This window comes from Ruegeria sp. YTSC003 (assembly GCF_059609785.1).
This window is the reverse complement of record NZ_JBXWMK010000004.1, coordinates 230,687-346,029: the sequence shown is the minus strand read 5'-3', so window position 1 is coordinate 346,029 and position 115,343 is coordinate 230,687. Positions and strand designations below refer to the sequence as shown.

Below are 115,343 nucleotides of genomic sequence, written 5' to 3'. Positions count from 1 at the left end.
CCAGGGTAACGGCGATGTCACCGAGGGCAATCAAGTCGGCGATGGTCTGCGCCTGTTCACGGGTCAGAACGACGCGTCCTTTGCCGGGGTTGTCATCAACGAAGGTCTCATTGCCGGGTCCGAGCAGTCGGGCGCCGCAGCTGGTATCCGTATTGATGGGGGTCTGAACCTTCTGGGTGCGGTCCTGAACGAGGGCGAAATCCGCGGAACGGTCAACGCGATCGATGCATCGGATGCTGGTGACGTTACCATCGTCAACGACGACGAAGGTGTGATCAACGGCAACGTCCTGCTGGGCGATGGCAATGACATCTTTGTCGATCTGGGCACCACCAACGGTGACATCAACGGTGGCGCAGGTGATGATGTTTTGATCGCAGGCGATGCAGACAATGTGCTGACCGGTGGTCTGGGCAATGACCTCATCGACGGTGGAGAAGGCATCGATACAGCCGACTTCTCGGACCTGGATGTCGCAGTCGAAGTTCGTCTGGATGCCAACGGCAACGGCACGGCCACACGCGATACCGGCTTTAATGTCTCGATCGTGGATGCTGCTGTTGTGGCACCGGACCAGTTCGGGGCGAATATCCCGGATGGAGGTTGGTTTGTAGAAGAGGCCGTTCTGGGCAACCTGTACTACAACATCCACACCGCCGACTTCCCTGGTGGGGAAATTCGCGGGCAGCTTCTGGTCGACGGCGATGTGACCGAGAACGGGATCCGCACAGTCACGCTGAGCGGCGGTCTGGACGCGGCGCAAGAGCCTGGGCCGACATCGGATAGCGAAGCCACCGGCAACGCAACCGTTGTCATCACTCAGAACCTGACAACCGGCGAAGTCACCTACTCGAGCGAGCTAAGCGTTGTGGGCCTGAACGAAGCCGACCCGAACACGCCGATCCCCGGCGCTGTATCGGCAATCCATCTGCACAATGCACCAGCGGGCGCAAACGGCCCGGTCGTGCAGGACACGCTGGTGGACGCGGGCGCGACGCTTGATGTTGATGCAATAGGCGGCACCGGAGTTGTCGGACTGGACGTGATCGACAATCAGATCGAAACCGACGTGCTGGTCTCGATCGAGAATGTCATCGGCTCTGACGATGGTGATGTGATTGTCGGCAGCGATCTGGAGAACGTTCTGAACGGCGCGGATGGCGATGACCTGCTGAACGGTGAGGGCGGCAATGACGTCCTGATCGGTGGCGAAGGCGCTGACACCTTCCTGTTCCAGGGCACCTTTGGTGACGATACCCTCTCGGACTTTGAAACGGGCGTGGACAGAATTCAGATCGGAGATCTGGGCTCTGACTTCGACGGCGGTCCGAGTACCGTTCAGGATGGTGACGACGCCGTCATCAGCTTCGGCGACGCAGGCTCGATCCGTCTGACCGGTGTCGATGCCGCTGACCTGACCGAAAACGACTTCATCGTTTAACCAATCAACAGCGGGGCGGCCCAGGTCGCCCCGTTTGTCAAACCGGAAAGGGTTCCCTGATGTCCCAGCAAACCAATCCCGTAAAAACCGCCTGGGGGTCGTTGCGCAAGGGTTTTGTCGCAGTTGCCTTCTTCAGCTTGTTTCTGAACCTGCTGATGCTGGCTGGTCCGCTTTATATGCTGCAGGTCTATGACCGGGTCCTGACCAGTCAGAATGTCGACACTTTGATCGCGCTGTCTGCATTGCTGGCTGGTGTTTTTGTTGTCGTCGCCTGCCTTGACCTGATGCGGATGCGCATTTTGGGACGTCTGGCCGCCCGCTTTGAGCTGAACGTTGGCGCGCCGGTCCTCGGTGCGGCTATGCGCCGCCGTGTCCATGGCGAAGCCGAGGCTGGCGAAAACCTTGTCGAAGACGTGAACGGCTTTCGTGAATTCATCTCGGGAACCACGCTGACCGCGTTTTTCGACGCGCCGTGGATCCCGCTCTATCTGTTGGTCCTTTATGCCCTTCACCCCTATCTGGGTCTGCTTGGTCTGGCCGGGGCCGTCATGCTGACGATCATGGCTCTGATCAACAACTCGCGCGCCCGGGAGCCGATGCGGTCGGCTTCGCAAGCGCGCGGTCGTTCCGATGCGTTGTTCGGCACCAGTGACAAGAACGCCGAGCTGGTTCAGGCACTTGGCATGAAATCCGATTTGGTGCGGCGTTGGACGTCGCTTCAGGCTGAAGCCCATCTGCACAAAACCCGCGCCGCTGACCGGGTTGCCAGCTTTTCTGTCGTGTCCAAGACCGTTCGGATGGGTTTGCAGTCGGCCATTCTGGGACTTGGCGCGGCACTGGCCATCACCGGAGAATCCACCGCTGGCGTCATGATCGCGGCAACCATCGTGCTGGCCCGTGCACTGGCTCCAATTGACCAATTGATCGGTCAATGGCGCAGCTTTCTGGCCGCGCGCGGGTCGTATTCCAAGCTGGCAAAACTAACCGAAGAGTTTGCCGAAGCCCCACCCAATCTGCACCTGCCGCGCGCGTTCAAATCTCTGGACGTCAAGATTGCGCAGGCAGGCCCCCCGCGCGCCGTCAACGCCTCGCTCCGCCAGATCGACTTTGGCCTTGTGCCCGGAGATGTGTTGGCAGTTATCGGGCATAGCGGTTCGGGCAAGACCACCTTGGGCAAGATGATTGCCGGTATCTGGCACCCCCAACGGGGTGAGGTTCTGCTGGACGGCAGCCCGATGTCCAAATGGAACCACGAGGATCTGGGCAAACAGATCGGTTATCTGCCACAGGATATCGAGCTGTTCGACGGCACGATCCGCGAAAACATCGGGCGCTTCTCTGTCGCCATAGGCGATGCCGAAATGCTGCGTGCCGCACGCGAAGCCGGTGTGCACGAAATGATCAGCGCCCTTCCCGATGGATATGAAACGCGCATCGGTCGGGGGTTCTTTCTGTCGGGTGGTCAACGTCAGCGGCTGGCACTGGCCCGGGCGCTTTATGGCGATCCGTTTGTGTTGGTTTTGGACGAGCCGAATTCGGATCTGGATGCCGAAGGCGAACAGGCCCTGCGTGATGCGATTACAGCAGCGCAGTCCCGCGGCGCAATTGCCATCGTCATGACCCATCGTCCTGCAACGTTGCAGGCTGCCAACAAAGTAATGGTTCTGCGAAACGGCGCTCAAACACAGTTCGGGGATAAAGAGGACGTCCTTAAGGTCAATCGCCGGAACGTTCTGGACAAACCGACTCAATCCGGGGCGCAGGAACCCACCGCGCGCTCTGCCAATACAACTCAGATCAGCGGAGCTGCCCAATGACCAAGTTGATGAAACGCACACAATCCCCGAACGTGCTCACCGCCCAGGATGTGCAAGTATTGGACATCACGACCGAAGCCTCTGGCATCAAACGCTATGTCCTGTTTGGGTTGTTTACCCTGATGGCTTTCGTCGGCGGCAGCATCTATTGGGCCTTCGCCTCGAAACTGGATGGTGCGGTCGTCGCGCCAGCACAGTTTGTGGTGGAAGGTGACCGCAAAACGGTTGAACATCTGGACGGAGGGATCATCGACTCGATCCTTGTCACGGACGGTGAATTTGTTCAGGCAGGTCAGCCCCTCGTACGGCTTGACAGCTCGGATATCGACGTAGATCTGAGCGTCCTGGGCAGCCAATTGGGCGAATTGTCGGTCCGGCGCGCCCGCTTGCTGGCGCAGATCAACGGCACGGACAGGTTTGACGAACCAACCGCATTGGCCGGGTTCAGCGATGGAATGCAGCGGCTGCATTGGTTGTCGCCCTACCTGACGCAGAAACAACTATTTGACGCCGAAGCCCGCGCCCGCCGGACCGAGGCTCAAATCAACGCGCAGCGCATTCAGGGGCTGCGCAATCAGATCGCCGGCCTGAACGAACAACGCCTCTCAACCCAAAATCAGAAGGACATCACGCAGGTTGAGCTGTCCAATCTGAAATCTTTGCTGGACAAAGGGCTTGTGGCCGTCACACGGGTCAGCGCGCGCCAGATCGAAATGGAACGTCTGGGCGGTGTCGATGCGTCGTTGCGCACCCAGATCGCGCAGGCCCAGGACCAGATGCAAGAGTTGCAGCTGTCCCTGCTCAGCCAACAAAAGCTGCGCGACGAGGTGATCGCCGGAGAGCTTGCGGTTGTGGATGCCCAGCTTGATCTGATCCGGTCACAATATTCAGGGGCATCGGAACGGTTGAAACGAACACAGGTCCTGGCCCCTGCCAGCGGGCGGGTCGTTAATTTGGCAGTATCTACAACCGGCGGCGTCATTCGCCCCGGAGAGGCGATCATGGATATTGTTCCCGCCAATCAAGCCCTGATCGTCGAAGCACGTATCAAGACCGCCGACATCGACAAGTTGCAGATCGGTCAGGCAACGCGCATTCGCCTGTCAGCCTTTACGCAGACCGATGTGCCTGAAGCCAGCGGCCGGATTTTTGACATCTCAGCCGACGCGCTGGAGGACGATCGCACAGGCGAGCCTTATTACAAAGCCCGGGTGAAACTGGATCCCGATCAACCCATCGAAGTCGCCGCACTGGATCTGTTGCCAGGAATGCCCGCGGATCTGTTCGTGAAAACCGGCGAGCGCGCAGTAATCAGCTATCTGTCACAGCCAATCAGTGACCGGCTGGCCAAGACTTTTATCGAGTGACTTGTTTTGCCCGCATCCGGCTTGCCGGGTGCGGGTCGTTCACATCTTTCTTGTGATTAAATGCAGCAGGTTAGACGCCGTATCGCGCCATGAACATATCAACGGCCTGCGTCGCAATTGCATCCAACTCTGCTTTGGAAAAGCTCTTTTGAACACCGGTGGCAGCGCGGGTCCAAATCCGAACCTTGCATAGTTCACTGAACTGTTCGGCCGCCAATTGCAGGTTGTCGATGGCGAGCTCACCCTTGTTGACTGCCTTTTCCAGATACTCGACCATCTGGCGCTGACCGTTCTGCGGCCCGGCCTCATAAAATGTTTGGCCCAGCTCGGGGAACCGGTCACGCTCGGCGATGCAGATGCGGAACATTTGTTGCGAGAAGTCCGAGACTAAAAAAGTCGTCAGTTCCGTCGCCGCGATAGTCAGAACTTCGCGCGCTGGCTTGCAGTCGTCGACCATCGCCACGACGTTTTCGGCCATTCTCCTGCACTCGACCTGCGCCACTTCCATGAACAGCAGGCGTTTGTCCGGGAAATAACTGTAGAGCGTCGCCTTCGACACCCCCGCAGCGCGCGCGATGTCGTCGACGCTTGCACCTTCGAAACCATCCGCCATGAAAACCTCTCGGGCTCCGCGCAGGACCTGATCAAATTTTCGGCCTGTTCGCAGAATGACGGCTGCTTCGGTCATGTACTCTCCTTCGGTCGATTGGGTGACAAATGTATAAACCGTTCAGTTCAGATACAACAAATCGCACAATTAGCAGGCATCTGGCAACACAGATGACGTTAGGTTTTCGATTGACCAGTTAAGTTATTTTACAACGCGCGTCCCCAAAACCCTATAACTGGCCCGTCACATCTTGCAGCCTGTGTGTTACGTGCTACCACGTTGCACATGGTCGATATCTTTCTGCGCACACTGCCCTTTTTTGCGATCATCGGCTTGGGGTACTGGGCCGGGCGCAGTCGATTTTTTTCTGAAGAAGCAACGGCGTACCTGACGAAATTCGTTTTCTATTTTGCGCTGTCGGCCATGCTGTTTCGCTTTGCCGCCACCCTGCCCTTTGCGGATATCTTCAATGCAAGGCTAGTCGTTGGATACTTGATCGGAACCGCCGCTGTGTACGTCTTGGCGACGGTTGTCGCATGGATACGCCGGCTTGATATCCCGACCGCAGCGGTAGAGGCACAATGCGCGGCCATCGGCAATGTCGGTTTTCTGGGCCTGCCCATGCTGGCGCTGCTGTTTACCGAAGCCGCGATTGGCCCGGTTATGCTGGTTCTGACGGTAGATCTTGTGGTGTTTTCATCCCTGATCGTCATCCTGATAAATGGTGGGCGCGACGGACGGTTGACGCCTGCAACCTTCCGCCTGATCGGGATTGGGTTGATCAAGAATCCAATGATTGTTTCGATCTCAGCAGGATTGCTGTGGTCCGCCTTGCAGATCCTCGTTCCTGTCCCATTGAATGATTTCCTGACAATTCTGGGCGGGGCAGCCACACCGGGTGCCCTGTTCGCGATCGGAGCTTCTCTGGCCAGCAAATCCGCGGAACGCGTTCACATTGCAGGCTGGCTGAGCTTTTGTAAATTGGTTGTCCACCCTGCTTGTGTCGCCGTTGTGTTGCTTTGGGTTTTGCCCGTGGCTGCGTTTCCTGCTTCCGTCGCCATCGCCGCCGCGGCACTGCCGGTGGCGGGTAACGTCTATATGCTGGCCGCCCATTACAGGGTGGCGCCGCACCGTGCATCTGCTGCGATACTTTTGTCCACAGCGGCCAGCATTCTGACGGTGCCATTGGTCATCGCCTGGGTTGGAACGCCCTGATCTAGGCCTTGTCAAAAATGGCACATCAAAGCCGCTCAGCCTTTACGTATCGAGCGTGGAAGGATAGCCATGTCGCAAACCCAACGTAAGGACAAAACCAAATGGAAACCCTTTCGGAAAATGCATGTTTCGGAGGCGTTCAGGGCGTCTACCGCCACGCCTCGACTGCCTGCCAATGCGACATGACCTTTGGCCTGTTCCTGCCAGCCGAGGCCAAGGACGGCCCGGTTCCGATTTTGTGGTATCTGTCAGGCCTGACCTGCACCCATGAAAACGCGATGACCAAAGCAGGTGCTCAGGCTTGGGCGGCCGAGCAAGGCATCGCGGTTGTCTTCCCGGACACCTCCCCGCGCGGTGAGGGTGTCGCGGATCACGAGGATTATGATCTGGGCCAGGGCGCCGGGTTCTATCTGAACGCCACGCAGCAACCTTGGGCGCCGCATTTCAACATGTGGGATTACGTGGCCGAAGAATTGCCTGCTTTGCTGATCGAAAACTTCGCGATCGATGCGGAGCGTCAGGCAATAACCGGACATTCGATGGGAGGTCACGGGGCGCTGACGCTCGCGATGAACCTGCCGGGTCGCTTCCGGTCTGTCTCCGCCTTCGCACCCATATCGAACCCGACGGGTGCGGATTGGGGTCGCAAGCAATTAAGCGCCTACCTTGGCGACGATGAGACGGCATGGGTCAAACACGATGCCTCGGTCATGATGAAAGAAATCGGCTTTGATGGCCCTATCCTGATCGACACTGGTGCCAGTGACCAATTCATCGACTTGCTGCGCCCCGAAACTTTGGCGCAGGCGATTGCCGAACGTCGTCAGCAGGCAATCTTCCGCCTGCAACCGGGCTACGATCATTCGTACTTCTTCGTGTCGACCTTCATGGAAGACCACATCACCTTCCACGCTGAGGCACTGTACGGAGACTGAGGCATGAGCCAATACGACTATGACCTGATCATCATCGGGTCCGGCCCCTCGGGTCGGTCGGCCGCGATTCAGGCGGGCAAGCTGAAACGGCGCGTTTTGGTGATTGATCGTAAGGATCGGTTCGGCGGCGTGTCCGTCCACACCGGTACGATCCCGTCAAAGACCTTGCGCGAAACGGTTCTGAACTTGTCGGGCTGGCGCGAGCGCAGCTTCTACGGCCGCTCGTACCGGGTCAAAGATCAGATCCGGGCCGAAGACCTTAAGGCACGTCTTCATATGACGCTGGATCACGAAGTTGACGTGTTGGAGCACCAGTTCAACCGCAACCATGTGGAGACCTTGAACGGATTGGCCAGGTTCGTTGGGCCGCACGAGGTGGAAGTCGCCACTGATGCAGGTGAGACCACGCGACTGACAGCAGCCAAGTTCCTGATAGCAACCGGAACAAAAACCTATCGCCCGGATTATGTGCCATTCAACGGAAAGACCGTTGTGGACGGTGACGATTTTCTTGAGATGGCAGAGATCCCACGCTCGCTGGTCGTGATAGGTGCCGGAGTGATTGGCGTGGAATACGCCACCATGTTCTCGGCATTGGACGTTCGGGTGACGTTAATTGAACCTCGTGAAACCTTCTTAGATTTCATCGACACCCGCCTAATCCATGATTTCACCCATCAGATCCGCGAAAACGGCGTGGACCTACGTCTGGGCTCAGCCGTTCAAAAGATAGAAGACGCTGGGGGCCATGTCGAAGTGACTCTCGAGAATGGCCGCCACGTGCGAGCTGAGATGCTACTGTTCGCCGCCGGGCGCATGGGGGCGACATCGGCATTGAACCTGCAGGCCGTTGGCTTGGAAACCGATCATCGCAATCGGATCGACGTGGATCGCAAGACGTATCAAACTGCAGTGCCGCATATCTACGCGACTGGCGATGTGATTGGGCACCCATCATTGGCCTCAACCTCGCTGCAACAGGGCCGTGTGGCTGCATGTCACGCGCTGGAAACCCCTACCCTGCCGGAAAGTCCCTGGTATCCTTACGGCATTTATTCGGTCCCCGAGATCTCAACTTGCGGCATGTCCGAAGAGGAACTGCAAGAACGCGGCATCCCATACGAAGTTGGCGTGGCGCGGTTCCGGGAGACCTCGCGCGGGCATATCATGGGGTTGGAACACGGCATGCTGAAGATGCTGTTTTCACTAAAAACCCGCCGGGTGTTGGGTGTTCAGATCGTGGGTGAAGGCGCGACCGAGTTGATCCATATCGCGCAGGCGGTCCTGAATCTGAAGGGCACGGTGGATTACTTCGTGCAGAATACGTTCAACTATCCAACCCTGGCCGAGGCCTACAAGATCGCCGGCCTGGATGCATTCAACCGGATGCCCATTCCGGAAGAATTCAAAGTGCGCAAGAAACCAGCAGAACCGACCAAGAAAGAGGCCAAGAAGGCGTGACGACCCTCTATATCGATGGCGATGCCTGCCCCGTGAAAGCCGAGGCTGAACGGGTTGCAACCCGGCACAAAGTTCCGATGGCACTGGTGTCAAACGGTGGCTTGCGGCCGTCTGCAAACCCATTGGTGCAGGTGGTTATCGTGTCCGAGGGTGCGGATGAGGCTGACAAGTGGATCGCCGAACGCTGTGGGCCTAGTGACGTTGTGGTGACATCCGATATCCCGCTGGCCGCAAAATGTGTCGAAGCCGGTGCGCGGGTTCTGCGGCCAAACGGTGAAGCCTTTACCGCGGCCAATATCGGCCAGCAACTGGCCATGCGTGATTTGATGGCCGACTTGCGCGCATCCAACCCATTGGGCGCGGGCGGCGGCGGAAAACCTTTTGGCAAGGCTGACCGATCCCGGTTTTTGGACGCCCTGGAACGGGAATTGAGGGCTGCGCAGCGGGGCTAGTCCTCCCGCTTTCCAGCGACGCATCAAAGATGCGTCTTTGACAATTGGGCCGGGCAGCGCTGCGCGCTGCGGTTGTGCCTTGAACAATTCTGTCGCGCTTGGTTCAGTAGCACCAACTAAGGAACAAGAAGACAGGTACTAACATGTCGGTGAAAGCTGTTGTTTTTGACATCGGGAACGTTCTGATCGAATGGCAACCCGAACGCTATTATGACCGGGTCATCGGAGAAGAGCGCCGTCGCGCCATGTTCTCTGAGGTCGATCTGCACGGAATGAATGACCTCGTGGATCAGGGTCACCACTTCACTGATACGATCTATGATTGGGCCGAGAAGTACCCCGAATGGCGAGATGAAATTCGCCTGTGGCACGACAAGTGGATCGAACTTGCCACGCCCGAAATCCCCCATTCAGTTCGCCTGCAGCGGGCCTTGCGGGCCAAAGGCGTGCCGGTTTTTACATTGACCAATTTCGGGGTGCAAAATTTCGACTATGCGACGACGGTTTACCCGTTTCTCAACGAGTTCGACAAACAATACGTGTCAGGACGGATGCAGACCGTCAAACCGCACGTTCCGATCTATGAAATGGTAGAAGAAGACTGTGGCCTGCCGCCCGAAGCGCTGTTGTTCACCGATGACCGGATCGACAATATCGCAACGGCGCGCGCCCGGGGATGGCAAACGCATCACTTTACCGGACCAGAAGGCTGGGCGGACCGGCTTGTGCAAGAAGGCTTGCTGACGGTCGAAGAGGCGCGATAGCTTAGGCGGTGGCCAATGATCGGTTTTCGCGAATGGGCAGGTGGACGATGGCGCTGAACGCCCCAATCGCAACGCCGATCCACCAGACCATGGTGTAGTCGCCGTACTGGTCGTACATCCGGCCGCCCAACCAGACCCCCAGGAAACTGCCGACCTGATGGCTGAAAAAGATGATCCCATACAGCGTGCCCATGTAGCGCAGCCCATAGAGATGCGCGACCAACCCCGAAGTAAGCGGAACGGTGGCAAGCCAAAGCGAACCCATGACCAGCGAAAACACGATGACCGACAGGGGCGTGATCGGGAACACGATGAAAGCCGCCGCCGCAAGTGTACGCGCTGTATAAACACCTGCCAGAAGGAATTTTTTGGGAAAGTGGTTCCCGGCCCAACCCGCCAACAGAGTGCCTGCAATATTGGCCAGACCAATTAGTGAAATCGAAACAGCCCCTAGTGCTGATGTAGTAGTGATGCCGATCGAATGCAGAACGCCGCCGGGTTGAATGGGTCCGCACATCTCGGTCACAAAAGCGGGAAAGTGTGCGGTGATGAAGCCAAGTTGGTAGCCGCAGCTGAAAAAGCCCAGAAAGATCAGCGTATAGGATGGATCGCGGAACGCTTTGGTCAGGATCTGGCTCATGCTTTCTTCGAGCTCTGCCTTGCTGGCGGCCTGCGGGGCGCGCATGAACGGCAATGTCAGCACCAGTGCCAAAATCACTGTGGCGAATACAATGAACACCTGCTGCCAGGGCATAAAGCTTAGCATCCATTCGGCTGTAGGGGCCCCCAGGACCTGACCGAAACTGCCCGCAGCTGTGATAATCGCGAGCGACATGGAGCGGTTTTCGTCCGACGATGCCCGCGCCACCACGGCAAGGACCACGCCAAATCCTGTTCCCGCGATACCGAACCCCACGAGCCATGCGTACATCTGGTGTTCGAACGGGGTGACGGACCAGGCCGACAGAACCATACCCGCCGCGTAGGTCAGAGCCCCCAGAGTAATCGCGCGCCTGTCGCCGACTTTTTCGGCGATGGCGCCGAATATTGGCTGCCCAATGCCCCAGGCCAAATTCTGAATTGCGATTGCCATCGAAAAGTCCGAGCGCAGCCAGCCGAATTCATCTGCGATGGGGATTTGAAACACGCCAAACGATGCGCGCACGGCAAAACTGACGGTGATGATGATACACCCGACGATCAGGATGGGGTTCAGCAAGCGCGTGTGTTGGGGCATTAGGTCCTCGGGCGTTCAAGAACCAGACGTTACCGCGTTTAGTTTGTGCGTCAATTCAGGAGTTTTGCGGTCACGGATCAGCAAAATTGATGCGTCCGAGAAATGGCTGCTTTTCAACGGGCAAACCGGGCGCTATGCCTCAAAACATGACGGGTTTGATATCGCTTTATGACACGCAGGTGGCCGACGGCACCCTGACCAGAGACGACGCGCAAGAGGCTGTTCTTCCTCATTTCGAACGTATCCGGGCGGCATTGGCCGAACCTGTGAAACGGGGGTTCTTTCGAAAAGCCCCGCCGCCGCCCAAGGGTTTATATCTGTGGGGCGGAGTCGGGCGCGGAAAATCCATGCTGATGGATATGTTCGTCGACTCTTTGGCAGACATCCCCGCCCGCCGAGTGCATTTTCACGCCTTTATGCAGGAAATCCACGCAGGCATGCACAAGGCCCGTAAGGATGGAGTGGAAGACGCGTTGGCTCCAGTGGCCGCCTCGGTGATCAAGTCCGCGCGCGTACTGGCATTTGACGAAATGCAAATCACCGATATCACGGACGCGATGATTGTTGGTCGTCTGTTCGATCTGCTGCATGAAGGTGGTACCGTGGTCGTGACGACATCGAACCGCCATCCGGATGACCTTTACAAGGACGGGCTAAACCGTCAGCTATTTTTGCCTTTCATTGCACATATCAAAGAACAGCTTGAGGTGTGGGAGCTGATCTCACCCACGGATTACCGCCAAAACCGGCTGGAAGGCGCACCTGTTTACTTTACGCCCATAGGCCCCGAAGCACGCGCGAGCATTCGCAGCGTCTGGAATGACCTGGCCGGGGGGGCGGCGGACCCGCTGATCCTGCAGGTCAACGGTCGTGCGGTAGAACTGCCCGCTTTTCGAAACGGCGTGGCGCGGGCCAGTTTTTACGACCTTTGTGGAAGGTTGCTGGGCCCGGCAGATTATCTTGCTATCGCGGAAGCGGTAAAAGTTCTGGTGCTTGAGGACATCCCGCGCCTGTCGCGCAATAATTTTAACGAAGCCAAACGGTTCGTAACGTTGATCGATGCACTGTATGAGGGAAAAGTCCGCTTGATCTGTTCAGCTGCGGCAGAGCCCGAGATGCTGTATGTCGAAGGTGAAGGCACATTTGAGTTTGAACGCACCGCGTCGCGCCTGCGCGAAATGCAGGATCAGGATTGGGGGCAATAGGGGCGCTGCCCCCGCCGCGCTTTGCGCGTCTCCCCGGGATATTTTTGGCCAGATGAAGCTGTGCGGATGTGCGTTCGTCAGCCGTTCTCGCGCAGAATATTACCGGCCAAGTATAGTGATCCACAGATCAGAACCCGCACCTGCGGGTCATTTTCGGTAATGTTTTTCAGGGCCTCGGTCACACTGTCGGCGGTGGACGCTGCTAGCCCAACCCGAGAAGCGGCTTCAGCGGTGTCGTCAGCGCTCAGCGTATTGACCTCACCCGGGATAGAGACTGCCGTCAGGCTTTGCGCCTGCGCGGCAAGCGGAGCCAGATACCCGGTGACGTCCTTTGTGTTCAACATCCCACAGATCATATGGGTTGGACGTGCAGGCAGCTTCGCCAGTAGATCGGCCAATGCCAAACCTGCGGCGGCGTTGTGACCGCCATCCAGCCAGAGCTCGGCCTCGGGGGCCTGTTCGACCAGAGGGCCGGTTTTCAATCGCTGCATGCGGGCTGGCCATTCAGCCTTGGTCACCGCAGCCTCATAGGCGTCTTCCCCAAGATCCAGATAACGCAAGACCGCTAGCGCAGCACCGGCATTTTGATACTGATGTGCGCCCAACAGATTTGGCAGCGGTAGATCGCGCAGGCCAGTTTCGTCCTGATAGACGAGCCGCCCGTTTTCTTCGGTGACGTGCCAGTGTTGGCCATGCACCAACAAAGGTGCACCCAGACGCGCGGCAGTGTATTCAATGACCTCCAGCGCCTCATCCTGTTGCGGGCCAACGATGCAGGGAACACCGGGCTTGATGATGCCGGCCTTTTCTGCGGCGATCTTGCCCAAGGTATCGCCCAAAAATTGCTCATGGTCGATTGAAACCGGCGTGATGACCGTTACCGCTGGGTCGTGAATGACATTGGTCGCATCCAACCGGCCACCCAACCCGACCTCAAGCAACGTGTAGTCCGCCTTGGACCGGGCAAAAGCCAGCAGGGCCGCGCAGGTCGTGATCTCAAAATACGTGATGTTCTCGCCACCGTTGGCGGCATAACATTCGTCCAGAACCGCCGTCAGATCCGGTTCGGAAATGAGTTCACCCGCCAGACGAATACGCTCATGAAACCGGGCCAGGTGGGGCGAGGTATAGGCATGGGCGGTCAGCCCTGCCCCTTCCAGCCCCGCTCGGATCATGGCCTGGGTCGAGCCCTTGCCGTTGGTTCCCGCGATGTGGATCACCGGCGGCAGTTTGTTTTGCGGATTGTCCAGCGCGGCCAGCAGACGCCAGACACGATCCAAGGTCAGGTCAATGATCTTGGGATGCAGCGCCATCATCCTTTCCAGGATGACGTCCGATGTCTGAGGGGTCATTTCTCTTCCGCGTCTTCAGCCGGGGCTTCTGCCACTGCATCTTCGGATTCGGGCGCAGGCAGATCGCCTTTGACCGCCGGAGGCTGGTTCATCAACATCCGCGTGATGGTGATCAACTCATCGCGCATTTCGGTCCGCTTGGTCACACGGTCCAACATGCCGTGATCCAACAGGTATTCCGCGCGTTGGAAGCCTTCGGGCAGCTTTTCCCGGATCGTCTGTTCGATCACGCGGGGACCGGCAAAACAGATCAGCGCATTGGGTTCCGAGATATGGACATCACCCAGCATCGCGTATGAAGCCGTCACACCGCCTGTCGTTGGGTGAGTCAGCACTACGATGTAGGGCAGATTTGCCTCTTTCAGCATTTCTACTGCCACGGTTGTGCGGGGCATCTGCATCAGGCTCAGGATACCTTCTTGCATCCGCGCGCCACCAGCAGCGGAAAACAGGATCAGCGGGCGTTTCTGTTTCACAGCCTCTTGCGCGGCCGCGATGATCGCGTTGCCGACATACATGCCCATGGATCCGCCCATGAACGAAAAGTCTTGCGCGGCCGCAACAATCGGGGTCCGGCCAATTTCGCCTAAGGCGACCAACATCGCCTCTTTCTCGCCCGTTTTCTTTTGGGCGGCTTTCATCCGGTCGGGGTATTTCTTCTGATCGCGGAACTGAAGCGGATCGTCTTTGGGCGCGGGAACCTCAACCTCGGTAAAGATCCCACCATCGAACAGATGATCGAACCGCGCGCGCGGTGTGATCGCCATGTGATGATCGCACTGGGTGCAGACATTCTGGTTTTCTGCCAACTCACGGTGAAACAGCATGGTTCCGCATTCATCGCATTTGTGCCAAAGATTCTCAGGCACTTCTCGGCGCGAGAAGATCGAGTTGATCCGTGGGCGGACGTAGTTTGTAATCCAGTTCATATCGGAACCTTGGCTTGTGCGGCTTTGACGTCAAATAAGACGCTACGGAAAGAAATGCAATCAACGCCTGAGCGCAACCCGCGCCGTTAGCCAACTGACGATCATCACAGCAAAATCCACATACAGCCATTGCCGCAGCGCCCCGGTATCCGACATGTCGTAAGGAAGCATATACAATGCCAGACCACTTAAGCCATCGGGTAAGGAAACAAACAGCAGAGCGACCATATTATTGAACAGGTGCAATGCGATAGCAGGCCCTAACGTCCCTGCCCGTGCCGTCAGATCCGCCGCCATCAGGCCAAACATCCCAGACCACACAGCAACCAATAGCGCGTTGTCTCCGGCCGCGCCGGGGGCATAGTGACCTGCCGCGAACAAAATCGACGGTACGCCCAACCAAATAACCGGCGATCGGAATCGCGCTGCCAGACTTTGCTGAATGTATCCCCGAAAAAGCACCTCTTCAGCGCTTGTCTGAATCAGCACTGCAAAAAGCGAGAAAGGCAGAAACAACAGCCAGGTCGACAGTGCCAAATTCTGCGTCAGCGTTGCGCCCATGCCATATGGCGGCAAGATGGCCACGACGATCCCAACGATCAGCAATGCCTTAAAAACACTCCAGAATTGCCCAATGCCCTCGCGCCATGGACCACAGATTGAGCTCAGCGTTCGATGTTGTAGGCGTTTTGCAGCGATGGACACGCCCAATGTGATGAAGCCAAAGCTTGCCAATAGCACCAAAAGTGCAACCGGGGATGCGCCGGTCAACAAACCTTGAGCCCACTCCACGGACCCAAGGCCCGCAACCAATCCAAAAAGTAGAAAATTCAGCAGGATGCCAACCACGCCAACAATGGTCAGCCCGACCAGCAGGCGCCACAGCTCTGGCCGTGCGCGCGAAGGTGCAACCAGCCGTTCATGCGCTATGTATCTGCCGGGGTGGGCGTCAGGCATTGTCGGCCACATCCCGGTTCGGCGCGTCATCGTCGAAGATCAATGAGGTTGCATTGGCGGCGTTCAGCCTTTGGGAAATCGTAGTCAGATAGCCGGCAACCGTCTGCAGCAGCTGCATCGCAACACCTGCGTCACTTTCAATAACCGCGCGCAATTCCTCGGCCCCAATGCGCAGGAACGAACAATTCTTGACCGCGACCAAATCAAATTGCCGAATTTCACCCGTGATGATCGACAAGTCTCCGATCAGACGCCCCGGCTCGATGACCGAGATCGTACGCGCGGTTCCGTTCCCTTCATTCCAGATCAGGTCGGCTTCGCCCGAAATACACAGATAAGCGGCATCTGGCGTTTGCCCTTCGGAAAAGATGATCTGCCCGGCTGCGGCATCGTACCATTGCGCCGAAAACGCCAGAAGGCGCTGGTTGCGACCGTCAATGCCGGATAACAGCTCGGTCGACGAGATAATCTTGAGCTTGCGGCTCAGGTCATCTGTTGAGCTGGCCTCTTCTTCTGGACGGGTTCGCGAGACGCCGTCAATTCGACCATCCTTGATCTCGACGAACAGATCATAGGCTTCGGGATGGGCAAAGTAATCCTCCATGAAGACCATGATGGAATCCGGCAACAATTCCCGCAGTTTCAGCCGAGTTCTCAGCCTACTCTCGGAATCATGGCTGGCCAGAGCTTTGTCCAGGATCAACACATCAGGACGCTTGATTCCCGCGCGCGAGAATGCGGCGCGTTCCTGAAATACCGTCGGCAGGTTATTCCCACCCAGACCCGAGGGCAGGTCATAGATAATGGCCGCCGCCCGGCGGCGCAGACCAGCTTCGTTCATGGCTTCGGCGACGACATCTTCGATTTCATCCGTGTGCGCCCCGGCCATCAAAGAAACCCGCCCGAACAGGGCATTTTCCATGACAGTCATGCGTTCAATATATGCATCCGGCGTGACCGGAACGAACATCCCATCCATCGAGGCACGCAGCTGTTCCGCTTGCCCCCTTCGGATGGCCAAGATCTTATCTTTGTACTCGTCCGGAAAATCAGGCCCGATCTGTTCCGCGGTCAGCAGGAACGGAACGGTCAGCAACAAGGCACGCTCGCCCTCGCTGATTGCTTCATCCCCTTTGGCTTTGCGCCGATCCTCGATATCAAGCAGGCGGTGGAACATATCCTTGGCCATACCCAGACGAAGGAACAGCGGGTGATCTGCCCCGTCCCGCCCAAACGTCTGGTGCAGTGTTTCCAGCACCGCGCTTGCAATGCTCATTGCATCATCATCCAGATCGTGATGGCGCAGCATCCACATGAACCGATCATCGCCCGCCAGAATATCCGGTGAGATATCGCGAGACGGAGCGGCAAACAGCAGGTTGCCCCCCAGCGGAACAGCCGGGTTAAAGCGGTCCGGTTCGAACCGATAGACATACCGCGCCAGGTCTTTTTCTTCCAACCTCTGCGCGACCGTATCGCGCAGATTTACGATATCACGCGCCAGGGCAGAATGTTGCACTGGATCGAACTGGGTACGTAATGTCCGGCGGAACATGAACTCGTCGATGCCCATCGCCTCGACCAGCTGAAACCACCAGTTGCGGATATCCTCGATGTCTTCCAACCCTGCCAGGCCGGGATCGATCCACTCATCCGACAGAGAATCCGGAGGGTTCCCGGCCCGCACCGCTTCGATCTGCCACCGGCTTGGGGCCTTCTTTGCGTCGGGTTCGTGTTGTGGATGGGTTCGCAACGGCATCAAAAGGTTATCGCCTAAAGTCCCGTCAAACAGATAGGGTCGCGAATAGGCATAGCCGATCCGCGCCGCAATTACCGTCTGATGGAGTTTTAGCAAATCGTGACCCGCAATTGTGACGCTGCCTTGTATCGGCAAAAGCTCTCGTGTCAGCAGTTGCGCCAACGCGCCGCGCTCGGCGGCGCTTGACGACTGAATAGCAACGCGGGCGCCCTTGGGGATGGTCAGATCGATATCTTCAAGGATGGTTTTCCCGTCATCATCGCGCACTGTTACATTGCGCAGTTCGATATCGCCGCTGAGATGCGGAATGGACTCTGGCTCACCCACAAATAGCTCTTCAGGGATCATGTTGTCCGGGGCAAAGCGTTCAATCACGATTTCCCAACGCAACGACATATCCTGAACCTGGTTGTAATAGGTCAGCAAATCTTTCCATGGGCCGCTAAGGTCCTTGTATGCCCCAAGCGCCGCGACCAACGCACCCACTGTCACTTCACCCGTGATCGCCAGATAGCCACCGACCGAATAGAACAGGAACGGCGTCATCTGAGTGATCAGATTGTTGAGGAACTTCATAAAGAACTTCTTGTTGTAGATCTTGAACCGGATCTCGAACAAGGTTCCCAACCGATGGCTGAATTGTGCCAACCGATAGCGCCAGCCGCCATTGGCCCGCAAATCGCTGATGCCCGCTGCGCTTTCGCCAATTTCCGAGCTGAGGTGGCGGACCTGCTGAATACGTTCCTTGTTCAGCAGGTTGATCTGGCGCTGCAGTTTTGGGATCAGCCATGCCTGCAACGGAATCAACGCGATGCTGGCCAGACCGAACCAAACGCTTTGCATGAACAGAAAGGTGACAATGGTCATCATCTGACCAAACTGGAACACCGGCTGGGCAATCGCATCACCCATCAGGCCGCCCATCGGTTCGGCCTCAGAGGTGATCATTGAAACAAGTTCACCTTGGCTGGTGGTGGCAAAATACGATTTCGGGAATCGCATCGCGCGGTGAATCAGCGTGAACCGAAGCCGGCGCAGCATACGCTCGGCCAATATGCCCTTCATCGTGTTGATGCGCATCTTCATCAAGCCGCTGGCGATTACAGTGGCCAAAAATGCAAAACAGAGGATTAGCAGATATTGGACCTGCGTGAAGGTGAACCCAAAAAGTGTAACGCTATCGTTGGGCGCACCAATTGCGTCGTTGATGATCTGTTTTGGCAGCTCAAGCGAGGCGTAGAGAAACGGAAACGACAACACCGTCAGAAACAACAGCACAAGCTGCTGCTTTTTCGAGTGTTTCCAGATGAACGAAAATAGTGTGGGTTCCATGCCCCGGCCTTGCCTCAAAGAATTTAGTACGCGGTTTTTCGGATAATCCACAGCAATCAGGTGCCGGACGGTACGCACAGTCCCGGATGATTGCAAGAACGGCAATGGCGGCCTTAGCAGACACAAACAAAACCGCCCAGTCACAACCACGTTAGTGTCGGATAGTTTTATGCGGATTTCACCAATTCGGCCTTATCCTCGCCGTTGTCTTTGACTAAAGAAGGTCAAGTTCAGACGATGGGATCATGGGCAAACTTCTCGAACGATATCTACACCGCAAAACTATTGCGCGCTGGCAACGGGCCGTACAAGACGCGGCCGGGGCCACGAACCCCCAATTGCGTCAACAGCGCGACGAGGCGCGGAAACTGCGTGCGCAATTGGACCGTTTGCTACGGGAAGCAAACGAAAGACTGACGCTGCCCCAGATTGGATCAAAGCAATTTCCCAAGCCGCTGGGTACTGACTGGTGCTGGCGACCTGATTTGTGGCGGGGTCCCTTGCCTCGGCCGGGTCTCGCCTCAATCCCGCGTAAGGTCGAGTTGGATCAACAGGTAAAGATATTCCATGACTGTGCCCTATCTGAGATCAGTGTGCGACAGGCACGAAACATGGACGAAAAGGACCTGGCCGCGTTTGGACTTGGCGTCGAAGTATTTGGCTTTGCGGGGTCATTCCTTTCTGTGTCGCTGGATTTGCCGCCTGAGGCTGTGCAAGGATTGACGCGGCAGCACCTGATGCGGGTCGATGCCCAGATTGAAACAGAACGTCCGCTGGACGTGACCGCACGACTGAATATTCAGCACGGCCCAAACACCGATTCCGTTCCACGGTCTCTTGATTTGTCGACAAGTTCGAATGTTCTAGATTTCGATCTTGCCAATTTGCCGCTGAACGAACGGCGAATAGACAAGATTTGGCTGGACCTGGTTCTGACCAATCCGGCTATGAACCGCATAGTTCTGCGGGACCTGACCCTTTGCCGCCACCACCGCGCCGACATGTGAGAGCATTGGCCATGACACAACCAACCCTGACCCCAACCCTGTTCGAAAACGGCCTCTGGCGCGGGTACCTGCAGGCCGACACTGAACCGCACGTCGAAGTCCGTTATATGGGCCAGGCGCTGGAGGGTGTATTCATGACCGCCACCGATGGTGGTTGGGAGCTGAGTGTGCCAGTGCCATCAACCGCGATTGCCGACGGGGTTCATTGCTTTGTAATAGCCGATGCAAACACATCACAGAAGATCGGTGAATTCACAATCATTGCGGGGGCATCAACCGCGGATGATTTGCGGACCGAAATCGCTTTGTTGCGGGCGGAACTCGACTTGTTGAAACGGGCGTTTAGACGGTCTCAGGTACCTTCGGACTGATCCGGGTTTTCTTCGTTTCCAAGCCTTTGTCTATCTTTCAGGCGGAATCCGTGCATCATAAATGTCATCCGAAGCAACCCGGGTGCGAAAATGGACCGCAGCAGTATCGTCAAGGTCATCGCTCTGATGGTGACAGGGTTCGGGATCGGTATCGACTTTACCGGCGCTCTTATTCTTGTCCCCGCCATCGAAAACAGTTTTGACGCTGATATTACCAGCACCCAGTGGGTGCTGAACATCTACGCCTTGTTTTTTGCCATGACTATGGTCGCCGGGGGGCGCATGGGGGACATGTTTGGGCACCGCAAGATGATGATCATTGGGCTGGCAATCTTTCTGTTTGCGTCCGTCATGTGCTTTGTCTCTCCCAGTCTCGACTTTCTGATTGTGGCTCGCGCATTGCAGGGGATTGGCTCCGGCTGCGTTTGGCCTTGCACATTGGCTTTTGGCGCAACCAAAGTCTCGCGCCCCGAACACCGCGCCATGATCATGGGCATGATCCTGGCCGGTGTGACCAGCGGCAATGTCTTTGGTCCGCTGATCAGCGGTGCCGCAGTCAGCTTTGGGGATTGGCGGTTTTTCTTCCTGGCAAACGTTGTGTTCTCGACCATTTCGATGGTTACGGCCTTGATCCTTATGGAACGTGAAACCCAACATAAAAAGGGCGAACATATTGACTTTGCCGGGATGGGTATTCTCTCGCTTGCTGTTCTTTTGCTGCTTTATGGGCTGGACGTCGGTGCGGACTGGGGCTGGACGTCTGTCCCGCTGCTGATGTTGTTTTTCGTAAGCGCCGCGCTGTTCTTCTTTTTCCCGCAAGTCGAAAAGCGCGTGAAAGAGCCTCTCTTGCTGCCACAAATGATGCAGAACCGCGAGTTTCGGATCACGCTGGGACTGAACATGTTCAACGTGTCGGCGGCCTTTGTCGGGCTGCTATACTTCCCTCAATACATGCAAAAGGTCCTTGGTTGGTCTGTGTTTGAGTCGGCGATTGGGCTTGCCCCGCTGACACTCCTGCTGGCCGTCGGTTCGATTGTTTCGGGCACTCTTTATAATGATTTCGGGCCAAAGCGCCTGCTGTTCTGGGGGTATTTGATCGCAACGACTGGCGTTCTCAGCATTATCATCTTGCCGGCGGGGCTGGGCTATTTTCAGATTTTGCCTGGCATGGCGATGATCGGGCTGGGCGCAACACTGACGGTTGGGCCGTCAGGCACTGCAGCCGTGTGCGCCGTCAAACCTGAACGCGCTGGCCTTGTGGGCGGCCTGAGCTTTATGACCCATCTGGTATATGGCGCCATTTCCGTCGCCTTCGCGACCGCAATTATGTATGTTGTCAGCCTGTCCAGCCTCAGCAAACAGCTGGTTGCGGATGGGATCAACATGTCTGTAACCGATCAAAAGGCGATCAACGGTGGAACGCTTACGACCGGTACAGCCCGCGCTGTTATGGAAAAGCTAAGCTCGGAAGAGGCTGAAAAGGTCAAATCTGCCATCGCTGCCGCATTTGATGCAGGCATGAACATGGCCTTTGTCTTTGCGGCCATTTCGGTCTCGATAGGCATTGTTCTGGCGATGATGCTTGACGAAGAGAAACTGCACAAGGTTGAGGGTTGATCCCGGCCTTTGAAGAAAGGGCCGCCAGTATCGGCGGCCCTGTTTGTCTTACTGAGACGGTCCGTTGGGGTTGAACGCCGACAAACCTTTGAGGATGTCGATGGCGTAGGCCAGCTGATAATCCTCTTCCCGCAATTCAGCCGTGGCTTCGGCTTTGGCGCGATCTTCTTCGATTTGACGGATTTCATCTTCGCTCAGGCTGTCATTGTTCAGGCTGCCGCGCAGATCAGCTTCGGACCGCGTGCGGGCGTTGGCTTCCTCTTCCTCGGCATCCGGCGCCGGGCGCGGCTGTTCAACGATGATGTCGGGACTGACGCCAAGTGCCTGAATTGAACGACCCGAGGGCGTGTAGTAGCGCGAAGTCGTCAGGCGCATTGCACCATCGCCGCGCAACGGCATGACCGTTTGCACCGATCCTTTGCCAAAACTCTTGGTGCCGACAACGATCGCACGACGGTGATCTTGCAATGCGCCAGCTACGATTTCCGAGGCTGATGCCGAACCGCCATTGATCAGAACAACAATCGGCTTGCCTTCGGCCAAATCACCCAGCGTTGCGTTGAACCGCTCACCATCGCTTGGGTCGCGACCACGCGTGGACACGATCTCGCCTTCGTTCAGGAATGCGTCCGAAACTTTGATCGCCTGGGTCAGCAACCCGCCGGGATTGTTCCGCAGATCAAGGACAACACCATTGACCTTGTCCAGACCACCGGCTTCCTCAATCTGCTCATTTAGGCCTTCTTGCAGGTTCGGGAATGTCTGATCGTTGAAGGTGGTGACGCGTAGGACTACGCTGGTGCCTTCGGTCCGGGCACGCACGGCTGTCAGTTTGATAGTGTCGCGAATGATGGTGATATCAAACGGCTCTTGCTCGCCTTCGCGGACGACCGTGATCACGATTTCCGACCCGACCGGGCCACGCATCAGATCGACGGCCTTGTCCAATGTCAGGCCAAGGATGCTTTCCCCATCGACATGAGTGATGAAATCACCTGCTTCGATACCAGCCTCATCCGCAGGCGTGTCGTCGATTGGCGAGACAACTTTGACATACCCTTCTTCTTGCGTGACCTCAATGCCCAATCCGCCAAATTCGCCCCGTGTCTGCACGCGCATCTGCTCGGCATCATCGGGTGAAAGGTAGCTGGAATGCGGGTCAAGCGACGTGAGCATGCCGTCAATGGCCGCCTCAATCAGCTCTTCCGGCTCAACGTCTTCGACATACTGGGCGCGGATACGTTCGAAAATATCGCCAAACAGATCCAATTGCTCGTACACGCTGGCCTTGCGGTCAGCTTCTTGCGCCAGCAAAGGACCAGCGATTTGTGTAGTTGCGATTACACCTGCCACGGTTCCGGCCAGACCGGCCATCAGAAATTTCTTCATACTCGTTTATCCATCCTTGTCGGTCCGAAACCATGATTCCGGGTCCACGGGGCTGTTATTCTGTCTTACCTCTATATAGAGCGTTTCTGACCGGTCAGTTCCAGTGCCATCACCGCTTGTTGACAAAATTGCGCCGATTTCGGGCGATTCACCCGGCATCAAACCCACCGGAGTGCCTTCGGGGATGACCTCGCCCATGTCTCCGTAAACGTCTTGCAGCCCGGCGAACACGAACAACAAGCCCGGTTGCGGCTCGAGGATCATGACGTTCCCGAGCTCCAGCAATGGTCCACGATACCGGATCGTTGCCGCGGTTGGCGCTGTAACAATTGCCCGAGGACGGGTGGCCAAAACCACACCGGGGCGCGTCACACCAGCCGCGTCAGTCTCATCCGCGCGGTGCAAAACAACACCTTGGGTCGGCAATTCAATCCGCCCCTTACGGTCAGAGACATCCGCGTCTGTTTCAGCAATTTCGCCTTCCGGGATTTCGGACAATCCGCTGGCAAACCCATCCAGCGTCTCAGTTGATGAGATCAGGATGGCCGTGCGAACCGGATCTTCGACAAAGCGACGGGGCAAATCCGTGCGGTCAGCGATGGCTTCACTGAGGCTGGTGCGCGCGTTTTGCACACCGGTTAACCCTTCGACCAGAGTGTCTGCAGCACTTTGCTGAAGTTTTCGAAGGGTCTGGACCTCTTGCAGATCATGGGCCAGTGCCTGCGCGCGCGCGTTCAGTCCGGGAGTAACTTCGGACAGCATCATGCCTGCCCGCGCGGAACCAAGGGGCCCGGACGGGTGCAGCATCAGAACGGGTGGTGCCGTGGTCTCAATGGTCTGCAATACACCCAGCAGCTGCGCGACCTCCTGTTCCCGCGACCGCAATTCTGCTGTCAGCTGTGCCTCGCGGGTCGCTGCCATGCGCAACCCGTCCCGCATCGCTGAAAGCCCGGCCTCATAAGCCTGGATAGTTTCGGTCAGGGCACGCACGCGGTCGCGGGCACCGTCGGCTTCAGTCAGGTTGATCGAGGCCTGTTCCAGCATGCGCGCCGCATTCAAGGCTGCTGTGGACGGATCATTCTGCGCGCTGGCAGGCGACGCAAGACATATCGCAAAGATAAGCGCGCGCATCCTCATGACAGCAGGCTCTGCCCCGTCATCTCGGGCGGTTGCTCAAGACCCATCATGTCCAACAGCGTCGGGGCTAGATCGGAAAGGCGGCCGTTGCGCAACGAGACACCTTTTGGCCCACCGACCAGCGCCACGGGAACCGGGTTCAGAGTATGCGCGGTGTGCGGCCCGCCGGTTTCGGGGTCAACCATGACCTCGCAATTGCCGTGATCCGCAGTGACGATCATCGCGCCACCGACCTTGTTCAGTGCCTCGACAACCTGCGACAAGCCTTGATCGACGGCCTCACATGCCTTGATTGCGGCTTGCAGATCGCCGGTGTGACCAACCATGTCGGGGTTGGCATAATTCGTGACGATCAGGTCATAGTCCGCCTCGATCGCCTCGACAAATTTCGCCGTCACTTCGGCCGAAGACATCTCGGGCTGCAGGTCATAGGTGGCCACTTTGGGCGATTTTGGCATATACCGGTCTTCGCCTTCCTCGGGCGTTTCCTTGCCACCATTGAGGAAGAACGTGACATGAGGGTATTTTTCGGTCTCGGCCAGACGGAACTGGCGCAATCCTTTCTTGGCAACCCACTCACCCAAAGTGTTCACGATTTTCCGCTTGGGGAACACGGTTGTCATATAGGCATTGTGACCGTCGGAATACTCGACCATTCCCAACAGGGCGGAAAGCTGCGGGCGCGGGCCCGTATCGAAGTCCGAAAAGCCCGGTTCGCCAATCGCACGCAAGATTTCACGGGCGCGGTCCGCTCGGAAATTCAAACAGAAAACCCCGTCACCATCCTGAATGCCGCCGTAACCTTCCAGAACAGTGGGAGCGATGAACTCATCGGTTTCAGACTGGTTATATGCGTGATCCACAGCGCCATGCGCGGTTGTGGCAGCCCGACCCTGGCCTTTGACCATCGCATCATAAGCCTCGCTGACGCGTTCCCAGCGATTGTCCCGATCCATTGCAAAATACCGACCGCAAACCGTGACGATACGCGCCCCGTCGGGCAAACGATCTTCAAGTTCCGATAGGTAGGTGAATGCCGATTTCGGAGCGACGTCGCGCCCGTCCGTCATGGCGTGCAACGCCACCGGAACGCCCGCATCGGTGATCGCCTTGGCAGCAGCGACGATGTGGTTCAAATGACCGTGGACACCACCGTCCGAGACCAAACCCATTAGATGCGCCGTTCCACCCGCTGCCTTCACCTTTGCGATGAAGGTCTGCAATGCGGCACTGTCGAAAAAGCTGCCGTCTTCAATTGCCAGGTCGATCTGCCCCAGATCCATCGCAACAACACGGCCCGCGCCAATATTGGTGTGGCCAACCTCGGAATTGCCCATCTGGCCGCTGGGCAAGCCGGCATCAGGGCCATGTGTAACTATGGTCGCGTGCGGCCCATTGGTCATGATCGCATCAAAGGTCGGCGTGTTTGCAAGATACGGCGCGTTAGACCGTGTGTCTTCGGACAGGCCCCAACCATCAAGAATGCACAGGACGACAGGTTTGGGGGCGGTCATTGCGGCTCTCCGGATTTCTGCTCTGGTCGGTCTTGTATCGCCTGCCCTCGGGCAATTGAACCTTATTTTGTGCGCGGTCGTGCAGATTTAATACTTAGGCCGCCCAACCCTTGTTTATCAATTCCGTATACGGACGCGCCGTGCGACCGCGATACTTGACGGTCAGGTCCAGCGGCGCATCTTTTTCATCATAGACCCCGACCATGATCCCCCTGCCCCGGCTTTTGCTCCGCATCTCAATCAACTGCTGTTCCGACCGCGTGGTGCGTTGCGACTGGCGGCGTGTCCAAACGAAAAGATGGTCGTACATTTTGGCAATTACATCGGCGTGATCGGCATTGTCCCCCAGATCGACAAGCTCATTAGGGTCATTTTCCAGATCGAACAGAATAGGCCGATGGCCGCCTTCGCAGTGGATCAGCTTCCATTTTTTGTTAGCTGCCATGAACATTACTGCGTCCCGGACAGAGGCATTCAGCATGTCTGCAATTGGTGATGCGGAGTAATCGTACTCACAAATCACCACATCGCGGGGTGTATCGTTCTGCTGCCCATACTGGATCGGAAGCAAGGAATGCCCTTCAAGGATATGCCCTGCGATCTCACCGCCCGCCACATCCACAAATGTCGGAGCAAGGTCGATGGATTCGACCAGCGCATCGCTGACGGTTCCGCACGTTCCATCCGCCTCAGGCGAGGGATCGTAGATGATCAGCGGCACCTTGGTCGAGGCATCCTGAAAGAACGTTTTCTCGCCCATCCAGTGATCACCCAGAAAATCGCCGTGATCGGATGTCAGCACGATCATTGTGTCCTCCATCCGGCCGGTCTTCTCCATCCAGGCAAACAGTCGCCCCATCTGGTCATCGGCCTGCTTGATCAGCCCCATATAGGCCGGGATCACCGCATCACGTACATCCTGCCGTGAGAACGCTTGCCCCACTTTTGTATCCATGAACGCCTTGAGCACCGGATGCGCATTCTGACGTTCCGCGTCGGAGCGCACAACCGGCAGAACATGTCCCGGCCCGTACATCGAGGCATAAGGTTCCGGCACGATGTATGGCCAATGCGGCTTGATAAAGCTCAGATGACAGCACCACGGGCCATCATGGGTATCCATGAATTTGATGCCTCGTCCGGTCAGATAAGGGGTTTCGCTGTCCTCTTCCGCTATGTTGGCCGCCTCGGTTGAGTTCTTCAAAAACCAGCCGGACAGGACATTGCCATCCTCATCCAGCCCCGAATTGGCAAAGTCGTGCCAGGGGTTGTCACTCTCATACCCTTTTGCAGCCAGATGCTTATTGTATTCCTTCGCATCATCGGGATCATAAAAACCGTCGGGCCCTTCGGGCAGCATACCGTCATCGCGTTCATATACATCAAACCCGCATTCCGCGACGCGCGCGCCGATCAGACTGTCAGGCTCCAACCCCAGCCGCTCCATGCCTTCCGCATCTGCGCGCATATGGGTCTTGCCGACCAACCAGCAGTCCATGCCTGCCTTGCGCAGGTGATCCCCCATCGTGATTTCACCAACTTTCAGCGGAATGCCATTCCATGAGGCACCGTGTGAATGCACGTAGCGGCCGGTATAAGTCGACATGCGCGAACTGCCGCAAATCGGGGACTGGATGTAGGCCCGATCAAAGCGGGCTCCGTCAGCAGCCAGCCGGTCAATGTTGGGGGTGTGCAAATGCGGATGCCCGTAACAGCTGAGGTAATTCCAGCGCAGCTGATCGAACATGATAAACAGGATGTTTTTAGCTTTGGCCAAACCCGCGCCCTCCCGCAAGATGCCTCAGGGGTTTATTTAGCCATTGCCATCACTACATCGAAGCGCAATCTGCGTTCAGGCCTGACGCTCCATCTGCTCAAGCATCTTTTTGGCACGTTTGCATTGCAACTGATCTCGCAGGGGCGAGTCCGGGTCGACATCCTTTTGGCAGACCACACATTTGTCCGCGCCCGAGATTGCGTTCAGACCACCACAGCTGCCTTTGATCGTCTTGCCCATCAGCATGACGCCCAGCGACATGCCAACCACGATGATCAAAAGCAGAAAAAAAGCTATGATAAAGGTGCTCATCGCGGTTCCTACTTGTCAGTTGGTGCCCAGTGCGTTTTTGAACGCAGTGCTGTGAACGGTAATATAGGCATCGTCGCCGCCTGTCACATCCCGCGAGATGAAATACACGGCAAGTTTATGTTCTTCGGCCAGTTCCAGGCCCTTTTCCTGACCCAACGCCAGCATTGCCGTCGCCCAGGCATCCGCCATCATCGCATTTTCGGCCAGAACCGTGACCGAGGTCGTGCGATGCGTGATCGGACGACCTGTTGTTGGATCGATGATATGCGAATACCGCACGCCGTCCTGTTCAAAGAAATTCTTGTAGTCGCCAGAGGTCGCCATACCGAGGTTGTCCAGCTCAACTACCAACTGCAGATTTTGGGCCCCCGCTTCGGGCTTTTCAATCCCGATCCGCCAAGCCTCACCCTTGTCGTTCTGGCCCATGGTGACCAAATCACCACCGATCTCGACCATATAGTTTTCGATCCCAGCGTCGCGCAGCGTCGCAGCCACCGCGTCGATGCCATATCCTTTGGCGATTGCTGACAGGTTGATGCCCACGTCAGCATCTGATTTGGCCAAAGTTCCGTTGTCTCTATTCAACGTCAGCAGGCGTTCCTGCCCAACGCTCTCCAGCGCCGCCTGTATCTCGGCATCTGATGGCACCGGATCTTCTGGCTTGCGCGGACCAAAGCCCCACAGTTCGATCAGCGGGCCAAGCGTTACGTCGAACGTGCCGCCCGATTTATCGTGCACGTCATTTGCTGCACCTAAAACCAGCGCAAATTCTTCGGAAACCTCGGTGGGTTCCGTGCTGGACGACGCCGAAAATGTCGAAACCTCTGAGTTGGGGTCCCAGTTGGACATCTTGGCGTTCACGCCTGCCAACGTCTCTTCGACGGCAGACCCCAATGCAGTCTCATCCACATCCGTGCCGATAGCGGTGATGTTGAACGTAGTACCCATGGTCTCACCCGACAGGCGCACAACCTCGGGTTCTTTGTCAAAGAGACATCCTGAAACAAGTGTTGCAACAGCCAGAACAGGCAAAAGGCGCATCGAGAGACCTCCAGAGGAAAACTGTGCCCGGCATATGCCAGCGGCCCCTTGCAGAGTCAAACCGACTTCACAGCTTTAGCGGCAGGAAGCCCAACATAAGCAGCCCGATGCCGGCAGGCACACCAAATAGCCAAGCTTTCTTTTGCCAGCCAACTGCCTGCTGTTTCCAGGCCATTCTAAAGTTATGCCCGCATACGACCACGGCAAAGAAAATCAGCACTGCGACGGGCGGGGTAAGGTACAGGTCAGACAACAGGCTGGATATCCTTGTTTAGCGGCAGTTTTCCCCGGTTTGGGCATTTGCACCCTATACAGGCCGCATTGCTGCGGTAAGGTGTAAGGGAAGCCATCTCAAAAATAAGAGGAGATTGCCAATGGCCCCAACCTCATATCAGCCCCCTACCCGCGGCGACAAGACCGATACAAGCACGCACAGCCAATCGGTTGAATCCAATCTGTCGCACTCGCAGACGACGGTGGCAAAATTGCTTGCGGGTAAAGGGGATGCTGTATTTGCGGTGCGCCCAAACGACACGATCCATTCGGTCGTGAATACCCTCAGTGAAAAGCGGATTGGTGCCGTGGTCGTGACCGACCAGAACGGCACCCTTCAGGGTATTCTGTCCGAACGTGACATCGTCCGGCGCATGGCTGATACGCCCGGCCAGACCTTGCCACAATCCGTCGAGGATCTGATGACGCGCGAGGTCAAGACATGTTCACCAGACGATCTGTTGAATGATGTCCTGAAAACCATGACCGAAGGACGTTTTCGCCACATGCCCGTTGTTGGCGACGGGAAACTGCGCGGCGTAATCACAATCGGTGACGTTGTTCATTTCCGACTAAAAGAGCTGGAGTATGAAGCGTTGCGTATGAAACAAATGATCGTAGGCTGACCCTTCCGGTAGAAAGCCCTTGACCTTGGCTGACTGACAGTATCCTTGATGCAAAAATTTGTTCGGTTGAAGGTCGAGGGTAAAATGAAGCACGTTCTGGTAACGGGTACAGCGGGTTTCATCGGGTTCCATCTTGCGAAACTGCTGCTTTCGGAAGGATTCCGGGTGCACGGCTATGACGGGATGACCGATTACTATGATGTCGCGCTAAAAAACCGCCGGCATCAGATGCTGCTGCAAAACCCTGGGTTTTCCGTCACCGAGGATCTGTTGGAAAATCACGAAAAGCTCAAGCAGGTTGGTGATGAGTTTCAACCTGACGTGATCGTGCACCTCGCTGGTCAGGCAGGCGTGCGTTACAGCTTGGAGGATCCGCGCAGCTATATCGACTCGAACATTGTCGGCACGTTCAACGTGATGGAAGTTGCACGCGAACATAATGTTGAACATCTTTTGATGGCCTCAACATCGTCGGTCTATGGCGCGAATGAGGTTATGCCCTTTACCGAGGTTGAAAAGGCCGACACGCCTCTGACCATCTATTCGGCGACCAAAAAGGCCAACGAGGCCATGGGGCATTCCTATGCGCATCTTTGGAACTTGCCCACGACGATGTTTAGGTTCTTCACTGTCTATGGGACCTGGGGACGCCCTGACCTGGCACTGTACAAGTTTGTGGATGCCATTCTGGATGACCGTCCGATCGACATCTACAATCATGGCGACATGTATCGCGATTTTACCAATGTGGATGATCTTGTCCGCGGAATCCGGCTGTTGATCGACAGCCCGCCCGCGCGCCCCGACAGCGCAGATGACATCGAAGAAGGCGACAGCCTTTCGCCCGTGGCGCCTTGGCGCGTGGTTAATATCGGTAACGGCGACAAAGTGCGCCTGTTGGATTTTGTAGAGGCGATTGAAGAAGCTGTCGGCAAGAAAGCAGTCAGAAACTATATGCCCATACAGATGGGCGATGTCCCGGCCACCTGGGCCGATACCGAACTGTTGCAGCGGTTAACCGGGTATCGTCCACAAACCGATTTCAAGGTCGGGATTGCCCAGTTCGTGGAATGGTTCCGCGACTATCATGGAAAATGAGCTGATTTCCCGAATGTTCGAAACAAACCCCAATTCCCGTAAAATTGCCGTCATCGGCCTGGGTTATGTCGGCCTGCCACTGGCAGTGGCATTTGCCGGGACTGGTCCGGTCATTGGGTTTGATATCAATGCCGAACGCATTGACGCGTTGCGCGCGGGGCTGGACAACACTCAGGAAGTAGAACGCGAAGATCTGACCGCTGCGACAGGTTTGATCTTTACTTCGGAACCTACCGATCTGGCGGGATGTGACACCTTTATTGTGACGGTTCCAACGCCAATCACGGCGGGCAAACAACCGGATTTGTCGCCCTTGCTAAGTGCGTCCGAGACGGTCGGACGTTTTTTGAAAAAGGGTGACTTGGTGATTTACGAGTCCACGGTTTATCCAGGTGCAACCGAGGAAGACTGTGTGCCTGTCCTCGAGCGGGTTTCCGGACTTACATTCAACGCGGATTTCTTTGCCGGATACAGCCCAGAGCGGATTAACCCCGGTGATAAGGGCCATCGGATCTCGGACATTTGCAAGGTGACCTCGGGTTCAACCCCCGAAGTTGCCGATTTGGTAGATGCTCTTTATGGCCGGATTATCGCGGCGGGTACGCACAAAGCGGAAAGCATCCGCGTGGCGGAAGCCGCGAAAGTTATCGAAAACACCCAACGCGATCTGAACATCGCGCTGGTCAATGAATTGGCGATGATTTTTGGACGCCTGGGCATTGATACTGATGCCGTTTTGCGCGCAGCTGGCACCAAGTGGAATTTTTTGCCCTTCCGTCCTGGCCTGGTCGGCGGACACTGCATCGGCGTCGATCCTTATTACCTGACACATAAGGCAGAGGCGGTCGGCCATCATCCACAGATCATTCTGGCCGGGCGACGCCTGAACGACAGCATGGGCGGCTATGTCGTGTCGCAACTGGTAAAGCGGATGACCCGCGTCGGGATTGATGTAGGATCGGCGCGCGTGCTGGTCATGGGGCTGACATTTAAGGAAAACTGCCCGGATCTGCGCAACACAAGGGTCGTCGATATCATAGACGAACTTAAGGATTACGGTATTGAGGTCGATGTGCACGACCCGCACGCCGATGCCGCGGAAGCGTTGGCCGAGTATGGAATTTCCCTTGTCGCCGCCCCCAATGAACGCGCCTATGACGGCGTCGTTTTAGCCGTCGCACATCAGGAATTCCTAGATGTCAAACCCGCGCAAATCAGAGCGTATGGAAAAGACACAAGCGTGGTCTTCGACGTTAAGTCGGTCCTACCGATAGAGGCCAGCGACCTCCGCCTTTGAGCACAAAAGAAAACCGGCGCTATAAGCGCCGGTTCTTTGTTTCTTACCCGCCGAAATCGTCGAGCATGATGTCTTCGCGGTCCACGCCCAGATCTAGCAGCATGTTGATGACCGACTGGTTCATGATTGGTGGGCCACACATGTAGAACTCACAGTCCTCAGGCGCAGGGTGGTTCTTGAGATATTCTTCGAACAGAACATTGTGGATAAAGCCGGTGTAGCCTTTCCAATCGTCCTCTGGCTGCGCATCCGACAGGGCAACATGCCATTCAAAGTTGTCGAATTCCTCGGCCAGAGTGTCGAAGTCATCGACAAAGAACATCTCTTTCTTCGAACGCGCGCCATACCAGAAGCTGATTTTGCGGTCTCGATTTTCCAGACGCTTGAGCTGGTCGAAGATGTGACTGCGCATGGGCGCCATACCGGCGCCACCGCCGATAAAGACCATCTCTTTCTGGGTGTCGCGGGCAAAGAATTCGCCGAACGGGCCCGAGATGGTAACCTTATCACCCGGTTTCAGGTTGAAGATGTAGGACGACATCTGACCCGCTGGGATACCCTCGGAACCAGGAGGTGGCGAGGCAACGCGGACGTTCAGCATGATCATGCCTTTTTCGTCCGGGTAGTTGGCCATTGAATACGCGCGCTCGATCGGTTCGTTCACAACCGATTCATACTGCCACAGATTGAAGCGGTCCCAATCTTCGCGGTATTCCTCTTCCACGTCGAAATCAGTGTATTTCAACGCATGCGCAGGGGCTTCGATTTGGATGTATCCGCCAGCGCGGAAATTCACGTCCTCGCCCTCGGGCAGATCCAGCGTCAGCGCCTTAATGAAGGTTGCCACGTTTTCGTTTGAGCGAACCGTGCATTCCCATTTCTTGACGCCAAAGACCTCTTCGGGAACTTCGATGTCCATGTCCTGCTTGACCGCAACCTGACAGGACAAGCGGTCGCCGCAGGAGGCTTCGCGCTTGGTGATGTGGCTTTCTTCGGTAGGAAGGATTGAACCACCGCCTGAATGCACACGCACACGGCACTGCGCACAGGTGCCACCACCACCACAAGCGGACGGCACGAACAACTTCTCAGCCGCCAATGTTTGCAGCAGTTTGCCACCTGCAGGAACGGAAATGGTTTTTTCACCGTTGATAGTGATGTTCACATCGCCGGTCGATACCAGTTTCGAACGGGCGGCCATGATGAGGGCCACCAAAGCGACAACGATCAGGGTAAAAAGGACGACGCCCAGGCTAAAAGTTTCCATTCGTCCCTCCTTACAGCTTCACGCCCGAGAAAGACATGAAGGCCATAGCCATCAGTCCCGCGGTGATGAAGGTGATGCCAAGGCCCTGCAGACCATCGGGAATGTCCGAGTACTTCAGCTTTTCACGCACACCAGCCATCGCAGTGATCGCCAGCGCCCAACCAAAGCCCGAAGACAGACCATAGGTGGCGGCTTCGGCGAAGTTATAGTCACGCTCGACCATGAACAGCGATCCACCCAGAATGGCGCAGTTCACCGTGATCAGCGGCAGGAAGATCCCCAGCGCGTTGTAGAGCGGCGGGAAATACTTATCCAAAACCATCTCGAGGATCTGCACCATCGCCGCGATCACGCCGATGTAGGAAATCAGACCAAGGAAGGTCAGGTCCACATCAGGGAAACCCGCCCAGGCCAACGCGCCGGGCTTCAGCAGATAGCTGAGCAGCAGGTTGTTCGTGGGAACGGTGATCGCCTGCACAACCATCACCGAAATACCCAGACCCAGCGCAGTCGAGATCTTCTTGGACACGGCGATGAATGTACACATCCCGAGGAAGAAGCTGAGCGCGAGGTTTTCAACAAAGATGGCCTTTACGGCCAGTGAAATCAGACCTTCCATCAGTGGGCCTCTACCTGCTGAATTTTGTATTCACGTTCTTCGACCTGGTTCGGCTTCCATGTGCGGAAGGCCCAGATGATCAGGCCGATGATAAAGAACGCGGACGGCGGCAGCAGCAGCATGCCGTTGGGCACGTACCAGCCACCATTGTTGACGGTCTCCAGAATGGTGACGCCAAACAGCGACCCGTTGCCGAACAGTTCGCGAATGAAGCCAACAAGCAGCAGGATCAGACCGTAGCCCATTCCGTTGCCCAGGCCGTCAATGAAGGACGCGACGGGCGGGTTCTTCATCGCAAATGCTTCGGCGCGGCCCATCACGATACAGTTGGTGATGATCAGGCCGACAAAAACCGACAAGGTTTTGGAAATCTCAAAGGCGTAAGCCTTGAGAACCTGATCCACCAGGATCACCAGCGAGGCGATGATCACCATCTGGACGATAATCCGGATCGAGCCCGGGATCTGGTTGCGCAGGCATGAGATGAAGAAGGACGAGAACGAGGTCACGAAGGTAACCGCCAGCGCCATCACGAAGGAAACCTGCAGCGAAGAGGTTACCGCCAGTGCCGAACAGATACCCAGCACCTGCAGTGTGATCGGGTTGTTGTCGACAAGCGGGTCGACCAGCATCTCTCTCTTGGTCTGGGACATCAGAACTCTCCTGCTTGCAGTTTGGCCAGGAACGGAGCGAAGCCCGCATCACCCATCCAGAATTTCACCAGGTTATCAACGCCAACCGAGGTCAGCGTGGCACCGGCCAGCGCATCTACATAAAAGTCGGGGCCAGCGGCAGGTTGCGACTTGGATACTGTGATCTGCAGATCACCGGCATCATCCCGCAGCTTCTTGCCGTTCCACAACGCTTTCCAACGCGGATTGTCCACTTCGGCGCCAAGACCGGGGGTTTCGCCGTGCTGGTAAAATTGCAGGCCGTAGATATCGTTGCCGTTGTTTTCCAGCGCGATAAAGCCATAGAGCGTCGACCACAGACCGTAGCCGTGCAGCGGCAGGATCACCTTGTCCAACTCGCCGGATTCGTCGCGCAGCAGGTAGACAACACGGTACAACGCCTTGCGACCGATACCAGCCGGGTCATCGTCCAGTGCGACACTCAGCTCTGGATCGCTTGCGGCGGCCAGATCGTCGAAAGTTGCGGGATCGAACCGGTCGTCGACGAACTCACCCGTCGAAAGTTCAACAACGTGCGGCTCGAATGCGGCGAACGCCTCAGACACGTCGGTGCCGGGTTCATAAACACCAGCTACCTGCAGAACGTTGATCTGCTTGTCCTTCAGCGCGTTGGCTTCCTGGACCGGGCGCAGGCTAACGGCTGCGGCTGACACGACCATCGAGGCCACCAGACAAACGGCGACGGCGATAAAGATCGTTTTACCGACCGAGTCCGGCGAGGCCGCCAGAAACTTGGCAATCGCGCCCTTGGGTTCTGGGGATTGCGTATCAGACATGGCGACGCGCCCTCCGTTTGATGTTTGCCTGAACGACGAAGTAGTCAATCAGCGGTGCAAAGACGTTACCGAACAGGATTGCCAGCATCATGCCTTCGGGGAAAGCGGGGTTCACCACACGGATCAACACAACCATGATACCGATCAGAGCACCGTAGATATACCGGCCCATGTTGGTATGGCTGGCTGAAACGGGCTCGGTCACCATGAAAGCCAGACCGAAAGCGTAACCACCGACGACGACGTGCCAGTACCATGGCATCGCGAACATCGGGTTGGTATCCGACCCAATGAGGTTAAACAGCAGCGTCAGACCTATGGTCCCAGCCAGACAGCCGACAATCAGTCGGAAATTGGCGATGCGGGTCGTTAGCAGGAATGCCAGACCGATCATACAAGCCAGCGTTGATGTTTCACCAAAGCTGCCCTGCATCTGACCAAGAAATGCATTCCACCATGTCAGCCCCTCGGTGGCCAACGCCTGATATCCTTCTGAGGCGGATACCGACAGAGCTGTCGCGCCTGAAAAGCCATCAACCGGGGTCCAAACCGTGTCACCTGACATGTTCGCCGGATAGGCAAAGTACAGGAACGCACGACCGACGAGTGCTGGGTTCAGGAAGTTCTTGCCAGTGCCACCAAAGACTTCTTTACCAATCACCACCCCGAAGATGATGCCCAACGCAACCTGCCAAAGTGGCGTAGATGCGGGCAAGATTAGCGTGTAAAGCATGGAAGTTACGAGGAAACCCTCGTTCACTTCATGGCCGCGAACAGTCGCAAAGATGACCTCGAAGATACCGCCTGCAACCAGAGTGACGATGTAAATCGGCAGGAAATACATCATCCCGTGCATCACATTGGCAAAGATGCTGGCGGGGTTCAGCGAGATACCGAACATCTGCAGAATGGCGATCCGCCAGCCAGTGGCTGAATCGGGTCCAAGCGCGGCAATGGCCGAGTTCGCCTGAAAGCCGGTATTGTACATTCCCCACAGGATACAGGGGATCGTGGCGATCACGACATAAGTCATGATCCGCTTCATATCCACGTAGGACCGCGCATGGGGTGCAACGGAGGTTACGGTTTTCGGAGTGTAGATGAAGCTTTCGACCATCTCGTAGATGGGGAAATACTTCTCGTACTTGCCGCCTTTGGTAAAGTTCGGCTCGATCCGGTCAAAGAAGTTGCGCAAACCCATTCGGATCAGCCCTCCTTTTCAATCTTTGTCAGGCAGTCGCGCAGCGCCAGCCCATATTCATATTTCGCCGGACAGGCAAAGCCGATAAGGCCAAGGTCCTCTTCGTCCAGCTCCAGCGCACCCAGCGCCTGTGCAGTATCGGTGTCCATTACCAGCAAAGCGCGTAGCAATTGCGTCGGCAAATAGTCCTGCGGCATCAACTGTTCGAACGTACCGGTCGGCACCATTGCACGGCGTCCGCCATTCAGATTGGACGTGAATGCAAACAGCTTCTTGGCAAAGGCCGAGCCGAGAACTGGCTGAACCGCGTATTTCGACGGCATCGGAAGAATCCAGCCCAACGTATGCTGATCATGGTCTTCGCGGATGATGCTGATCTGGCGCGCGAAACGGCCCAGGTAGGCTTGTGGCCCCTCTGCATGGCGGCCCGACAGGATCGAGCCTGAGATCACACGGGCAGTCCCGTCCACATTAATTTCGTCGCGGGTCAGATCATCAGTCGATGCCCCCATGACAGTGCGGATCAGGCGGGGCTGACGCGCGCCGGGGCCTGAAAGGGCAACCACGATGTTCGGATCCAGATGACCCGTTTGCATCAGACGACCAATCGCGATGACATCCTGATAGCCAATTGTCCAAACCTGCTTTTCGCCGGCCAGTGGCTCAAGGAAGTGGATGTGGGTTCCAGCCAGGCCTGCGGGGTGCGGTCCGGAAAATGCTGCGGCTTCAACACCCGGAATGTCGGCGCCCGGCAGGGCTGCGCCCTCATTTTGGCACAGATACGTCTTGCCATCGGTCAGCTTGGCAACTGCGCTCAAGCCGACAGCAAAGGCGTCACCCGCATCCTGGATAATGATCTCGGCATCAGCGGCCAGAGGCTCACTATCCATCGCGGTCACAAAAATTGCTGTGGGCTTGGTACCCGGTGCGGGCATCTTGGAATAGGGCCGCGTGCGGAAAGCGGTCCACAGGCCAGCCGCACATAGACGTTCGGTCACGCCCTCGGCGGTATCGGCGTCGCCCACAGCCGAGAAATCCAGACCTGTGTCGTTGACGTCCGAGACTTCGATCACGACGCTCTGCAACACCCGACGCGCACCACGGTTGATGGCCACGATCTTGCCGCTGAGCGGGGCGACCATCATCGCCACGGGCACGTCCTTGTGGCAAAACAACGGTGTGCCCCGCTGAACCTCTTCACCCTCTTGAACCAGCATGCGCGGTTTCAGGCCCAGATAATCAGCCCCCAAAACCCCGACAGACCTGAATTCAGGACCCGGTTGGATCGTCTGCTCTGGCGTGCCTTGCACCGGCAGCTCCAACCCTTTTTTCAGTTTGAAAGTTTGCATGTCGCTACTGTCTTCCAAGCCTCTTTCCTGCAACACATCGTTCCCACCACTGCATAGTGGCACAAAACGATCTGTATGTGGGAGCCTGTGAGCAAAAAAGGCGCATGGCACCTGTTTTCATTCCAAGCTTCGTTTTGATCACGGTCCCTTTACGCGGGGATGTTGCCAAACGCAAACCCGTTGCCGCCTAAATTGCCGATATTTTGTCAAATTAACTTGAAGGGCTGCATTTTGGACCTGTTGAAATTGCATATCGCACCCGCAACACTTCCGGTGTAAGCACCCGGGATGGAACTAAACAACGATTTTGAGATATTTCTGGTCGCAACGCCGGGTCTTGAAGCCCCGCTGCATGCTGAAGCGGTCGAACAAGGATTCGCAGATGCAAAGCCCGTACCCGGCGGCGTCACCAGTCGCGGAGGCTGGCCTGAAGTCTGGCGCGCGAACCTGTGTCTGCGTGGCGCGAACAAAGTTCTGGTGCGACTGGGCGGGTTTCCCGCAGTTCATTTGGCACAACTGGATAAACGGGCCCGAAAATTTCCCTGGGCCGATTTTTTGCGCCCCGATGTGCCGGTCAAAGTCGAAGCGACAAGTCGCAAGTCCCGAATCTACCATGCAGGGGCCGCCCGGCAACGTATCGAAGTGGCAATTTCGGAAACGCTGGGCGCACCGGTTTCATCTGATGCGGCCGTACGCGTCCTGGTGCGCATCGAAAAGGACCTGTGCACATTTTCGATCGACAGTTCCGGCGAGCCATTGCACAAGCGGGGTCACAAACCGGCTGTCGCCAAAGCGCCGATGCGCGAAACGATGGCCGCGATGTTCCTCCGAGAGTGTGAATTTGATGGGTCCGAGCCAGTTCTGGACCCGATGTGCGGCTCTGGCACCTTTGTCATTGAAGCCGCCGAAATCGCGCTGGGGCTGCGTCCCGGCCGTTCCCGCAGCTTTGCATTTGAAAATCTACCGAGTTTTGACCCCGACGTCTGGTCCTCAATGCGCCAACAGCAGCCTACGGCCAAACCGGACGTGGTTTTCCATGGCTCGGACCGCAATAGCGGAGCGATTGAGGCCTCGACCAAAAATGCTGACCGCGCCGGGGTTGCCGATCTCACCATGTTTCAAACGCGCTCGGTCAGCGACATAAAACCCCCGTCAGATTCTGCGGGTCTTGTTATTGTCAATCCACCCTATGGTGCCCGGATCGGGGATGAAAAACGCCTGCGATCCGTTTACGGCAGCTTGGGCAAGGTACTGCAAACCAAGTTCAAGGGCTGGCGTGTTGGTATCGTGACAAGCAACGCAGGCCTAGCTCGATCAACCCGTCTGCCGCTGTTGCCCCCGGGGCCAATTGTGGACCACGGCGGCACCAAAATCCGACTGTATCGAACCGGTGTGCTGGACTGACCTGATGTAGGGAAACGACGAAGGCAATTCGCACAAACGGGACGGAAACCCCCTTGCACATCCAAAAATGCGAGTATAGATCACGCGCCACGGTCGGAGTGTAGCTCAGCCTGGTAGAGCACTGTCTTCGGGAGGCAGGGGTCGGAGGTTCGAATCCTCTCACTCCGACCAACAAAACAAGGCGCCCAAGGGCGCCTTTGTTGTTTTCAGAGGAATGGCCGCAACGATATCCGCAACGTTTCGTTCGATAGATGTGCTCAGTTCGTTCACTACCGGCATCCACCAACTACCGAATTAGCACTTCATATCTTCCAGTCCATAATTCCCGCCGCGTTCTTAAGCGCATCTGGGCTGTAGGACCGATAGACGTTTTCCAGGGTTTCGCGCGAGGTCGCAAAATAGGCCGTGGCGTCCTCCAGTGTCATGCCGCGCATGAACGCCCAGGTAACCGCTGTGTGCTTTAGGGTGTGCGGCGTCACATCCTTTAGACCGGCCCGCTGGACGGCCGCACGAAAGGCCTTGTCGATCCGATCTATCGGCGCCCCCTTAAACGACACTACGTGGCTCCCCTCCTGGGCCCAGGTCTTCATCTCCGCGTGGAGCGTGCCAGGCATCTTGACCATTCCCTTGCGCTTCTTGGTCTCGGCCTCGGCCTTGCCAAGGAAATGGATCACCCCGCTGTCAAGATCGACCCAGCCGCTATCAAGGGAGGGCATCCACTTCAGCCTCGTGATCGCGGTCTTCCGACGTCCGGTGTATAGCGCGATCTTGATGAACCGCTGGACGTGAGAAGCAGAGGCTTCCAGCAGGCGCTGGAGCTCCTCCTCGGTCAGCCAGCGGTCATTGGCGACTCCCTTCTCAGGCAGGGTTACGATCGGTGCATGGCTAACCCTGCGCGACGCCAGGGCGTATTTGACAGCGGCGTTCAGTGTGTTCATCTCGCGCCGGACGGTCCATGCGGCGCACCGCCTCCAGGCCGTATAGCCCCGGCACCTGTCGATGTCGATCTGGGAAACCTTGAGGTCGCTCCAGTAGGGCGACAGTGCCTGTATCGTGTAGAGCAGGCGGTCCCTGTCGCGGACCACCTTTACCTTAGCCTCGCCGTAATGCACCAAAACCTCGCCGACGGTGATCTCGCTCGGGTCGCGGACGCGATCATCTTGCCGCTTCTTGCTGGCAATATAATTGCTCAGGACTTCTTCCGCTGCCTCATGAAATCCATCACCAAAGCCTGTCCGGATCTGTTGCCCTCCGTCGAGGATGACCCAGGCGCCATCGTCCTTACGCTGGAAGAGCCGGGCCGGTTTGCGTTTACGGGGCATGTCGTGAACCTCTTCAATTCGTCGTGAGTCATGTAGTAGCGCTTGCCGAGGCGAACGGCGTTAACCTCGCCCTGGTGAATCAGGGTCCGAACCGTTCTGGGGGTGATCGTGCGATGCAAGGCGGCCGCGAATTCCTCGACGGTGAGAAGTGCTTGGTCGCTACTCATGACGTGAGCTCCCGGAGGTTTGTATCCGTCACCCAGATGCCAGGGTGGCGTTCAGCGGTCGACGTCTCGGGCTTGGGTGTCGAATTCCTGATCTGCATGCGCATTGCCGGGAGGCTCTTTTTTGTGCAATCAATAAGTCTATAGCAAGCACGATGACGGGTGCGCGTTGGAGATCGGAGAAAAATCGTAATCTATTGAAATTTATAAAAAGAAAAAACTGATTGGAGCCTCCGTCCACCATTTTCGATAGCGATTTCTATAACACAGCGGACCAACAACTAATCCAAGCGGCCGCTCTCCAGCGAGCTTCCCGCGCCTCCCTCTGCGTCCTGCTTAAGAAATGCTGTGTCATATGGATGACTGAGAAAGAAATCGGCTCGCGTGTTCCTGTCCCCCGACAACGGGCAGATGTCCGAAATGACTATCTCGGCCGTGATGCGCCGGATCCAAGCTGCCGAGGAGAAGGAGGATCGCCCGGGTTTCCTTGACGCCCGCTCGCGTCGACCAGCAGTGCTTCATGGTCTGCGCTCCAGCTTTAGGGACTGGGCTGCCGAGCGCACTAACTACCCTCGCGACACGGCCAAGATGGCACTGGCACACAACGTCGGCAGTGATGTTGAGCGCGCTTACAGACGCGGAGACACGGTCGAGAAGCGGTGAGGGATGATGGAGGAATGGGCGCGTTTCATAAGCACAAAAAAGGAGACTGTAAAAATGTTAACGAGATGATCTCCGTAGTTGCGTGATGACTCTGAAGCAATCTTACTTTCAGGGCGGGGATCTGCCGTTCACCGAGGCAACTATGGGTGTAGGGAATGCGCTGCCCACGAACCGTCGTGGCTGATCTCACCAATGGCGGCTAGATCGCGCTCTTTCAGCCTGTCATGCGCCTTTCTTTAGCTTGGCTTTGCCATCACACTCAGGGAATCGGACACAGCCAAGAAACGCTCCATAGCGGCCGCGTCGCTCGACAAGCCATCCCGCGTCGCAACTGGGACAAGCCGGCTGGGTCTCCCCGCAATCACCACAAATAAGGACATCACTGGCCCGAGAACGGACCGGGAAACCGATGCCACAGGCGGGGCAAGCCGGCATGCGACTGCCGCACAGCTTCACATGCTCGCAGCGATACCAGTCGCGGCCATCTTTGCCTGCGATATGGAGTAGACGCCCGCCACAAGCCGGACAGGTGTGGGTGTGCTTCTGGGCCTCCGGGGGCACGACTACGCCGAACTCCGGTTCCTTTATCAGCTCCTCGACGAAGACGGAGGGGCGCGCCTCGGACGCAAGGATGGTTACGGACCGCCGGGCCCGGGTCACGGCGACATACATGACACGCCGCTCTTCGGCATTCGGAAATGGCTCGGTCTCGGGTGACACCAAGCTGAGCAGAGGGTCATCGACGATCATCGACGGAAAGCCCATCTTGGCGTTGTCGGCGCCAAGAATGATGACGTGATCAGCCTCAAGGCCCTTCGATGCATGGATGGTCTTGAAGGTGATCGTCGCCCCGGGATTCTGGCGCTGAAGCCGCCCCACATCGGGCCTCAGGAAACGATATCGCCCCAGGATCAGGATCGACGGCTTCCCGCCACCCTTGCCTTCAGTAGCGGCAAGTCCAGCTACGGCGTCGTTCAAGGCAGTCTCCCCCGTGTCGCGGCGTGTCCAGGCAATCCTGATCGAAGGTTCGTCCGTTTCGCCTGCCGGTATCACCGTCTTGGTGATCTGCGCGGGATTACGGAGAACGAAGCGACGCGCAGCCAGTGCGATCTTGTCGACTGACCGAAAGGTCCGGCCAAGATCGACGGTGCGATGGACACCAATGGCCCCTGCATAGATGCCTCCGAACTCCGCACCAAAATTACGCATGATGTGAATGTCCGATCCGGCAAAGCGGTAGATTGACTGCCAGTCGTCGCCGACGGCAAACACCTTGGCATCGGAGTGCTGGTGTTTGAGAGCCCGGATCAGCTTCGCCCGCCCCGTGGAGATATCCTGAAACTCGTCGACGAGAATATGACGGAACGGGCTCTGGTAGCGCCCACTCTCGACGAGCGCCGTCGCGCGGTTCACCATATCCTCGAAGTCGATGCGGTCGCCAAGGCGGGACTGATACTCACGAAAGACCGCGCCGAAAATCTTGAGAAAGGCGTCTGCCCGCGCGCCCATCTTCAGCGTTTGCGCCTTGTCGGAGCAATCCTCAACCTGATAGCCGCCGTTCTTGAAGTGGCGCAGGAAGGTGCCCATCAGCGAGGTGAAGCTGTCCACCACCCCCACCTCGACCACACGATCGTAAATCTCGATGTCCGGGATCGGCCGCAGCGTGACATGTGGTTCGAGCTTTTCGGCAAGCGCTTCGAGCAGTCGGCCTTCTTCACGCTCCCAGCTGTAGGTCTCGACGAGAACCGTCTCGTGTTCGGCATGCACCTGCCGTTTCCAGTGCATGCTTTCGAGGTAGGCATCGCGATCGACGTAAGGTGCCGTGATCAGCTCCTCCTCGTCGTCTCGGCCGCGTTTTTTACGCACGCCGAAATGCTCGATGTAAACGCCGCTCTCTGTCAGCCGGAAATCGGGCATGTAGGTGCGACGCCCGATCTTCTGGAGTTTGTGCTCGTAGCTTGGCTCATATTCGTAAGCGATGCCGTTCCGGAACAGCCAGTTGGCGATCAGAAGCTCTTCGAAGCTTTTCACCGTCTCGCCTTGCAGCGTCCGCAGATTGCGGCATTCGATCTGCGCATACCATTCGTGCTTTGTCTTAAAGTCCCATTCTGTCGGGAATTCGTCGAAGAAACCAGCGAACCAGCCGATCACGGTCTGGGCGATCTCGTTGGCGGTCGCCACGATGTGCCGCAAGATCTCCTTCATCAGCGACAAGAACGCCTTGTCGTCGGTCGCGGTCGGCGACAAAGGCGGCTTCTCGCCTTCCACTTCGCCGATGATCTCATAGGCCAACGAGTGGAAGGTGCGTGCCGTCACGGGGACCCCGCACCTGGCCTCTATCCGCTCCGACATCTCGGTTGCGGCATCCTTCGCGAAGGCCAGCAGCAAAAGCTCGCTCGGCTTCCGAATTCCTGCCTTCACAAGGTAGGCGGCCTTCGCGGTGATCACGCTGGTCTTGCCCGACCCCGCGCCGGCCAGAACCAGCGTCGCGTCTTCGTCGACGACGACGGACAGCCGCTGTTCCGGCGTCAGCGGCATGGACTCGACCGTGTCGAAGAAATCCTTCCAACGAAGCAATTGAGCTTCCACGAACGCCTCGATTGACGCGTCCCGGGCGGCATTCGGATCGGATGCGAACGCCATGATCGGCGCAATTCGGGAAATCACCTTGTCACCGACGGCTTCTGCATTGAGCTTGGACAGCACCCTGACGCTCAGGTCGACAGCATCGTCCGCAAGTGGGGCTACGCGGCATGCTGCGGGATAAGCATTCGGCACTTTGAGCGCATCGAGCGCATGCAGGATGCGCCGGACAGCGGCGTCCTCCTTCTCCAACTCCGCCCGATTGAAATCCGTCCATGCGTTGGCGGCGGCGTCGGCGAAGGTTCTGGCCGCCGCCATATTCACCGCCGGCAAAGTCAGGTTGCGATCGTCTCCAAGATCGAGTGATAGCGACGACGAAAGAAGGCCCTTCCTCACTGATGGGCGCGTCGCGATAGCTTCAAATCCTATCCAGGGCGAACCAGCGCCGCGTGCCGCAATACCCTTTTCACGCAGCGTCAGGGATCTTGGGTGTCGGCCCAGAGGGTCAACCAAGAACCCTAGGAAGGATTTTGAGACGAGATTCATGTGCACCGAAATGTCAGTCTTTTTCTGGGTGTAGCAAATATTGTAAAGCGGGAAACCTTAAGGAACGCATTTCTGGCGCGAATGGGCGGCTACTTTGTTCATTTTTGCACGACAATGCTCTCGAGCCGGGTGAGCGGTTGGGTGAAGAGCCGACTTTTGCTGCAATCAGCACCAGGGGCAGCTATGCGCAGGAAATCATCGTTACGGAGACCCTCACCTGGGTCGACGATGTTCATGTTCTCAGTTATTGGTTGAAGAAACAAACGCTTAGAGAAGGCTACGGATGAAACTATTTCCGCAGGATAATGACATTGTTTTGTATGACACAGGGTTCGATGATGACGTCCTTGGGCGGAAGTCCATTTCAAACCAGCTGTCCGAACTTGTTGAACGCATAGAAGACCCGATTGTCTTGGCGCTCGACGACAAGTGGGGTTCTGGAAAGACATTTTTTCTCAAACGGTGGGTTGCAGCTCACACTGCAGAAAACAATGGCACCGCCACAACCATCTATTTTGATGCATTTGAAAACGATTATCTCACCGACCCTCTCGTTTCCATCATTACTGCGGTAAATGCGCGCCTGTCAGATGAGCAAGCTACGACAGTTAATAAATGGAAATCTGTCGCTGCCAAACTTGCAAAGCCAGCATTGGGGATTGCTCTTTCGGTAGCGACGTTTGGTGCCAAACAACATTTTGATGAAATCGGAGATGTGATCGCGGACGCGGCAAGTGGCGAAGCCAAAGATGCGGCGCAAGACCTTTGGGATATTGAAGAAGACCGAAAAGAAGCAGTGCATGATTTTCGAAATCTGCTGTCAGAGCTGACTAAGAAATCAGCGGCGCCGATCGTTGTTGTCGTCGACGAACTAGACCGGTGTCGACCAGACTATGCCCTGACTGTGCTGGAAGTTATCAAGCACTTTTTCTCAGTGCCAAAAGTTCACTTCATACTCGGCATTAACGGAACAGCATTAGAGAACAGTGTTAAAGCAAGATATGGTGCTGAAATTGACGCAGAAAGCTATCTCCGGAAATTCATAAACGTCTCGTTCTCGCTACCTCGCACGATCGGTGAGCGTGGTGAAGTTAATGTTGTAGCCAAATACGCGTCAAAGCTTATCTCCGACATGAAACTTCCTGCCCGCGTTTCAGAACGTTGTGTAAGCATCCTGAAATGCGTCGCCCAAAGCCGGGATGTCTCACTTAGAGATGTAGGAAAGATCCTCTCCAAGGTCGCGTTGTTGCCCAATGCCGTTCATGAGATAGATTATATGGAAGGTTATATTGATATACTCTGCGCGCTTCTTGTCACTTCTGTCGTCGACCCTGAGCTTCACGCGAAACTTGTCTCTGGAGACGCTCAGACATCGGAGCTTCGGGATTACCTCTTCGCAGCAAAAGAAAAAACGGTGGAGCGTATCGGCGAAGACTACAATTCTGAATACGATCATGAAGTAACTATTTGGCTTGCGACAATAGTTTTTTGCTGTGGAGCTGAGGAGATAAATGATGTTGAAGGCTTACCTGACTGGTCTGGAGATATGGGAAGTCGATTTGATCGTTTTGGAGTGCGGGATAGAAAATCCATAGCGAAGGGGATTCAAAAGGATTGGGTCGACCTATTTAGAATTTAGTTTTCTCAGGTGGCGTTGCCCTGCCTGCAACGTCTGCCACTTTTTGAGGTGATACCGGCTTTCGAGGATTTCCGCTGTCATGTGGCTTGGCATATCTGAAATAGCTGAATGACATCTTGAATAGATGCTTTGATTGCACTCGACAAAAATCAAATCAAGATTGAGTGTCAGATCTATTGTTTCGCGTCATCTTTCGTAGGATGAGCTTGGTGAAATTCTCCTGACGCTACAGATCAATGGCGGCTTACCTTGCCATCAGCTAATGATTGATCGCATCTGAGTTGGTGAAATCGGTTTGCGAGAACTCCGGTGTGGACTGGTGGCAGCGCGATGATGTGCGCGCAAGGGTGCGCTTCGCCGTCAAGCGGATCCTGCGGCGATGTGGCTACCCTCCTGACCTTCAAGCCGCCGCCGTGAAACTGGTCCTCCGGCAGGCTGAAGCGCTGGCACGAACAATGTGACGGGTCGCAAAAACGAGACTCTCAGCTTGGTGTAGCACGATACCACAGCTTGAGCTCCAATGCCTGGGAGAATAGACCGCCGCGATATTGATAGATGAGAACCTCAATGTCCAAAGCGAACATCTTGGCCGAAAGTGTCATTCGCGAGCCGCGCGCGAAGCGCCTCGCTGCAGCATCGACCCTTTTCGAGGCCGGTGCTCTGTCGAACGAGATTTCAGAAGACAGCTTCGTTCTCCGTCTCAACGCCATCGTGGCTCGGCGCTTCCCGGATGCGGAGAAAAATACACCGACCGATCTCACGAATGCCATTGCCACCACGGGGAGGCTGAGCAGATATGCCGAACTGGTGGCGTTTGGGCGCTGGTTGCTTCTTGACGGGCATCCCGGGATGGCGAAGCAGGGCGGCAAGCAGCCGAACCTGCGAGTGATCGTGAAGTGCGTCGCGGTCGCCATGTATGAACTTCGCGTCCGACCGAAACTTCTGGAGCACGACCTCGTCCTGGCCGGGCGAGAAAGCCGCACGCGGGAAATCACGAAACGCGATCTAGCCGAACGATGGCTCAAGCTGCTCGGTGAGAAAAAGGAGCCCTCATTCTTCGACGCCCGCCTGCGGTCGATGAAGCGCATCCTATCCGCCTACCTAGAGCACATGAAGTCCGGTGCCTTTGTGGTTGACGGCAAGCAGATCAAGAAATCGCCAGAGATCGAGAAGGTGCTGAGAGCCATCACCGGCAAAAAGCCTCCTCGACCGGAAGCGAAGGTCTCCGCGATGGCGAAGCCAGTGACACCAGTGCCGGCAAACCTGACTCCATTCAATATAGAACTGCGTTACTCATCGCTTGCGCAGGGGGATGAATATCGCAACCTCACTGGGGTCTCGTTGCCGCCATCCCAACTGCGATACGAGCCGACTTCTGTGTCTTCTACATCAACGAGCGGCACGGTCCGCGCTGATCGGAAAGACAAGATCGTTTTGGCCCCGGATATGGCCGTGCGCGATACCTACAAGGTGGAGGCGCTGATCGACCGGATGGTGCTCTTAGTTAGCACAAAGACTTCGACCGCTCCGCGCTACCTCTACGAAAAGGTATTCAAGGCGACGAATTCAAAGATTTTCGCACATGACCTAGTGAAAAAGGTCAACACGCAGGACTGGCGCGCCTCCCTCCAGCAACTAGAAAGAACAAAACCCCTAGGTCACCATTTCGCAATCCTGATCCAAGATCCCGACCCGGAATTGCTTTCTGCCATTCTTAACGTGATCCGAGGCACCCATGGGATCGATGGTGATGTCAATTTTAATCTGATTGAGGTCACTGTCGACTTCTATCCGCGCACTCGAGGAGTGCCGGAAGAGGAATTATTGCTCCGAGAACAGATGGTTGGTCTGCTACAGCGCCATCACTGGGCAAAGCACAGCCTCTTTCATCGTCACGGTCTTCCTGTTTCACGTAGAGCAGATGCGAGGCAGTTCTATCTGGAAACCAACAATAATGCGAAGACAGATTTTTTCTTCGCGAAGAAGAAGCAAACTATATCCGGCTCTGATCACGACCTCGACGATCCGAACGTTCGAACGCGCTTGTTGACCACCCGTCCCGGACGAGATCTTTACCTGAACTCGACAATCTGGAAGGGGGCCGAAAATTCAGCCTCCCAGGTTAGTATCCAACACAAGATCGCCAACCGCCGAAACCCTGCAAAACAAACTAAAGAAGACCTGCCAGATCACGAACGCCGCGCACGGATTGAAGTTACGATCTCCGGAGATGACGCACTTCGAAAGGAAGGGCTAGACACCGTAATCGACCTGGCGTCTGCGTCGTTCCGGAAGTTGGCCATGCCCTTTCTTTCGTTCAAGCTCGCTGAGATTGAGCCCGTTCGACACTTACTTGACGACGCACAAATCCAGATGCGGACTCGCGGGGTCTACGGGATAGAGTTGAGGAACCGCGCACGAGCGCTCGAGGAACGTGAAGAGCGGCGGCGCGGCGGTCAGAAAATGGGCCGCAAGAATGATTTGGAAGGCCGAGGACTGGTAAGCTGGAAGGAGATGAATGACGTGGTTGGGAAGGCACTTGATGAACTACAGCGTCGATGGACCAGCTTCTCCTGGAAATAGGCTCGGCGCGCGAAGCGAATTAGGGGCCGATTGATCAAGTTCGACGTATTGTTCCGGCGCCGCGACCTCGACGCCTGGGCATTCTTCTTCTGCGTGATGCAAGGGGACGAGTATGCTTGGTGTCTGATGTGTAGGTAAGGTTTATAAGAAGAAGGGTTCCCCTAGTTATTAGGGCGATCCGCGGTCGCAGGCGCGGCGATGGGCGGCAAAACGCCTCAAAGTAAGCGTTTACTGAACGTTCAATGCTTTCACCCCTCGTGGGATCAGCACCTTGCCACTCCTTAATCCGATAAATTGATGTCAAATTGGTGTGCTTAGGAGCTAATCGAATGCTCGGAGATACCAGCACTAGGAGCTGATGTCGGTTCCGTTTCCCACCGAGGAAGATCACTGGGCTGGCTAGGGTGTTCTCTGGCAGCGTCCAGCGCTGTTTTCGACACAAGACAGCATTGAAGTCATAACGCGCGCCCAGAGCGCTCTCAGCGCTTAGCGTGTTCGGCCACACTACGAGCGTTAATACAGGAGGTTAGGACCGCCGCGACGCGGCGGTGCCAGAATGCATCCCCTTCACAATTAGGAGGGATACCTAGGACTTCGATGATGACAGGATCCGACGAACAGGCTTGAACGAATTGCTGAGCCATTCCTCGCCCGCTTGCGGGATTGGGCCCATTGTTTGCGACCCAGCGCCCATCAGACAGATCCTGCTGTTGCTGGTCTCCATTTTTTTGAACCCGAATTGTCCCTTCGATTCACGCTCTGGCCGACCACAACAGAGCCAATAACTATGGCTGCTCCTATAGACTGAGTAAGGCTAAGCGTTTGCCCCAAGTATACCCAGCCGAGCACAACAGCAGTAACAGGACTCATCATGCCGAGCATCGAAACTGCACTGGGCTCCAGGCGCGCTATGCCACGAAACCAAAGAGCATAAGTTGCTGCAGCACCAATCAATCCAAGCCAAATAAGGCCGGCGACATTTGTCGCGCTGAGCGCAGGGAGAGGCGGCTCAAGAAACAGTGCGACTGGCAGCAGTATCAAACCACCGGCTGTTAATTGCCACGCTGTGAAACTCAGCGCCGAGACCGGAGGTTGCCATTTCCGGCTGAGAACAGTGCCAGCTGCCATTGACGCAGCTCCTCCCAAACCCGCTGCTATACCGATCCAATCAAGTTGTGCTTCTGGCCCGATCAGCAGCAGAGACACACCCATTACGCCAGTTGTGGCGGCACCGAGCGCACCAAGTCTGATTGGGGTTCCCAGCCATCCCCACGCCATCAGAATCACGATCATCGCTTGCAACGATCCCAGGGTGGCGGCCACACCACCAGGTAACCTATACGCAGCAACGAAGAGGAGCACCCAAAACAGGGAGAAGTTGAGGCTGCCTAAGACGAAAGTTCGACCGAGCCATTCGCGTGGTGGAACGCAGCGCGTCAGAGCAAGCAACAACAAGCCAGCAGGCAGAGCCCGTAACGCAGCCAGGGTAATCGGATAGCCAGCCGGGAGCGCTTCGGTAGTTACCAGATAAGTGCTTCCCCATACCGCTGGGGCGAGTGAGGTGAGAAGAATATCGGTTGAGCGCGACATTGTATGTCTCCCGGCTGAGGCGTTTGAGAAGTTGAGTGAGACGTCAGAGCAGCGCAGGTTAAGCTGCTTCCTCTTGCAGATTTGATCCAGCGAGGCACGCTACAATCCTTGCAACATGAGCGCCCTGGAACCGCGCTCCGGCAAGGTCAGTTTCGGTAGGCATGCGGGAACCATCAGCACCGGCGATCGTTCCGGCACCATATGGTGCGCCGCCAATGATTTCTTCTGATGTAGTCTGGCCAGAAAATGTGTAGGGCATTCCGGCAATCAGCATCCCAAAGTGTTGAAGCGGGACTTGCGTTGTCAGAAGGGTCGCCTCGTGCCCACCGTGTTGCGAGCCCGTAGATGCAAAAACCGCCCCGACTTTACCAACCAGTGCATTCCTGGCCCAAAGCCCACCAGCCTGGTCAAGGAAGGACTTCATTTGGCCAGCCATCATGCCAAATCGGGTCGGTGTTCCAATGATGATTGCATCATAGTTTTCCAGATCAGCCGGCAAGGCGATAGGCGTATCATCCACGACATAGCCAGCCTGCTGGCGGACTTCCTCAGGGACAGTTTCGGGCACACGCCGAACGTCAACTTTGGTGCCGGGAACACTTCTGGCGCCTTCAGCTTCGGCATCGGCCAATGTGCGGACGTGGCCATAGCTTGAATAATAGAGAACGAGAATACGTGACATAGGATACCTCTCAGGGCTGTGACTTGTTCCCTGAGAGAATGGAATTTGTGGCGCCGCCAATTAAGTCACGCTCTTTGACATCACTCTTTACCTGTATTGAATAATGTCAGGACCTGAGAGCCAGACGCAGATGATCAAGAAAGGCTGTAACCTTTGCGTCCATTCCCAAGCGAGATGCTGTAACGGCGAATACTTCTGGCGCGGGCAATTCGTGGTCAGGAAGAACTCTCACCAAGGCCCCGCTGGCTTCAGGAGCATCAGAAACGAACTCGGGCAGAGTTCCAATACCCTGCCCCGCTATCAGCAGATCCCGCAAAACGAGGCTGTTGCCAACCCTCACACGCGGATCAAGTTCCAATGATGTGACGCCGTCGGCGGCCGAGAGCTTCCAACTCGTCAAATGATCAGCAAGCAAAAAGCCGATGATTGCGTGGGTTTTCAGATCCGCCGGCTGGGTCGGCGTCCCACATCGCTCCAAATAGTCGGGAGACGCAAATATTCTTTGCCGCATCACGCCGATCCGTCGGGCAACAAGTGCGGAATCCGGCATGGCAGCGCGGATACGTATCGATAGATCAAACCCGCCCTCGACCATATCGATCACCTTGTCGTCCATCGAAAGAGTAAATCGCAGATCTGGATAAGTTTCCAAGAACTCTGGAAGCATCGGTGCGATAACGGTTTGGCCGAAGGAACTTGACGCATTCACCCGAAGGTGCCCACGCATCGCTTTGGAACCTTCCCTGATGGTCTGTTCCGTTTTTTCGACCGCGTCGAGAATTCCAATTGCATCTTCGTAATAAAGACTGCCGGTGTCAGTCAGTGACATGGATCGGGTCGTTCTGGTGAGGAGGACGGTTCCCAGACTTTCTTCCAGAAGCTTGATTTCTCTGCTGAGAAGCGCAGGAGAAACACCAAGGTCTTCCGCCGCACGGGCAAAACTACCGCGTTCAACGATACGGCGAAAAGCTTGCATGACTGATAGTTTGTCCAACTCCTGGCCCCCGAGCAGTTTTTGACCCGCCCAGTAGGGCGTAACGAACTGCAAGTTATACGACTGCGTCACTGGTGCGAAGGGGCGACACGCCTGTGTTGCTGGTGTTGATCTCCGGGCGGTTGCCAGAAAACAATCATCACTCTATTTTCGATGAGGTTAGGAGTTAGGGGCAATGGCAAAATCTAAGAATCCGCATAAACCAAAAAACGTTCCAAGCCGGTCGAACAATGAAAAGTCGGATCGCCCCGTCGAGAGCAGGCCTATACCGGTTAGCGACGCTGTTAGTGAGCCAACTCGACAGGAAAGACTTATGGCGATTGCAAAAGATGCGGAACGACGCCTCAAGGGTTCAATGAAGCTACTCTCCTGAAGTCGCAATACGAATTTCCAAAGGAATAACAGCACATACAATCAAAGTGCAGCCTTCAATACGCTTCACAGCAAGTTACCGGCTTCCCAATTAGCACTTAGAAGCAACGGAGCATACAAAGGGTCTGGTAAACACAAGCGCAAATTGGGCTCCGCCCATGGATACTCCCTCCTACGTTTCCCCTGCGATCGATCTATCACTTTACCTATGCGTGTTCTCTCTAGGGGCTTTCTCTCACACCTCTTCTCTCTAGGCACATACGCTCTCTTAGGTTTGTTCTCTCTAGGTGCATCTATTTCCTGTCTATGAGCAATCGTCGGTATTTCGTCTCCGGAGTAGCTCGAAATACTGCCTGGCCTGATCGAGTGTGTTTGCTCTCTATGAGGTTCTCTCTCAGGCTTACTGTGCGCTGGCCTGAGTTGCATCCGTGTTCTTCTGTGTGTCACGTGTTAGCTGGCCTGTGTTTCGTCGCTATGCGCGCTTTTCTGGCCTGTCTTCGGATATGTGTTGTCTGAGAACCTTTGTTTAATGAGTTTGTCTGGTTCAAAGGTTTACATTTTGGTTTGAAAAATTGGTTTTCGGGTGAAATCTGTCAACTTAATGTAAACTTAGTGTAAACCTTTGGCCTGATTTTGGGGTGTTTTTGAGGTCGAAAGGTTTACATCCGCCGATCCCGCGAGGGGTGGATGTAAACCTTTGTCAACCTTATGCAACCATTGAGGAGTGCGAGGAATCCACATTGCGAAGAGCAATTTGAAACGCACCTTCTCTTTTGTCTGTAATCCGGTAGCTATCAAGAAGACACTAAAAGAGAAAATTTGGCGAGCAATGATAACGAACGGTCAGGTGGACATTTCGCGCTTTCTTGAGCGCTGTGTATCGATTGACCTGGAAGTGGATCCTAAATCCGCTCGGATATTCGCATTGGCTGCCACAACGAACGATGACTCCCGACCAGCCCTCGTCGAAAAAAGCAGCTCCGCCTCAGCACTGTCGCAACTCGACACATATTGTAAAGGTTTCGACAGTGTCATCGGCCACAACATCTTGCACCACGACCTGCCCCACCTGGTCGCTGCTGCGCCCCGCTTTGCCGCCTTGGCAGAGGCACCAGTCGACACACTCTGGCTCAATCCTTTGGCCTTCCCGCGCAACCCCTATCACCATTTAGTCAAACACTATCAAGACGGACGGTTGCAAACGGGTCATGTCAACGATCCCGAAAAGGATGCACGTCTGGTCTTCGAGGTTCTGCAAAACCAGATCGAGGCGTTCGCCAAGCTAAACACCACGACCCCAGATGCGCTGACAGCCTATCATTTCCTTGCCACACGCCCCCCACGCAGCGGAGGGTTTGACGCTCTTTTTACTGCTGTGCGAGGCACTAGCAGACCCAATAAACAAGAAGCTTTTGACGCCGTTCGCCACCTTTTGGCTGGACAAGTCTGCTTGCATCGGCTCGAACAGACTCTTAGCCGGATGGAAAACCCGAACCTTGCCTGGCCTTTGGCCTATGCCTTGTCGTGGATTTCTGTTGCTGGCGGCGACAGCGTCATGCCTCCCTGGGTTCGCATGCAATTCCGCGAAGCTTCTCTGATTGTGCGTCACTTGCGAGAGGCTGCTTGTAACGATGACTCTTGCCAATGGTGTGTCGAACACAACGATCCTAAAAGGGCGCTAGATCGCTGGTTCGGCTTTCCGTCCTTCAGACCCGAACCCGTGGACGAATTCGGTCAACCCTTGCAGGAACGCATTGTAGCTGAGGCGATGGCAGGCAAAAGCGTTCTGGGCATCCTTCCAACCGGAACTGGCAAGTCAGTCTGCTATCAGATTCCAGCCCTTTCACGGTTCGACAAGACCGGTGCGCTAACCGTCGTTATCTCACCGCTAGTCGCACTCATGGCCGATCAGGTGCAGGGCCTGGCGAGAGCCGGTATATCTTCCGCCGTCACGATCAACGGCCTTCTGTCGCTGCCTGAACGGCACGACGCTCTGGACAAAGTGCGCATGGGTGATGCTGCGATCTTGATGATTTCACCCGAACAGCTTCGCAACAAGTCAGTTCGCAGCGCTCTGGCACAACGCGAAATTGGCCTTTGGGTGCTAGACGAAGCACATTGCATCTCAAAATGGGGCCATGATTTCAGGCCCGACTACCGCTACGTCAGCCGGTTCATCAAAGAAAACTCCGGCGACGCCCCCGCTCCGATACTTTGCCTTACCGCCACTGCCAAACCCGAGGTAGTGCGCGATATAAGAGAGCATTTCAAAACACGACTGGATCAGGATCTGATCCTGCTGGACGGTGGTGCGTCGCGCACGAACCTTTCTTTTTCGGTGCGTGAAACCCAGCGCACGACGAAACTCGCAGATATTCTGAACGCGATCGAGCAGGGCTTGCCCGCCTCTGGCGTCTCCGGAGCCGTGGTCTATTGCGCGACCCGAGGTGCGACAGAACGCGTGGCCGAATTCCTGAAACAACAGGGTGTCAGCGCCGAACGTTTCCACGCTGGCCTACCTCCCGAAGAAAAGCACGAGATCCAAGAACAATTCCGGACCGGCGAATTGCGCGTGATTGCTGCAACCAACGCTTTTGGCATGGGCATCGACAAACCTGACATCCGCCTAGTAGTCCACGGCGACGTGCCAGGCTCGTTGGAGAACTACTTACAAGAGGCAGGACGCGCGGGACGCGACCGCGACCCCGCTAGCTGCGTGTTATTGTTCAACACCGAGGATGTTGAACGCCAATTCAGCCTTTCGGCCCGTTCCCGCCTTGCGCGGCATGAAATAGGTGCCATCCTTAAAGCGCTACGTCGATTGGATGTGCGCACTCGAGACGAAGGTAAGATCGTCGCCACTCCGGGCGAGATCGTGAGAGAAGAAAAAGACTTTGAATTCCAGCGTGACAACAACACTGAAGACACGCGCGTAAAGACCGCCGTTGCTTGGCTGGAGGAAGCGAGTCTGTTGCGGCGTGAAGAAAACAGCGTGCAGGTCTTCCCCGCCTCCCTACTCGTGCGCGATGTGGATACCGCCGCCACCTTGTTGGATAAGGCAGACATCACGGGCGCTCGGCGCAAGCAACTGCTGGCGATAGTGCGCCATATCGTAAACACACCAGTGGGAGAAGGTGTTTCCACCGACGAATTAGCAGGAACTAGCGGGCTCTCCTCCGCTGAGTTGCGCAAGGCGCTGACCGATCTGGAGGCGATTGGAATTGCCAGCGACGACACCAATATAACCATTTTTGTGCACTATGGCGTGACCGACGCATCGCAAGCTCGGCTGGATCGGGCAGCGCGACTAGAAGAAGACCTAATCGCCGTGATGCGCGAAATGGCCCCAGATGCCGATCAGGCTGAACCGATTCCGTTCAACCTTTCCATTGCCTGTCAGGAGTTGCAACAGCGCGGCCATGGCGAGGTGCGTCCGTATCTGGTGGAGACCCTTCTGCGCGGTATGGCACAGGATGGACGTGATACGGAGGGAGGGCGTGGCAACCTTTCTCTGCGTAAATCAGTGCGCGGTAGCATCCTTGTGCGACTTCAACAGTCTTGGCGCTTTGTCGCTCAAACCGCCGAGTTGCGCCATCAGGGCGCACAACGCCTACTGGCGCATCTTCTGACCCTCGTGCCGAAAGGCACACACGGCAAGGACATTCAGGTCGAGACCACTCTGGGAGCGATGCTGTCCACGATTACCGGCGACACGCTTTTGCGCACCAGTATCAAAGACCCAAACCGCTTAATGGACCGATCACTTTTGTGGATGCATGAACAGCAGGTGGTTACGCTGGGACGCGGACTGTCCATCTTTCGCCCTGCCATAACGGTGCATCTTGGCTCCAAAGGAGGTGGTTTCACCGTCCAGCATTTCGCACCACTCGAGGAACACTATGACGAACAAACCATCCAAACCCATGTGATGGCAGCCTACGCGGAAAAAGGACTGGAAAACATTGAGACAGCGCAGCGCTTGTCCGACGACTATTTCGTGCTGGAGCAAGACGCCTTCATGCGCCGATGGATGCCGGGGCGCGGGACCGAATTCCGGCGTCAGGCCACTGGCGCCACCTATAAGGCAATTGTCGAAAACCTGGGCAATCCGGTGCAGCAAAAAATTGTGCGTGACAACCGGGAACAAACCAACGTCCTTGTGCTGGCAGGACCAGGCTCGGGCAAAACACGAGTCCTGGTTCATCGCATCGCTTATCTGCTGCGCATCAAACGCGAGGATCCCCGCGGTATCCTCGTGCTGGCCTACAACCGTCACGCAGCCGCTGAAATACGTGAACGCCTTCGCCGGTTAGTTGGAGATGACTCAACCTTAGTAACCGTCTCAACGGTGCATTCACTGGCTATGCGCCTGGTCGGAGCTAGTTTCGCGGGCATTCAAACAGCCGACATCCCCGATTTCAAAGGTCTATTGCAAAAGGCTGCGGCACTGCTTCGGGGTGACGGTCTAAGCAAGCAAGAGGCCGAAGCGCTACGTGAAACACTGATACAGGGGTATCGCTGGATTTTAGTGGATGAATATCAGGATATCGGTCCAGATGAATACGCGCTGATCGCTGCTGTGGCAGGAAGAACTCTGGACGATCCCGATCTGCGACTCAGTCTCTTTGCCGTGGGTGATGACGACCAGAATATTTATGCCTTCTCCGGTGCATCGATCCGCTACATCCGCCAGTTTGAACAGGACTACGCCGCAAAACCGGTTTTCTTAACCGAGAACTACCGCTCTACCGGTCATATCGTCGCCACCGCCAACGCCGTGATCGCAGGGGCCGCCGCGCGTATGAAACTTGGCCATGATATTGCCGTAGATCAGGCCCGGACGAAGGCTGACGCCGGTGGATCTCTGGCCAAATTGGATCCAGTAGCTCAGGGCCGTGTGCAGATCCTTGAGTGCCCCGCTGGTAATGAAGAGCAGGCTATGGCCGCACTAGACGAGTTGATCCGCCTCTCTCGTCTCGACCCCGATTGGACATGGTCACGCGCCGCGATTATCTCGCGCGATTGGCGAAAGCTGATACCAGTGCGCGATTTCGCCGAAAACCTCGGAATACCGGTTGAAATGGCTAACGAGAACATGCCTAGCCTATGGCGGATGCGCGAGATGCAGACGTTTGTCAAAGCCCTACGCGAGACACCCTCAAAGCTTTACTCGATCAAACAGTTGACCGAAGTGCTGAACACACTCTCGCATTCGCGCTGGACCGATCGTATTGGCGAAGGATTAGGCCTACTGGCACGCGAGGTTGGGTCGCGCAGCCTGCCCGTCCCAGACATTGTCGAATGGTTCGCGGAATGGTCCCGTGATAGCTGGGATGAACAAAGAGGGCTAAAACTGCTGACGGCCCACCGCGCAAAAGGTCTGGAATTTGACGATGTGGTTATTCTCGATGGCGGGTGGGAGCGGCCCTCGCGGTCCGAAGATCAGGACGCACCCCGTAGACTGTTCTATGTCGCTATGACGCGTGCCCGCCGCAGCCTTGTAGTAATGAGCAACGACAACCATGAATACCTGCCAACAGGTGCACCTTCAGTTCTGACCCGTAGCGTGACGCCTGACATGAACGCGTTGCCTGGTCCCCGTCGCTTTTTTCAAGCGGCTGAGGCGCGGATGGTTGATCTTTCCTATGCTGGACGCCTGAATCCAGGCCACTCCTCTCTGAGTGCTGTTAATGAGGCACGCGTCGGTGATGCAGTGTTATTGGTAAAGGACGGCGACCGCTGGTTGCTACACAATGAAAAAGGGCAAGTGCTGAGCCGGATGTCCAAATCCTTCGCACCACCGCCAAATACCAGGTTTGATCGGGGTGAAGTCGCCGCTATCCTTACATGGCGGAAGGAAGACTCAGGTGAAGCCTTCCAGCACACTCTCCGCCGCGATGCATGGGAGGTGGTTTTGCCAGAGCTCGTTTTCGTGTCCGTCAACTAGGACATCACTTACAATTTTTTTGTTTCCAGAGGGATCCGACGAAGCCCAGCACTTCAACCATCCCCACCACAGTAATGCTACGCATTTTCATCGAGCCGCCTGAGGCCTGCATAGACGCCGAAGTAACTGCACTTGGCGCAAAGTAATGCCGGGATCACTTTCATTGCTAACATCGCGCAGGAAGCGCAGCCAGGCGCGTTCATTAGGAGTCAAATCGTCATTCTTTTCACACATGGTTTTTATTTCCGGAAGATTGCGTTGATCGCAGCCAGGGACCTGCTCGTCAGCCTTGGATCGGTATTATTGGAAGCCTCACGGATCGCTTGCAGCCAGCCAACTTCATTTGCCGTGACGGGCTCCCCGAATACCTCCACGACTGCTTCAGCGGCCGTCCGACCAATTGCTTGCTCCAGAGCGAGCTGCATCACGAAAGCAGGGTCCGCCTCAAGCGCAACCGCCAGCGCCGGGACGCGATCGAGCGCCACTTTGGAGCTACCCTGTTTGATCATCGTGATCATGTTCTGGTTCACATAGCCGGCCAGGGCGGCAATCTCAGCCTGGCTCTTGGTCGGTTTCAATTCGAGCACCCTGCGCTCGACGTATTTTGCCAACCTTGTTTTTTCGTGTGGTTTCTTGATCATCGCAATCTTCTCAAAAGTGACGCAGCACATGCTGCATGTCTTCTCTATAGCGATGCTGACAATGGGAATTTGAGGCGGGAATAAATAAGTCAGCTAAATTGTTTTGTCGTGTCCGCAAATCGTGTTGGGAAAATTTCCGAGTGGCCTTCGGATCTTCACAATTGGCCAATATAGCTCCTAAAAAACGGCGGAGCGGATCGTGCAGGCACACGACTTTCGGCAATTCCTCGACCAGGTTCATGACTTGAACCCGGCGCAGGTCGAGGACGCCAGAACAAAGATTAGGGATGTTCGGAGAAAAACCGAAGCCCTGGCTGAGATTGAATAACGAACAGAACAAGAACACAAGTGTCCGCATTGCGGCGATGACCGACGCCAGAAATGGGGCCGAACTCGAACCAAGGTTCAACGCTACCGCTGTCCGGGTTGCAAGAAGACCTTCTGCGGCGGGAAAACTTCCAGGATCAGGCACATTCATCGGCCAGATCTGTTTCTCGAAGTTATCCGGGATATGCTGGGAACGCGGACACCTTCTTCAATTAGGCAGTTGGCCAATCGTCTCAGCTTGGACAAGCACACAATCTGGTGCTGGCGCCTGATCATCATGCAGGGTCTAAGTGATTCATCCGACGATCATTTTTCCGGCATCGTCGAAGTGGATGAAACCTAAAAGAAGGAGTCCCGGAAGGGTTCCCGTGAATGGGTAAGATACAAGCGAGACCCAGACAACAACCCGAAACCTCCGCGTCTGCGCTGGTATGAATACAACAAGCTGGGCGTGAAGATGCAGAGGGGCCTCAGCCAATGGCAATTGCCGATCCTGACGGTTGTTGATCGCAGTGGGGCCCAGAGGATCGCGGACCGGGCCAATTTGACAATCCAGAAGGTTCTGGATCCCGTAATTCCATCCGATGCCGTTCTGTGCAGCGATGCTCTGCGCGCGTATGGAAATGTCACCGGGGTGAAAGAGTTGGAACATTTCGTGGTCGGTGGCGCCAAGGCAACCGCTTCACACCACATCCAGAACATCAATTCCCTTCATTCGAAATACGAGGACTTCATCCGGCAGTTCAAAGGGACGGCGTCAAAGTATCTGTCGGGATAAATGGATTGGTTCATCGCCCGAACAACGGGAACCAATCACACAGCTGCGTTTGCCAGCCTCTGAGTCAAGTCTTGGCGGCCTTGATCGCCTTTTCCAGGGCAACCTCGGATACAAAGCGAAGTTTCTGTCCTTCCTCAATCAATTCTCGGGCACGCTCGATTTTTGTGCCGAAGTGAGTGGTGCGCCAGTGTCGTGATGCTGTTGCGGAGATCACGACATAGTCAGTTTTCTTCGTAGTTCGGGGCGCACAGGTTCCGCCGGCGCTTTCGATCTCGGAAATGATGAAAGACCTCGGTCCCATTCGCATTGGGCCAGTCAGGACGAATACTGATCCCTCAAGTGCGATTTCGCTCGGATCTGTAATCGGCTCATCCAGCTTTGCAACTGTCCCAATGTTCGGGATACCAGTGTCGATAAAGCCATCTCCCACCAGTTGGGCAATCCACTCCTGGATTTCCTCAGCCTCATCGTCCGTCAGGATGTCATCGTCCATCGCCGTTTCAACCGCTGCTTTCAGGGTTGAGAATGGACCTGCGTTCATCAGGATGGGTGAAGATTTGAAGCGCCGGAGAATGGCGCGGACTTCGGCTTCAATAACCTTGCCGTCGCAGATGATTCCAGCGCAAAACCCAAGAAATTCGTTAATTTCGTCGGTTTCAACGGAAGTTGAACCTGAGCCGAGCTCCGCCCGTTTGTCCTCGATCACCTGCTTCAGCTGCCCCATCAAGTCTTCTGCAGACGTGAAGCACTTCGCCCGAATGTCTTCCGCCAGATCGGAGGCATCCGGGTCGTTGAAAAACTCAGCAAACTTTCCTGCTTCTGCCAGGAGGGCGTCTTCTTCACCCTCCTCGATACGGTGCGAAGACAGGGCACCGTCGAGAAAGCCAATCCAATAAACGACCCGTTTCCGGGTATTGGCAGATTTGTTGAAGGCGTTGTAGCGTTCTTCGAGTTCGCGTTCGTGAATGTTGAGTATTGCTTTGTCAGAAATTTTCATTTTTACACCGGTTTTTCTATGCTTCGAATATAGGAGCGCGAAGCAAGCAAAGGCAAAGATGATTTCAGGTTGAGTGCAGGAGACTCATCCCAACACGACTTCCGGACACGACAAATGTTTAGCCAGTTGGGAACAACTCATTCTGAACCGATCATTCTATCCGGGCGGAAAAACAGCTGTCTTTTTTACTGTTCCATAGACAAAGCTAGTATCGATTGAGGCTATCCCACCGATCGGATGAATTCGGTGACGAATAAATTCCTCGTAGGCCTCGAGATCCGAAACCAAAACCCGCAACTGGTAGTCCATTGCACCGGTAAGAACATGGCATTCAAGAACTTCATCGATCATCCGAACGCGTTTCTCGAAGTTCAGAACGTCCGTTTCGTTGTGTCGCTCCAACCTAATGCGCACGAAGACGGTAATAGCCATCCCATACGCGGCAGCGTCAACTTCGGCGCTGTATCCCTTTATCACTCCGTTGGCTTCTAGGTTTTTGACCCGGCGCAAACACGGTGATGGCGACAAGTTCACCTCGTCGGCAAGATCCTGATTCGTCATGCGCCCGTCCCGCTGCAGCGCTCGAATGATCTGCCTGTCCTTAGCGTCCATTTCACCCTCTTGCTTAGCAGAATATGCCAACATAGCTACATATGTTGGCATATTTCGCAACCAATAGCCCAAAGTAAAGGCGCAAACTAGCTTCAGCATGATTCAGGAGCTTCTAATGACTCGTCCAACCGGATTTGCCACCCGCGCCATTCACCACGCTTATAAGCCTCTGGAAAATGAAGGAGCGCTGACACCGCCGCTGCATTTGACGTCCACGTTTACCTTTGAAACCGCAGAGGCTGGTGGAGAGATGTTCGCCGGCGAGCGTGATGGTCATATCTACAGCCGGATTTCAAACCCTACATGCGACCTTCTTGAGCAACGCATTGCCGTGCTTGAGGGGGCCGAGGCCGGTCTAGCTCTCTCAAGCGGCATGGGGGCGATCACGGCAGTGCTCTGGACCCTGCTGTCGCCAGGTGACGAAGTTATTGTGGACAAAACACTCTATGGCTGCACCTTCGCCTTCATGCGTCACGGTTTGGCGAAATGGGGGGTTACGATCACGCATGTGGACATGACAGACCCTGAGAACCTGAAAGCGGCCGTTTCTGACAAAACCCGCGTTGTCTATTTCGAAACTCCGGCCAATCCGAACATGCGCTTGGTGGACATCGCCGCAAGCGCCGCAATTGCGCATTCGGTCGGTGCAACGGTCGTCGTCGATAACACTTATGCCAGCCCGTATCTGACCCGCCCGATCGAGCACGGCGCAGATATCGTTCTACACTCCGCTACCAAATATCTCGGGGGACATGGCGATGTAGTCGCTGGTCTGGTTGTAGGAACCGCCGAACAAATTGCTGAGATCCGACTTGTCGGGATGAAGGACATGACCGGCGCGGTAATGGCCCCTTTCAACGCGATGCTGATCCTGCGTGGCCTGAAAACACTAAACCTGCGTCTGGATCGTCACTGCGCGTCTGCCAAGGTCGTCGCGGCCTTCCTCGAAACACATCCTGCCGTGGGCGAGGTTTATTTCCCAGGTCTTGAGAGTTTCGCCCAGCATGATGTCGCGCAACGCCAGATGTCTCAACCTGGCGCGATGATAGCGTTTGAGGTCAAGTCCGGCCTGTCTGGTGGGATTGAATTCATGAACCGTCTGAATATGATCCAGCGTGCGGTGTCGTTGGGCGACACAGAAACACTGATCCAACACCCAGCCTCCATGACTCATTCGACGTATACCCCAGAAGAGCGGGCCGAGCATGGGATAAGCGATGGCCTGATCCGTCTGTCTGTCGGGCTAGAGGATGTCGAAGATATCCTTGCAGACCTAGAGCAGGCTTTTCCCTACTCTGCTCGCAGCGCCGCCTGAACCCGGAGACCACTATGCACATTGATCCCACCCAACTGAAGATCGTCGAACAGCGCCTGCTGTGGTTGTCTCATTGGATGATCCACCATGCCAACCATGTCCGACCAAAGGTGGATGGGATCAAGATCGGTGGCCATCAGGCTTCGTCTGCTTCGATGGTGTCGATCATGACCGCGCTCTACTTCTCGGCCTTACGCCCTGAGGACCGGGTTGCAGTCAAACCCCATGCGTCGCCGGTGTTTCATGCGATGCAGTATCTCATGGGTAATCAGACCCGCGAAAAGATGGAGAACTTCCGCGGGTTTGGGGGTGTGCAAAGTTATCCCAGCAGGACGAAGGACATTGACGATGTTGATTTCTCGACCGGGTCTGTAGGTTTAGGTGTCGCGATCACCTCGTTTGCCTCGATCATTCAGGACTACATCAAGGCCAAAAGCTGGGGTTCAGACGCCCCGATGGGGCGTATGGTGGCACTTGTTGGCGATGCCGAACTGGACGAAGGCAACGTCTATGAGGCGTTGCAGGAAGGCTGGAAAAACGACCTACGAAACACGTGGTGGATCATTGATTACAACCGACAGTCGCTGGACGGTATCGTCCGGGAAGGACTGTTTGAACGGATCGAGAAAATCTTCGATGCTTTCAGCTGGGATGTCGTTCGCGTGAAATATGGCGTCTTGCAACGCGCTGCCTTCGACGAGCCCGGCGGAGACCGCCTGCGTGATTGGATCGACGCTTGCCCCAACCAGGACTACTCGGCGTTGACTTTCATGGGTGGTGCGAATTGGCGACACCGCCTCATGGACGATCTGGGGGATCAGGGGGATGTGACCGCTCTGATCGAACGGCGCACGGATGCAGACCTCGCAGCCCTTATGGAGAACCTCGGCGGCAACTGCGTCGAGACCATGGCCCAAACATTTGCCGACATCGATCATGATCGCCCAACATGTTTCCTGGCCTACACAGTCAAAGGATGGGGCACCCCCATTGCAGGCCACAAGGACAACCACGGCGGGCTGATGAACAATAGCCAGTTCGCCGCGTGGCAATCGCATATGGGTGTGCCAGAAGGCAAAGAATGGGAGCCGCTTGTGAAGGTGCAAGACCCAGACGCGCTCGAGGATTTTCTGGCCAGCACCCCGTTCTTTGCCAAAGGTCCGCGCCGCTATTTCGATGACAAGCTGCATGTTCCGACCATCGAGATCGACACCAGTCGCGAAATCTCGACACAGATGGCGTTTGGCAAGATCCTAGACGATCTATCAAAAGGCGACAGCCCATTGGCTGAACGCATAGTGACAACCTCTCCGGATGTGACAGGCACGACAAGCCTTGGTCCTTGGGTGAACCGGCGCAAACTGTTCGCCCGATCGGAGCAAGCCGACGCCTTCATAGAACACCGGATCCCTTCGACGGCGAAATGGGAATTCACGCCGGAAGGGCAGCATATCGAGCTTGGTATCGCCGAAATGAACCTCATGTTGCTTCTTGGAGCGGCGGGTCTGTCGCATTCGCTGTTCGGTAAGCGGCTGATCCCAATTGGCACCGTCTACGATCCATTCGTCAGTCGCGGCCTCGATGCGCTAAACTACGCCTGCTATCAGGACGCGCGCTTCTTGCTTGTTGGCACACCATCGGGCGTCACTCTCGCACCCGAAGGTGGAGCACACCAGTCCGTTGGAACACCGCTCATCGGGATGAGCCAAGACGGGTTGGCCGCTTTTGAACCCGCCTTTGCCGACGAGCTAGCGGTGATTATGGAATGGGCCTTCGACTACCTACAGCGCGATGGTGAAGGGCAGCCCGATGAGCGCACATGGCTGCGCGATGAAACCGGAGGCTCCGTCTATATGCGCCTGACCACCAACCCGATTGAACAGCCCGGAAAACGTGTCGACCAAGAGTTCCGCCAAGGTGCCATTGATGGGGCCTATTGGTTGCGAAAACCCGGACCCAATTGCGAAGTTGTAGTCGCCTATCAAGGAGCAGTCGCGCCGGAGGCAATCAAGGCTGCCGGTATGATTGGTGAAGGCCGTCGCGACATAGGGGTATTGGCCGTGACGTCCGCAGATCGCCTGAATGCCGGATGGACGGCCGCTCAACGAGCACGTTCTCGCGGCAACCTAGCGGCGCGCTCTCACATCGAAACCCTGATGTCCGACCTTCCGCCACACTGCAAGCTTGTCACCGTTATCGATGGTCATCCTGCTACTCTATCCTGGCTCGGGGCAGTGCTTGGACATCAGACAATCTCCATGGGCGTCGAGCATTTTGGTCAGACCGGAACAATCGGCGATCTGTATCGCCACCACTGCATTGACGCAGACGCTATCCTGGAGAAAGTGAATGGCCTGACCCATGGCAAAACTCTTCACCGTGTATAAGTGGATTGGAGTTGGGCAATAATGCAGAGACCAAACTAGCACTGAGCATAAGGTGCTGGATGACCTACTGAAAAACAAGAGCTTGCCAACATACGACAGAGGCCGGGTTTGCTCGCAATGAAACCGCAACGTTATCGCAGCGCTATCTGCCACTGAAGTGCAATGGTTGGCATTCAAGGCCCTTATTTTGTTTATTTCCACCCCGGGAACTCGCCTTCGGGAGGCAGGGGTCGGAGGTTCGAATCCTCTCACTCCGACCAATAAAACAAGGCGTCAAATGCAGGGATAATTGGCCTTTTGACCAGTTAACTTACCGTTTCGCCAACTAAAGTTACCTCTGGTGGTCTGATTTTTTTGCAAGTTCCAGCTCTCGTTCTGAAAAATCGGCTCTGCCCGGATCTTCGACTACCTGACAATTGCTGCTGTGGGGCCGACCAATCCGGCCATTCGCGACGCATGGAAAATCTTAAACTGGCAAACTCACGTTCAGCGGACCAAATCGGAGTCTTCAAAGCGGCTCTGGTAAACAGGTTTATACGCGTCGTACTCAATAATTCCTTTTAGGCAAATATTTTCGGCAGGGTCGCGACTGATCCAGCAACTGAGTTACTTACGGCGGCCAGGAAAAACAGTCGCCGGATAGCCAAAAAGCAAAGATAGTTTTTTCGGACCTTTCATAGCGCTACATAAACTGCGGCTCTTGGAATCGTCACATCACAATTTTCGCAAATAGGCCCAAGACACATATCCCTTAAGTTGACGTGCGCGATCAAGCGACACTCGGCACCAACGCGTGCCGCCAGTTTGTTCGCAACTGTGAACCCGCAGAGCGGTTCCATTTGGAAGCCCAACGATAACGATATAGCCTGTCCCCGGCCCAGCACGCATTTTCAGCATGTCACCCTCTTCGACCGCAAAAACCTCGTATCGTCCAAGTGAGGCCGCTGTTGCAGTCTCAGTGGTCATAAAAATCCCTAGAACAAATGCCGCCAAGGGGAAGAAGATTGTGTTACGCATCGGGTTTTCCTGCTTGTTGCCTCGGGCACCATCTTAGCGAACCGGATCGACAAGCGGAACAATTCCCAGCAATTACTTTAGACGCCGTTCGGCATCCAAAGTGTGGTCAGCCCGAAATAGCGCTTCGCAAAGGCAAACGGATGTTTGGTTTGTCGATGCTCCTCCAGCGCAAGGCACTTCGACTGCATCCTGCAGTTGCAGCGTTGTGACCTCATCCCAATGATCTGAATTGTTAGACACCATCGGGGTCCGGAAGGTGACGCCATCCTAGTCACCGTAGCTGAGAGCGTTTTCCACCAGAACCGCGTCCACGTTCTATTGTACGTGGGTATTCGGCACTTGAATGGCAATCCACAGACCAGTCTCGGGAGTGAACCTTTCGTTATTGAGCTTGGGAAAGATCATGGTTATCTCCAACAGCTTTTCCGATCAGAAAACCCAAGTTGGCGGCAATTCGGGAAAAGACGGTTCGTTATCGGCCGTACGATCACTCTCGTTCCCGGCAGCTGATTGTTTCTCGGCTCAGAGCAACCCGGCGTTCCAGGCCGTTAGACCCGTCATCGGCTACTGGTCGTGACCTGCCGGGAATGAACGACGACATGCAAGTCGAAAAACAAGCCGACCAGACCGGTGTATAACGTTACGAGTATCCATGCTGTTCGCTGTACCCAACTTGTTACGCCGTTGCTGATCGAATCCCAAATGACAGAACCCACGCTGACGCTAGTTACAAGAAACCAGACGAGCATCGCCCCATTCAGCAAACTAATCCCCTATGTTCGGCGGAATAATCGCTGTGGATTGGATTGCGCCCGCCAGACTTTGTCAATCAACCGACAGCCCGGTTTGTCCCGAGTAACTCTCTATTTGCATCGATTTGGCCGACCGTTGTTTCGCGCGACCTGATTGCCCCACCGCAACAGGTTGACGTTGCAATCGTCCCGATCAATCAGAACCTCGATCAGGCAAAGACCATCATGGTCCAATGCTGTTTTGATGGCCAAGTCCAACTCGCCTTCTGTTTTCACCTTGCATCCCCAGGCGTTACCCTCTCCGGCGCCAAACACGTCAATCAAACTGGCGTAGTCCCAATTCTTGATGGTGTTATAAGGGCCATCGTGGATTTCAACTTCGATCGTGTAGCCGCCGTTGTTGATGAGGAAAATAACCGGCTTTGCGTCATACCGGATCATGGTCGAAATCTCTTGGGCGGTCAGTTGGAACGAACCGTCGCCAATGCATGAGATCAACCGGCGCTTCCTGTTGCCTAACGCGTATCCCAGCGACGCACCGACAGACCAGCCAATGGATCCATACTGCATTTGTATCTCGAACCGCGTGCCTTCGGGCAGTTTGGTCTCAATGCCGTTGAACCATGAATCACCCGTCTCCACGAGTAACGTGCTGTCCTCATCCAGCATCTTCTGCACACGGGCGAATAGTTGGCGAACCGTCACCGGTGTTTCGGCATCACCAGGCTTGGGCGGGATTTGTTCGGTTCTGACACGTTCGAAGGCCGCGACAGCACCGCTGTTCGGCGTAAGTTTGTCAGTCAACGCATCCAGAAACTCATCCATGCGGACATTGCTGAAATGTGTGTCATCCAGCTGTATGGACGTCGGATGCACCATAACCGCTTTGCCGGGATCAAAACCAAGCTGATGACCCGTCGTGGTGTAATCCGTGAAAACAGGCCCAACAAACAGCAGCCCGTCCGCGGCATCGACAATTTCCCCACAGCCCGGTGTGCTGACTGGCCCCCAATAAATCCCAATGAAACTTTCGTTTGTCTCAGACAGAAAACTCTTAGCGTTGGGCATTGATGCCTGGGCGTATTCGCAGGCCGCGGCAAGGCTTCGCAAGGGGCGTTCGGCCTGACCCGCGCGCACTTTGCTTCCGGCGACAAGTACTGGCCGCTCTGCCGCATTCAGGAATTCAGAAACTTGTGCGACCGCAGTCGCTAATGTGTTCGGATCACTGCTGGACTGCCTGGCGAAACTACGCGGAACGGGCGCGGACGTAGGTGCACCCGCAATGTTCGAGGCGATTTCGATATAGACCGGTTTGCGTCGAAGCATTGCGGTGTCTATCGCCCTGTCGATTGCTACAGGCGCAAGGGACGGATGATGAATCGTGACAGCCTCTGCAGTGACGCGGGCGAATATCTCGCGCTGGTAATCGTAATCAACTTCGCCAAGCGTGTGGTGCAGGTATTCCCACTCGGCTTCTGAATTTGTGTTCGGCCCACCGGAAATCGCGATCAATGGAAGATCTTCGGCATAGGCGCCTGCGACGGCATTTAAAAGGCTCAACCCTCCGACCGAATAAGTGACGACGGCCGCTGACGGCCCCCCGGTTGCGCGGGCATACCCGTCCGCGGCGTAGCCTGCGTTGAGCTCGTTACAGCAACTGATCATTCGCAGATCCCGATTGCCAAGCAGCTCATCCAGCAGCACCAAATTGTAATCGCCGGGAACCACAAAATAATCCGCCATTCCAGCTTCTTGCAGTCTCTTCGCCAGATATGATCCGACAGTCCAGCGCTCTGTTGCCATACCATTGCTCCAATACAATTTATCAAGAAGATCTGGGCACATCCTATTCACGAAAGCCGGATTCGCAAAACCAAGAGAGTTGCGCTTGGCTCTGTCACAGAGGTGTTGGAAGCGGAAATCTGTATTAGATTAGTGGCTGCTGTTTGCGCAAAGGCTCTACTATCGGTCTGCGCGGCCAACCTGCCCAATGACATTGCGCGATCAAATCAACAGAAAGGAATCTGAGCCTGAGGGGGCTTTGGTGGCAACTCGAACCACGGATTGGGCAAATTCGCGTTCTGCAGGCGTTCCTGCCGCTCCCTATAGGAAGTGGAAAACAATGCAGTATGCTCGATCCACCGACCAACCGATTGAGAGGTTGGTTTCCGCTCGTTGAGTGTCCACTGAGGAAAGTTGGTGGCCCTTCGGAAGCGGGTTGATTTGGAGAGAAAAGCATGCCGGTAACCGGGCCGCCGCTGGCCGCTCCTGCGGATTTGGCGAACCTTTTTCGCCGGGGATTGTCGGCGGACCCCAAGGCGATTGCGCTTTACGCTTTGGACGGGGCTTTGACCTGGCAGGAGCTGGATACCGCCTGTACGCGGCTGGCGCTTCGGTATCTGAGCCTGGGGCTTAATCCGGGGGACCGAATAGCTTCGATTATGCCGAACCGGGCGGTGTTGGTGATCCATTATCTGGCCTGCATGCGGGCCGGTTTGGTGGCGATGCCGCTGAACTATCGCTACACGGCCGCGGATATCGACCATGCGCTGGGGTTGGCGACGCCGGCGGCGCTGTTGGTGCATGGCGAACGCGCCAAGGATGTAGCCGCAGTACCAGGCATAGGGCGACTTCCTTTGAGGTTGATATCCTGTGCAGGCGAAGTGGACGGGGCACTCGCCTTGAAGGACCTGATGGATGGTAAGGCTGAGGGGACACTGCCGACGATTGGGGCGGACGCGCCAGCGTTTATATTTTTTACTTCCGGGACCACGGGCAAGCCGAAGGGCGTGACGCATAGCCATGCCAGCATGGGGGCTATGGTGGCAAGCAATGCTCAAGGATTGGGGCTGGGACCCGGGGATGTGGTGCTTCCGGAGTCGTGGATTTCCCATACTGCCGGGTTGCGGCTGACGTTCGCAGGGCTTTGGGCCGGTGCCAGAACGAACGTAGTGCGGCAGTTTTCGCCCGACGAACTCCTGGGGCTCCTGCGACAGACAAAGCCGACAGTGGCGCAGATATTGCCCGCGCCTTTGGCTGCATTGGTAACGGGGCACGGTGCAGTGCGCGAAGACTTTGGTTCATTAAGAACGATGATGGCAGGTGGCGACAAACCCTCGCAGACACTGGTCGACGCCTTTGGCGCGTTGGCGGGTGTGCCGATCGGGGCGTTTTATGGGATGACGGAAATGGGGACGTCACATTCGAACACCCATGGAGGAGTTGAGAAAGTCGGTTCCATTGGATTGAACAATCCAGGGTATGTTTCGGCGCTTCGTGATGAGGCTGGGGTGGAGGTGCCAGTGGGAGTGGACGGCAGGCACTGGGTCAAGAGCCTGACTATGATGACGGGGTATTGGGACGACCCGGGTGCGACAGCGGCAGCGTTTCGGGATGGCTGGCTCGATACAGGCGATTTGATGCGACGGGATGAGGATGACTATTTCTGGTTCCGGGGGCGGCAAAAACAGATCATCGTGCATGACGGCTCGAACATCAGCCCGGCAGAGGTGGAAGATGTCCTGACAGCGCACCCCGCCATTGCAGCGGCGGTTGTGGTTGGGGTGCGAGACGAGATGCACGGTGAAGATGTATGGGGATTTGTGAGCTTGGTCGAAGGGGCGAAACCGGTACGCCCCGGAGATATTATCGACTTCGCGCGGAAACAGATCGGATACAAGGCGCCGGATGTGGTTCGGATAGTTAATGCATTGCCGTTGACCATGGGAGGCAAATTGGACCGAATGGCGTTGAAACGGATGGCAGCGAAAGAAAGCGGTGCTGCGCACGTTCTGTGAAGCCTTTGGCGGTTGGATCCCATTGGCCGACGGCTTGTACATATGACGTACGCAAACACTGCAGACAGATCGACCGGAAGCAACCCTTCAACTCACATCAAAATAGTACAATCTCAAATTTTCCAAGCAGAGCTGCAATGCGCTGGGGCCGATCAGGTAGGATTGCACGACCAAGCGCATTGGGGCACGGTGACCGTTCAACCTGGAAGAATGTTCATGGCCACCGCAAAACCTACCAACCCGTGGCTCATATTGCTGGGCCTTGCGCTTGGGGTCAGCATATCCAACGCATTTGGTCGCTTTGCATACGGACTAATCCTGCCATCCATGAAAAGTAGCCTTGGCTGGAGCCTCACTCAATCCGGTTGGCTCAATACGGCCAATTCGATTGGCTACATAGTGGGTTCGATTTTAACGCTTTTGCTGATCCGGCATTTTTCTCCGTCGCGGTTGTTTGCAAGTGGAACTGTGGCGACCGCACTGTGCCTTTTGACGACCGGGTTTGATGAAAGCCTCGTGTTTCAAACTGCCTGTCGTACTTTGGTGGGACTGTTTGGCGCTCTTTCCTTTGTGTCAGGCGGCGTGCTGGCAGCATCGCTGTTCCAGAGCAGCGCCCGAAAGAATGCGCTGGCCATCGCCTTATACTTTGGCGGTGGCGGCGGATTTGGTATCGCGTTATGCGGCGCAACCCTTCCGAGTATGTTGGACGTATTCGGACCACAAAATTGGGACTGGGCGTGGATCGGGGTCGGGTTGGTGGCCCTAGTCATTTGCCCATTTTCGGTTTGGGCTTCCACAAAATTGAACGAAACCGAACACGACACCGCGCTTCCTTCCATCCCACCGGTGCGCAAAATGCTTGGCCAACTCGGGGGGTATGCGCTGTTCGGATTGGGTTACATTGTCTACGTCACTTTCATCTCTGTCTGGATGAAAGAGCAGCATTCCAGTGTCCTGTTGACTACGGCAACATGGATGGTTCTTGGGGTCAGTATTATGGCGTCTCCTTTTGTTTGGCGCGGGGTCTTGGCCCGCTTTTCATCCGGAACGCCGTTGGCGCTGATCCTTACCGGGGTTGCATTTGGATCAGCCCTGCCAATCCTGGTTCCATCCGGATATGGATTGATTTTGTCGGCACTCGTGTTCGGACTGTCGGTCTTTATGCCACCCACTGCTGTCACCAGCTTTGTCCGTCAGAATGTGGATCAGCAGGATTGGGGCGCAACCGTTAGCTTTTTCACAGTCGTTTTCGCCATTTCACAGACGCTGGGACCTATCGGGGCTGGTATCATTGGCGACTTGACCGGAGAAATTGGAGATAGCCTTGTCGTGGCCTCTGCGGTCCTGCTGATGGGTGCCCTTTGTGCTGCGATGCAAAAGCCACTCAGGCGGGAGGCGGCGTAGCCGCCGTATTCAGAACCATGCTGGTTCATTCCCTACTTGGACGCCGTGGGCTCTGGATGCGCAATGAGAAACCTTCCGGTCACTCCAGCCTGATCTGCTTTAGGCAATCTCCTCATAGTGCGGAGTCCAGAACTTCGCATCTATCGCCGCTTTCAAATCGTCCCCTGTGGATTTAGGCGCAACCCCATCCAACTGCGCCTGTTGCCCAACGGCAAATGCGATTGCTTTGCTGACCTCGCGAATGTCCCCCATATCGGGCAGCAAGCTGGCTGCGCGATCGGACTTCGCAGGTGACAGCGTGGCGAGCGCCTCGGCGGCGGCCATGAACATTCCGTCGGTGACGCGACGCGCTCCTGCCGCCAGCACGCCCAACCCCATGCCGGGGAAAATGTAGGAGTTATTGCATTGCGCCACATGGTGCGTCTTACCGTTGTAGACAACAGGATCAAATGGGCTTCCGGTGGCGACCAGGGCATGACCATTTGACCAGCGGATAATATCCGCAGGCACAGCCTCAATTCGCGATGTCGGGTTTGACAGCGGCAATACAACAGGATGATCAGTGTGAGCTGCCATCGCCCGAATGATCTCTTCAGAGAACAAGCCTGCCTGACCGCTGACACCCACCAATATGTTGGGTTCGGCGTTGTTAATCACATCCAGCAGTGAAATTTCACCATCGGACCAGCTCCCCACTTTGGTGAGAGGTTGGACAATTTGCGTTTGGAACGGCAGAAGGTCCGTCATCGCATCGGTTAACAACCCATTCCGGTCCACCATGTAGATGCGCGCGCGTGCCTCGCTCTCGGGTAATCCTTGGCGGATCATGAGTTGAACCAGTTGCTCGGCGATACCCACTCCTGCTGATCCCGCTCCAAGAAACGCGATGGTAGCGTCCTTTAGCGGAATACCGGTGACATCTGAGGCAGCCAGCAAAGTGCCCGCCGTCACCGCAGCGGTGCCTTGAATATCATCATTGAATGTACAGAGTTGATCACGATACCGCGCAAGCAGAGGTGCCGCGTGTTGCTGCGCGAAATCCTCGAACTGCAGCAACACATTCGGCCACTTGCGCTTTACCGCCTGCACAAAAAGATCGACGAATTCGAAGTATTCATCCCCGCTGACGCGCTCATGCCGCCAGCCGATATAGAGGGGATCTTCCAGCCGTTCCTGATTGTTGGTGCCGACGTCCAGTACCACCGGAAGCGTTACAGACGGGCTTATTCCGCCCGCAGCGGTATAAAGTGAGAGCTTTCCGATCGGAATTCCCATGCCGCCCGCGCCTTGATCGCCCAAACCCAAAATCCGCTCTCCATCGGTGACGACTATGGCCTCGACAGAGGGCAGGACGGCGTTCTCAAGTATGTCATCAATCCGGTCACGCTCGGGGTACGAAATGATCAATCCGCGTGGGTGATCGTAGATCTCACTGAACCTCTTGCAGGCGTCACCCACAACGGGTGTGTAAATTATCGGCATCATCTCGGTTAGATGCCGCACCAATAGAGCGTAAAACAGAACCTCGTTGTCATCCTGTAGGCCGCGCAGATAAACATGCTTATCCAGCGGCGTCTCCTCACGTTCAAAGGCGGCATAGACACGGTCAACCTGGGTTTCGAGCGTTTCGATGTGTGGCGGAAGAAGACCCAGCAATCCAAGTTTTTCTCGTTCGTGTAGAGAAAAGGCAGTACCTTTGTTCAGCAGCGGGTTTGTCACATAGTGCAAATTTGCAGGATCAGTATCGGCCATTGGATGCCCTTTCGGATCGGCATGCACAGGTTGCACGCATCTGTCCGGTAAGGTCAGCATTATACGACAAAAAATGCAACGAACTTGCGACTGGAACTTTCCCGCATTGGGCCAAAACACTCGCGCGCGATCGCGTGCCCGAGTAATTCGCGGCCCAGAGCCACCATTCGTCGCGTTACTGCATATTGGTCAAAGCCGCCCGTCGATCTCGCTGAATTTAGGGTACGCCAGCTAAAAAACTTCAACTTTGCTCGCCTCGCGTGCCTTCAATCGATGTGGCGCGAGGGTTTGCCATCACCGCTTCCAACTTCCTCAACACTTCGGCTTTCCAACCTGCTTTGATCTGTATTGCCAATTGGGACGGTGGCCTGTGGTCGGGTTCGAGGAGAGCGTATTCATATCTTAATGGTTTCTCGAAAGGTAAAAACACAAGCTTTCCATTGGATAGATTAAGCTCTTTTTCGGTCGCAACAGTTAGCGGGTCAACGATGCTGCAACACTGCCCCGAACTGACAAAGGGGATAAGAGGTAGAAAATACTGGCAGGTAACAGTCTGATTGTACTCGGCGGCAACGTCCTCAAACTCCTGCCGGACTTTCCGTTGGAACGGGTGTGAAGGATGCAGGCCGCCCATTGGCGTTCCGTCAAGATCCGATAGTTTCAGGATCTTGCGCGACGCAAGAGGATGTTCACAGTCAATAGCACAGAAGCAATCAGCCCGGATAAGTTCAGCGGAATACTGGGGTTCTTTGCCGGCTGAATGCTCGAAGTCAGCAAAGCCGAAGTCGATATTTTGCGTCCCCGCAAGCTCCATAATCTGCGGTGAACTGCGTGTCGAAAGCGTGATGCGAATATCGGGGTTTTCACCAACTGATTGGCTTATGAAACGTGGGAACAAAAAGGCAGATGGACCCGGCATCGTTGCAATATTCAAGCTTCCGGCATGCCCTTTGATAAGTCCTTCCATCGTGCTGGAGATTGTCGCCAAGCGGTCCAAAATACCCGTAGTTTCGGCTAAGAGATAGTGCGCCTCGGGGACTGGCACCAATCTTCTTCCCTTACGTTCGAACAACGTCAGGCCCAATGTCTTTTCAAGGTTTTTCAACGCTAGGCTAATCGCAGGCTGCGTGCGATTTAGTTTCTTGGCGGTTTGAGAGATGGATCCGGTCTCCATCACCTCACGAAATACGGTTAGCTGAGTTAGGTTCATATTCTTATATATAAGCAAAACTTTAGTTTAGTTAAATATAACAAATTTGTATTTATGCAGTTTGCCTCTACGCTTGCAGGATCGAAGTTTGGGAAAACCAAAACCGAAATTCCAACAAGGGAGATGATAATGAAATTTGTGAAATGCTTGACTGGTCTTGCATTGGCGGGCGCGCTGGCAGCACCCGCGCTGGCGCAGGACCCAACGTTCTTCCGTATTGGCACTGGTGGCGCTGGCGGAACCTATTTCCCCATCGGTGGCACCATCGCAAACGGAATCTCCGCCCCTCCGGGATCGCGCCCGTGTGAAGAAGGCGGTCAGTGCGGTGTTCCGGGCCTGATCGCGATCGCGCAATCCACCACCGCTTCGGTCTTCAACAATGCCGCTGTGCAGAACGGAGAACTTGAGGCCGGGCTGGCTGCAGCCGACGTCACCCGTTCGATGTATTTGGGTGAAGGTAAGTTCGAAGGCAAACCCCATCCCAAACTGCGCATCGTAGCCAATCTGTTCCCAGAAGACCTGCATCTGGTGCTTCCGGCCGGCTCGACGATTAACGATCTGAGTGACCTGGAAGGCAAGCGTGTTGGTATTGCTCAGGCTGGTTCCGGCACGCAGGTAGCCGTTTTGCAGATGCTGGATGCTTGGGGTGTCAACCGTGACAACATGGATGAGGCCGAGCTGAACAACAGTCAGAGTGCCGAACGTCTGGCCGATGGTCAGCTTGACGCCTATTTCTATGCCGCAGGCTGGCCGGTTGCTGCGATGGTGCAGCTATCTTCGACCAAAGGTATGAACCTGCACTCTTTCTCCGACGAAGATCTGGGCAAGATCAACGAGATCATTCCAGCCTATATCCCTTCTGCCATTCCAGGTGGCGTTTATGAAGGCATCGACGGCGAAACCAAGACCCCTGCGGTCAGCGCGATGCTGGTTGTGTCGTCGGACCTGTCTGACGACCTGGTCTATGAGCTGACCAAGGCGATGTGGAACGACAACACCCGCAAGCTGCTGGATAACGGTCATGCCAAGGGCAAGCAGATCACCCCTGATACCGCTCTGGATGGTGTCGAAGCACTGGGCGTTCCGCTGCATCCGGGTGCTGAGAAGTTCTACAAAGAAGCCGGGCTTCTTCAGTAACCTGATCTCAACTTAACTCATCGTCCGGTGCCCTTAGTCGGGGCACCGCACACTCGAAATACGCGAAATCAGGGGGCCATCATGTCCACGACTAAAAATCTTGATGACCACGAACTCACAGCCGAAGAACTAGCGGCTATCGAAGAACAGTTCGACGAGGGTGCCGCCGTCCGGCAGGTTACGCCGACAACTGGCAAGGTCCTGCGTGTTGTGGCCCTGATTTTTGCGTTTTACGAATTCTTCACGGCCGGTTTTGGCCTGCCGGCAGATCACTGGCACATGGGCATCTATCTGGCACTGCTGTTCATTCTAGTCTACGCGACGATCCCGATTATCGGGGCCAAAAGCCTTTACGCGCTAAAGGTCAGTAGGTTCCGGATTGGCAACATCCCTCTTTACGATCTGGTCTTCATGGCCCTTGGGATCATTGCGGCGCTGTATGTGGGCGTCGCCTGGCGTGGCATTCCGTTTCTTGGGATTGAGGAACAGACCTTCCGTATGGGTAACCCCAACAGTTATGACGTGATTTTGGGTGTGATCATCATCCTGCTGGTGCTGGACATCGCACGCCGCACGCTTGGTTGGGTTCTGCCGCTGATCATCTGCGTATTTATCTCATACGCTTTGCTTGGGCCGTATTTCCCCGGATTGTTGCAGCATCCTGGCGTGAACTTCAAAACCTTCGTTTCGTCGATGTACTTCCCGCAGGAGGGCATCTACGGCGTCACGTTGTGGGTCGTCTCGACAATCGTTTTCCACTTTGTGCTGTTTGGCGTGATCGCGCAACGCACCGGGTTGGGGCAACTTTTCATCGATAACGCCACCATTTTGGCGGGCCGCTATACTGGCGGTCCGGCAAAAGTGTCGGTGGTATCCTCGGCCTTCTTCGGCACGATCTCGGGTTCTTCGGTGGCCAACACCGTATCAACCGGCGCGCTGACAATTCCCAACATGAAGCGCCTTGGATACCCCGGCCATTTTGCGGGTGGGGTCGAGGCTGCTTCCTCGGCGGGTGGTCAGATCACTCCGCCGATCATGGGTGCCGCTGCCTTTATCATGGCAGAGTTTCTTGAGGTTCCCTACACCACCATCGTTATTGCTGCGATCTTCCCAGCATTCCTGCACTATGTTGGCGTCTTTGCTGTCGTGCACCTGATGGCACGCAAGCTAAATCTCAAAGGTCTGACCAAAGAGCAACTGCCGCAGCTCAAAGCCGTCTGGGCGGAAGGCTGGGCCAACATAGTGCCCCTGATCGGCCTGCTAGTGGTTCTGTTCACGGGTTACACGCCCTTCATGTCGGCCTTCTGCGGCATATCACTTGCGGTAATCGCTGGCATGTCGCGCTTGAGGCTGCCTCCGACGCTGATCTATGCGGCAGCGTTCCTCAGTTTTGTACTGTGGAAGTTCTCAGACGGCGGCTTTGACCTGACCATGACAACAATCCTGTGCGGATTGACGGTGGTCGCAACTATGAACCCTCAGAAACGCATCGAAGTGCCCGAGATGCTACAGGCGGTAGAATTGGGTGTGAAATACTCGCTGGCCGTGGGCGCCGCCGCTGCTGCGGTCGGTATCGTGGTAGGCGTGATCAACACCACTGGCATCGGGTTCCGCATCGGTTTCATGGTTACACAGGGCGCAGGCAACCTGGCATCGGATCTGTACAACATGATCTCGTTCGGCAGCTTCCAGTTCTTTGCGATGGAAGACTTACAATTGTTCATCTCATTGGTGTTCATCGCCGTCGTCTGTATCCTGATGGGCGCGGGCATTCCGACCACCGCGCTGTATATCATGCTGGTGTCAGTGGCGCAGCCTGCGCTGGCGCAACTGGGTGTTCCACCCATCGCCAGCCACCTTTTCGTGCTCTACTACGGTGTGGTGTCCGAGATTACACCACCGGTCTGTACTTCAGCCTATGCCGCGGCTGCCATTGCGAACTCAAACCCGTTCCGAACTGGTCTTTCTGCTTTCACCCTTGGATTGGGCAAAGTGATCGCGCCCATGGCCTTTGTCTATGCGCCGGTGCTGCTATTCGTGTCTTCAACCGGGTTTGACCTGTGGGAGTTCACCTATACTGCGACCAGTTGCATCGCCGGGGTTATTGCCCTGTCAGCAGCCGTGGTCGGGTATTGGTTGAGCCCGCTGAATATCGCATCACGCATTCTGATGGCCATCGCTGGGATAATCTTTGTCGCGCCCAGCCTGACTGCTGATCTTATCGCGCTGGCCGTGGCATCACCTGTCATCGTCACCCAACTTATTGCCCGCAACCGCAGTCACTCTCCGGCGTGAAACCATGACAGATCAAGTGACCATCATCGGCGCAGGGATCGTCGGCATTTGTTGCGCTTTGTCGCTACAAGAGCGCGGAATTTCTGTTCGGCTGATTGACCGCGGTCTACCGGGGCAGGAAACCTCTTTCGGGAATGCAGGTGTAGTGTCGCCGTGGTCAATCATTCCGCAAGCGATGCCAGGCATTTGGAAATCTCTGCCCCAGATGCTACTGGACCCTAAAAGCGCGCTTTCGGTCAGAACCAGTTACTGGCCAAAAATGATCCCCTGGGGCCTGCGGTTTTTGGGAAACTCCGGCGAAAGGTCAGTGCGTGAAATCTCGGACGCGATGGAGCTTTTGTGCCGCCCTTCCATCGACCTTTATCGTCGTCATCTTCAAGGCACCGGGCACGAAAATCTGATCACCGACAGCTACTATATTCACGCATTTCGCCATCGGAAGCAGGCTGATCTGAATGGGCTTGGATATCTGATCCGCCAGGAGAAAGGAGGCGATCTGGAGCTGATCGATGGTGCCGAGTTGCGCCGCCTGGAACCCGCACTGTCAGAGGAATTCAAAGCCGCGATCGTGATCAAAGGTCAGGCACGCGTAACCTCACCAGGACGTGTGGGGGCAGTTCTGGCTGAAAAAGCGCGCGCGCAAGGCGCCGAAATAGTACAAACCGAAGTCACCAAACTGACACCGGCTGAAGATGATGGTTGGCAGATTACAACCTCGCAGGGCACGATGCGTGCTGCCAGCATCATCCTCGCGGCCGGTGTGTGGTCCGCCGACCTGCTGAAACCATTGGGGATGCCTGTGCCGCTTGTGGCCGAACGGGGCTACCATGTCGAATTCCCTAAGCCCTCGGCCCAATTGAACAATTCGGTCATGGATGTAGACGCAAAGGTGGTCGCAAGTTCGATGCAGGACGGTCTGAGAGTCGCTGGCACGGCCGAATTTGGTAGCGTCGACGCGCCCGCTGATCCACGCAAGAAAAAAATCCTGACCGAACAAGCCAAGGCCATGGTGCCCGGCCTCAATACAGGCGAGGCACAATTTTGGATGGGTCGACGCCCGTCCTTTCCGGACAGTTTGCCGGCGATCGGACCAGTTAACGGGCGGGAAGGGCTCTATACCGCGTTCGGACATTCTCACTATGGGCTGATGATGGCCCCAAAGACCGGCGAGCTTGTGGCCGATCTGGTTTCCGGTAGCAGCCCAAACATCGATCTGGCTCCGTTTTCTCTGGCCCGGTTTTAAAGTTTCAAATCAGAAGGATCCGATGACTATGCCAATCTACAACGGTGGTCAGAACATTTGCGGGGCGTCAATTGGTGTTCTGTGCCTTGAAAGCTATTTTCCAAAACCACCGGGCCATATCAAGAACCCTTCCAGCCTGCCATTTCCGGTTCTGTATGAGATGATCGACGGTGTGACGGTACCAACCTTGCTGAACAACCCTTCGCCCGAGTTACTGGCACCGTTCGTCGAAGGCGCCAAGCGGCTTGAGGCTGAAGGCGTGCGAGCCATCACAGGCAGTTGCGGCTTTCTAGCCTTGTTTCAAAAAGAATTGGCAGCTGCGGTTTCAGTGCCTGTCTTTGCCTCCAGCCTGATCCAGGTGCCGCTGGCCTTTCACATGACCGGGACCAACGCGCCAGTGGGCGTGCTAACCGCAGATGCATCCGCATTGACGCCCCGGCATTTCGAAGGTGTCGGTGCATCAGGTGTTCCTGTGGCCGTGAAGGGATTGGAAGATACCACAGAATTCGCCGAAGTGATCTTGCGGAACACACGGACCCGGATGGACACGGATCTGATCGAGACGGAGGTCTTGGATGCGGCCCGTAATCTGGTTCTTGAAGCTCCGTACATTCGGTCGTTGGTTTTGGAATGCACGGACTTGCCGCCTTACGCATCGCGGCTTCAGGAAGAACTGCAGCTTCCTGTCTTTGACCTGACCACACTGGCGCAAATGGCGCACGCTGTGACGACCCGGGTGCCATACTCGGGACTGATGCCGTGGCAGCGCTGACCGTACCAAAGCGGTTACTGAAAGAGAAAAAGAATGGACGCTGGCGGGGACCTCGGAATATCTGAGGCCTTGCGACATTGCCTTGATCCATAGGAGTTTTGAGTGTCCGTCGACCTGTCATTCCTAATGATTGCCATCTGCCTTGGCGCAATGCTGCAAGTCGGAGTTGGTATCGGGTTCAGCATCATCGCTGGACCGCCCATGATGATTTTGCTTGGCACGTCGACGGCAGTTCCAGTCTTACTCTTGTTGAATACGTTTGTTTCATTGGTAGCGACAGACCGGCATATTCTAAAAAACAACCGTCAACTAATCCGCACCGCGGTCATTGGATGCTGCGTCGGAGTGGCCGCTGGCCTTGTCGTGTATCCTTTTTTGAGCGAAGCATTTGTTCTTGCCCTGACGGCGTGTCTACTGCTGATCGGGTTGATTACGACCTTGCTTCCCTTGCGGGGATCCATTGGCAACGCAGGGTTTTCAGTCGTTACAGGACTGTCTGGGCTTGCGACTGTTTGGGCGGCGACACCGGGCCCTCTAATGGTGTTCGGTTTGATAGCAAAGGGTCGTTCCGCCAAAGAGGTGGCCAAGTTGGTTCAACCGATAGCGCTGGTGGCATATGGCATCGCATTTTTGTTGCACAGCTTGTCCAAAGCGCAGGCAATCTCATATGAACCGCAAATACTGGGGTTCGTTGCGATAACTCTGATCGGCAGCCTACTTGGTCGTTCGGCAGGCCCTTACTTACCACAGTCGGTGGTCATAACAGTGATCCGCGTGGTATCCCTGATTGCCTGCTGTGTTTTGTTCTATCGCGCGCATTTATTGGCTTGGTCTTGAAGGTTACACAATGACACGAAACGATAATCTGCACAGGTTTCCACGCGCGCAACTCATGTCCGGCCCAACTCCTTTGGAGCGTCTGGACAACTTGTCGGCAGAACTGGGTATCGATCTCTGGCTGAAACGTGATGATCTGACTGGGCTTAGTTTTGGTGGCAACAAAACACGGCAGCTTGAATTTTATCTCGGAGATGCGCGTCAACAAGGTGCTGATACCATTCTGATCACCGGCGCCGTTCAATCCAATTTCGTTCGTTCTGCGGCCGCTGCCGCAGCCAAACTGGGCATGCAATCCGTGCTTCAGTTGGAAGAGCGTGTCTCTGACATGGGGGCGGAGTACTATTCGTCCGGGAACGTGCTGCTGGCGCAAATCCTGGGTGCCGAGCATATGAGTTACCCAGTAGGAGAAGACGAAGCGGGAGCTGACGCAGCGCTGCATGCGCGCGCAGTTGAATTGAAAGCCAAAGGTCACAAACCGTACGTTATTCATCTGGGGCTGGGCCATCCGCCCTTGGGTGCCTTGGGCTACGTTGTGGCCGGGCAGGAATTGTGTCAACAGATGCCGGATTTCGACGCGGTCGTCGTCCCCTCGGGTAGCGGTGCCACGCATGGCGGACTGCTGACCGGTCTGGCGTTAGAAGAAAGCACTGCTTCGGTGTATGGGATTTGTGTGCGCAGAGATCGTGAAAAGCAGCAGGCCCGAATGAAGGTCGTTCTGCAAAAACTTGCGGACTTGCTGGATATCGACGCAGGACTTCTACAGGACAAGATCGATGTTTTTGATGAGGCCTTGCCGCCGGGATATGGCAAAGTAAATGCAACCACGCGCGCTGCATTGAAAAAGATGGCCCAGGTCGAGGGGGTTTTCCTTGACCCCGTTTATTCTGCAAAGACATTCGCTGGCTTGCTGGACCTCGTAGAAAGCGGAAAGATCAAGTCGGCGGAGAAAGTCATTCTGCTGCACACAGGCGGGCTGCCTGCACTCTTCGGATATCAAAGTGAATTGATGGACAGCCCGACCTGAAGCATTCGTAGCCCATATACGTTTCAGTAACTTGCTTGCCTGCATCTTTGGTGCCCAAACAAAAGCTACAGGTGCTGAAACCTGAGCCGCCCGCAAAACGGTCCAACTACTGAGGAATATCGCAGGCGTCAAAAATCTGCCCCCCGAAATCGGGGGCAAATTGCTAAGCAATATTCACAAGTAGAGTGAAAAACGACGCGGTGGGTTCATCAGTTTTTAGCCCAACAGTAGCGGCGTCAGGGTGCGCAACCCTCACGCTCTTCTTGCTTGGCTTTCGCGGCAAGCACCTCCGCTCGTATTCCTTGTCGAAAGAAAAACAGCATGAGCATTGCAACTATCAAGAAGACTGGGAAAATCATCAACTGCGTCGCATTCAGGCCCAAATAAATCGGTTTTTCTTCCACGACTTCAAATAGCCGACGATGCAAGTAGACGTAGTACCCATCGTTATTGTCCACGTAATCTTCGGCTTCTCGCCATGCCTCTTCGTCACCTGGCTTAAGCGTTGTTTGTTTTGTTTTGAGATTCCACTGGTATGTCCAGGTTGCCCCCGCCTCATCCCACTCGCCGCCGGTCTCGAATTTAATAAAGTCATTTTCGAACTCAAGCGAACTGGGCTTTTTGATTGGGGCGGGAACATTGCGCATCACGATCTTATGGACGTTGTGCATCGGAGCGTTTACGCGAGATTGCCCTTCAAGCACCTCATCGTCATCAAATTCATAAAGCTCGTCCGAAATAGCGTAGCCATAATGGTTCAGTTTGTTCCAAAGTTCCTTTTCTTCAAACCCCTCGCGCGGCAACGTGTAGCGCTGGACGAGCTGAAAAACATTGGCGTCCAGATCATCCTCAATGATCATTACCTCTGAGTGCGTGGCTCCGGGAAACCGTTTGGCGTACCACTTTTCATATTGCTTGCGCCGGTCTTCCATGTCCTCGCCGTCATAGCGCCAGCGCATGTTGTCCGCTTCGACACCCCGCCATGTGTCTGTAACATTGAGTACGGCGGCAATCGGGCCTTCATCCAAGAACACATATTCCTGTACAGCCTCTCGGGCCGGTTCATTAGAAAGATTCGTTACGACTTCAACAAGTCCGGTGCTGTCCTCTGCCAGTGGCAGGCCCCAGGCAAAATCCTTCAATGGGATCGCCCGACCTACGCCGCCTTGCAGTAGATCGGTTGCATCAACAAACCAGTCACCTTGCGGATCGCGAACACGTACTATGGCGTGATCAAAGATAAACGGTGAAGGTAACATGCGCGGCAAAGCAGGCCCGATGTCGTGGTCGACGAGAACGACATCGGCCTCAATCTGCAAATAGGCCAGCATGGAAATCAGAAGAAGCGCCTTGTCTTTGCAATCGCCATATGCGCTCAGCCAGACTTCGTCGGGGGATCGAGGTATCCAGCCGCCTTCACCAATTGAAACGCTGAAATACCGGACCCGGTCCTGTACCAAACGCAAAGCTTGCGTCGCGCGCCATTGCGGATCTTCGGACTGCTCCAGCATTTCATCAAGCAGTTTGATCAGGTCACCGGGCAATAAGTCCGGTCTGGGTTTGTAGTCGCCGGTTAGTCCCTGAACGATCTGAAACCAATCCTGAAAGGTCGAGAGCTGCAACCCATCGTTGGAGACATCCCAATCATCCGCAGAGCGTGTGTTTCTGTCATCTTCTTCAGCCTTTTCCAAGGACCAACTCAAGATCGTCCTGCCGGCAGCCTCTTCGCGCTGAACATCGAACTCATCCGTATGGTTCAGCTCGAAACGCGTTGCAGCGGGCAAGTCAATGGACGTGCGCCTCTTTTCCCAACCCCAGTCTCTGAGCCCGTCTGATCGATAGTGAAACTGGTTTGGGAAAACGGGTGTGGTGGCAGTGATCGACCAGATCATTTCGACGGTGTCACCAACACGAAGATCCGCGATCTGACCGAAATACTCGATGTCGCCCAGCATCACACCTGAGCTGAGCTCTGGTTCGCGCCGGAGTTCTTCGAACGGCAAGTCGAGTTGATCTATCACTAAACCATCTCGGTGGATCTGCAATCGATGAAGAGTGGCACGCTCAAAATTCGGGTCCACCAGCAATTGGACCTCGCCATAAAGTTCCAGAGTTGAACGATCATGCACGGCAAAGAAGCTCTGCCTGACTCTTTGATATCCGTTGTTTTCGACTCGGATTTTTTCGTCGTGAATTGGGAGACTTACAGATGTATCAGCATGCAATGCCGCTTCTCGATCCCGCTGCGAAACCTCCTCGTGCCACTCAGGTAGGTTTTTGTCGCGTAGCAATTCTGCTGATGCAGGTTTGGCTCCAGCCAAATTAAACAAGCCCAGTATGACAAGAAAGACGATGACCCAAATTGCAATGTTGGCGAATGTGGATTGCCACCACTTCTTTTTCTCAACTTTCGGCGCAGCCGTTCGTTTGTTGTCTGACCATGGACCCGGCCCCTGAGACACTCTGTAGGCGGAAAGAAGATTTACCGCGGTGGGTATTTCTGGAACAACATGCAACTGATCATCCTTCGTTTCGACAATGGTCAGGTCATTTTCAATATGAACGGCACGAACCGCAGACCAATCGAGGCGCAATCGTTTACCTTCGCGCCAGATTTCAATGGCCGCCTTGTCGCAACTCACTGCCGTCGGCCCCCAATCGAAGCCTCGTAAAAGCCCGTGACGGTAATAGTGAAGATGGCGCAGTTTTGGCAGATAGGGCCAATCATTTACCGCTGCTGTGGTCATCGCGACAAACAGCAATATGACACCGATTTGATTAAACAACGGAAAACCCGCATCCAATGACTTCCCGGTCAACAAAACAATAAAGAGAAAAATAGAGAGACCCGAAATCCATGCATACGCCAAATAGTTGAAGACTGAGTCCAACCAGGCGGGACAGGGTGTCCCCAGTTTTTTGGATAGCCCTTCCAAGGCATGAAAGGCTGCGGTCGCGGATATATACTGGTGTTTGGCTTCTATCGGAGCGTTTTTTGGGTCAAAACCGCTGGAATTCTTCGCCCTGCTTTCCTCTTTCACCTTCTTCACGAGCTCTCTAGCGTCTTCATCCGAAGGCATTGGAAGAAAAAACAATCCGTAGCTCGCTCTTTTCCAGATCACAAACCGCCCAACGTGAATTGGTTTTGATACATGTGAAAAATGCCAAGCCTCTGTCTGGTGGGCTTCAAATGCTTCGACGTAGTCTTTCTTGACAGTGTACTGCGTTTTGCCACCATGGAGTTCAGCCGCCCTGAGAATTACAGTCGCGCGGCCCCTCCAAACCGCCCATAGACTTCCAGCACTCAATGCGTGTGACCGCGCGAGAAAAAAACAAAATAGACCAAGCGGGATTGGAGCCCAGAGTTTGGCTCCAGCGGTGCTCAGGTCAAGCCCGGAATTCCAGGCCGCGACAAAGCCCCCCAGAAGCTCGGCTAGAAATATTACTGCCAGACATCCCACCGCTATTGCCAATAGAAGAAACTGCTTGAACCCTCTTCGCGCATCTAGCCGACACCGCTCAGAACGAACTTCGCTCGTCAGTTCGGTTTCAAGGGTCAGTATTGACGAATTGCTTGGTGCTGGCACCAGCTCCGAATGAATCGCGTTCACAATAGTATTTCCCAACAAATTCAATACTCGCCAAAAGATTGAACATTCATGGCAAAAATATGGTTCTGGTGTAGTGTCAGGCGTTGTTTTGACCTCTTGCAGCCCGCCATCAATTGCGGTTTCTCTCTCCACTCCAATTTGGTTGATCGCCGTAAAAATATAGAGCCAGCTGAAGTTCGCCCCCCCTTTTTCAGTTCCCGGTCGGTAACGTGGAAGGCGCGGACTCAGACAGTACGCATTCGTGCGTCGAGCGGCGAAGCTGTATGGAGAGCCCATTTCGACCAATGCTGTGCACTGTAAGAACGACATTTATTGGTGAAATCGAACGTAATCGCTTTGTGAAGGCTCAATGATCGACCGTACGGGAGTTTGCCGCTAGTTGCGACTGGCGTGACTGTACGCACCGTTGCATGCAGTCAACAACGCGGTTCCGAGCATCGCCCAAATGCTGACCCGCGCACCGACTACGACGAACCTGATGCCAACGCTTATGCCACGCTAACCACACCATCAAAGTTGAGTTAATGGAAACAGCCGAATTACTGATGAACAACGTGAACGTTCGTGTTGAGGTACATGTTATTCCGATGCAGGATACGGATCGCTTCGGCGGCTTTACGGAAGCCTTTGCCCGTTCGTAGGAAGGTGCATCGAAGGATCACATACAGCCGCGTGGCTCCACCCATCCGTTCTTCAAACCGCGAGCTTTCGACCAAAACGTCGAGATTGTGCAGGGATCAACGTGTGATCCATGCCGTCGTCGCGAATGAAATTTTGGTGGCCCGCAGGCGCTCTATCAAACGGCACAATTGAAAGCACCAAGCCCCGGCCCTTAGGTTCCAGCGAGTTTAGGAAAAGGCTAGGTTTGTATTTGCGACCATTGGTCAAGGTTGGAACCAAGCATAGAAGTATACAGTACCTGCAAATTTCCACGGTGGCACCTTGAAACCTCCGCAACAAATGTATACCGGTGCATACAAATACGATCGAGCGAATTGCCCCACGCCTCTCAACAGCAGCAGATTCACACAAAGCGGAAACAGCCATGAGCCAGTATTCAGATTACTTGGATGAAATTGAAACGCGCAAAGAACAAGGGCTTAGCCCAAAACCCATCGACGATGGTGCGCTGGTCGAGGAAATCATCGAACAAATCAAGGATACCGGTCATCCGCATCGTGCAGATTCGTTGCACTACCTGATTTACAACACGTTGCCTGGCACAACCAGTGCTGCGGGTGCGAAGGCAACGTTCCTGAAGTCCGTCATCGTCGGCGAGGTAACTGTTGAGGAAATCTCGCCCGAATTCGCGTTCGAACTGCTGTCCCACATGAAGGGCGGACCTTCGGTTGACGTGCTTCTGGATGTTGCACTGGGCGACAAGCAAGACATAGCGGTTCAGGCGGGCGAGGTTCTGAAAACTCAGGTCTTTCTGTATGAGGCGGACACGGACCGTCTGAAAGCTGCCTATGAGGCGGGCAACAAGATCGCTGCGGATCTCCTTGAGAGCTACTCCAAGGCTGAATTTTTCACCAAGCTGCCTGATGTGGACGAGGAAATCCAAGTTGTCACATATATTGCAGCCGAGGGTGACATCTCCACTGACCTTCTGTCGCCGGGTAATCAGGCGCATTCGCGTTCCGACCGCGAGTTGCATGGCAAATGCCTGATTTCCGAGGCCGCACAAAAAGAGATTGAAGCGCTGAAGCTGCAGCACCCCGACAAGCGCGTGATGCTGGTTGCGGAAAAAGGCACTATGGGTGTTGGTTCGTCGCGGATGTCGGGTGTCAACAACGTGGCGCTTTGGACCGGCAAGCAAGCCAGCCCGTACGTACCTTTCGTCAATTTTGCACCGGTCGTGGCCGGCACAAACGGCATTTCGCCCATCTTTTTGACAACCGTGGGCGTTACCGGTGGTATTGGTGTCGACCTGAAGAACTGGGTCAAGAAAGTGGACGAGGATGGCAAGGCGATCCTCAACAACGATGGCAACCCGATTCTGGAACAGCGCTATTCGGTTGAGACCGGCACCGTGCTGACCATCAACACGAAAAAGAAAAAGCTCTATAGCGCGGATGGCAGTGAAGAATTGGTCGACATGGCCGGCTCATTCACCCCGCAAAAGATGGAGTTCATGAAAGCCGGCGGCTCTTATGCCATCGTTTTTGGCAAAAAACTGCAGACATTTGCATGTGAGACACTGGGCATCGAGCTGAAATCGGCCTTCGCCCCGGCGAAGGAAGTCAGCCATGAAGGTCAGGGACTGACGGCCGTCGAAAAGATCTTTAATGCCAATGCGCGCGGTGCGACCCCGGGCAAAGTGTTACATGCCGGCTCTGACGTGCGCGCCAAAGTCAATATCGTGGGCTCTCAGGACACCACCGGTCTGATGACCAGTCAGGAGCTTGAGGCTATGGCTGCCACCGTCCTGTCACCCAGTGTCGATGGTGCCTATCAGTCCGGCTGTCACACAGCTTCGGTCTGGGACCTCAAGGCGCAGGCCAACACCCCGCGCCTGATGGCGTTCATGCACAAATTCGGCCTGATTACTGCGCGTGATCCCAAGGACGTGTACCACGCGATGACAGACGTCATTCACAAGGTGCTCAACGACATCACCGTGGATGACTGGGCCATCATCATCGGCGGCGACAGCCATACGCGGATGTCCAAAGGCGTGGCCTTTGGTGCGGACTCGGGCACGGTTGCACTGGCGCTGGCCACGGGTGAGGCGACAATGCCTATCCCGGAATCCGTCAAGGTGACGTTCAAGGGCGAAATGGCACCGCACATGGATTTCCGTGACGTGGTGCACGCGACGCAAGCTCAGATGCTGGCGCAGCACGGCGACAACGTTTTCCAGGGCCGGATCATCGAAGTTCATATAGGTACGCTGCTGGCGGATCAGGCCTTTACCTTCACCGACTGGACGGCCGAGATGAAGGCCAAAGCGTCGATCTGTATCTCGAACGACGATACGCTGATTGAATCGCTGGAAATCGCCAAGTCGCGGATCAAGATCATGATCGAGAAAGGCATGGATAACGATGTTCAGATGCTGCAGGGCCTGATCGACATCGCGGACAAACGTATCGACGAAATTCGCTCGGGTGAAAAACCGGCCCTGCGCCCTGATGACAACGCCAAATACTTTGCCGAAGTCGTCGTGGATCTGGATCAGATCGTCGAACCGATGATCGCCGACCCGGATGTGAACAATGCCGATGTGTCCAAGCGTTATACCCACGACACGATCCGCCCGATCTCGTACTACGCTGCTGAAAAGAAGGTTGATCTGGGCTTTGTGGGCTCCTGCATGGTGCACAAGGGCGACATCAAGATCGTGGCCCAGATGTTGCGTAATCTCGAAGACGAGTATGGCAAAGTCGAATTCAAGGCCCCGCTTGTTGTTGCTGCACCGACGTACAACATCGTTGATGAGCTGAAGGAAGAAGGTGATTGGGCAATTCTGCAGAAGTATTCGGGCTTTGAATTCGATGACCTGTTCCCCAAGCAAACCGCTCGGACCGAGTACGAGAATATCCTCTATCTTGAGCGCCCGGGCTGTAACCTTTGCATGGGCAACCAGGAAAAAGCAGCCAAAGGCGACACCGTTCTGGCAACGTCCACCCGTCTGTTCCAAGGCCGTGTTGTAGCGGACAGTGAGACAAAGAAGGGTGAATCCCTTCTGGGTTCAACCCCGGTTGTTGTTCTGTCAGCCATTCTGGGTCGTACGCCGACGCTGGAGGAATATAAGGTCGCGGTCGAAGGCATCGACCTGACCAAGTTTGCACCACCGATGGAAGTTCCCGGTACTGCCCGCTCGGTGCATTTCTAATACAATAGCGGGCTCGGCGAATGTTGCCGCGCCCGCTTTACCCCAAACTGCCCGACGCTTGGTAAAAACGGCGCATTACAATGGGGGTCAGGTACATCGGGATCTGATAGGCCCCGATGAACACCAAAAGTGGCGCCGTTACCTCGGGTGGCAACGCAATCAGGAAAATCGCGACATTCCGGTTTCCGGCGACAATGGACAAAGCGGTGGCTTTGTCGGCAGCCACTCGGTTGCGTGTCAGAAAATACATCACCAGTTGCGCGCCGAAATTGGCCAGACATGCGAACCCCACCCAAAAGGCCGCAAGCCCGGGATCAACAAGCGCAGTCGCGGTCACCGACGGCATCAAGCCGATCACAAAGACAGCGAGGGTGATCGTTGCCAACCCTTCAAGATTTTTGAGGGTAGTTTGTGACGGGTTTCTCAGAAACGCGAGGCGCAACAACACGGCTGCAACAGTCGCCCCCGCAATTGTCAAAAACAGGCGCAAGACGGTGATCAGAACGGATTGAAAGTCTCCCAACTCGGGCATCAGAACGAAGATGGGAAACACCGTCAGCGGCAATACGGCGGTCCCTATCACCATCAGGCGCATAGCGTGCTCCGCCGGATGTCCCATCATCAGGCACATGTTGGCACTTCCCGAGATGGACGGAGCCGCGGCCATGATCAGCAGAGACAAAAAGACCGGCGTACCGGTCCACCCACCGATTATGCCAATAGTCACAACTAGTAGCGGTAAAACCAGCTGGAATGCGATCACTGTGTTTGCCACCTGGCGTAAATCGACCAAGGAACCCAACAACAAAGCAGGCTCAATTCTAAGGACCGTCAGAAACAGCAGTAGTGCGACAAGCGGCGGCAATACTGCCCGCATCGGCTCGGCCAGCGCGGGCAGCAGCAATCCGGCGGCCAGCCCTGCGACCAAAACATAAGGACCGTTACGCGCCGCCAGATGAAGTGGGTTCAAAGCCCCCTACCCGCCCGGGCTTTGCCTTAGGTTTTCCGGCAGCCAGGTGGCCAGATCCGGAAACCAGATCAAGACGAAGACCATCACCACCATGATCAGGAACATAGGGATTGCCGCGCGGGCGATATAGCTCATCTCATGGTTCGTCATGCCTTGCATCACGAACAGGTTGAAGCCGATTGGTGGTGTGATCTGCGCCATTTCAACGACAACCACGATAAAGATACCGAACCAGATCAAATCGATACCCGCGTCCCGGATCATCGGTTCCACCACGGCCATGGTCAATACAACCGAGGAAATGCCGTCAAGAAAACAGCCCAGAATGATGTAGAAGACCAGCAGAACCATCAGCAACTCAAACCGCGTCAGCTCCCACCCGGCGATTAGATCAGCCAGGCCGCGCGGCAGACCCGTGAAACCCATGGACAGCGATAGGAACGCAGCCCCTGCCAAGATCAGAGCGATCATCGCACTGGTCCGGGTGGCACCCATCAGGCTTTCAGTGAATGTTTTCCAAGTCAGGGACCCCTGCCCTGCGGCCAGCAACAGACCACCGATCACGCCAAAGGCGGCGGCTTCGGTTGCAGTGGCATAGCCCAGATACATTGACCCGATCACCACCATGATCAGCAGGATTACCGGCAGCAAAAAGCGTGAGTTCTTGAGTTTTTCAGAAAAGCTCAGCTTATTTTCGCTGTTTGGGTTCCAGTCTTTCCCGAATTTCGAATAAATTGCGACGTATCCCATGAACATCGTCGCAAGCACCAATCCGGGCAGAATGCCTGCAAAGAACAGCTTGGTGATCGATTCATTGATAGTCACACCATAGACGATCAACGTCAAAGAGGGCGGGATCATCAGGCCCAGTGTCGCAGCGCCGGTCAGCGTACCAATTATCATCCGTTCGGGGTAGTTGCGTTTCCTCAGTTCCGGGATCGACATTTTACCCACAGTCGTCAGGGTGGCGGCTGACGACCCAGAAACAGCGGCAAACACCGTGCAGCCGACAATGTTGGTGTGCACCAAACCACCGGGCAAAGGTGCCATCCAAGGCGAAAGTCCCTTGAACATATCCTCGGATAATCGCGTTCGATACAGGATTTCGCCCATCCAGATGAACATCGGCAGCGCGGTCAGTGTCCATGACGATGAGGCCGACCAGATGGTCGTGATCATCACGTCTCCGACAGGGCGTGTCGTGAAAAGCTCCATCCCGACCCACGCGACGCCCATAAGGGCAAGGCCAACCCAGACACCGGTGCCAAGCAGAGTGAAAAGAACAAAGAGGAAGAGGATGATGACTGATACGTTTTCCATGCTCTCACTCCCCGTGGCTCTGATCGGCCAGATCACGGACGATGCGGTGATCGCCCTTAAAAACGACGTGGATCAGATGATCGGTCAGGGCGATTGCAAGGATGACTGCGCCAATCAGCATTGTTGACTGCGGAATCCAAAGCGCGGTTTTGTCCTGTCCCTGGCTAACATCGTTGAATTTCCAGCTCCAGTAAACAAAGCGGTAGGCGTACCAGCAAAAGTACCACATTACCGCCGCGCCCACTGTAAAACACCATATTTCAAGGATGCGGCGCACCCGGTCGGGGACCGCATTCAGCAGGATCGACACGCGAATGTGGCTGCCTCGGTTCAGCGCATTGGCAAAGGCCAGAAAGGACGCGGCAGCCATGGCATAGCCCGCATAGTCGGGCGCGCCCGGGAAAACCTCTCCGGTCCAGCGGGCCAGCATTTGCACAACGATCAGCACCAAAATAGCAATCAGGCTAAGTGCTGCCAGAACCCCTGCTGCCTGATAAATGAAATCCAATACGGACCTGAGCCCTCGTAGTGCCGCCATGCTGTCCCCACTATTAGTTATTCTATGGAAACGGGCGGCAGGTTGATCCGCCGCCCATCTTTGGCCAATTACTGAGACGAATTGAACGCATCGACGATGGCCTTGCCTTCGTCGCCTGCGGCTTCAAGCCACTCATTGGTCATAGTGACACCGATCTCTTTCAACTCGTTGGTCATCTGCTCGGACGCCGGACCGACTGTCATGCCGCCGTCACGTAGGCCTTGCAGGGTAAATCCGGTGTATTCCTTGGCGCGCCAATTGCCGGCATATTCAGCAAGCTCTGCACAGCCCTTGATGACGTTCTTGTTGGCATCAGAAACACCAGCCCAGATGTCTGAGTTGACCATGACGTAGTTGCGTGGCAGCCACGCGTCCACTTCGTAGAAATAATTCAGGCTTTCCCATACTTTGCGGTCATACCCGGTCGAACCCGACGACACCATCGAGTCCGCGACACCAGTGGCAAAAGCCTGGCTGATTTCAGCGGCTTCGATTGTCACAGGCAGCATGCCGGTCAGTTCCGCCAAACGCGACGTGGCATTGTTGTAAGACCGGAACTTGATGCCTTCCATGTCGGCGACCGAGTTCACCTCGTCTTTAAAGTACAGTCCTTGCGGCGGCCATGGCACGGCGTAAAGCAACGTCAGGTTCTGTTCGGCCAGCAGACTTTCAATCGAAGGTCTTGCGGCCTCCCAAAGCTTGGCGCTGTCATCGAATGACGTTGCCAGGAATGGGATTGAGTCGAACCCAAACAGCGCGTTTTCATTCTGGTGACCGGACAACAGACGCTCGCCAATCGGTGCTTGACCGGTCTGAATGGCACGTTTGATGTCGGCGCCTTTGAACAGCGACCCGGACGGATGCGTGACGATTTCAACCTCGCCCCCGGTGCCTGTGGTCACGCATTTGGCAAATTCGGCACCCGTGGCCGAGTGGAAGTTCGATGCCGAATACGCCATCGGCATATCCCATTTCTCGGCCATCGCCGGTGCGGTTGCTGCGGCTGTCAAAGCGGTTGCCGCCAGAAGGCTTGTCAATTTCTTCATCTTTTTCTCCCTGTTTAATTTTGTTTTGCCGGCTTGTGTTACCGGACATTTCTTAAGTCGCGTAGCGAGACGGCGCATAGACGCTCATGTCTGCGTTTGGGGTCCTGCCCGCGATCATCTGCGCCAGCAGACGTCCTGTTTTTGGCCCGCCTGTCAGACCGATATGATGGTGGCCAAACCCCATAAATGCTCCGTCAATTCCCGGCACTTCGCCGATGATCGGGATCGAGTCTGCCGGTGCGGGTCGGTGCCCCATCCATTCTACTTCGTCCTTCCATGTCACGCCCGGAAAGGCCGCCCGGGCATTCTTGCGCATCAGTTCGAACGGCGCCCTCGAAGGCGGCGCGTCCAGCCCGCCGAATTCGACAATCCCGGCCAGCCGAATGCGGCCATCCATCGGCGTGGCGACGAACTTGCCCGAAGCAACCATAACCGGACTTTTTGGCATCGCGGAAGGTTCCACCAATTCAAGATGATAACCACGTTCTGTCTCCAGAGGAACAGAAACGCCCAATTTGCTGGCCAAAGGCCCGGACCAGACGCCCGCAGTGACAATGGCAGTGTCACAAGCAATTGTCTCACCAGCGGTGCGCACGCCGGTGACCTTGCCGTTATCGTGTACGACATCTTCAACAGCAGCACGGATGACCCTGCCGCCGTTGGCCTCGACATGTGCGGCGAGGTCTTTCACGTACCGCCCAGGATCGGTGATGTGTCCGTGATCAGAAAGTTTGGCAGCAAACCCGATATCTTTGCTGTAGATCGGGTCGTAGGCGTGGAATGCGGCCCCCTCTAGTTCTTCCCATTTGAAACCGAGCTTGCGCCGAACACCCCAACCAAAGGCATCGCCTTCGAAATGCTTGCGGTTTTCGTAGAGGAACAGGTAGTCGGATGGCACAATCCATTTCTCGGCGGCCGTACCCTGAGCCAGGGCCTGATGATCGTTCAGGCTGTCTCCGACTATGGGGGTTAGTGCGGCCGCGATACGTTCGACGTCATCTGCGTTTGCGTGTTTCAGATAGCGCGTCAACCACGGCAACAGCTTGGGTACATAGCCCCATTTCATGAACAAAGGCTGCGACGGGTCAAACAGCATCCTGGGCGCTTTTTTCAAAAGCCCCGGCACCGTGACCGGAATAATCGAGCAAGAGGCCAGCACACCCCCATTGCCATGCGAGGTGCCCTCTCCGGGGCCGGCCTTGTCGATCAGGATGACGTTATGTCCGTCACGTTGCAGCCAGACGGCGGTCGAGACACCAACGATACCAGCACCGATAATGGCAATGGTCTTTTTCTCGCTCATGCCGCCACCGCTTTGGAAACAGCATAGTGGTTCAGCTTTGCCTCGTCCGGCTTCCCTCCAAGACCCGGTGTGTCAGGGACTATGACCTGGCCCCTTTTCACCTCGAAAGGCTCCTCAAGAATGTCTTCTGCCAAGAAATAAGAGGCCTGATAAAACTCGCAGCCCAGCGTGACTTCCGGTGTGGCGGCGATCATGTGAGTGCCTGCCAAATGTGCCAGACCTGCCTCGAACATATCTCCGCCATAAGCACTCAGGCCGTGTGCGGCGGCCATGCGAGCGACCGTTTGCCCGCGCGTCAATCCTCCGGATTTCATGATTTTGACCGAGACACCGTCGCAGATCCCTTCCCTTGCAGCGCGTTCCATATCCTCGGGGCCAAAGACGCTTTCATCAGCGAGTAGCGGCACATCCGTCATTTGCCGCAGCTTCGCCATCATGCCGTAATGATGTGCGCGGACCGGTTGTTCGATGAAATCCGGATCAAACTGCGCGACGTCCCGCACCTGTGCTGGTGCGTCCTCAATCGACAGACCCTGATTATAGTCCACACGCACCGAGAACTGTGGGTAGTGCTTCGCCAAATACTCGAGCCGCATGATATCGAAAGCATGGTCCTTGAACCCAGTCTTCAACTTCACGATCCTCACGCCGTCGTCCTGCAAACGGATCAAGAGATCGGTATCCTGAGCAAAATCAGGGTTGGCGACAGAGCAACTGAGCGGGATCGCGTCGCGGCATTTGCCCCCCAGCAGCGCCCAGACCGGAACGGCGCTGATCCTGCCCGTCAAATCAAGTAGAGCAGCTTCCAGTGCCGCTTTAGCCTCGGTGCAATGCGCAACCGCATATGCAGCACGCGCCATGATAGCGGCTCTGTCAGCAACCCTCGCCCCCATCACCAACGGACGCAGATACCTATTCAATGCAGCGTAAGTTGCTTCGGGCGTTCCGGTGAATACGGACCAGGGTGAGGCTTCGCCGTATCCCTGGCTGCCATCCTCGGACGTCAGGCGCAGGACAACGACCTCGCACACACCTTCGACAGATCCGATACCGTGGTCCCGGCGAGATGTGACGGGCAGTTCAAGATGCCACAGGTCGTAACCTATGATTTGTTGTGTCAGATCGCCCATTCGTTCTCCCCAGCGATAGGCGGAAGCCTGCCTTGACCGGCATATCATTTCAAATACTATGTTTTCGTAAGTCCATCATAAGAAATGATAGGGTAAGCTATGTCTCTGCGCTTTCGTCAGTTGCAGGCGTTCCACGCCATCATGGAAACGGGTACCGTAACTGGGGCCGCGTCGGTTCTGGGAATCTCGCAACCGGGTATCAGCAATCTGTTGGCCCAGCTGGAACGCGAGGCCCGGCTGCCCTTGTTCGAACGCAACAAAGGACGTCTTTTGCCGACGCCAGAGGCAGAGCTTTTGTATCGAGAGGTCGATACCGTGGTCCGCGGGCTGGACCATGTCGCGCAGGCCGTATCGGACCTGCAGAACAAGCATCCCGGGCAATTGCAGGTTGCTGCTCCCCATCTTCTTTCATTTGGTTTCATGCCGCGAGAGATTGCCCGTTTTGCCAAATCGCGCCCCAATCTGTCCGTCAGCTTTCAGTCTCAGTATTCTTCGAAAATACAGGAGTGGGTAACCTCGGGCTTGTTCGAGATCGGCATCGTCGAGATGCCAATACTCCATGACACGCTGAACTTTCAGGTCTTCCAATTTGAAACGATGGCTACGTTCCCCGAGGGTAGCCATTTGGCGACCTATGACGTTCTGACACCAGAGCTGTTGGAGAATGAGCCGTTCATCGTCATGGGCCCCGAACACCAAACCCATCGCAGAACCCGTGACATTTTTCAGACTGCAGAGCGTACCTGGCAGACGCGAATACACACGCATTTGTCGGAAAACCTGCTGAGCTTTGTCAAACAGGGTATGGGCGTCGCGATGATTGATCCGTTCACAGTGACCTTCGATGAAGAGGGCGGATATCAAACCCGCCCTTTCACACCGGCAGTCACGCTGGATCTTGCAATAATCACCGCCAAAGGACGCCCTTTATCGATGATTGCGCAAGAGTTTCTGGCCCAACTGACCCCGTCCATCGCGTCCTATGCCACCCATTCCGACACCGGTGCCGCAGCTTCGTGAAGCTGTTGTGAGTGAATGTCGACCAGCGTTGGGCCATCATACTCGACAGCCTGCTTCAACACTTTGCGCAAATCGTCCGGGTCCTTCACCGTCCACGATTTGACCCCAAACGCCGAAGCAACAGCGGCGTGATCGGTCCGATTGAAGTCGACGTTGTAGTAACGCTGCCCAAAGCCTGCATCCTGACCCGCTTTGATCCAGCCAAATACCGAGTTCGAGAATACGATCGAGGTAATCGGCATCTTGTGCCGCACCATCGTTTCAAACTCACCGCAAGTGAATCCAAACGACCCATCCCCCATAACGGACAGTGTCTTGACCGATGGCCTACCCACATGCGCCCCCATGGCGGCACCCAATGAATATCCTAGCGCGCCATGCGCCCGGTTGGTGATGAAGTGCCGCCCCGGTTTGCGCCAGCGGTAATGGGCGCTGAAGTAGGGGCATGGGGTGCCCGGATCGGCGACGACAATCGCATCATCGTCCAGAATGTCTGCAAGAGCCGCCATAACGGCTTCGGGCCGGATCGGAGTTTCGCGACTTGCTGCGAGCGGAGCGAACGCTTGCAACTTGGCCTCCCAGGCGGCACGGGCTTGGGCCGCTCCGCCAAAGTCTGGCAGATCGTGCCGCGTCTCAAGCGACCGCGCCAAAGCCTCTAACGCCAAACGGGCATCGGCACAAATGGCGACTTCGGTCTGATAATTTGCACCGATCACCATCGGGTCGCTGTCTATATGGATGATGGTGGCATCCCGCCCGGGGCTGCGCCAGCGTTCGGTCGTGACCGACCCCGCGCGGCATCCGACAAATATGACCACATCGGCCTGATTCACAATGGCGCGCGTGGCCGGAACACCACCGTTCGAGCCAACGACGCCCAAGGCCAGCGGGTCCGTTTCGGCAATGGAGCCCTGACCGGAAACTGTTGTGGCAACTGGGATATCCAACAGGTTGGCAACACGGTGCAATGCCTCTTCGGCCCCGGACAGAACCGGCCCGCCGCCGCAAACGATAACTGCTGATTTGGCTTTGGCCAGGATATCCGCGGCCGCTTCAATGGCATCCAGATCCGGTCCAGCCCGTTCGGCGGGATAGCTGCGGTGGCGTGCATCTGCCCAAACCTCAGCTTCGTCCACTGGCCCTTTTTGCGTATCAAAGGGCAGAGCCAGATGTGTGGCGCCCGGTGTTCCGGTCGTCATTGCACGAAACGCAGCCCTCACCATCGCAGGCAAACGAGAGGCGTCGTCCAGTGACGCGTTCCACTTTGCCAACGGCTTGAACAGTGCAGCCTGATCCAATTCGGTCAACGGGTATTTCCCGCGGCTTGTGGTTGCCACGTCAGAGGTGATCGCCAGAATGGGAACCGAGCTTTCGCTGGCCTCAATCACCCCCGGCAGTATGTAAGTCGCTCCGCCTCCGGACGGGCCTTCGCAGACGCCCGGCTTGCCAGTGACGCGTGCGTATCCATCCGCCATATAGGCCGCGTGACGTTCATCCCGGGTCAGTATGTGCTGAATACCATGATCCATCCGCGCTAACGCGTCATAGAAGGGCAGCGTTGTATCACCGCACAGGCCGAACATGTGTTTCACGCCGTGTGCTTCCAACATGCGCACCATTGCTTCGGCTCCTGTCAGATAATTCGTCCCGGTCATGGCTGGGTTTCCTTTGATTTCATTCTGCACACAGAACTGTATACAGTTTTGTATATTGATTTCAAGAACGACCTGTGGCACGCCTTGGAAAACGAAAAAGGCAGTACTTATGGCGGGTCCACGCGTTGACGACATCTATGAACAGGTAAAGGCGATGGCCGTCTCGTTTCGCCTGCGGCCGGGTGATCGATTGAATGAAGTGGCACTATCGAAAGAATTGGGTGTCAGCCGAACCCCCCTGCGCGAAGCTTTAAACCGATTGGTGGCGGAGCGCTTATTCGACTTTCGCCCCGGTCAGGGCTTTTTCTGCCGCCCGCTCGACGCCCAGAGCGTGTTTGATCTGTTCGAATTGCGCCAAATCATCGAATCTGCTGCCGCGCGCAGTGCCTGCGAAAAAGCGTCAGACGCTGACCTTCAATCACTTCGCAATGAACTTTACGCCACCGGCATCGACATCACCGGCCTGACCGTCGAAGAAGCCGTCGGCAAGGACGAGGCCTTTCATCTGGGCATTGCCAGGCTATCGGGCAACTGCGAACTGGTGCAAACCCTGACCCGGATCAACGAACGCATCCGATATATCCGCTGGGTTTCCATGAGCTTGGATCGGGTTCAACGCTCGAAAGATGAACATAAACGGGTCATGCAGGCCTTGCTGGATCGCGACGCGGATGAGGCCGCGCGCGTACTGGGTGCCCATATTTCCAAACGAATGGATCAGGTGCAGGACGCCGTGCGCCACGGGATATCCAGCATCTACATGGAACGGTCCGAAGACATCTCGGCCCGCATTATCGAGGAGGCGCACGGATGATCGCCCAAGGTGGTAAATCCATTTACGGAGCGTCGGTGGGCATACTGATGCTGGACGCCCAATTCCCACGCATCCCCGGTGATATGGGAAATGCGCTGACATGGCCTTTTCCGGTGCTCTATCGCATTGTTCGGGATGCCTCGCCGGACCTGGTCGTTCGGCACCGGGCCGAGGGCATGTTGGACGCGTTCATTGATGCCGCGCGAGAACTGGTCAAGGACGGCGCAGACGGCATTACTACCAATTGCGGGTTTCTGTCCCTGTTTCAGAAAGAGCTGTCCGAGGCTGTACCGGTTCCGGTTGTGACCTCATCTTTGATGCAGGTGCAGATGGTGAACGGTATCCTTCCGGCCGGAAAACGCGCAGGGGTTCTGACCATTTCCGCCTCCACTTTGACCCGTGAACATCTGCGCACCGCTCAGGTTCCGGACGATACACCTATCGGTTCCACCGAAGGCGGGCGCGAATTTACCCGTGCGATACTGGGGAACGAACTTAGCCTGGATGTCGACAAGGCCCGTGCCGATAACGTTGATGCCGCGCTTGCGTTGCAGTCTGAAAATCCGAACCTTGGCGCGATCGTGCTGGAATGCACGAATATGTGCCCATACGCGGCAGATATTCAGCGCGCAACCGGTTTGCCCGTCTTTTCCATTGTGACATTGGTCAGTTGGTTTCAAGCCGGACTTGTGCCGCCGCGCTTTCCCAATCCCTAAAGGGCGCGGCGGTCAGGCCTAAGGTCTCTTTTGCCCACCAATTCGTGCATTGCGCTTACCGGAAAAAGACCGTAAGCGTCCCGCCCGCCGGTCGCAGCCTACCCGGTTATCAAAACAAGGACTGAAAACATGAAAACTACATTGGTCTGCTCCGGCGGACTGGATTCCGTGTCGCTTGCCCATGTGCTGGCCGCGGAAGGAAACCTCTCGCGGCTTGTGTCTTTCGACTATGGCCAACGCCACACCAAAGAACTGACCTTCGCTGCCCTCTGCGCGCAGAGGCTGGACGTGCCCCATCACGTTATTGACCTGCGTTCTGTCGGCGCGTCGCTGACGGGCTCGGCCTTAACCGACGACGTGGACGTGCCTGACGGGCATTACGCGGAAGAGACGATGAAGGTCACGGTTGTCCCCAACCGTAATGCGATCATGCTGACCATCGCTTATGGTGTGGCAGCAGCGCAGGGGGATGATGCGGTTGCTACTGCTGTGCATGGCGGCGACCATTTCATCTATCCCGATTGCCGCCCGGCATTCACAGATGCGTTTGACACCATGCAGCGCGCGGCGTTGGACGGCTACGCGGATGTGGTGCTGCATGTGCCATTCGTGCACCGCAGCAAAGCCGATATTGTCCGCGAAGGCGCGCGCGTGGACACCCCGTTCGATCAGACGTGGTCCTGCTACAAAGGCGGCGATTTGCATTGTGGCCGATGCGGAACATGTGTTGAACGGCGCGAGGCGTTCGAGCTGGCCGGAGTGCCCGATCCAACCAAGTACGACGACGCCGAGTTCTGGAAATCTGCCATCGCAGGAGCAAGTGTCTGATGTACCGGATTACTAAGGAGTTCCACTTTTCCGCCTCACATCAGTTGACCCACTTGGCCGATGATCACCAATGTGCCCGGATGCACGGCCATAACTATATTGTCGTGGTCGAATTGGCCGGGCGCGATTTGAATACGGATGGGTTCGTGCGGGACTACCACGAACTGAAACCGCTTAAGACCTATATCGACGATGAATTCGACCACCGGCACCTGAACAATGTGCTGAACGTCGTATCGACCGCAGAGAACCTTGCGCGGCACTTCTTTGACTGGTGCGCGGTCCGCTGGCCCGAAACCGCAGCGGTGAAAGTGTCCGAAACGCCCAAGACATGGGCCGAGTATCGCCCATGACCCTTAGAATATCTGAAATATTCGGCCCCACGGTACAGGGCGAAGGCGCGCTGATCGGTCAGCCGACGGTATTTGTACGCTCGGGCGGGTGCGATTTCCGGTGCAGCTGGTGCGACAGCCTCCATGCTGTCGACAGCGCCCATCGCCACGATTGGGCAGCAATGGACACGCAGGCCGTCTGGTCCGAGGTTCAGCGTTTGTCAGGCGGGCGGCCTCTGACTGTTTCCCTGTCTGGCGGCAATCCTGCCATTCAGGATTTTGGCCCTTTGATCCAGCAAGGCAAAGCGGAAGGCTATACCTTTGCATGCGAAACCCAAGGGTCAATCGCAAAGCCGTGGTTTGCCGACCTTGCTATGCTGGTTCTCAGCCCGAAACCACCCAGCAGTGGGGAGGATATGGATTGGACGGCGTTTGACGCCTGCCTCAACGTGCGCCCTGCGCAGACTGTCCTCAAGATCGTGATCTTTGACGACACGGATTTCAGCTGGGCACGCAGCGTAGCCGACCGGTATCCGGATCTTCCGCTGTACCTTCAACCCGGTAACCCGGAAACCGATCCGGCCAGCCCGGTTGATTTGACCAATGCCACCGGCCGTATGGAATGGCTGATCGACAAGACTTTGAATGCCGGTTGGTTCGCGCCTCGCATTCTGCCCCAGCTACACGTGCTGATCTGGGGCAACAAACGCGGCGTCTGACCGCAGGAGAGATAACATGACCGATAGTATCTACAGCAACCTCACCCAGTTGGGCGGAGACACCAAAATGCCAGCCAGCCCGGAAGAGGCGGTTCTGGAACGCGTGCAGAACCCACAGGCTGATGTGGATTACAACGTGCGCTTTACCGCGCCCGAGTTCACCTCGCTTTGCCCGATGACAGGCCAGCCGGATTTTGCCCATCTGGTGATAGATTACGTACCCGATCAATGGTTGGTGGAAAGCAAAGCGCTCAAGTTGTTTCTGGGCTCGTTCCGCAATCATGGCGCCTTTCACGAAGATTGCACCATCTCGATTGCCCGCCGGCTGCAAGAGTTTCTGGAGCCAAGGTGGCTGCGTATCGGAGGCTATTGGTATCCGCGCGGGGGCATTCCGATCGACGTGTTCTGGCAAACTGGCCCAATGCCCGAAGGCGTCTGGATCCCGGATCAGGGTGTTCCGCCTTACCGCGGGCGTGGCTGACCCCGATGATTTGAGAGGCGTGAAGGCCCCAGCCTGACAAGCAATCAAAGGGCCCCCACGCGCCGGTTCGAAACATGACGTTTTGGCAGTGGTAGTAATTTTGTTTCGCTCAAGCTTGCGGTTTTGAAACATCATGACAATCCAACATTGATGGGTTAGATGTTTTTTTAATGTAAGAACAAATTCCTGGTGACGATTGTGGAACAGGTGGCCTTCAATTTTGAGATGGGTGTCGTTTGCGCCCTTCTTGCCTTCACCGTATTTCTCTTTGTATCCGAAATCGTCAGGATTGACCTTTCTGCCATACTTGTTCTGGTCATTATCGGCCTCCTCAGTTACGCGCCCGGGCTCGAAAAACTAGCTGACGTGCCGCACCTGTTTGATGGATTTGCATCCAATGCGGTGATTTCCATTATAGCAGTCATGATCGTTGGCGCGGGGCTCGACAAGACCGGCATAATGAACAAAGTCGCCGCTGTTATTCTGAAATATGGCGGAACGTCCGAGAAACGCGTGCTGCCGATTATTTCGGGCACCGTAGGGGTCATTTCCTCGTTCATGCAGAACGTTGGAGCCGCCGCGCTGTTTCTTCCGGTCGTCAGCCGAATATCTTCCCGATCAGGCATCCCATTGTCGCGCTTGCTGATGCCCATGGGGTTCTGCGCCATCCTTGGTGGCACAATGACGATGGTCGGATCTTCGCCTCTTATCCTGCTGAACGACCTGATCCAGTCGGCCAACAACGGCCTGCCCGAAGGTCAGAAAATGGAGCAGTTCGGCCTTTTCTCTGTGACGCCGATAGGGATTGTTCTGATCCTGACCGGCATCGCCTACTTTCTGCTGCTGGGTCGGTGGGTTTTGCCGGGTGATGAGGGATCGGAAAACACCGGGACCGGACAGGGAACGCAAGAGTATCTGCAACGTGTCTACGGCCTGAAAGCCGATGTTTTCGAAGTAATCGTTCCAGCCGAAAGCCCTTTGGTCGGGCAGATTTTGGCCGACATAAACCACGAAAATCACCTGTACATCATTTCGACATTCTATCGTGGAAAAACCTCAATGGTTCAGGTCCTGACGGCCGAAATTGCCGCGCCTTGCCGATTGGCGATCATCGGCAGGCGCTGGGTCGTAGAGGAGTTCGCGCAGAAGTACGGGCTGACCGTCCTGCCGACGTTGGACATCTTTGTCGAAGAATTCGCACCAACCAACGCAGGCATCGCTGAAGTTGTCATAACACCCGACAGCAAGCTGATCGGGAAATGCCCACGCGAGCTATTGTTCCGCAAGACATACGGCATGTCGTTGCTTGCCATCCATCGCGGCGAGGAAACGCTCAGCCATGTTGAATCCGAAACGCACGAGTCTACTCAAATCGGACTTGAGGAGTTTCACGCAGGCGACATGTTGGTCGCCCATACCCGCTGGGACAACCTGATGCGGATCAAGCGCGACCCCGATTTTGTGGTGGTGACCACCGACTTCCCCCAAGACGAGCTTCGCCCGCAAAAGGTCGGTTGGGCGCTGGCGTTTTTTGCCATTTCCCTGTCGATGATCCTGTTCACCGACATTCGGCTCTCTCTCTGCCTTTTGACGGGAGCCGCGGGAATGATGTTGTCTCGAGTGCTGAGCGTTGACGAAGCCTACCGGGCCGTTGGGTGGAATACAGTCTTTCTGCTCGCATGTCTTATTCCATTAGGTCAGGCCGTTCAGAATACCGGCACGGCAGCGTGGATCGCGCAGCAAATCATGATCATTCTGGATGGATGGCCGACCTGGTCCCTTCAGGCAGGCGTTGCGGTTCTGGCTACGGCGTTTTCGTTGGTGATGTCCAATGTCGGCGCCACCGTTCTGCTAGTGCCATTGGCCGTTTCAATTGCAGTGGCAGCAGGCGGAAATCCGGCTGTATTTGCCCTGACAGTTGCCATATCAACATCGAACAGCTTCATAATCCCAACCCATCAGGTAAACGCCCTGATCATGGGTCCTGCAGGGTACAAAGTTATGGACTTTGTACGCTCAGGTGGGGTCATGACCATACTGTTTCTTGTTGTGTCACTCCTTATGCTCAATTTGCTGTACTGATCGTTTCGATAAACAGGAATTGCTACATGATTACAAGATCTTACATCTGCAAGCTAACGCTCTCTGAATGCGCGTTCCATCGTCATCTGCACCGGCTTTAACAGGTAGGAAAGCAGGGTCTGTTCGCCGGTCGTCATTTCCGCAACAACGGTCATCCCAGCTTGAAGTGGACGCTCCCACGGGCCCGTGCCAACCTTGGCTTCGGTCAGTTTAAACGAGGCCCTGAAATAGGTTTCACCGGTTTGTTCATCCGTCAGAGGCACAGGATAGATGGATTGCAGGCGTCCTTCGACCTTACCGAAACGTCGGGCATCGAATGTGTCTACGCTTACTGAAACCGGCTGTTCCAACTCAACATGGCCGACCTCGGAATTTGCGATACGTGCTTCTACGACCAAAGCGCGACGGGTCGGCAAAATCTCAAAAATCACTTCGCCCGGCGCGATGACTTCCCCTGGGTTAGGATATGTTATCGCCTGAATAATTCCACGTGCTGGGGCAGAAATACGCAGTGCCGACAATTTTGAGTTTACGACGTCCAGCGATATCTCCAACTCCACGCGCTTTTGCTCAAGTTCGGCCCATCGAGTTAGCACCTCATCTCGCAACGCCAGGGTTTCTTCAACTTTGGCTGCACGGGCCAGCATCAATGCGCTCTGGGCTTCGGCAAGGCGCACCCGGGCGTCCGATGCAGCCGCGCGAACCGCGTCCACTTCATCCTCTTCCTCAAGGAAATCGCTCAGGGATTTTAGACCCTGCGTCCGCAGCTGCGCATATCTCTCCAGAATCTCCTCTTTCTTTCGAACGCGGGCCTGAGCGAACTGCGTGGCCCGTGTCAGGATATCCAATGTCCCCTCTTGCTGCTTGATCGTGGCCAGCTGAATGCGTTGGCCTTCAGCATAAAGGTCCAACCTTGCCGCTGCAGAAATCAGGCCCTTGCCTTTGAGCGCATCAATTTCCGCCTTGTCAGGCACAGCTTCGCGATCCAATACCGCCAGTACAGCGGACGCTGTGGCCAAGTCTCGCTGAACCGCAGCAAGCTGGCCCGACGTGACGTCTCTTTCCCGCGTCAGATCCGGGTGATGCAGTTCAACCAGTAAATCCCCCGCCTCAACCAACTGGCCTTCGCGGACATGAACAGCCCGGACAATGCCGCCAGGCATCGTTTCGATTTGTGGATACGCGCCAACTGGCAGGATCGTCCCTGGGGCGCGGGTTACCTGGGGAACAGTAGTTTGCCCTGCCAGAACCACCAAGCATCCAACCATGGCCGAAACCGCAAGCGAGAGGAAGGCCGCAAATCTAGGCCGCCGCATTCGGCGCCTCCAATTTGCACGTTGCATTGGACCGGACGTGTCACGTTTCTTTGGACCTGATTTCACTGTGCCCTCCCAAGCGTTTTCAATACGGCCTGAAGTCTCTTGCGCCCCGCATCACCAGCGCTGTTCACGACAACCTTGTCGCCATTCAGAAAGATGAAACGGTCGGCGATCTGCATGAATGAGCGATCCGCCGTTGCGATTATCACAGTCCTGCGCCCTTGCTGCGCGCGAATCCAGTTTCTGAAACACATCCGTCGATGATCAGACAGGCCGTTGGTTGGCTCGGAAAACAGATAGACCGAAGAAGGGCGCGCCATGCTGCGTGCAAGAACCAGCGACTTTAAGGTTGCCGATGGCATCTGCGCCAGGTCACTGTCGGTCAAACGAGTGTCGATGCCGTCTGGCAGAAGACCTTGGTCATCCAGCAAATCCATATCAGTCAAAGCAGCTATAATATTGTCATCATTGAGAGACGGCGAGGCCAATCGAAAATTCTGGGCGACGGTGCCGTAGAACATCGACATGTCGTAAGTGGCGTAGGTTATGGATTTACGCAATTCGTCCCTAGCAATTTGACGAATGTCGATGCCGTCATGTTCAATCGTACCTGCCAGAGGCGCGTAAAGGCCGTCGATCAGATCCAGCACCGCTGTGCGACCGGCCGCATCGCTGCCCATGACCAGCACCACTTCGCCCGGATCACAGTTGAAACTGGCTTGCGAAAGGACAGGCGCGTTCAAAGGGTCCGGCCGGTACGTGACCGAAGAAAACGCAATCGCGCCGCTTAATGTTTTTTGATGCGTTTGTTCCAGCCCCACCTCGATCTCCACGCCAAGACTAAGGACACGATCCGCCTGATTTCGACTGCTTCGGAAGGAAAGGATCTGGGGGAAGCTGGAATACAGAGACTGAATCGGCGCCAGAATTTTGGACACCAACGCAATCGAGGCGATCAACGCGCCAAAGCTGATATCACCGCGCAACGCGCCATGCGCACACAAGATGATGGCCCCCATCGTCGCAAGTGCCGTAACGGATTGAACCAATGATTGCGCAAGCGCCTGAAACTGACGGCTGCGGCGCGCGGCCGCTTCTGCGCGCTCTGCAAGCGGCATGCAGCGGTCCAACCATTGGTTTTGCATCCCCAGATTTGCAATGGCCCGCTGGTGAAGAATAGCGTCCTGAACGCCCGTCTGGCTAGCGGCGGCGGCCTCTGTCGTTTTTTGATCCAACCGTTTTTGATGTGGGATGATGATTGCGCCAAGCAAGACAAGAAAGACCGCCAAGCCGAGCGTCAGCAGCGCGACCTGCGGTGCGAGATATGCAAGGACCGCAAAGGAAATCACCACGAATGGCAGATCCAGAAGGGTCGTCATGACCTGCCCGGTAAATGCATCGCGCAACGATTCGAATTGGCGAAAACGCGATAGCTGTTGGTTTACATCCGTTTTCCCGAGCTGGCTCAGCGGCAGTGACATCAGTTTGCGAAACAGCGCAATCATCAACTGACGCTCTCCACGCCAGCCAACATATGCCAACGCCCGCGTGCGCGCATGGCGGAAGCACAGGTCTGACGCACCCACAATCACCACACCGATCATCAGCGAAACCAGCAAACTAACAGAACCCGACGGGATGACCCGCTCATAGATGCCCATGATCAGCAATGGCGCCATAAGCCCCAGAACGTTGGACAACAACGAGGCGATCAGCAGCCAGGGCAACATCGGGCCTAATTCTGCGAATGCCGAGCGGACAGATGTGAACCGCCTGTCTGTCTGGTGATGCGTGAAGCGGTCGATCCGGATGACGGTGCACCATCGGCGGCCGGGCTTGAGGTGGTTCAGATCTGGGTTCAGATCTTCGCTGATTTGCAGCGTGCCACCTATCCGATCCAACGCAAGGTAGCAGGCACCATTGTCCGGTATTATCAATGCCGGGCATTCGTGATCCGTGATCTCACGTTCACGACATCTGATCTGCGTGTAGGGGATATGGAGGTTTTCCAACGTCTCGAAAATGTCAACCGGGTGGAGCCGATCCAGCACGTGCGGAAACGCCTCAAGCAGCCGGTCTTCACTATTGCGCCACCCACCCGCCGAAAGCAGTCTAAATAGCATCCCGCTTGCAATCTGAGTGTTCATTACGGTCATGCAGCACCCTTTTTCCAGGCTTCCGCGGCAGTGCGTTCAAGATCTGCGTCCACCGCCCATGCCGCCAGATCTAGGGCGTTTGAAGAACTTAAGCGAACGCACTTGTCCGTTATCTTCCTCATCCGAGGGTCCGGGCTTGCAACAAATATCGTGGGCCGCGGTGACACGGATTGGAGGTAATCCGCCAAAGCTTGGCGTTCCGTTGTATCTAGAACCGCTGTTGGTTCATTCATCAAAAGCACCCGCGGCCGCAGCGCCAAGGCCCGTGTCAATGCAATGAGATGCCGGTTCACCGGGTCGGCCTCAAACCCGGTTCCGGTGTTAAGCTGGGTTGCATAACCCATGGGCAAACGGTGAATGCGTTTCTCTAGCCCAAGGGCGAGGGCAACTTGCTTGGCGCGATCAACGGTCTCTGCGTCACCAAAAGCGCTGATGTTTTCAAGCAGTGTTCCCGACAGGATCGCGGGCTCGGCTTCGAGCGCAACCAGCGCGTCCTGCCCGCGCCACCCGATCAACTGTGATGCCCGCAAGCCGCCAATGAACAATCTACCCTTATCTGGCTCTCGCTGCCCCGTCATTGCGTCAAACAAAGCTGCGACCATCCAGCTTTCTTCGGGCTCAATCAAAACGCCATGCCCTTGCTCCACCTGAAAGTTGAGGGGCAAGAAAGCTCTCCCCTTTCCTTTTAAACGGCGCATGGACAAACCGGACACCTTGATCTGACCCAAGTGATCGCAGGAAAGCCCTGCACTTTGCCCGATTTCAAGCTGTTCCATTTCGTTCAATCGTGCTTGTGAAATGGCAGAGTTTTCCGACTGAACCCACATCGCCATGAGTTTGGTCAAAGGCTGGATAATTCGGCCATTCAACAGCATGCAGGCAGCCAATTCGGCGATACCGATCAGGTTGATGATCACCAAGTAGGCCCCCAGCAGCCCCATCGCGGCAACAGTCATCTGCGAGAAAATGGCTCCAAAGCTTTGTGCGAAGCTCGAGAAATGGATCAGCTTTTTGCTGATATCGACGGTCTGATCTTCAAGCAATTCAAAGCGGCGGGCCATTTGTGGCTCCATCCGGTTTGCCTTGACCGTGGGCATGTTCGACAAAATCTCGGACAAGAACGCGTATCGGTGTGTGTCTAAGGACTTGCGGTGCTTGAACAGAGCCCACTGCCCCCGCTTCATGACCGCTGCGAAGATGATCACAACGCAGGCCGCGCCCAATGGCACCAAAATCAGCCACCCCCCGATCAATCCGATCAAAATCGCAAACAAGACCGTAAAGGGCAGATCAATCGAGAGTGTTTGCCCTTGCCCCGAATGGTAGTCCCGCAACTGGCCGATAGCTGCGTAGCGTTCCACATAATTACTGGCGGGTTCGCGCGAGAAAGCCAAAGAATTCGCGTTCAGAACTTTGGTCATAAAGCGGCGGTAATTCCAGACCGCTGCCCCCTCAGCCGTGGTTGTCAAAAGGACGGCACGGCACTGTCTCAGCATCAGCTCCATACCGGCACCGATCACCAGTGCCACCGTCAATACGCGCAGCGTGTCTGTAGACTGAAATGGGATAACCCGATCGAATATCAGCAAGATGGAAATCGGCGTCAAAAGCGACAGAACATTCATAGTCAGAGAGGCAACCCAAAGCGGGATATCAAAGTGAGGAGCCGAAATGCGACCAACAAATCCACGCGGTTCCATGATGCTTTCCACCCCCTTGGTCATTTCAGCAGGAGTGGTCGGTTTCCGTTTAAGACCCGTAAATTCCCCGGCGCATCTTGCCTAGGATTTACCTTTAAATTTAAACGCTTAGTTACCAAATATCGACGGACACGTGTTACCAAATTCGGTGAATCAGTTGTTGTTTGGGGAATTGTGCGATGGGTAAACAAGAGAACGACCTGAATTTTCACACAAGGTCCGCACAGGCGGATATGGACGAACAACACGAGATCGCCTCTCATCTTTCCCGCAATGTTGTCGGGCCAAGCGAAGATCCGACGCGCAGTTCGTTACACACAGGCCAACAGTTCTCTGGGACAATGGAACCTAGCACTCGGAGCGAAGGTGCCCCGGAAGAGTTGAACCCACGCACCGTGCATGCACAACAATCCGGCAACGTCACAAACGCTGATCCTGTCGCCCACACTTTGCATTCAACGAGCTCGTCGGCTGGGTCAATTGCACAGAACCCCAAGGCAGAGGCGACGGAAATTGACGAAAGCGCCGCCGGAATGGAAACATTCCGTGCTGCAATTTCAACGCCCCAAACAACCGAAGGTGTGGCAAAAACCCATGTAAGCGGTCCGGCCTCTCGTCCAGAGCCGCCAAGCGTACCCAATCTGGATGCAGCGCCGGCAGTTTCAACCGACACACAGACCGAAAACAACCCGCCACAAGAGGTCACTCTGGAGAACACATCTGTTGCGGAGAACGCCAATGGCGCGGTGATCGGAAACATTTCCATCGTGGACCCGGATGCATCGGACACGCACAACATTGACATCTCAGACGACCGTTTGGACATCGTTGACGGCAAGTTGCAGCTAAAGCCTGGCATTGTTCTGGACCATGAGGAAGCGGCACAGATTGAGGTCGACGTCACAGTCACAGACTCTGGCGGGGCCAACCTGACCGAGCGTTTCATCGTGGACGTTCAGGATGTGAACGAGGGTCCGACAAGCCTTGTGCTGGATAACACTTCTGTCGCCGAGAACGCCAGTGGCGCAGTGATCGGGAACATCTCCATTGTGGACCTGGATGCGTCGGACACGCACAGCATTGACATCTCAGACGACCGTTTTGACATCGTTGACGGCAAGTTACAGCTAAAGCCCGGCATTGCGCTGGATCATGAAGAAGCGGCGCAGATAGAGGTCGACGTCATCGTCACGGATGCTGGCGGGTCCACCCTGACCGAGCGTTTCACAGTAGACGTTCAGGATGTGAACGAGGGTCCGATACGTCTTGTGCTGGACAATACCTATGAAAACCTCATTCAGAATGGCAGTTTCGAAGAATTTGACTTGGATAAAGGCAGGTGGAAAGGCTTTGGCTCGGATGAAAGCGGGTCCTGGCAAGACGCGCATGGAATGGAAATCTGGGATCATTTAGGCGGTACGAGTGCATCCGATGGCGATCAGCTGCTCGAGATGGATCATGGTCGGGGCATCGACAGTATTTCCCAGGTCGTCCAGACAGAGGATGGTCAACTCTATGATCTGGGCGTTGACCTGCGTGAGCGTCTAGCAGGTGGAACCGATACGGTCGAGGTCTATTGGAACGGCAATCTGGTGGCGGAGCTGGACCCGCAATCCGCAGATTGGGAAACGTTCCAGCTGCAGGTCGTTGGGACCGGACAAGACACGCTGGAACTGCGCGAACCTGAGGGACAGAATGATACCTACGGTGCCTTGGTTGATAACATCACACTGACCGCCGCAGAGCTGACCGTAGCCGAAAATGTTGATGGGGCCGTTGTCGGGCAGCTCAGTTTTGAGGATCCGGATCAGGACGACACCCATAGGTTCGAAATCTCGGATGACCGGTTCGAAGTCATCGGTGGTCAACTGCGTCTGAAACCCGGTGTTGCGTTGGACTATGAAGAGGCATCCTCGGTCACCGTTGATGTCACGGTGATCGACGCAGGCGGGTTGCGTCACTCCGAAAGCTTTACTGTCAATGTGGCGGATACGGACGAGATGACGTTTTCGTCAGGGTTTCACGCCAAATATTTCGACGTTGATCATCGTCTTTCCAAACTGGAAGACATCAACTGGACCGCAGAACCGACCCATGAAGAGGTTACGTCCGAAATCAACTACGCTAACGGTCACGACACATTTTGGGATGGAGGCGCGAAAGACACGTTCGGCGTCCAGATCAATGGCAGCATCGAAGTTGAGCAAGGCGGAACATTCACTTTCTTTCTGGGCGCCGATGATGGGGCGATGTTGGTAATCAACGGCCAACAGGTCGTTGAAAATGACGGGCTGCACGGGTTTCGAACTCGAACAGGTGAAATTGAGCTTGAACCGGGAACACATTCGATCGAAATCCGATACTTCGAAAATTGCGGCCGGGCTGGACTGAAGCTTGAATGGGAGGGCCCAGGTCTTGACGAACGTGAGGTGGTTACAGCCCCAGACGTGTCCGCGGCCCAAACCGTTTCGGGCGTGCCACTTGCCATTGGTGTGGATATGGGAACGCTCAGCGTGACCGATGAAACCACGTTCGAACTGACAGGTCTGCCGACTGGAACAATTGTCGAGGCTGGCGGAATCGCATTCGCGGCAAATGTGGACGGGATCGCAGAGATGGAAGGCTGGCAAGGTGAGATGATCACCATAACACCGCCGCCAGAATTTGCGGGAACAGTCGAAGCAGCCCTGCATCATTCTACGCCGACCAGTGAAAACAGCAGTCACGACGGCGTACAATACCTGACTTTCGAAGTAACTCAGGCTGACCTGCCCTCACCAGATGCCAAAATTGTGGGCGGGTTCCGCGCAAGTTATTTTGACATGGACAACAGGTTGTCAAAGCTGGACGACATCGACTGGTCCGCTGACCCGACGCAACAGGAATTTGTGCCTGAAATCAATTTTGATAACAGTCGCAACTCATTCTGGGAAGGCGGTTCAAGGGATACGTTTGGGGCAAAACTCGAAGGTAAAATCACAATAGAAGAAGGCGGCTCCTACACTTTTTTTGCCGGTGCGGACGATGGCGTAGCACTCTTCGTCAACGGCGTTAGGATCGTGGACAATGATGGTCTGCATGGGTTCCGAACGCGGTCCGGAAAAATCGACCTGGAACCCGGCACTTATGATATCGAAGTTCGGTATTTTGAGAATTACGGTCGTGCAGGATTGAAATTGGAATGGGACGGGCCGGACACAACGGGGCGCGAGCTTTTGCAAGCTGACCCAGACCCATATGTCAGCGAAAACGGGACGATCGAAGTCGCAATCGAGATGGACCAAGCAAGTGATCAGGCTGCTGTATCTTTAGAAGGGCTGCCACCAAATACTTTGCTGATCAGCGGTGAGGATTCACTGATGACAGATGGCGGCTCTGCGGATCTATCTGGCTGGGATCTCGACTTTCTTGAGATTTCCCCGCCCCCAGGATTTCAAGGCGCAATCGAAGGGGAAATCTTGGTGACGGACACCGGATTTAACGGGGCGCAATTGACTTCAGTGACTTCCTTTGCTCTGGACGTCGGGCAAACAGATGAAATCGCAAAAGACCTTGCCCCTGATCTGTCCGAAACGCTTGCTGCAACAACACTGGTTGAACCGCCCGCGCCGTGGCACTTGGATTTTGCGCAAAGTGACGCGGAAACCGGCGGCGATGTTATGGCCGAAGCGGTAGTGACCAACCCGGGCTCTGAGATCTCGTGTATCCAGACCGAAGCCTATGAGCGCATTGATTGGTAACAGCACTCAGCTATGTTTGCGGGCCACGATCCAAGTTGGGTTATAGGTCAGGGGCACGCCATCATCATCGCCAAAGTGTCGGATATATTGTTCCGAGAATTGGGCAAGACTGGTTTTGGTCCAGACCTTCTGCGCGCGCCCGTTGACCCCAGTTCTTCGAAGGTGATTGAGAACGTCTCGGGGCGTATCAAAGCGCAATGCAGAGAGAATTTCGCCGCAACTGATAATCTCTAACTGGCCTTCGACCGCCGCGGCCAAATCTTCAGATCGGCACAGGCCCGGCGCTTTGGCTGTGGAGCCGACTTTCACCAGCTCCCGGTACTGTTCTGGTCCAAAGCCTGAAACCGCCAACCACCCTCCAGGAGCCAATGCGTTGGCCGCCTTTTGCAAGAAGGCTGCGGGATCAAACAGCCATTGGATCATGGATGCGGAAATGACCAAATTGGGTTGAGATGGCCATTCAACAGTTTTGGCATCACCACACAAAAAGTCCGCGCCGACCGCTGTTGCGGTCTCAGCCGCTTCGGGCGACAGGTCATTGACCGTCAACTGACCAATGTCGAATGCGCTACACACCCGATGCGTGAGGTGGCCGGTACCACACCCAAATTCCAAACCGGCCGGGAAACGGTCCGGCCCGCCGCCGGCCCGCATCTCATGGACCAGCCGATCCGCGATTTTGGCCTGCTGGCTCGCTGATCTGTGGTAGCTGCGGAAACTGCGACTGAAACTGCGCTGGACGCGGTCTGCGATCTGTACGTTCATGCGGCCCACTCCTGCCAGTTCTGACCGTCGCGAAACGGGACATGCGGGGTGGCAATACCACGCACGGCAGATTGTTGGTGCGCCCATGCCGCCTCTTGCGCCGGCGTTGGGATAATTCGGTCCCGCTGGGGGATCCAAATCCGGTCAAACGCCACCTCGGGTGCGCCACCACGGTCGATCACGGCGTGAAGCTCTGCCTGCGCAGCCTCCAGATCAATTTCGGGAACCGGCCCGTTCAATCCGGCGCGGCGACAGAACTTTGCGAAACTGGCTGC

Annotated in this window: 84 protein-coding genes, 1 tRNA gene and 1 pseudogene (2 of these 86 running past the window's edge); 42 read left to right on the top strand and 44 right to left on the bottom strand. The window is 55.7% G+C overall.

Features of this window, described 5'->3' with window-relative positions; translation table 11 throughout:
- The 3 genes in view from AC2FFH_RS10715 to AC2FFH_RS10705 are tightly spaced (at most 59 nt apart) and all read left to right on the top strand, a layout consistent with a single transcriptional unit that may run on beyond the window.
- Positions 1-1,441: the 3' end of a beta strand repeat-containing protein gene (locus AC2FFH_RS10715; RefSeq protein ID WP_496844389.1), read on the top strand. 2,807 nt of this gene lie to the left of the window's left edge; the window shows 1,441 of its 4,248 coding nt (coding positions 2,808-4,248); its start codon lies off the left edge, out of view; the stop codon is at positions 1,439-1,441.
- Positions 1,442-1,500: 59 nt separating this feature from the next.
- The gene (locus AC2FFH_RS10710) at positions 1,501-3,258 is read left to right on the top strand and encodes a type I secretion system permease/ATPase (RefSeq protein WP_496844387.1); all 1,758 of its coding nucleotides are present in this window, start codon (positions 1,501-1,503) and stop codon (positions 3,256-3,258) included.
- Complete coding sequence (locus tag AC2FFH_RS10705; RefSeq protein ID WP_496770012.1) at positions 3,255-4,625, top strand: HlyD family type I secretion periplasmic adaptor subunit; 1,371 nt, start codon at positions 3,255-3,257, stop codon at positions 4,623-4,625. Before AC2FFH_RS10710 ends, AC2FFH_RS10705 begins: the two co-directional genes overlap by 4 nt.
- A gap of 70 nt (positions 4,626-4,695) precedes the next feature.
- Here AC2FFH_RS10705 and AC2FFH_RS10700 read toward each other — a convergent pair whose 3' ends face one another.
- Entirely contained in the window at positions 4,696-5,313 is a 618-nt protein-coding gene (locus AC2FFH_RS10700) for a TetR/AcrR family transcriptional regulator (RefSeq protein WP_496844386.1), read from the bottom strand.
- 207 nt (positions 5,314-5,520) lie between these two features.
- Here AC2FFH_RS10700 and AC2FFH_RS10695 point away from each other — a divergent pair, with 207 nt between their 5' ends.
- The 5 genes from AC2FFH_RS10695 (at position 5,521) to AC2FFH_RS10675 (ending at position 10,062) form a co-directional block, all read left to right on the top strand.
- Positions 5,521-6,450 carry an AEC family transporter gene (locus tag AC2FFH_RS10695; RefSeq protein WP_496770016.1) on the top strand — a complete coding sequence of 310 codons (930 nt, stop codon included), beginning with the start codon at positions 5,521-5,523 and terminating at the stop codon, positions 6,448-6,450.
- Between the two features lie 101 nt (positions 6,451-6,551).
- Positions 6,552-7,385, top strand: coding sequence for an S-formylglutathione hydrolase (gene fghA, locus AC2FFH_RS10690; RefSeq protein WP_496726933.1), 834 nt, complete (start codon positions 6,552-6,554; stop codon positions 7,383-7,385).
- Between the two features lie 3 nt (positions 7,386-7,388).
- On the top strand, positions 7,389-8,846 hold the full coding sequence (sthA, locus tag AC2FFH_RS10685; RefSeq protein ID WP_496770019.1) for a Si-specific NAD(P)(+) transhydrogenase: 1,458 nt from the start codon (positions 7,389-7,391) through the stop codon (positions 8,844-8,846).
- Complete coding sequence (locus AC2FFH_RS10680) at positions 8,843-9,298, top strand: YaiI/YqxD family protein (protein ID WP_496770021.1); 456 nt, start codon at positions 8,843-8,845, stop codon at positions 9,296-9,298. Before sthA ends, AC2FFH_RS10680 begins: the two co-directional genes overlap by 4 nt.
- A gap of 143 nt (positions 9,299-9,441) precedes the next feature.
- Positions 9,442-10,062: an HAD family hydrolase gene (locus AC2FFH_RS10675; RefSeq protein WP_496770023.1), complete on the top strand. Its 621-nt coding sequence runs from the start codon at positions 9,442-9,444 to the stop codon at positions 10,060-10,062.
- 1 nt (position 10,063) lies between these two features.
- On the opposite strand, the gene AC2FFH_RS10670 is transcribed toward AC2FFH_RS10675, so the two are convergent.
- Positions 10,064-11,299, bottom strand: a complete 1,236-nt coding sequence (locus tag AC2FFH_RS10670) for an MFS transporter (protein WP_496770026.1) — start codon at positions 11,297-11,299, stop codon at positions 10,064-10,066.
- Between the two features lie 146 nt (positions 11,300-11,445).
- On the opposite strand from AC2FFH_RS10670, the gene zapE reads away from it, so the two are divergent.
- The gene (gene zapE / locus AC2FFH_RS10665) at positions 11,446-12,504 is read left to right on the top strand and encodes a cell division protein ZapE (protein ID WP_496770028.1); all 1,059 of its coding nucleotides are present in this window, start codon (positions 11,446-11,448) and stop codon (positions 12,502-12,504) included.
- 77 nt (positions 12,505-12,581) lie between these two features.
- On the opposite strand, the gene AC2FFH_RS10660 is transcribed toward zapE, so the two are convergent.
- The 4 genes from AC2FFH_RS10660 to AC2FFH_RS10645 are packed head-to-tail and all read right to left on the bottom strand — an operon-like array spanning position 12,582 to position 18,833.
- Positions 12,582-13,856: a bifunctional folylpolyglutamate synthase/dihydrofolate synthase gene (locus tag AC2FFH_RS10660; protein ID WP_496770031.1), complete on the bottom strand. Its 1,275-nt coding sequence runs from the start codon at positions 13,854-13,856 to the stop codon at positions 12,582-12,584.
- Positions 13,853-14,785, bottom strand: coding sequence for an acetyl-CoA carboxylase, carboxyltransferase subunit beta (accD, locus tag AC2FFH_RS10655; protein WP_496770032.1), 933 nt, complete (start codon positions 14,783-14,785; stop codon positions 13,853-13,855). Before accD ends, AC2FFH_RS10660 begins: the two co-directional genes overlap by 4 nt.
- 60 nt (positions 14,786-14,845) lie before the next feature.
- On the bottom strand, positions 14,846-15,742 hold the full coding sequence (locus tag AC2FFH_RS10650; protein WP_496844385.1) for a CPBP family intramembrane glutamic endopeptidase: 897 nt from the start codon (positions 15,740-15,742) through the stop codon (positions 14,846-14,848).
- On the bottom strand, positions 15,735-18,833 hold the full coding sequence (locus tag AC2FFH_RS10645) for an ABC transporter transmembrane domain-containing protein (protein ID WP_496770034.1): 3,099 nt from the start codon (positions 18,831-18,833) through the stop codon (positions 15,735-15,737). The genes AC2FFH_RS10650 and AC2FFH_RS10645 overlap by 8 nt, the downstream gene beginning before the upstream one ends.
- Positions 18,834-19,078: 245 nt before the next feature.
- Between AC2FFH_RS10645 and AC2FFH_RS10640 the strand changes: the two genes are divergently transcribed.
- The 3 genes from AC2FFH_RS10640 (at position 19,079) to AC2FFH_RS10630 (ending at position 21,828) form a co-directional block, all read left to right on the top strand.
- Complete coding sequence (locus tag AC2FFH_RS10640) at positions 19,079-19,840, top strand: DUF6478 family protein (RefSeq protein WP_496844384.1); 762 nt, start codon at positions 19,079-19,081, stop codon at positions 19,838-19,840.
- Positions 19,841-19,851: 11 nt separating this feature from the next.
- Positions 19,852-20,211: a hypothetical protein gene (locus AC2FFH_RS10635; RefSeq protein WP_496770041.1), complete on the top strand. Its 360-nt coding sequence runs from the start codon at positions 19,852-19,854 to the stop codon at positions 20,209-20,211.
- A gap of 90 nt (positions 20,212-20,301) precedes the next feature.
- The gene (locus AC2FFH_RS10630; RefSeq protein WP_496770043.1) at positions 20,302-21,828 is read left to right on the top strand and encodes an MFS transporter; all 1,527 of its coding nucleotides are present in this window, start codon (positions 20,302-20,304) and stop codon (positions 21,826-21,828) included.
- Between the two features lie 48 nt (positions 21,829-21,876).
- Here the strand turns inward: AC2FFH_RS10630 and AC2FFH_RS10625 are convergent, their stop codons facing one another.
- The 6 genes from AC2FFH_RS10625 to AC2FFH_RS10600 all read right to left on the bottom strand — a co-directional run bounded on the left by AC2FFH_RS10625 (position 21,877) and on the right by AC2FFH_RS10600 (position 28,998).
- The gene (locus AC2FFH_RS10625; RefSeq protein ID WP_496740916.1) at positions 21,877-23,217 is read right to left on the bottom strand and encodes a S41 family peptidase; all 1,341 of its coding nucleotides are present in this window, start codon (positions 23,215-23,217) and stop codon (positions 21,877-21,879) included.
- Between the two features lie 6 nt (positions 23,218-23,223).
- Positions 23,224-24,354 (bottom strand): murein hydrolase activator EnvC family protein, encoded by a 1,131-nt coding sequence (locus AC2FFH_RS10620; protein WP_496770046.1) that lies wholly within the window; start codon positions 24,352-24,354, stop codon positions 23,224-23,226.
- Complete coding sequence (gene gpmI / locus AC2FFH_RS10615) at positions 24,351-25,868, bottom strand: 2,3-bisphosphoglycerate-independent phosphoglycerate mutase (RefSeq protein WP_496844383.1); 1,518 nt, start codon at positions 25,866-25,868, stop codon at positions 24,351-24,353. The genes AC2FFH_RS10620 and gpmI overlap by 4 nt, the downstream gene beginning before the upstream one ends.
- Before the next feature lie 94 nt (positions 25,869-25,962).
- Positions 25,963-27,645 (bottom strand): sulfatase-like hydrolase/transferase, encoded by a 1,683-nt coding sequence (locus tag AC2FFH_RS10610; RefSeq protein ID WP_496844382.1) that lies wholly within the window; start codon positions 27,643-27,645, stop codon positions 25,963-25,965.
- 75 nt (positions 27,646-27,720) lie between these two features.
- Positions 27,721-27,957 (bottom strand): (Na+)-NQR maturation NqrM, encoded by a 237-nt coding sequence (gene nqrM / locus AC2FFH_RS10605; RefSeq protein WP_058277146.1) that lies wholly within the window; start codon positions 27,955-27,957, stop codon positions 27,721-27,723.
- A gap of 15 nt (positions 27,958-27,972) precedes the next feature.
- Positions 27,973-28,998 (bottom strand): FAD:protein FMN transferase, encoded by a 1,026-nt coding sequence (locus tag AC2FFH_RS10600; RefSeq protein WP_496770054.1) that lies wholly within the window; start codon positions 28,996-28,998, stop codon positions 27,973-27,975.
- Between the two features lie 374 nt (positions 28,999-29,372).
- Here AC2FFH_RS10600 and AC2FFH_RS10595 point away from each other — a divergent pair, with 374 nt between their 5' ends.
- The 3 genes from AC2FFH_RS10595 to tviB all read left to right on the top strand — a co-directional run bounded on the left by AC2FFH_RS10595 (position 29,373) and on the right by tviB (position 32,292).
- Positions 29,373-29,897, top strand: a complete 525-nt coding sequence (locus AC2FFH_RS10595) for a CBS domain-containing protein (protein ID WP_109311025.1) — start codon at positions 29,373-29,375, stop codon at positions 29,895-29,897.
- 84 nt (positions 29,898-29,981) lie between these two features.
- Positions 29,982-30,995 (top strand): GDP-mannose 4,6-dehydratase, encoded by a 1,014-nt coding sequence (locus AC2FFH_RS10590; RefSeq protein ID WP_496770110.1) that lies wholly within the window; start codon positions 29,982-29,984, stop codon positions 30,993-30,995.
- A 13-nt stretch (positions 30,996-31,008) separates the two neighbouring features.
- Positions 31,009-32,292 carry a Vi polysaccharide biosynthesis UDP-N-acetylglucosamine C-6 dehydrogenase TviB gene (tviB, locus tag AC2FFH_RS10585; RefSeq protein ID WP_496844401.1) on the top strand — a complete coding sequence of 428 codons (1,284 nt, stop codon included), beginning with the start codon at positions 31,009-31,011 and terminating at the stop codon, positions 32,290-32,292.
- Between the two features lie 43 nt (positions 32,293-32,335).
- Here the strand turns inward: tviB and nqrF are convergent, their stop codons facing one another.
- From nqrF to AC2FFH_RS10555, 6 genes are read right to left on the bottom strand one after another with little or no spacing between them, the layout of a single operon-like run.
- Positions 32,336-33,559 carry an NADH:ubiquinone reductase (Na(+)-transporting) subunit F gene (gene nqrF / locus AC2FFH_RS10580; RefSeq protein WP_496770058.1) on the bottom strand — a complete coding sequence of 408 codons (1,224 nt, stop codon included), beginning with the start codon at positions 33,557-33,559 and terminating at the stop codon, positions 32,336-32,338.
- A gap of 10 nt (positions 33,560-33,569) precedes the next feature.
- Entirely contained in the window at positions 33,570-34,178 is a 609-nt protein-coding gene (gene nqrE / locus AC2FFH_RS10575) for an NADH:ubiquinone reductase (Na(+)-transporting) subunit E (RefSeq protein ID WP_010441340.1), read from the bottom strand.
- A complete protein-coding gene (locus AC2FFH_RS10570; RefSeq protein WP_058272101.1) occupies positions 34,178-34,831 on the bottom strand; it encodes an NADH:ubiquinone reductase (Na(+)-transporting) subunit D in 654 nt (217 codons plus the stop codon). Before AC2FFH_RS10570 ends, nqrE begins: the two co-directional genes overlap by 1 nt.
- The gene (locus AC2FFH_RS10565; protein ID WP_496734630.1) at positions 34,831-35,646 is read right to left on the bottom strand and encodes a Na(+)-translocating NADH-quinone reductase subunit C; all 816 of its coding nucleotides are present in this window, start codon (positions 35,644-35,646) and stop codon (positions 34,831-34,833) included. The genes AC2FFH_RS10570 and AC2FFH_RS10565 overlap by 1 nt, the downstream gene beginning before the upstream one ends.
- A complete protein-coding gene (locus tag AC2FFH_RS10560; RefSeq protein ID WP_109311030.1) occupies positions 35,639-36,847 on the bottom strand; it encodes an NADH:ubiquinone reductase (Na(+)-transporting) subunit B in 1,209 nt (402 codons plus the stop codon). Before AC2FFH_RS10560 ends, AC2FFH_RS10565 begins: the two co-directional genes overlap by 8 nt.
- Before the next feature lie 5 nt (positions 36,848-36,852).
- A complete protein-coding gene (locus tag AC2FFH_RS10555; RefSeq protein WP_496770064.1) occupies positions 36,853-38,196 on the bottom strand; it encodes a Na(+)-translocating NADH-quinone reductase subunit A in 1,344 nt (447 codons plus the stop codon).
- A gap of 288 nt (positions 38,197-38,484) precedes the next feature.
- Between AC2FFH_RS10555 and AC2FFH_RS10550 the strand changes: the two genes are divergently transcribed.
- Together AC2FFH_RS10550 and AC2FFH_RS10545 are read left to right on the top strand one after the other, a co-directional pair.
- Entirely contained in the window at positions 38,485-39,600 is a 1,116-nt protein-coding gene (locus AC2FFH_RS10550) for a THUMP domain-containing class I SAM-dependent RNA methyltransferase (RefSeq protein WP_496844381.1), read from the top strand.
- A 94-nt stretch (positions 39,601-39,694) separates the two neighbouring features.
- Positions 39,695-39,771, top strand: a tRNA-Pro gene (locus tag AC2FFH_RS10545).
- Between the two features lie 131 nt (positions 39,772-39,902).
- Here the strand turns inward: AC2FFH_RS10545 and AC2FFH_RS10540 are convergent.
- The 3 genes and pseudogenes from AC2FFH_RS10540 to AC2FFH_RS10530 form a co-directional block, all read right to left on the bottom strand.
- Positions 39,903-40,922 (bottom strand): tyrosine-type recombinase/integrase, encoded by a 1,020-nt coding sequence (locus AC2FFH_RS10540; protein ID WP_496844380.1) that lies wholly within the window; start codon positions 40,920-40,922, stop codon positions 39,903-39,905.
- A 17-nt stretch (positions 40,923-40,939) separates the two neighbouring features.
- Positions 40,940-41,089: pseudogene (locus tag AC2FFH_RS10535) on the bottom strand (helix-turn-helix domain-containing protein); the annotation flags it as partial.
- An 882-nt stretch (positions 41,090-41,971) separates the two neighbouring features.
- Complete coding sequence (locus tag AC2FFH_RS10530; RefSeq protein WP_496844379.1) at positions 41,972-44,878, bottom strand: UvrD-helicase domain-containing protein; 2,907 nt, start codon at positions 44,876-44,878, stop codon at positions 41,972-41,974.
- A 283-nt stretch (positions 44,879-45,161) separates the two neighbouring features.
- Here AC2FFH_RS10530 and AC2FFH_RS10525 point away from each other — a divergent pair, with 283 nt between their 5' ends.
- The 3 genes from AC2FFH_RS10525 (at position 45,162) to AC2FFH_RS10515 (ending at position 49,100) form a co-directional block, all read left to right on the top strand.
- On the top strand, positions 45,162-46,517 hold the full coding sequence (locus AC2FFH_RS10525; RefSeq protein WP_496844378.1) for a KAP family P-loop NTPase fold protein: 1,356 nt from the start codon (positions 45,162-45,164) through the stop codon (positions 46,515-46,517).
- 266 nt (positions 46,518-46,783) lie between these two features.
- Positions 46,784-46,978 carry a type I restriction enzyme endonuclease domain-containing protein gene (locus AC2FFH_RS10520; RefSeq protein WP_496844377.1) on the top strand — a complete coding sequence of 65 codons (195 nt, stop codon included), beginning with the start codon at positions 46,784-46,786 and terminating at the stop codon, positions 46,976-46,978.
- Positions 46,979-47,084: 106 nt separating this feature from the next.
- A complete protein-coding gene (locus AC2FFH_RS10515; protein WP_496844376.1) occupies positions 47,085-49,100 on the top strand; it encodes a hypothetical protein in 2,016 nt (671 codons plus the stop codon).
- Between the two features lie 693 nt (positions 49,101-49,793).
- Here AC2FFH_RS10515 and AC2FFH_RS10510 read toward each other — a convergent pair.
- The 3 genes from AC2FFH_RS10510 to AC2FFH_RS10500 form a co-directional block, all read right to left on the bottom strand.
- Positions 49,794-50,690, bottom strand: coding sequence for an EamA family transporter (locus AC2FFH_RS10510; protein WP_496844375.1), 897 nt, complete (start codon positions 50,688-50,690; stop codon positions 49,794-49,796).
- Between the two features lie 58 nt (positions 50,691-50,748).
- Positions 50,749-51,372 (bottom strand): NAD(P)H:quinone oxidoreductase, encoded by a 624-nt coding sequence (gene wrbA, locus AC2FFH_RS10505; protein ID WP_496836351.1) that lies wholly within the window; start codon positions 51,370-51,372, stop codon positions 50,749-50,751.
- A 106-nt stretch (positions 51,373-51,478) separates the two neighbouring features.
- Positions 51,479-52,348 (bottom strand): LysR family transcriptional regulator, encoded by an 870-nt coding sequence (locus AC2FFH_RS10500; protein WP_496724602.1) that lies wholly within the window; start codon positions 52,346-52,348, stop codon positions 51,479-51,481.
- A 1,237-nt stretch (positions 52,349-53,585) separates the two neighbouring features.
- On the opposite strand from AC2FFH_RS10500, the gene AC2FFH_RS10495 reads away from it, so the two are divergent.
- Complete coding sequence (locus tag AC2FFH_RS10495) at positions 53,586-58,685, top strand: RecQ family ATP-dependent DNA helicase (protein ID WP_496836349.1); 5,100 nt, start codon at positions 53,586-53,588, stop codon at positions 58,683-58,685.
- A gap of 239 nt (positions 58,686-58,924) precedes the next feature.
- On the opposite strand, the gene AC2FFH_RS10490 is transcribed toward AC2FFH_RS10495, so the two are convergent.
- Positions 58,925-59,326: an XRE family transcriptional regulator gene (locus AC2FFH_RS10490; RefSeq protein ID WP_496836348.1), complete on the bottom strand. Its 402-nt coding sequence runs from the start codon at positions 59,324-59,326 to the stop codon at positions 58,925-58,927.
- Between the two features lie 784 nt (positions 59,327-60,110).
- On the opposite strand from AC2FFH_RS10490, the gene AC2FFH_RS10485 reads away from it, so the two are divergent.
- Positions 60,111-60,431, top strand: coding sequence for a hypothetical protein (locus tag AC2FFH_RS10485; RefSeq protein WP_496836344.1), 321 nt, complete (start codon positions 60,111-60,113; stop codon positions 60,429-60,431).
- A gap of 64 nt (positions 60,432-60,495) precedes the next feature.
- On the opposite strand, the gene AC2FFH_RS10480 is transcribed toward AC2FFH_RS10485, so the two are convergent.
- Together AC2FFH_RS10480 and AC2FFH_RS10475 are read right to left on the bottom strand one after the other, a co-directional pair.
- Positions 60,496-61,428, bottom strand: coding sequence for a BRCT domain-containing protein (locus tag AC2FFH_RS10480; protein WP_496844374.1), 933 nt, complete (start codon positions 61,426-61,428; stop codon positions 60,496-60,498).
- Positions 61,429-61,584: 156 nt separating this feature from the next.
- Entirely contained in the window at positions 61,585-62,040 is a 456-nt protein-coding gene (locus AC2FFH_RS10475; protein WP_496836478.1) for an Lrp/AsnC family transcriptional regulator, read from the bottom strand.
- Positions 62,041-62,155: 115 nt separating this feature from the next.
- Between AC2FFH_RS10475 and AC2FFH_RS10470 the strand changes: the two genes are divergently transcribed.
- Together AC2FFH_RS10470 and AC2FFH_RS10465 are read left to right on the top strand one after the other, a co-directional pair.
- Positions 62,156-63,355, top strand: coding sequence for a methionine gamma-lyase (locus AC2FFH_RS10470; RefSeq protein WP_496836341.1), 1,200 nt, complete (start codon positions 62,156-62,158; stop codon positions 63,353-63,355).
- Between the two features lie 14 nt (positions 63,356-63,369).
- Positions 63,370-65,742, top strand: a complete 2,373-nt coding sequence (locus AC2FFH_RS10465) for a thiamine pyrophosphate-binding protein (protein WP_496844373.1) — start codon at positions 63,370-63,372, stop codon at positions 65,740-65,742.
- A 714-nt stretch (positions 65,743-66,456) separates the two neighbouring features.
- On the opposite strand, the gene AC2FFH_RS10460 is transcribed toward AC2FFH_RS10465, so the two are convergent.
- Positions 66,457-66,708 carry an SH3 domain-containing protein gene (locus AC2FFH_RS10460; protein ID WP_496725206.1) on the bottom strand — a complete coding sequence of 84 codons (252 nt, stop codon included), beginning with the start codon at positions 66,706-66,708 and terminating at the stop codon, positions 66,457-66,459.
- Positions 66,709-67,622: 914 nt separating this feature from the next.
- Entirely contained in the window at positions 67,623-69,314 is a 1,692-nt protein-coding gene (locus AC2FFH_RS10455; protein WP_496844372.1) for a thiamine pyrophosphate-binding protein, read from the bottom strand.
- A gap of 434 nt (positions 69,315-69,748) precedes the next feature.
- Here AC2FFH_RS10455 and AC2FFH_RS10450 point away from each other — a divergent pair, with 434 nt between their 5' ends.
- Together AC2FFH_RS10450 and AC2FFH_RS10445 are read left to right on the top strand one after the other, a co-directional pair.
- Complete coding sequence (locus AC2FFH_RS10450; protein ID WP_496844371.1) at positions 69,749-71,308, top strand: class I adenylate-forming enzyme family protein; 1,560 nt, start codon at positions 69,749-69,751, stop codon at positions 71,306-71,308.
- A gap of 216 nt (positions 71,309-71,524) precedes the next feature.
- Positions 71,525-72,712, top strand: coding sequence for a YbfB/YjiJ family MFS transporter (locus AC2FFH_RS10445; RefSeq protein ID WP_496766505.1), 1,188 nt, complete (start codon positions 71,525-71,527; stop codon positions 72,710-72,712).
- A 99-nt stretch (positions 72,713-72,811) separates the two neighbouring features.
- Here AC2FFH_RS10445 and AC2FFH_RS10440 read toward each other — a convergent pair whose 3' ends face one another.
- Together AC2FFH_RS10440 and AC2FFH_RS10435 are read right to left on the bottom strand one after the other, a co-directional pair.
- Entirely contained in the window at positions 72,812-74,464 is a 1,653-nt protein-coding gene (locus AC2FFH_RS10440; RefSeq protein ID WP_496766503.1) for an NAD-dependent malic enzyme, read from the bottom strand.
- A gap of 241 nt (positions 74,465-74,705) precedes the next feature.
- The gene (locus AC2FFH_RS10435; protein ID WP_496724624.1) at positions 74,706-75,674 is read right to left on the bottom strand and encodes a LysR family transcriptional regulator; all 969 of its coding nucleotides are present in this window, start codon (positions 75,672-75,674) and stop codon (positions 74,706-74,708) included.
- A 129-nt stretch (positions 75,675-75,803) separates the two neighbouring features.
- Between AC2FFH_RS10435 and AC2FFH_RS10430 the strand changes: the two genes are divergently transcribed.
- The 6 genes from AC2FFH_RS10430 (at position 75,804) to AC2FFH_RS10405 (ending at position 82,985) form a co-directional block, all read left to right on the top strand.
- The gene (locus AC2FFH_RS10430; RefSeq protein WP_113788396.1) at positions 75,804-76,811 is read left to right on the top strand and encodes a TAXI family TRAP transporter solute-binding subunit; all 1,008 of its coding nucleotides are present in this window, start codon (positions 75,804-75,806) and stop codon (positions 76,809-76,811) included.
- Between the two features lie 81 nt (positions 76,812-76,892).
- Positions 76,893-79,106, top strand: coding sequence for a TRAP transporter permease (locus tag AC2FFH_RS10425; protein ID WP_496844369.1), 2,214 nt, complete (start codon positions 76,893-76,895; stop codon positions 79,104-79,106).
- Positions 79,107-79,110: 4 nt separating this feature from the next.
- A complete protein-coding gene (locus AC2FFH_RS10420; RefSeq protein ID WP_496844368.1) occupies positions 79,111-80,349 on the top strand; it encodes an NAD(P)/FAD-dependent oxidoreductase in 1,239 nt (412 codons plus the stop codon).
- Between the two features lie 22 nt (positions 80,350-80,371).
- Positions 80,372-81,121 (top strand): aspartate/glutamate racemase family protein, encoded by a 750-nt coding sequence (locus AC2FFH_RS10415; RefSeq protein ID WP_496844367.1) that lies wholly within the window; start codon positions 80,372-80,374, stop codon positions 81,119-81,121.
- 102 nt (positions 81,122-81,223) lie between these two features.
- Positions 81,224-81,958, top strand: a complete 735-nt coding sequence (locus tag AC2FFH_RS10410; protein WP_496844366.1) for a TSUP family transporter — start codon at positions 81,224-81,226, stop codon at positions 81,956-81,958.
- Positions 81,959-82,013: 55 nt separating this feature from the next.
- The gene (locus tag AC2FFH_RS10405; protein ID WP_496844365.1) at positions 82,014-82,985 is read left to right on the top strand and encodes a D-cysteine desulfhydrase family protein; all 972 of its coding nucleotides are present in this window, start codon (positions 82,014-82,016) and stop codon (positions 82,983-82,985) included.
- Between the two features lie 236 nt (positions 82,986-83,221).
- On the opposite strand, the gene AC2FFH_RS10400 is transcribed toward AC2FFH_RS10405, so the two are convergent.
- A complete protein-coding gene (locus tag AC2FFH_RS10400; protein WP_496844364.1) occupies positions 83,222-86,905 on the bottom strand; it encodes a DUF3857 domain-containing transglutaminase family protein in 3,684 nt (1,227 codons plus the stop codon).
- Positions 86,906-87,641: 736 nt separating this feature from the next.
- On the opposite strand from AC2FFH_RS10400, the gene AC2FFH_RS10395 reads away from it, so the two are divergent.
- Complete coding sequence (locus tag AC2FFH_RS10395; RefSeq protein ID WP_496766490.1) at positions 87,642-90,434, top strand: bifunctional aconitate hydratase 2/2-methylisocitrate dehydratase; 2,793 nt, start codon at positions 87,642-87,644, stop codon at positions 90,432-90,434.
- Positions 90,435-90,471: 37 nt separating this feature from the next.
- Here AC2FFH_RS10395 and AC2FFH_RS10390 read toward each other — a convergent pair whose 3' ends face one another.
- From AC2FFH_RS10390 to AC2FFH_RS10365, 6 genes are all read right to left on the bottom strand, one after another.
- A complete protein-coding gene (locus AC2FFH_RS10390) occupies positions 90,472-91,404 on the bottom strand; it encodes a hypothetical protein (protein ID WP_496766488.1) in 933 nt (310 codons plus the stop codon).
- Positions 91,405-91,410: 6 nt separating this feature from the next.
- On the bottom strand, positions 91,411-92,724 hold the full coding sequence (locus AC2FFH_RS10385; RefSeq protein WP_496724643.1) for a TRAP transporter large permease: 1,314 nt from the start codon (positions 92,722-92,724) through the stop codon (positions 91,411-91,413).
- 4 nt (positions 92,725-92,728) lie between these two features.
- Entirely contained in the window at positions 92,729-93,262 is a 534-nt protein-coding gene (locus tag AC2FFH_RS10380) for a TRAP transporter small permease (protein ID WP_496734651.1), read from the bottom strand.
- A 68-nt stretch (positions 93,263-93,330) separates the two neighbouring features.
- Positions 93,331-94,308 (bottom strand): TRAP transporter substrate-binding protein, encoded by a 978-nt coding sequence (locus AC2FFH_RS10375; protein WP_496766486.1) that lies wholly within the window; start codon positions 94,306-94,308, stop codon positions 93,331-93,333.
- 52 nt (positions 94,309-94,360) lie between these two features.
- On the bottom strand, positions 94,361-95,611 hold the full coding sequence (locus AC2FFH_RS10370; RefSeq protein ID WP_496766484.1) for an NAD(P)/FAD-dependent oxidoreductase: 1,251 nt from the start codon (positions 95,609-95,611) through the stop codon (positions 94,361-94,363).
- Positions 95,608-96,741: an enolase C-terminal domain-like protein gene (locus AC2FFH_RS10365; protein ID WP_496766482.1), complete on the bottom strand. Its 1,134-nt coding sequence runs from the start codon at positions 96,739-96,741 to the stop codon at positions 95,608-95,610. The genes AC2FFH_RS10370 and AC2FFH_RS10365 overlap by 4 nt, the downstream gene beginning before the upstream one ends.
- Positions 96,742-96,840: 99 nt before the next feature.
- Here AC2FFH_RS10365 and AC2FFH_RS10360 point away from each other — a divergent pair, with 99 nt between their 5' ends.
- On the top strand, positions 96,841-97,761 hold the full coding sequence (locus tag AC2FFH_RS10360) for a LysR family transcriptional regulator (RefSeq protein ID WP_496844363.1): 921 nt from the start codon (positions 96,841-96,843) through the stop codon (positions 97,759-97,761).
- On the opposite strand, the gene AC2FFH_RS10355 is transcribed toward AC2FFH_RS10360, so the two are convergent.
- A complete protein-coding gene (locus AC2FFH_RS10355) occupies positions 97,722-99,416 on the bottom strand; it encodes a thiamine pyrophosphate-binding protein (RefSeq protein WP_496766475.1) in 1,695 nt (564 codons plus the stop codon). The two genes, AC2FFH_RS10360 and AC2FFH_RS10355, sit on opposite strands and share 40 nt — an antisense overlap.
- Positions 99,417-99,525: 109 nt before the next feature.
- On the opposite strand from AC2FFH_RS10355, the gene AC2FFH_RS10350 reads away from it, so the two are divergent.
- The 7 genes from AC2FFH_RS10350 to AC2FFH_RS10320 all read left to right on the top strand — a co-directional run bounded on the left by AC2FFH_RS10350 (position 99,526) and on the right by AC2FFH_RS10320 (position 105,388).
- Complete coding sequence (locus AC2FFH_RS10350; protein WP_496844362.1) at positions 99,526-100,230, top strand: GntR family transcriptional regulator; 705 nt, start codon at positions 99,526-99,528, stop codon at positions 100,228-100,230.
- A complete protein-coding gene (locus AC2FFH_RS10345) occupies positions 100,227-100,946 on the top strand; it encodes an aspartate/glutamate racemase family protein (protein ID WP_496766471.1) in 720 nt (239 codons plus the stop codon). Before AC2FFH_RS10350 ends, AC2FFH_RS10345 begins: the two co-directional genes overlap by 4 nt.
- Positions 100,947-101,075: 129 nt before the next feature.
- A complete protein-coding gene (queC, locus tag AC2FFH_RS10340) occupies positions 101,076-101,774 on the top strand; it encodes a 7-cyano-7-deazaguanine synthase QueC (RefSeq protein WP_496766469.1) in 699 nt (232 codons plus the stop codon).
- On the top strand, positions 101,774-102,127 hold the full coding sequence (queD, locus tag AC2FFH_RS10335) for a 6-carboxytetrahydropterin synthase QueD (protein WP_496766467.1): 354 nt from the start codon (positions 101,774-101,776) through the stop codon (positions 102,125-102,127). Before queC ends, queD begins: the two co-directional genes overlap by 1 nt.
- On the top strand, positions 102,124-102,825 hold the full coding sequence (gene queE / locus AC2FFH_RS10330) for a 7-carboxy-7-deazaguanine synthase QueE (protein WP_496766465.1): 702 nt from the start codon (positions 102,124-102,126) through the stop codon (positions 102,823-102,825). The genes queD and queE overlap by 4 nt, the downstream gene beginning before the upstream one ends.
- Positions 102,826-102,841: 16 nt before the next feature.
- Positions 102,842-103,306, top strand: coding sequence for a preQ(1) synthase (gene queF, locus AC2FFH_RS10325; RefSeq protein ID WP_496724662.1), 465 nt, complete (start codon positions 102,842-102,844; stop codon positions 103,304-103,306).
- Positions 103,307-103,531: 225 nt separating this feature from the next.
- Positions 103,532-105,388, top strand: coding sequence for an SLC13 family permease (locus AC2FFH_RS10320; protein ID WP_496725210.1), 1,857 nt, complete (start codon positions 103,532-103,534; stop codon positions 105,386-105,388).
- A 53-nt stretch (positions 105,389-105,441) separates the two neighbouring features.
- Here AC2FFH_RS10320 and AC2FFH_RS10315 read toward each other — a convergent pair whose 3' ends face one another.
- From AC2FFH_RS10315 to AC2FFH_RS10305, 3 genes are all read right to left on the bottom strand, one after another.
- Positions 105,442-106,704, bottom strand: coding sequence for an HlyD family type I secretion periplasmic adaptor subunit (locus AC2FFH_RS10315; protein ID WP_496844361.1), 1,263 nt, complete (start codon positions 106,702-106,704; stop codon positions 105,442-105,444).
- A gap of 62 nt (positions 106,705-106,766) precedes the next feature.
- Positions 106,767-108,863, bottom strand: a complete 2,097-nt coding sequence (locus AC2FFH_RS10310; protein WP_496844360.1) for a peptidase domain-containing ABC transporter — start codon at positions 108,861-108,863, stop codon at positions 106,767-106,769.
- A complete protein-coding gene (locus AC2FFH_RS10305) occupies positions 108,860-110,587 on the bottom strand; it encodes an ABC transporter transmembrane domain-containing protein (protein WP_496844359.1) in 1,728 nt (575 codons plus the stop codon). The genes AC2FFH_RS10310 and AC2FFH_RS10305 overlap by 4 nt, the downstream gene beginning before the upstream one ends.
- A 155-nt stretch (positions 110,588-110,742) precedes the next feature.
- Between AC2FFH_RS10305 and AC2FFH_RS10300 the strand changes: the two genes are divergently transcribed.
- The gene (locus AC2FFH_RS10300; RefSeq protein WP_496844358.1) at positions 110,743-114,303 is read left to right on the top strand and encodes a PA14 domain-containing protein; all 3,561 of its coding nucleotides are present in this window, start codon (positions 110,743-110,745) and stop codon (positions 114,301-114,303) included.
- Between the two features lie 6 nt (positions 114,304-114,309).
- Here the strand turns inward: AC2FFH_RS10300 and AC2FFH_RS10295 are convergent, their stop codons facing one another.
- On the bottom strand, positions 114,310-115,068 hold the full coding sequence (locus AC2FFH_RS10295) for a methyltransferase (RefSeq protein WP_496844357.1): 759 nt from the start codon (positions 115,066-115,068) through the stop codon (positions 114,310-114,312).
- On the bottom strand, positions 115,065-115,343 hold the 3' end of the coding sequence (locus AC2FFH_RS10290) for a pimeloyl-ACP methyl esterase BioG family protein (RefSeq protein ID WP_496766453.1). The gene runs 342 nt beyond the window's last position; only the last 279 of its 621 coding nucleotides appear in the window; its start codon lies off the right edge, out of view — the gene reads right to left on this strand; the stop codon is at positions 115,065-115,067. The genes AC2FFH_RS10295 and AC2FFH_RS10290 overlap by 4 nt, the downstream gene beginning before the upstream one ends.

Excerpts from the sequence above, each read along its gene's own strand:
- AC2FFH_RS10465 (WP_496844373.1), top strand. The coding sequence starts at position 63,370 with ATGCACATTGATCCCACCCAACTGAAGATCGTCGAACAGCGCCTGCTG.
- AC2FFH_RS10360 (WP_496844363.1), top strand. The coding sequence starts at position 96,841 with ATGTCTCTGCGCTTTCGTCAGTTGCAGGCGTTCCACGCCATCATGGAA.
- AC2FFH_RS10635 (WP_496770041.1), top strand. The coding sequence starts at position 19,852 with ATGACACAACCAACCCTGACCCCAACCCTGTTCGAAAACGGCCTCTGG.
- AC2FFH_RS10320 (WP_496725210.1), top strand. The coding sequence starts at position 103,532 with ATGGGTGTCGTTTGCGCCCTTCTTGCCTTCACCGTATTTCTCTTTGTA.
- queD (WP_496766467.1), top strand. The coding sequence starts at position 101,774 with ATGTACCGGATTACTAAGGAGTTCCACTTTTCCGCCTCACATCAGTTG.
- AC2FFH_RS10395 (WP_496766490.1), top strand. The coding sequence starts at position 87,642 with ATGAGCCAGTATTCAGATTACTTGGATGAAATTGAAACGCGCAAAGAA.
- AC2FFH_RS10415 (WP_496844367.1), top strand. The coding sequence starts at position 80,372 with ATGACTATGCCAATCTACAACGGTGGTCAGAACATTTGCGGGGCGTCA.
- AC2FFH_RS10470 (WP_496836341.1), top strand. The coding sequence starts at position 62,156 with ATGACTCGTCCAACCGGATTTGCCACCCGCGCCATTCACCACGCTTAT.
- AC2FFH_RS10455 (WP_496844372.1), bottom strand. The coding sequence starts at position 69,314 with ATGGCAACAGAGCGCTGGACTGTCGGATCATATCTGGCGAAGAGACTG.
- AC2FFH_RS10600 (WP_496770054.1), bottom strand. The coding sequence starts at position 28,998 with ATGCGCCTTTTGCCTGTTCTGGCTGTTGCAACACTTGTTTCAGGATGT.
- AC2FFH_RS10430 (WP_113788396.1), top strand. The coding sequence starts at position 75,804 with ATGAAATTTGTGAAATGCTTGACTGGTCTTGCATTGGCGGGCGCGCTG.
- queC (WP_496766469.1), top strand. The coding sequence starts at position 101,076 with ATGAAAACTACATTGGTCTGCTCCGGCGGACTGGATTCCGTGTCGCTT.
- AC2FFH_RS10440 (WP_496766503.1), bottom strand. The coding sequence starts at position 74,464 with ATGGCCGATACTGATCCTGCAAATTTGCACTATGTGACAAACCCGCTG.
- AC2FFH_RS10530 (WP_496844379.1), bottom strand. The coding sequence starts at position 44,878 with ATGAATCTCGTCTCAAAATCCTTCCTAGGGTTCTTGGTTGACCCTCTG.
- AC2FFH_RS10700 (WP_496844386.1), bottom strand. The coding sequence starts at position 5,313 with ATGACCGAAGCAGCCGTCATTCTGCGAACAGGCCGAAAATTTGATCAG.
- AC2FFH_RS10305 (WP_496844359.1), bottom strand. The coding sequence starts at position 110,587 with ATGACCAAGGGGGTGGAAAGCATCATGGAACCGCGTGGATTTGTTGGT.
- AC2FFH_RS10300 (WP_496844358.1), top strand. The coding sequence starts at position 110,743 with ATGGGTAAACAAGAGAACGACCTGAATTTTCACACAAGGTCCGCACAG.
- AC2FFH_RS10645 (WP_496770034.1), bottom strand. The coding sequence starts at position 18,833 with ATGGAACCCACACTATTTTCGTTCATCTGGAAACACTCGAAAAAGCAG.
- AC2FFH_RS10450 (WP_496844371.1), top strand. The coding sequence starts at position 69,749 with ATGCCGGTAACCGGGCCGCCGCTGGCCGCTCCTGCGGATTTGGCGAAC.
- AC2FFH_RS10445 (WP_496766505.1), top strand. The coding sequence starts at position 71,525 with ATGGCCACCGCAAAACCTACCAACCCGTGGCTCATATTGCTGGGCCTT.
- AC2FFH_RS10385 (WP_496724643.1), bottom strand. The coding sequence starts at position 92,724 with ATGGAAAACGTATCAGTCATCATCCTCTTCCTCTTTGTTCTTTTCACT.
- AC2FFH_RS10370 (WP_496766484.1), bottom strand. The coding sequence starts at position 95,611 with ATGAGCGAGAAAAAGACCATTGCCATTATCGGTGCTGGTATCGTTGGT.
- AC2FFH_RS10670 (WP_496770026.1), bottom strand. The coding sequence starts at position 11,299 with ATGCCCCAACACACGCGCTTGCTGAACCCCATCCTGATCGTCGGGTGT.
- AC2FFH_RS10640 (WP_496844384.1), top strand. The coding sequence starts at position 19,079 with ATGGGCAAACTTCTCGAACGATATCTACACCGCAAAACTATTGCGCGC.
- AC2FFH_RS10710 (WP_496844387.1), top strand. The coding sequence starts at position 1,501 with ATGTCCCAGCAAACCAATCCCGTAAAAACCGCCTGGGGGTCGTTGCGC.
- AC2FFH_RS10315 (WP_496844361.1), bottom strand. The coding sequence starts at position 106,704 with ATGCGGCGGCCTAGATTTGCGGCCTTCCTCTCGCTTGCGGTTTCGGCC.
- AC2FFH_RS10460 (WP_496725206.1), bottom strand. The coding sequence starts at position 66,708 with ATGACCACTGAGACTGCAACAGCGGCCTCACTTGGACGATACGAGGTT.
- AC2FFH_RS10485 (WP_496836344.1), top strand. The coding sequence starts at position 60,111 with ATGCAGAGGGGCCTCAGCCAATGGCAATTGCCGATCCTGACGGTTGTT.
- AC2FFH_RS10295 (WP_496844357.1), bottom strand. The coding sequence starts at position 115,068 with ATGAACGTACAGATCGCAGACCGCGTCCAGCGCAGTTTCAGTCGCAGT.
- zapE (WP_496770028.1), top strand. The coding sequence starts at position 11,446 with ATGACGGGTTTGATATCGCTTTATGACACGCAGGTGGCCGACGGCACC.
- fghA (WP_496726933.1), top strand. The coding sequence starts at position 6,552 with ATGGAAACCCTTTCGGAAAATGCATGTTTCGGAGGCGTTCAGGGCGTC.
- AC2FFH_RS10480 (WP_496844374.1), bottom strand. The coding sequence starts at position 61,428 with ATGAAAATTTCTGACAAAGCAATACTCAACATTCACGAACGCGAACTC.
- AC2FFH_RS10510 (WP_496844375.1), bottom strand. The coding sequence starts at position 50,690 with ATGTCGCGCTCAACCGATATTCTTCTCACCTCACTCGCCCCAGCGGTA.
- AC2FFH_RS10475 (WP_496836478.1), bottom strand. The coding sequence starts at position 62,040 with ATGGACGCTAAGGACAGGCAGATCATTCGAGCGCTGCAGCGGGACGGG.
- AC2FFH_RS10595 (WP_109311025.1), top strand. The coding sequence starts at position 29,373 with ATGGCCCCAACCTCATATCAGCCCCCTACCCGCGGCGACAAGACCGAT.
- wrbA (WP_496836351.1), bottom strand. The coding sequence starts at position 51,372 with ATGTCACGTATTCTCGTTCTCTATTATTCAAGCTATGGCCACGTCCGC.
- tviB (WP_496844401.1), top strand. The coding sequence starts at position 31,009 with ATGTTCGAAACAAACCCCAATTCCCGTAAAATTGCCGTCATCGGCCTG.
- AC2FFH_RS10660 (WP_496770031.1), bottom strand. The coding sequence starts at position 13,856 with ATGACCCCTCAGACATCGGACGTCATCCTGGAAAGGATGATGGCGCTG.
- AC2FFH_RS10500 (WP_496724602.1), bottom strand. The coding sequence starts at position 52,348 with ATGCAAGCTTTTCGCCGTATCGTTGAACGCGGTAGTTTTGCCCGTGCG.
- queE (WP_496766465.1), top strand. The coding sequence starts at position 102,124 with ATGACCCTTAGAATATCTGAAATATTCGGCCCCACGGTACAGGGCGAA.
- AC2FFH_RS10350 (WP_496844362.1), top strand. The coding sequence starts at position 99,526 with ATGGCGGGTCCACGCGTTGACGACATCTATGAACAGGTAAAGGCGATG.
- nqrF (WP_496770058.1), bottom strand. The coding sequence starts at position 33,559 with ATGGAAACTTTTAGCCTGGGCGTCGTCCTTTTTACCCTGATCGTTGTC.
- AC2FFH_RS10675 (WP_496770023.1), top strand. The coding sequence starts at position 9,442 with ATGTCGGTGAAAGCTGTTGTTTTTGACATCGGGAACGTTCTGATCGAA.
- AC2FFH_RS10630 (WP_496770043.1), top strand. The coding sequence starts at position 20,302 with ATGGACCGCAGCAGTATCGTCAAGGTCATCGCTCTGATGGTGACAGGG.
- AC2FFH_RS10405 (WP_496844365.1), top strand. The coding sequence starts at position 82,014 with ATGTCCGGCCCAACTCCTTTGGAGCGTCTGGACAACTTGTCGGCAGAA.
- AC2FFH_RS10695 (WP_496770016.1), top strand. The coding sequence starts at position 5,521 with ATGGTCGATATCTTTCTGCGCACACTGCCCTTTTTTGCGATCATCGGC.
- AC2FFH_RS10490 (WP_496836348.1), bottom strand. The coding sequence starts at position 59,326 with ATGATCAAGAAACCACACGAAAAAACAAGGTTGGCAAAATACGTCGAG.
- AC2FFH_RS10550 (WP_496844381.1), top strand. The coding sequence starts at position 38,485 with ATGGAACTAAACAACGATTTTGAGATATTTCTGGTCGCAACGCCGGGT.
- AC2FFH_RS10380 (WP_496734651.1), bottom strand. The coding sequence starts at position 93,262 with ATGGCGGCACTACGAGGGCTCAGGTCCGTATTGGATTTCATTTATCAG.
- AC2FFH_RS10365 (WP_496766482.1), bottom strand. The coding sequence starts at position 96,741 with ATGGGCGATCTGACACAACAAATCATAGGTTACGACCTGTGGCATCTT.
- AC2FFH_RS10590 (WP_496770110.1), top strand. The coding sequence starts at position 29,982 with ATGAAGCACGTTCTGGTAACGGGTACAGCGGGTTTCATCGGGTTCCAT.
- AC2FFH_RS10705 (WP_496770012.1), top strand. The coding sequence starts at position 3,255 with ATGACCAAGTTGATGAAACGCACACAATCCCCGAACGTGCTCACCGCC.
- AC2FFH_RS10420 (WP_496844368.1), top strand. The coding sequence starts at position 79,111 with ATGACAGATCAAGTGACCATCATCGGCGCAGGGATCGTCGGCATTTGT.
- AC2FFH_RS10400 (WP_496844364.1), bottom strand. The coding sequence starts at position 86,905 with ATGTCGTTCTTACAGTGCACAGCATTGGTCGAAATGGGCTCTCCATAC.
- nqrM (WP_058277146.1), bottom strand. The coding sequence starts at position 27,957 with ATGAGCACCTTTATCATAGCTTTTTTTCTGCTTTTGATCATCGTGGTT.
- AC2FFH_RS10425 (WP_496844369.1), top strand. The coding sequence starts at position 76,893 with ATGTCCACGACTAAAAATCTTGATGACCACGAACTCACAGCCGAAGAA.
- AC2FFH_RS10345 (WP_496766471.1), top strand. The coding sequence starts at position 100,227 with ATGATCGCCCAAGGTGGTAAATCCATTTACGGAGCGTCGGTGGGCATA.
- accD (WP_496770032.1), bottom strand. The coding sequence starts at position 14,785 with ATGAACTGGATTACAAACTACGTCCGCCCACGGATCAACTCGATCTTC.
- AC2FFH_RS10650 (WP_496844385.1), bottom strand. The coding sequence starts at position 15,742 with ATGCCTGACGCCCACCCCGGCAGATACATAGCGCATGAACGGCTGGTT.
- queF (WP_496724662.1), top strand. The coding sequence starts at position 102,842 with ATGACCGATAGTATCTACAGCAACCTCACCCAGTTGGGCGGAGACACC.
- AC2FFH_RS10310 (WP_496844360.1), bottom strand. The coding sequence starts at position 108,863 with ATGACCGTAATGAACACTCAGATTGCAAGCGGGATGCTATTTAGACTG.
- AC2FFH_RS10435 (WP_496724624.1), bottom strand. The coding sequence starts at position 75,674 with ATGAACCTAACTCAGCTAACCGTATTTCGTGAGGTGATGGAGACCGGA.
- AC2FFH_RS10515 (WP_496844376.1), top strand. The coding sequence starts at position 47,085 with ATGTCCAAAGCGAACATCTTGGCCGAAAGTGTCATTCGCGAGCCGCGC.
- AC2FFH_RS10620 (WP_496770046.1), bottom strand. The coding sequence starts at position 24,354 with ATGAGGATGCGCGCGCTTATCTTTGCGATATGTCTTGCGTCGCCTGCC.
- AC2FFH_RS10565 (WP_496734630.1), bottom strand. The coding sequence starts at position 35,646 with ATGTCTGATACGCAATCCCCAGAACCCAAGGGCGCGATTGCCAAGTTT.
- sthA (WP_496770019.1), top strand. The coding sequence starts at position 7,389 with ATGAGCCAATACGACTATGACCTGATCATCATCGGGTCCGGCCCCTCG.
- AC2FFH_RS10540 (WP_496844380.1), bottom strand. The coding sequence starts at position 40,922 with ATGCCCCGTAAACGCAAACCGGCCCGGCTCTTCCAGCGTAAGGACGAT.
- gpmI (WP_496844383.1), bottom strand. The coding sequence starts at position 25,868 with ATGACCGCCCCCAAACCTGTCGTCCTGTGCATTCTTGATGGTTGGGGC.
- nqrE (WP_010441340.1), bottom strand. The coding sequence starts at position 34,178 with ATGGAAGGTCTGATTTCACTGGCCGTAAAGGCCATCTTTGTTGAAAAC.
- AC2FFH_RS10625 (WP_496740916.1), bottom strand. The coding sequence starts at position 23,217 with ATGAAGAAATTTCTGATGGCCGGTCTGGCCGGAACCGTGGCAGGTGTA.
- AC2FFH_RS10355 (WP_496766475.1), bottom strand. The coding sequence starts at position 99,416 with ATGACCGGGACGAATTATCTGACAGGAGCCGAAGCAATGGTGCGCATG.
- AC2FFH_RS10375 (WP_496766486.1), bottom strand. The coding sequence starts at position 94,308 with ATGAAGAAATTGACAAGCCTTCTGGCGGCAACCGCTTTGACAGCCGCA.
- AC2FFH_RS10525 (WP_496844378.1), top strand. The coding sequence starts at position 45,162 with ATGAAACTATTTCCGCAGGATAATGACATTGTTTTGTATGACACAGGG.
- AC2FFH_RS10570 (WP_058272101.1), bottom strand. The coding sequence starts at position 34,831 with ATGTCCCAGACCAAGAGAGAGATGCTGGTCGACCCGCTTGTCGACAAC.
- AC2FFH_RS10555 (WP_496770064.1), bottom strand. The coding sequence starts at position 38,196 with ATGCAAACTTTCAAACTGAAAAAAGGGTTGGAGCTGCCGGTGCAAGGC.
- AC2FFH_RS10560 (WP_109311030.1), bottom strand. The coding sequence starts at position 36,847 with ATGGGTTTGCGCAACTTCTTTGACCGGATCGAGCCGAACTTTACCAAA.